The organism is Cytobacillus sp., from assembly GCF_032154635.1.
GTDB lineage: Bacteria > Bacillota > Bacilli > Bacillales > Cytobacillaceae > Cytobacillus.
Genome location: NZ_JALDXW010000017.1, coordinates 1 through 107,223, shown reverse-complemented (window position 1 = coordinate 107,223; position 107,223 = coordinate 1). Strand labels below are relative to the sequence as shown.

Sequence of the window (107,223 nt, the reverse complement as noted above, 5' to 3'; positions counted from 1 at the left end):
AAAAGGGAAAAGCAGGTTCGTAAAGAACTTATAGTAACCTGAATTAACAAAAAGTGGAATAATTGGTTTCATATAAGAACAACAGTAACAGTTAATTACATTTAATGGAAAACCAAGGCGCGAATAATAAGTTTAGTGACCAGTATTAAATCTAAGAGGGAATACTGGTCACTAATTCTGCTTATAATTAGTTGTTTTTTCTATTCCTAATCTCTGCACTCACTCTTTTTAATGCCTTTTTTGAACCTCTTTCAATATCTCGCTGGAATTTCCGCTCATCATACCGAACAAATAATGCATTTAAATCGTATCCTTCCGGGTATAATTCGCTTGCTTGAATCTCAAGCTCCAACCTTTTTGCGCTAACTTCTATAAATGCTTCTTTATATAGGACGGTCACATTATTAAAGGAGTCTTTCTTTTTGTATACAATTCCGAAATCATTATATTCTGTTAGCTTCACCTTATCTCCAACTTCAAATTCATAATCGGCAGCTTCTTTCAATGCTTCATCTTGGATTTTGCGGATTTTGCTTTCCCTTACTCGCTCTAAATCATAATTTTTATTATCAATATAATTCTGAGCCTTTTGCAAAATATGCTCAGGGATATTCATTTTCTTGGCTATCCATAGCGCATTGCTATCTCCAGACTTTCCAATCAATAGCTTATACAGTGGTTCAAGTGTATCACTATTGAATAGCATAGCGGCATTCATGAAATCGCTATGAATTTCTGAATATCGTTTAATTTCTCCATAATGCGTGGTCGCTACGGTAATACATCCTTTTTTGTAAAATTCCTCGAGAATAGCGATAGCTAAAGAAGCTCCTTCATTTGGTTCAGTTCCACTTCCGATTTCATCGAAAAGCAGGAGTGTATGATTATTTGATGCACTCAATATTTCTGAAAGGTTTTTCATATGGGATGAAAAGGTACTGAGTGAATTTTCAATGCTTTGATTATCGCCAATATCAACAAATATTTGATCAAACACAGCAAGCTCTGTTCCTTCATCAGCAGCAATGTGAAAACCTGACATGACAGCTAGTGACAAGATTCCAATTGTTTTCAAAACGATCGTTTTTCCGCCTGCATTTGGACCTGTAATAATTAAGCTGCGATATTTGTGGCCTATTTCAAAGTTGAGCGGCACAATCGTACCTTGTAAAAGGGGGTGCTTGCACTTTACGAGTTTAATATACCCATGATTATTCAATTTCGGTTCAATGGCATCTATGCTTTTACTATACTTTGCTTTTGCAAAGATCATATCGTACTGTGCGATTAGTTCAATATTAATTTTGATTCTTTGAATTTCTTCAAGGATTATTCCTGAAAGGGTCGCTAATATTTGATATTCTTCGATGGCTTCCTCCGCTTTTAGAACAGCTAATTCTGCATTTAGTTTCGAAACGGCAGCAGGTTCGATAAATACAGTGGAACCTTTTGCGGAAACTTCAACGATTGATCCTGATACTTTGTTTTTATACGAAGCTTTAATAGGAATCGTAAAACGGTCATCTTTTTTGCTTATAAAAAATTCTTGAATACAATCTTTATTTGCACTGCTTCTTAAAAATTTATTCAAACGCTCCTTAATTTTATCTTCTGTCTTTGATAAGTGATTGCGAATTCGTTTTAACTCTTTGCTTGCTTCGGAATCCACACTGTTCCCTTTTATGGAGAAATTAATTTCATCTTCAATCCCTCTAAATTCAGTCATTGAGTGCGCGTAAGAATGTAAAATCGGTGCATAAAATTCTTTATCCGCCATAAACTTCTTAATATTTCTGCATCCTCTTAAAAAGTCTGAAATCGCGATTAATTCTGAAGGGCTCAGCATCATGCCTTTTTCAAGCTTATCGATGTGATTTCCAATATGTGTAATCCCTTTTAATGGCAGATTGCTTTCGGCATCCAATAGTCTCCTTGCCTCTGTTGTTTCGTTTAAACGGTTCCTTACAGCTTTAATGTTTGAGCTTGGGTGAAGTTTATCAAGTAACTCCTTGCCTAGACTGCTACTGCAAAAAGATTTTACGATTTCTTTAAGCTTATTATATTGTAATTTTTCAAATGACATTGTATTCATGTGTTTGCCTCCATAATCCTTATTTAGAGATAAAAAAATGCCCGCAATAACACACCTACCTTTCCAAGTAACAGCAAATAAACCGTTAGTTGGATAGAAAGCTCCTGCGGGCACAATGCTTTATATAAATACAAAGCATAATTATCGTTAACAATAAGGAGAATGAAGCAAAAAAGCATGACAGGACATATCCCGCCATGCTTTTCGACATAACATACTTATATGTTACACGAATATATGGAAAAGGAAGCAGTCTTAAGGTAGGTATTCACAACGAAACTCATTGTGAAAAAAGGCATACTTAATAAACTGGCAAAACCAGTTATTAAAAACCTTATTCAACTAAATTAGTTGATACCTACTCCCGACATAAATCCCCACACCTTTTTTTAGAATAAATAAAATATAGCATTATTTTAAAGTAGTGTCAATGACTGAAGGGATTCTACTTTAAGTTGGGTTGACATTTTTAAAGGGTGAGAGTATTTTATTACTATTCTTAATAAGACCGTAAATAAGTCTTTTGCTGGGCTAACATGATATTAAGAATCCATCCTTTCAAACCTTAAACCTCAACTGCCCTCGTAGCATTTTGATTTAATGGTTGATGGACCTTTTTGAAGGTTATTCTAAAAAGGCAAATTAGAGCAATCTAAACAGGAGATGGGGTATTACCTAGTGTACGCATTTTTTAGTAAAAAAAGCTTTAAACCAGCTCAAATCATTGTTGCATTTTATTTCATTGCTGTTATTATTTCTACTATTTTACTTAGTTTGCCTTTTGCGCTGAAACCTGGGGTTAGTTGGACCTTTTTAGATGTCTTGTTTACAGCAGTTAGTGCATTAAGTGTTACTGGACTTTCTGTTGTATCTATAGTAGATACGTTCAGTACAGCAGGCATATTTATTCTCATGTTTATTCTTCAGTTTGGCGGAATTGGAATTATGACGCTCGGTACCTTCCTGTGGTTAGTAATGAGAAAAAAAATAGGACTAAGGGAACGACAATTAATTATGACTGATCAAAACCAATCAAATTTATCTGGATTGGTCCGATTAATGAGACAAATTTTTATTATGATTTTGTTGATTGAGATAATAGGAGCCCTTATTTTAGGTACGTATTTTCTTAATTATTTCCCAACATGGAAAGAAGCTTATTTACAAGGTCTATTTGCTTCGGTTAGTGCAACAACGAACGCGGGATTTGATATTACTGGAAATTCGCTGATCCCGTTTGCAAATGATTATTTTGTTCAGTTTATTAATATTCTACTGTTAACTCTAGGAGCCATTGGCTTCCCTGTATTAATTGAACTAAAGGAATACCTATTTAATCGGAATAAAAGCCACAGAACACATTTTTCTCTCTACACCAAACTAACAACAATCACATTTTTTTCGCTTATGGCTGGTGGAGCAATTATTATTCTACTATTCGAAGCTACCCATTTTTTTGAAAATAAATCTTGGCATGAGTCATTTTTTTATGCGCTGTTTCAATCATCAACCACTAGAAATGGCGGGTTAGCTACAATGGACGTAAGCCAATTTACTGACTCTACATTATTAGTCCTTTGTTTTTTAATGTTTATCGGTGCATCTCCAAGCTCTGTTGGGGGTGGAGTGAGAACGACAACTTTAGCAGTGAATATGTTAATTTTGGTCTCCTTTGCGAAAGGTCAAAAAAACATAAGGGTTTTTAACCGTGAATTACACGAAGAAGATGTAAGAAAATCGGTTGTCGTTAGTACGCTTGCAGTGCTTCTTTGTTTTGTAGCAACTATTATTCTAACGGCTAGTGAACAATTTACTACTTTAGAGATAATATTTGAGGTAAGTTCTGCATTTGGTACGACCGGATTATCCATGGGAATCACGCCTGAGTTAAGCTCAATAGGGAAAATAGTCATTATTACACTAATGTTCATTGGAAGAATAGGCATCCTCTCATTTATTTTTCTTTTTAGCAAAAGAGAAAAGGAAGTTAATTACCATTATCCGAAAGAACGAGTGATTATTGGTTAATTCATAAAAGAACAAAAAAATATATAAATGCTCTGAACTTTTTAAGTCATCCGTTCTAGTTTAAAACGGATGACTTTTTCATTTTCTTTTATTTAATCTCCCTAAAAGGTGCGAATCATGCATCAATTATGTTGTAAAAAAGCAGATTCAAAAGAATAACTCATTTCGATTCTGCTTTTTATATCGTGCTTTTCAATTATACATAATAGCAGGATCTAAAAGGTGAAAGCGTATAATTTAAAGGGTTCTTGTAAAGTATGAAAATAGGTACTCATTTTATATTTTTTTAGACGGGTGATCTTTAGATGCGAATATGGAGAAACAAAAGAAAAACAGACAGAAGTGACGAGGATCATTCTTTTCAAGTATTGTTACAGCGATTAACGGAATCCGATGAATTTACTCAATTTACGTATGCATCAAGATCATCAACGCTATGTATAGGGTATTATACATCCTTAGTAGACACAGAAATTTTGCATCGAGATATTTTGCCATACTTAAAAGAGTTGGAGATCATGAATGCCTTGCCTAATGTTCTTCCCATTGAAGAAGTAAGTCTTGAAAAGGACGCGACAAAAATTCAAGAACAACTGTTAAGAGGATTTATCCTTATATTTGATATCAATAATTTAAACCAAATGGGTCTTGCAAAAGCAAGTGTGGAAAGGACGCGGCAAGTAACAATTCCTGAGGTAGAATTTAGTGTAGTAGGGCCGAAAGAAGCTTTTGTAGAAGCGCTTGACACGAACATTAATCTTGTCCGAAAAAGGTTGCCGCTTGCAGATCTGGTAATAAAGGAAATGCAAATTGGGAATTTGTCGAAAACAAGAGTTTCCGTTCTTTATATTGATGGTATCGCTAATCAAGAGAATGTGAATACTGTTGTCCAAAGGCTTTCAGAATTGCAGGTGGACCAAATTAATGATAGCTCTTATCTTACACAGCTCATCCAGGATAATCAGAATTCACCATTCCCGCAATTGATTGATACGGAGAGGCCTGATCGGATTGCTTCGGTACTTGGGGATGGAAAGATTGCGATATTAGTTGATGGTGCTCCACACGGACTAATTGGACCGACTACGTTTTTTGAATTTTTTTCTGCATTTGAAGATTATTTTTTAAATTGGACAGTTGCTTCTTTTTTTCGCTTAGTCCGATTTTTTGCGGTTTTTTTCTCAATTTTAATTACGCCAATTTATGTGGCAGTTCTTACCTACCATTATGAATTAATCCCTAAAGATATGCTTAGTACATTAGTCACTTCAAGAAGCGCCATTCCATTGCCCCCCATTATGGAAGCGGTTGTTTTGGAACTGACGATTGAGTTATTAAGGGAAGCAGGAGCAAGACTCCCTACAAAGGTTGGACAGACTATTGGTATCGTTGGAGGTATTGTCATTGGAACGGCATCAGTAGAAGCTGGCTTAACAAGCAATGTATTGTTAATTATTGTTGCATTGGGAGCTTTAGCATCCTTTACGACACCTGTATACCAAATGGGCAATACGATCCGACTAATTCGTTTCCCTTTTTTATTAATGGCGCATTATATTGGTCTATTAGGCGTCGCTGTTAGTTTTTGTTTTCTGCTAATTCATTTATTAAGGTTATCCTCTTTAGGCAGACCATTTCTTGAACCATTTTATCCGCTTAGAGTTCAGGATTTAAAGGATTCACTTATTCGGCTGCCTTTTTCAATGCAAACAAAGAGACCCATTCAGGAACAAACAGAGGATACAATGCGATTTAATCCAATGAAAGCAAAAGAAAAGGATGATATATAAGGGATTGAGAAAGGGAGCGGTGTTTTAATTGGAAAAAAAGGAACTGCAAGTATCACCTTTTCTAGTTTTCTTTATCATTCATGCGGTTCAAGTAGGGGTTGGGGTATTAGGATTCCAGCGGGTAATAATGAAGTCTGCTGGGAATGATGCTTGGATGGTTGTCATAGCAGCGGGTATGTTGGTAAGCTTCATCATCTGGCTTATGTATGTATTACTTAACAGGCACCAAAAGGATATAGTTCAGATTCATAAGGAGTTATTTGGAAAATGGGTTGGTGGCGTTATAAGTCTAATCTGGATCATTTATTGGCTATTGATTGGAATTGTAACCTTAAGAAATTATTTAGAGATTGTTGAGGTATGGATGTTTCCTACAATTAATATGTACATGTTTACACTGATTTTTACTATTCTCGTCTACTATTGTGTAACCGGAGGATTCCGAGTTGTTACTGGGCTAAGCTTTTTAGGCGTTTGTATCCCATTTTATTTATTTTTTACGTTTTTTTTTCCTGTCGAGTTTGCGCATTTCCGAAATTTGCTGCCTATTTGGAATCATTCTATAAAGGATTTAACTATTTCGATAAAGGATATGATTCTTGGATTTTTAGGATTTTCAACCTTGCTCATGTATTATCCATACATTAAGCACCCAAAAAAGTCGCAAAAATGGGCACAATTAGGCAATTTGTTAACCGTAGTCATTTATTTATTTATTTTAATTATCACCATTGGATTTTTTAGTGAGGGACAAGTAAGCAAGCAAATTTGGGCAACCTTATCTTTGTGGAAAATTGTGGAAATGCCCTTTGTAGAAAGGTTTGAATATATTGGCATTACATCATGGGTCTTAATCATTCTTCCAAATATTTGTTTTTCTGTTTGGGCAGCAACAAAAGGCATTCAAAAAATTTTTAATCTAAAACCGAAAAAAGTACTGTTAGTACTATTGAGTATATTATTTTGTACTTCTGTGGCAATACAGAGCCGGGGGGAGATTGCTCTGTTAAGTAAAATTATGTCGTTAATAGGATTATGCTTAGTCTTTGTTTATATTCCTTTGCTCACCCTTATATCTTTTTTTATATCGAAAATGAGGAGGGGAAAGCTTGAAAAGAGTTCTTAATATAGTTGTTCTTTCCATAATAATGTCAATGTTTCTTTCAGGATGCATGAATATTAAAGAGAGAATATTAGATGACATACAATTGGCGACCGCGGCAGCCTATGAATACATAGATGAGGATAAGATTGAGGTAACCGCAGTATTCCCGAATTTTCAACCTGATAAATCTGTAAAAAATGAAACACTTGTAGCTTCATCGATTCTCAGTAAAGAAATTCGCGATAAACACAGTTTGCAATCAGAAAAACCATTGGTCAGCGGAAAATTGGAAGTTACTTTATATGAAAAGAAAACAGCAGAAAGGGGAATAAAGGATCTATTAGATACTTTACAGAGAGATCCATCTGTTGGATCCAATGTTTATCTTGCTGTCATTGACGGAAGTCCTCGAGAGTTATTAAGCAAGCAATATGGGAATATGGATAATGGTATTTTTTTATCTAACCTAATCGAACAAAACATTGAATCGGGTTTGATTCATAAAACGAATTTACATCAATTTTTATATAAGTATTATGCGGAAGGAATTGATCCGATGCTTCCGATTATTGGAAGAAAGGACGGGAAGATCAATCTTAAAGCAATTGGTTTATTTGATAACGATAAAATGGTTGATCATATTGAAGAGAAAGAATATTTTTATTTGAAAATCCTTTTAAATCGAAAAGGTGAAAATGATACCCATGCGATTCAATTAGACGGAAATACAAAGGTTTCCATATTTAATATTCGTTCAAAAAGAAAATATCAAATACCAAAACCAATGACAAATAATGAGATAATCATTCAAGTAAAAATAAAATCGATGATTCGAGAATATAATGATGGAATATTAACTAAGCAAAAGTTAAAAGAACTAGAACAAGCGATGGAAGAAGATATAAAAAAGAATTCAGAAGAAATGATTAAAAAATTCCAAGAAAAAAAAATAGACCCGTTAGGTGTTGGTGAAGAGGTCCGTACCCGAACACGAAAATGGAATAAAGAAAAATGGGAAGAAATCTATCCTGATATAAAAATATCGGTACAGGTTACAATGGATATAATTGAATCAGGAATCATCGAGTAGCAAACAAGCACAAAGCAAATGAAAATAAAAAATCTTCCTCCGGCTTATATTGAAGAGGAGGAAGATTTTAAATAAAAAGTTATGCCCTTTGCACCTTCCGATTTTTCGATAGGATTCCAAGATACAGGATGATCGAGCAAAATACAGAACCTGCTGCAACCGCATAAATCGCACTGTATCCAAACCAGTGGGCAATTTGTCCAAACATAATAGCCCCGATCCCTACACCAAGATCGAAAAAAGAGAAGAATGTTGCATTCGCCATCCCCCTGCGATTAACCGGTGCTTCTTTAACAGACCAAGCTTGTAAAGCGGGTTGTACAGTCCCGAATCCAAGACCGTATAATATGGCAGCAATGTAAAGGAATAGACTGTTTGGCAGCCATGATAATAGAATCATGGAAATAATAATTAATAGTGCTCCTGGAATGAAAACAGCTTGGTGTCCTTTTTGGTCATATAGTTTTCCAGCAAATGTTCGACTAATCATTAACGCTAATGCATAGAGGAGGAAATACCATTGGATACCTGGGATGCCTTTCTGTGCTGAATAGATTGGAAGAAATGATGCGATTCCGCCGAAAGTTACTGTGATAAAAAATAAGAGCATGGATGGCGGAAGGGCGCTTTTCTCGTAAATGTCCCATTTTTTTAGCTGGGCAGTCTGCGGTTCAGCCTTCTTATATCGAATCGTTGAGGATAAGAAAAATGCTGCAAGACCGAGAATTGCACAAATTAAAAATAGTTGGGTGAAAGTAACCACACCGACTAAAGCGAGACCTAATGTCGGTCCGAATGCGAGGGCTAAGTTTCCTGATAGGCCATAATAACCCATTCCTTCTCCACGCCTTTTGACAGGGATTAAGTCTGTAGCAATTGTGCCAGAAGCTGTTGTAGAAAAGCCCCATCCCAAGCCTTGAATGATTCTCATAATAAATAAGAAGACTAAACTTTTAACAAAACCAAAAGAGCCGACTGATAGGACGAAAATGCCAAGTCCAGTCAGGTATACAAACCTTCTTCCTTTTGATTCTAAGGCATGGCCTGCATATGGTCGCAGGAGAAGAGCAGAAAAAGTAAATATCCCAACGACAATCCCGATCAACTGATCATTTCCTCCGAGTTCCTCTACAAATAAAGGGATTGTCGGTAATGTCATTTGAAACCCAAGAAAAATAAAAAAATTGGATAAGCAGATGAGAACGAAGTCCCTTGTCCATATTTTTTCGGAATGCATCTGCAGATTTGATGCACCCTCTGAACGTGAATCACTACTCATATAAGATTTCCTCCCAATGAAAACTGTTATTTGGACTCTAATCGCTAAAATCCATAAAAATGTGTCAAATTTAGAATAATATTTAGAGCCACTAAATATAAAATCTATTCTACTAGATATTTGGCCATTTTTCTATTAAAGGGAGATAAAAATAAGATGTAGTCATTTTAGTGCCCCAAGAAAAGCAACTATTATTGTTGCGGCTGCTAATGACAACACAGCAACGGATCCGAGTCTTTTCTTATCTCTCCATAATGATATTGTAAATCCGAAGGAATAAAGAGAGACGAGTATTAAAGCAATCCAAATAAATATTTTCAATTTCAATCCCTTACTTTCTCTAGCCTAGGCATTCTGCTTTGCCTGCCAAATTCTCCAAATGTTATGTTAACAGATATATTCACGTCCATATCTGGATAGGTATTCATCCAGTCAAACTTCTTATATTCACGGGTATTTGGGAATTTTTTCCTAGCAATTAATGACCAGCCAAATGGTTCTGCTTTAAATTCTTCCTGTGTTTTTGAAACAAATTCCATTATTTTTTTCTCAAATCTGTTTTCAATATATTTTTTGAGCTCATTTCTTTTCTGAGTATCTTTTGCATAGTTTTCCATGGCATGATCAGTTAATATATCTATATGTAGCGGAAGGGTAGCATCAATTTTCGATCTCCCATTTCTTGGAGTTAATTTTATTTCAGGATTTTTTAATTGTGTAATTTTAGCTGCCATCCGATATTCTTCCTTATTTGGATCCGGAAAGGTGACTAGCATTGGCGGTGATTTTTGGGCTACGTTCATAAGTAGAGAAATTCTAGTTTCTTGTGCTGTCAGCTTTCCAATCATCGTGCCTTCTTTAAAAACAGTTGATCCTAGAAATTGTGTTTTATTTGTTTTTCCAGTCGTATGGAGCTGACCGGCAAAGATGTCATCCCCTTTACTGCTCGGATCTTCATCTTGATGTTCGGTTGTAGCATATATTCCTAAGAACAAGTCGGCATCTGCCTCGGTAATTCGTAAATACCGATGCAATGTGGAGTCAGGTATATTGGCCGTTTCAATACCGCGTTTAATAATGAAATCAAAATATTTATTTGCCCTTGTTTCGAGTTTTGGTTCATTCGTGTTAATAAATGTACTAGCGTCTTCTTTAGTAATGATAAGATAAGTGTCTCTCCGAATATCCTTTTCCTTTGTCGTGTCATACATCCATCTGATAAAATCCTTTTCTTTTGCGAGTTTTTCAGAAACGATGATATTTTTCATTAAATTATAGGAAATTTCTTTCGCTATGACGGCATTTGCCTTATATAATGGCGAAACGAGATCATCCGTTTCAAAACTAATTATTTCAACAGGAGGTTCATTTGTTGAACCTCCTTGCTGTATCGAACCATACTCGGGATTGGCGATTAAATAAGTAATCTTTAAGTTTGATTTTTTACCTTTGTCTAACCCTATAGCAACTACATAAGCACTTCTTTCGATTTCTTTTTTATCCCAGCAGCCGCCAAGCGAAAACACGATTAACAGTAAACAAATCACCTTAATTAGATGCTTTTCCTTTATCATTATTAAAATCTCCTTTAAATTTAGCGGCTATCCATAATAAGAATGGCAAAAAAATAAATATAGGTGTTGCAATAAACAGTAACTTTTCCCTTAATTTAAAGATTGTAAAAGTTGGATTTTCGGGTATCAGTCCTAACAAAACAACTAACGTAGCAATTATGGGCAGTAAATGTTCGAAATTCTTAATACTAAACAGACTTCCAAATAGAATGGATACTAAATATAAATAGAAAGCAAAACGAATAAAGGAAGCAATTAACCAAAAAGGAAAGAAAAAGCTTTCAATATTTTCTAAGAATCCGATCTCGATATACCGAATGGTTTCATGAAAAGGGAAATCCATCATTTGAATTCCTTTATAATCAAATAGCATAACAAAACCAGCTAACGATAAGGAAAGCTCGGTAACGATGATGGCAAATGCTATCCATGTTCCCTTTTTATACACCTTCATATTTTTTATATACGGAAAAATTAGACCTAAGTAAAGAAAGTCAGCATTGATTGAAACCCTGAGAGAGCTTTCTTTTACAATTTCCCATGCACCATTCCCAAATGTGGGGAATAAAAACAATATTTCTCCTTGAGCAAAGGTTAATAATAAAGCTGCAAGCAGTGAAAATTTAATCCAAAAAAGAACCGACCAAGCAACAGAACCAATGTGCTCAATTCCTTTTTTTGCTCCATAAACACTGACAATCATTAAGAGTGTATAGATCATAATCGTAGGCGTTTTGTCGAAATACATTGTTGAGATGATGTCCGTGTATACGGCTGAATCAACTGTCAGTGCAGAGAATAATGTAACCCATAAAACTATTAAGGTAAAAAAACCAAAAAATTTTCCAAATAGATGTTTGACTACATCTGCTAAATTTTTGCTTTCGTAAATAGTCAAAACTTTTATAAGTAAATAAATCGGAATAATGGAGAGGGCACACATTACAATAGGGGACATCCACGCTGCATTTCCCATATGCTTATACAAAATGACGGTTGTATCATCCGTGAGCTTTGTGCCAATTGTTAAAATAATTATGGCAATAAATTCTTTAATGCCGATCTTTCCCTTTGAATCTTCCATCCACATTCTCCTATGTTTTTTTCATATCTTTTGGCTTTAAATATCCTGGGCGAAAAATTTCATTTTTCAAAAGTTTTCTAAATACCGTGTCTTTTGATGACGCGTATTTAGGAGTCATTGGAGATAAGTAAGGGACACCAAAGGATTTAATGGAGACGATATAAAATAGACCTGCTGTAAAAACTGCTGTCATTCCGTAGAAACCAAAAATACCTGCAGAGAGAATAAAAAAGAATCGAATAATTCGAATAGCGAAGTTCATGCTTATGTCAGAAACTAAAAATGAGCAAACCCCAGCCAAGGCAACAACAATAACTACGATTGGACTAACGATATTTGCCTGAACTGCAGCCTGTCCTAATATTAAGGCCCCAACAATTCCGATCGTCGGTCCAATCGGGGTTGGAACGCGTAAACCACCTTCTCGTATCAAACCGAAAGCAAATTCCATTAACAAAACTTCAATAATGGCAGGAAACGGGACTTTTTCCCTTGTTGCTGAGATGGCCAGCAATAAATCAGGAGGAATCATTTCTGTATGGTAATTAGTAATACCAACATAAATGGAAGAACTAAACAAGGTGATAAATATGGCAATCATCCGCAACCCCCTTGTAAAGTTTCCATAAATATACCTTAAATAGTGGTCTTCAGAAATATGGAAAAAAGACCAAAAGGTAGCTGGCAGCACCAATGAATCAGGTGAATTATCCATTAATAAAACAATATAGCCATCTTCGATAAAGGCTGAGGCACGATCAGGTCTTTCTGTATAAAGAATAGACGGAAATAATGAAAGTTTTCTCTCCTCGATATGCTGCTCCAGCAAAGCTAAGGTTTGGACGGAATCTACATTTAATGCATTTACCCTTTTCTTAATGTTGTTAAGAAGCTGCTCATTTGCTAAATCCTTAATGTAGAGAATAAAAAGTTCATTCTTCGTGCGCTTGGATATAGCGACGGTTTCAACAACAAGGTTTTCATCCCTAATTCTTTTGCGAATGAGCGAAATATTGGACATTGCTTTTTCAGTAAAGGCTTCTTTAGGGCCTTTTAAAACGATTTCATTATCAGCATTGCTAACATCTCTTCCTTGAAAATTTGCAACAGCAATACTATAGGCTTTTGTGTAGCCATCAATAAATAAAACGGCATTTCCTTTATTGATTTCATAAATGGCATCCTTATTAAATTCGACAGTAGACAGTGCTTGTACCATTAATAAATTTTCGATAGAACAGGATGGGTCATTGTTTTTAAGTAACGGTTGAATGGTAAATTCATCCAGAAGATTTATATCAATAATTGTTGAAATAGAAATAAGGCAAGCTTGTTGATTCAATCCGCCAATTTGAAACGACCGGAATTTCACATCCTTATTAGTAGGGAAAGAATAGATTTTTTTAAAAATAGCTATAGTATATTCAAGGTCAGCATGTATCTTTTGTTCTTTTATCTTAATTTCTTTTGAGTTGGATTTTTCTTTAAACGGATTATTCTTCTTATTTGAGGAAAAAGCTTTTTTTAGTAAATCACCTAACATTTTCTATCCCTCCCAATTATAAGTGTTCCACTAATTTATGAAGTTATGTAATGCGAGATTGAGGAATTTCATTCAGGGGAGGAACGTGCTAAAATTTATTTAATGTAAGAAGTGATTGGGGGTTGCATAATTGGGAAAATTCGGAGATTTATTAGAAAAACAAAGAAACTTCTTTTTACAAGGAAAAACGAAAGAGTTGTCGTATCGGATAGAAGCATTAAAATCGCTGCAAAGTCTTATTCGAACAAATGAACAAGATTTGATGATTGCGTTAAAGAAAGATTTAAATAAAAGTGAGTTTGATACTTACTTGACAGAAATTGGGATTGTGCTTGAAGAAATAAAATTTACCCTAAAGCATTTATCTGTATGGGCAAAGCCAAGAAGGGTAAGATCTTCTTTAGCAACACTTGGTTCAAAAAGCTATATCTATCCTGAACCGTATGGCATTTCTCTTGTAATCTCTCCGTGGAATTATCCATTCCAATTAGCCATAGCCCCATTGGCAGGTGCAATTGCTGCTGGAAATTGTGTGATTTTAAAGCCTTCGGAATTAACTCCGAATACATCTGCAGTGTTAGCCAAACTAATCAGCGAAAAATTCCCTCAAGAGTTTATTACTGTTGTCGAAGGCGGTGTGGAGGTGAGCACTGCTTTGTTGAATGAGAAATTTGATTATATCTTCTTTACAGGCAGTGTCTCTGTTGGGAAAATTGTCATGCAAGCAGCTGCAAAAAATTTAACACCGGTAACACTTGAATTAGGAGGCAAAAGTCCTTGTATCGTTCATGAGGATGCAAATTTGAAATTAGCTGCAAAGAGAATTGCATGGGGAAAATTTACGAATGCAGGACAAACGTGTGTGGCTCCCGATTATTTATATGTACACAGTCGTGTGAAGAAGGAATTCTTACACGAATTAAAGGAAGCCATTTATGAATTATATAGTGAAAATATTTTTGATACTGGCCTATTTACAAAAATAGTCAGTGAGAAGCATTTCAAGCGGCTGATTTCCTTTCTGAATAATGGCGAACGATATCTTGGAGGAAAATTTGATGAAACGAAACTTACTATTGAACCTACGATTTTAGATAAGATTCATTGGGATGATGAAGTGATGCAGGAGGAAATCTTTGGACCGATTTTGCCTGTGATGGGATATGAATCATTGCCGCAAAGTATTAGAGAAATTCAAAGTCGCCCGAAACCGCTCGCATTATATCTTTTTTCAGAAAGCGATATGATTCAGGAAAAAATATTGAATGAGATTTCCTTCGGTGGGGGGTGTATTAATGATACCGTTTATCATCTGAGCTCTCCTTATTTGCCATTTGGCGGAGTAGGAGAGAGTGGAATAGGGGCTTATCATGGGAAAGGGAGCTTTGATGTATTTACACATGAAAAAAGTATATTAAAGCAAACAACCCGGTTTGATCTTCCTTTTAGATATCCAACAATGAAAAATGGATTAAAATTCATAAAAAGGATTTTAAACTAAGTTCCAGCATTGGAAAAATCCGGAGTAATAATCCGGGGGGAATGGTATAATATTAAATTGTGGACTCATTCTAAAAAGGAGGGAACAAGATGGAGTTTTCATTAGGATTACTGATTAGTGTAGCTGTAACCATTTATTTAGTTATCGATGCACCTAAGCATAATAAAAGTCCTGTGTTATGGGGAATACTCGGATTTATTTTAGGATTATTAGGACTGGGAATATACCTAATTGTTACTGGAAGAAAAGTTTTGGGATGGATTATAGTTGTTCTTTATATTGTTCTTGTCATCATAATAATATTATTTTTTGCAGTAATCATTGCCGCTTTATTTAATATGCAATAAAAAAGGAACCGTCCTGCTTAGATAAGCAGAACGGTTTTTTTATATCACGTATAGGAAAACACTTAAAAAATGCGCGAGGCTGCCGAGCATGATGAAAATATGAAAGATTTCATGGAAACCAAAATGTTTAAATTCCAGAAATTTAGGTTTAATCGCATAAATGGCTCCACCAATAGTATAAAGAACCCCGCCAAATATTAATAGGAACAATCCAGGGAAACTTAATGACTCTGAAAGTGGTGAGAATGCAACTATTATGATCCACCCCATTGCAATATAAAGAGCTGTTGAAAGCCATCTTGGACAGGTAAACCAGATCATTTTAAATAAGATTCCTGAAATAGCCACAGCTGTGACAATCCCAAATAATAACCAACCTGTTACTCCGTTTAAGCTGATCAAACAAAAAGGTGTATAAGAACCTGCAATTAAAATGAAAATCATTGAATGGTCAAGTCTTCTTAAAAAGGCGATTACTTTGTCTTTGGCAATAACCATATGATAAGTAGCTGAGGCAGAGTAGAGAAGAATCATGCTAATTCCAAAAATGATTACTGCTGAAATGGCAAGTGCAGATGAGGTTGTCAATGAAGCTTTGATGACCATAGCTAGCAATCCAATGAACGAAAGAATCGCACCAGCGAGATGAGTAAGTCCATTTATTGGCTCCCGAATATAAGAATTCATAAGTAATCCCCCTAAAAATACTTAATGTAGTATCGATAACTACTTATAATAATATAACCATTCTATCAAGTAGTCAACATTTACATGCTGCTTTTTTTTAAGTAATATTAAATTATCAAATAATATAGTAGGGGAATAGAATGGAACAAATACAGGCTATGATAGAGAAACTTGGCTTAGAAAATCAAATTACATTAGAAGAGATTCCGCAAATCGATTTGTACATGGATCAGGTCATCCAATTATTTGAAAATAAATTTGGCAGCTCCAAACGGAATGAAGAAGAAAAGGTTCTTACAAAAACAATGATTAATAATTATGCAAAAGGCAAATTATTTTTTCCAATCAAGAACAAAAAGTATTCCAAAGAACATCTCATCCTCATCAGTCTCATTTATCAATTAAAAGGGGTGCTATCTATTAATGATATTAAGGAAACCCTTTTTAAAATAAATGAAAAAATGAGTATGAATCAATTTAATTTAGATGGTTTCTATGAAAGCTATCTGCATGTAGCAAATAAAAATGTCGAAAACTTCCGATTGGATGTGGTTGAAAAATCTAAAGATGTGAAGAAAGAAATTGATTTATTAGAGGATGCTGAAAAGGGGGATCTTCAAAAAATATTAATGATAGCTTCACTTGTAAATATGAGCAATCTTTATCGGAGAGCTGCAGAAAAGCTCGTGGATGAAATTTCTATCACGCAAAAGAGAAAGGAAAAGTGAGTAGCAGATTAAAAGGATATGAAACCGTTTTTTGGTTTTATATCCTTCTTTTAATCAAATACCGCTGAAACAGAACGGGGATCACAATCAAAGTGCTATAGCTATAACTTTGGGCAGATTTCTAGTTTTACACTTCAAACAATCCCACATTAATCCGTATTTCAGCTCCCTAGAAAATTTTTTTGAAAAATTTTTAGCTAAAACCAACCTTTATCACTTGATTAAATACTTCTTCACAAATCCTTCACACATTTATATGCTTATGTGAGAAAAATCACCTATTTGTCAGGAAAATGTCATTAATATAAAAGTATGAAAGGAAACCAAACAAGAGGGGGAAACACAAATGAATAAAAGTGTAAAAATTCTTCTTACTTCCGTTTTAGGCATTGGACTTTTAACAGGATGCAGCCAGCAAGCAGCAGATTCTAAAAATGACAAGAATATGGAACAGAAAGTATTAGCAGCAGAAAAAGGTGAGGTAGAAGTAATCAAGCCCCATCAAGGGCTAAATCAAGAACCAATCCCATTAAAAATGGAGCGGGTAGGTCCGAATGAAGTGAACGTGGAAATGACTTCACAAATAACTGATATTGAAATTGATAAGGGAAAAATGTACAAGGCATGGACATTTAATGGAGAGGCACCAGGACCAGTAGTCGTCGTAAATGAAGGAGACACCATTAATTTTACGCTAAAAAATATGGATCCAGCCATTCCTCATAGCATGGATTTTCATGCCGTACATGCATCACCCTCAAAAGACTTTACTAATGTAGAGCCTGATGAAACAGGAACATTCAGCTATCCAGCCAATAAACCGGGTGTCTTTATGTATCACTGTGGCACAGCTCCAGTTCTATCTCATATTGCAAATGGGATGCACGGAACAATCATAGTTAAACCTAAAGAAGGCTATCCAACAGATAAAGATATCGATAGAGAGTTTGTCATCATTCAAAATGAATGGTATAAATACAATGATTTAGAAGATTTTACAAATGGTGTGCCTAGCCATGTAGTTATGTCAACGAAAGCATTAAAAGAGGGCGACAGAAACACAAATGGAGACACATTCAGCCTTAAAGATCAGCCATTATTAGCCAAGGTTGGTGACAAGGTAAGAATTTATGTTAATAACGTAGGACCAAATGAAGTTAGCTCATTCCATGTAGTTGGAACTGTATTCGATGATGTATATATGGACGGCAATCCATATAATCATATGAAAGGTCTTCAAACAGTTATGCTCCCAGCTAGCGGCGGAGCAGTTGTTGAATTTACAGTTACACGTGAAGGCAGCTATTCGATTCTAACACATCAATTCAACCATGCGCAAAAAGGAGCCGTCGCTATCTTAAAGGTGACTGAAACTGGAGAAGATGACGGCACGGCCACAATGGGCCATTAAAAAATATAAAAACAACACAAACATATTATATATAAAATAAACAAAAAAGTGAACCCTTTTTGATAAATTAATGGGCAGTACTTTCCTAATTGATAAAAAGACGATTGAATAGGAATGCTGCCCTTCTATATGGTGGAAATGTGCAGGGCAGGTGAGGCTCACATGAATAAAAAGCTTGGAATATTAATTGTGCTTGTTTGGTTTGTTTTTATTGCCAAGGTACATGCCGAGGAAGTTTCCGTAACGAATGGGATTGAACTTCAAAAAGCATTAGTAAATACGAGTGAAAATAGAATTATTCGATTAGAGCCTGGGGAGTATATTGGGGCTTTTACAATAAATCGGCCCCTTCATTTAATTGGGGAAGAAGGAGCAAAGCTGGTTGGCCAAAAAAATGGAAATGTCCTAACAATTGAAGCAGATGATGTGACCGTTGAAGGCCTTCAAATCGAAGGCAGTGGTTCTCAAAATGCGGGAATATATGTGAAAGGGAATCGGTCTATTATCCAAAAAAATATCATTGAAGATGTTTTCCATGGTATTTATGCAAAGGATAGCTATGGCCATCGATTAGAGAATAATGTAATTACTAGTTTTCAAGGGAGCAGCAATCATAAAGGGTATGGGATTTATTTAGTTAACGCACCAAATTCTGTAGCTTCAAGCAATTTTATTTATGATACGCAAGATGGGATTTATGTTTCGTATTCTGATTTCTGTGAAATAAGAGGGAATCAAATGGTAAGAGCGAGATATGGTGTTCACACAATGGATTCTAGAACGGTATTAATCGCACAGAATAAGGTCCGGGAAAGTGTAAATGGATTAATGATTATGCAGAGCAATGAAGTCTTTATCCTTGCCAATTCTTTTTATTTAAATACAAAGATTGACGGAGCAGGAATGTTTATTTTTGATACCTTTGATTCAAAAATTTCTTCTAATCTGATGCAGGGGAATTTTAAGGGAATATTGCTTGAAAATGCGAAACGTAATACGTTTGAATTCAATACATTTATCGGAAATCACACGGGGCTTGAATTGAGAAAAGCTTCTGAAGAGAATACGATCTACTTAAATAATTTCTATCATAATACGAGGCAAATCATTTCTGATAAGAAAAATATAAATTTTTTTTCTAAAGATAAGTACGGAAACTACTTTGATGATCATGGCTCATTAAATTTAAATAATGATGAACTCGTTGATTACGCCTATAAAAGCGGAGATGTTTTTTATAACATGACGAGTGAGGAGCCATACTTAAGTATTTTCTATCAAAGTCCAGCAGTGCAGCTATGGAATATGATTGAGCAGTACACACCAATGCCATCAGATTCCTATGTCATCGATGAATCTCCACTTGTAAAGCCTGCCCCAGTCAGCTGGAATGATGGAAAATCAGAAAAAGCATTTTTTTCAAATCCTACATTTAATATGATGCAGATCGTAACTTTTCTATTTGTTTTCATTGGAAGTATGTTTATTCTATTGAAGTTGGGGAGGGGTAAGCATGAAATTTAAAGTATTGATTCTCATGTCAGGTTTATTTTTTTTATTAGCAGCCTGCCAGTCGAAAGCTGCTGCACCTATTGATATAAAATCAAATGAAGAATCATGTACTGAGTGTAAAATGGGCATTGAAGAGCTGAAATCAGCTGCACAAATTATTTTAGAGGATGGAAAACCGCTTTTATTTGATGATATTGGTTGTATGATTAATTATCTCCGGCAAAAAGAACCGAAATATGAAGCGGCATTTATTCATGATTTCGAAACAGAGGATTGGATTGATTTTGATAAAAGCACTTTTATTCAAGGTACATTTATTGAAAGCCCAATGAGTTATGGAATTGCAGGATTTGTATCAAAAGAAAAAGCTTCTCAATTTCAAAAAGAGCATGGTGGCGATATGTACTCGAAAGAAGAGCTTTTAAGAACAGACATGAAAAGTTTTAAATCAGGAGGAATGGAGCACGATCATTAGGAAAAAGATAATGGTCAGCCGATTAGGAGGCAATGGGTATGAAGCCTACATTACTATTATCAATGATTAAGCATGAATTGCAGTTTTTATTGCGCAGTAAGTGGCTTTTAAACTTTATGATATTATTTCTATTTTTATCTGTATTACTTTATTTTTACGGTTTACAATCGATTAAATCAGATCCGGTAGAAACGACATTTGGATTAGAATCAGTCAATACAAATATTGAGACGATGAATGTGAATCCAGAATGGTATGGTTTAAAAGAGATCAAGAAAGAAGTCAGGTCATCAAAGGAATTTAATCAATCTGCTTACAACAGATCCATTGCAATGCTAATCAATTTATCATTATGGCTTATTCCGATCATTTGTTTAATATTAGGAGCAAATTCAATCATAGCTGATAAGGAAAGCAGCAGGTTTTCACTATTTAAGACCTATCAAGTCTCGTATTGGCATTATATGTGCAGTAAGTTTTTTTCATTAGTCCTATCCCTATTGATCGTAATGGGTATTTCATACGGCTCATTCGGTCTCATCCTTTCATTGATAGGCAAATCGTTTGAAGGATCGATCTATCTTGTTTTTATGGCAGTTAACCTCCTTCTTATCGTTGTATTTTCAGCAGCTGCTTTATTCATTGGAGCAGGGAGTAAAACAAGAATGCAAGGTTTATCCTTTGCATTATTTTTCTGGAGTATTGTTGTATTCGTCTATGAATTTGTCATTTTTTCAATTATTGATTGGATCCCATATTCAATGAAGCTTGGAACCTTATTTTCACTTATCTTACTAAACCCAGTAGAGTCTATTCGAGTATGGTCGATTTCAAAATTAAATGCTGAGTATGTATTTGGACCAGAGTATTTAATGATTGAGAAATGGGCAGAAAACGGCATGCTCACTGGTGCACTTTTCCTATCAGTCATTCTTCTACTTTTTTTAACCATTGCTTCATCCACATATTTATTGAAAAAAAGGGGCGTTTAATATGATTTTAGAGCTTCGGAATATTTCAAAAAAATATAAAAAAAAAATAGCCTTGTCTCCAGTAGATCTTACTATAAATAAGGGAGAATGCATCGTATTATGTGGTGGGAATGGTGCTGGAAAAAGTACAATGATTAAAATCCTAACCGGAATTGAAAAATCATCCTCAGGTCAGGTTGTCTTTCACTCGAAAAAAAAGAAACCATTTGCCTATATGCCAGACCAGATGAATTTTCCACCTGAATTTACTCCAATTGAGATTTTAAATTATTATGGAACATTTTTGAATACATCTAAAGAGAGAATTCAAGAAGTACTTGTTGATGTTGGATTATGGGAAAAGCGTAATCAAAGGGTTGGGGGATTCTCAAAAGGGATGTCTCAGCGGTTGAATTTGGCCCAGTGTCTATTAGCGAATACAGATGTTTATATTCTAGATGAACCAACAAACGGGTTGGATCCCTATTGGGTTATTCAGTTTAAAGAGGTCATTCAATCTTTAAAAAAGCAGGAGAAAACCGTGATCGTCAGCAGCCATATTATGAGGGATGCCATTGAGATTGCAGATAAAGTAATAATTTTATTTAATGGAAAGCTCAAGTCTTTTGGAACACTGGAATGTATATATCATGACTATGGGTGCAAATCGCTGGAAGAAGTGTTTTTGTCCATTCACCAAAAAGAAAAAAGTACTAGTTAAGCAGCCAGGACTTTCGTGTTTCTGGCTGTTTAACTTTTTATGTTTGTGATTTTACAATCATATATTTATTGATTTATACTAGAAAAATATTCATGTATTTCCTGAAAAAGAGGGAATAATAATAAAATGAAAATTGTTTTGGAGGCTACATATTTTGTTTATTGCTATTGCGTTTTTTATGTTTATGTCCTTTTTTCTTTCAGGAAGCGAGACGGCTCTAACAGCTGTCAATAAGATGAAGTTAAAAACAAGGGCGGAGAATAATGATGCAAAATCACAGAAGCTGCTAAATCTTGTATCAAAGCCTGATGAACTAATTACAGCGATTTTAATTGGAAATAATATATCTAATATTATGCTTCCAACATTAGTTACGATTATTGCCCTTGAGTACGATTTTAATGTTGGGTTAGCTACAGGGATCTTAACGGTTGTTTTAATCATTTTTGCAGAAGTGCTGCCAAAGTCAATTGCTGCATCATTTGCTGATAAAATTGCGTATTTAGTTTTTCCTGTCATTCGAATCTTGCTGCTTATCTTTAAACCAGTTACTTTTCTTTTATCAAAATTCACGAGAGCCATTGTTAGATTGCTTGCTAAAGATGATTTTGACTCTATATCTGTCTCAAAAGAAGAATTAATGACAATGGTTGATATCGCTACAGTTGAGGGAACGTTTAAGAATGAGGAGACCCAAAGAATTAAAGGAGTAATTGATTTTTACAGATTGGATGTTAAAGATGCATTGAAAACCCCTAGAATGAACATTGAAGGAATTCCATATAACTCTACCTTTGAGCAAGCAAGAGAAATTGTTTTGAGTAACAAGTATACGAGATATCCTGTTTTTACGGAAAATATGGATCATATTGTAGGGGTGTTTCATGCGAAGCAATTGCTTGCATGGTCGCTTGAACCAGAAAAATCAATGGAGGAATTTACCGATAATGACCCATTATTCGTTTATGAGTTTCATTCGATAGAAACGGTTTTTAAAATGATGATGAAAGAACGGAAGCATTTGGCAATCGTTCTTGATGAATATGGTGGGACAAAAGGCATTATAAGTCATGAGGATATTATTGAAGCCATGCTAGGTCAGGAAATAGAAGATGAAACAGATGAGGATTATGAAGTTAATAAGACGCCTACTGTAAAATAAATATGAAAGCAATGTCTATTTGTTATAGCGATAAAATGGGTCAATGGATATAGAGCACAATAAGTAACAATATAGAACTAGTCATTGAAGATGGGATAAAAGCAGTAAAAGAGACTGAACTTAACTTCTACGTAAATTTGGTGATCTCCGAACGATTTAGAATTCCAGCTGAATATTTTGTACCATTATTAACAGAAGTTTATGGTGATTCCATTCGGAAGAAATTTATTGATCAGTGTGGTTGTGGGGGGGAAGTATTACGTGTATAGAAACAGTATTAAATAAATTAGATTCTCTCAAACGGTTCAAAAATCAACAAGTCATTATAAATTTTTATGAAGAAGAAGAATTAATTCAAAGAGAAGGTCTTTTTTTTGATTCACTTCAAATAGTCGGTCGTCAGATTCAATTTATTAAGGGCAGTACGATCGTATTATCGATCCCTTTTGGTGGATATATGAATTTCTCACAACGTACTGAATTTAAGAATTATTATTCTTTAGAAAAAGGCAACAAACGAGTAGAGTTATACTTTCCCTGAAGTTTAGGCTGGGTCTACCTAAAGCCCCAGCCATCTACCTTCTAAAAAAATTCTCTGTATAATAAGGATGAGAGTCCTCATTGAAAGCCACGCCAACACCTAAATATTGATATTCGGGACGAAGGATATTTTCTCTATGCCCAAGTGAATTCATTAGTCCTTCATGAGCAAAAATGCTGCTGAATTGTCCAGTTGCCAAATTCTCCCCAGCAAATGTAAAGAAAATATCATCCTCACTCATACGGTCAAATGGGGATAGTCCTTCAAGATTTGTATGCGAAAAGTAATTATTCTCTGCCATATCCTTGCTATGTTTTCTAGCAGTTTCTTTCACATGTTCATCCCATTCCAATACATTCAGATGATGATTGACACGAGTAGCATTTGTTAAGTCAAAGAGCTGATATTCAAAACCCTCTTTTAATTGCTGACTTGCATCTGAATAAAAGTTTTTCTTACTTGATTCGAGTTCTTGCGTAACAATTTGCAGAGAAGTGACAGTATTCCCCTCGTGTTTATCGTAAAAAATAGTTACATAGCTATCATCTAGTACGTACACATCATAATCACGATCATTTTCCAATTGAAAATAGGTCATTCCCTTACGAATTTTGTCTAATGGCTCCCCTAACTTACTATGGACGTCTTTTTTAGCGCTCCCATACTTAATGCCAACGGAAGAAGTAATTAAATCTTGGTTCGTATACAGCCCGACAACCTTATTATTGTCATCGTATGCAACCATTATAAAATTTTGATAATCATCATGGTACGTATGCCATTTAGTTCCATATTCATTTAAAGAATCACGCTTCGCCGTTCCGATTTGTTTCTCCACTTCAGATAGTTGTTCTCCAAGGATGATGTTATGAATCGAAAAAGCCTGTTCAGTTGGAATAGATAAATGGGGCTTTTCCGCTTGATTTGTATCAGACTTGTTATCTTTAATTGTACTGAATTCTGAAGATGGATCTTCGTTTCCTGTTAATTCATTGACTGTTTGATAAATTGAATGTAAGGCTGCTGTTACATTGGGGTGTTCAATTACGCTTCGAATTTCAGACTTAATTGATTCTAACACCGGATAATAATTTGTTTTCTGAATTAGTTTCTCGATGAACGGCCAAGAAGCAAACAATAGGAACAGTAGGATCAAAGTACGGAATAATCTTCTCAATGCTTCACCCCACCTTTCTAGATTTTCATAAAATCATTTATCCCCTATATTATAAGTTTTAATAATAAAATTGAATAGCTAGAGACCTTTTCCATCAGAAAATTAAGGGAAGTTCTAAAAAGAAAAATGCTGATTTTTAATGATGAAAGAGGGCAACATAACAATATTTAATAGCGGAAAAAATCTTTAAAAGGGGGAAATAGGATTGGAATTATCACCTGAACAACGAATCGAATTGCATGGATTTAATAATTTAACAAAATCATTGAGCTTTAATATGTATGATATTTGTTATACAAAAACGAAGGAGGAGCGAGAAGCATATATTGAGTACATTGATGAGGAGTATAGTGCAGAAAGATTAACAAAAATATTAAAAAGTGTTTCTGACATTATAGGGGCGCATGTTTTAAATATCGCTCAACAGGATTATGAACCACAAGGGGCAAGTGTGACAATGCTTGTATCGGAAGGACCGGTTGTTGAGGTGCCGAGAGAATCATACAATGAATCACCAGGACCGCTTCCAGGCTCAGTCGTTATGCAACTAGATAAAAGTCATATTACCGTACATACGTATCCTGAATATCATCCTTCTGAAGGTATTAGTACTTTTCGCGCAGACATTGATGTATCTACATGTGGAGAGATATCCCCTTTAAAAGCATTAAATTTTTTAATTCATTCCTTTGATACCGACATCATGACGATTGATTATCGGGTGAGGGGATTTACTCGGGATAAGAATGGGCATAAGCTCTTTATTGATCATAATATTAGTTCCATTCAAAATTATATTCCAGAAGAAGTGAAAAATGAATTTGATATGATTGATGTCAATATTTATCAATCCCATATTTTTCATACTAAATGCAGGATTCGCGATTTTGACCTTAATAACTATTTATTTGGATATACAAAGGAAAAGCTTGCCCCAGAAGAAGTAGAAGAAATTACCGAACAATTAACGACGGAGATGGATGAAATCTTTTACGGAACGAATTTTGAATCAATATAACATATATTCCCCTGACACCCAAAGGGTGTCAGGCTCCGTTCATAGAATATAATTTACTACTATAGTTTCAGCTTATTTCCAAAACTTCCACCATTGCCCCTTTTTTTCTTGTGAAGCAGCAGCACTTCTAAAGCTAAGAATCATGTCTTGGAACATCACCTCACGCTTGTTGACATCTTTCCAGTATTCCTCGCGTTCTCTATGGATGGTTTCCAAATAAATTTCTCTGTCAGTATTTAAAGTCTCTATAAGTGCACTTATTTCCGTATGTGTAACCTCCGCAGAACTAGAAATATAGTGAATCATCGTTTTAAATTCTTCAGCTGCAGCTTCAGATGAATCGGCCACCCGGTGGGTAAGATTGCGAAGTTGTTCTGTCGTGCCTTTTGATGATTTCGCAATTCTCTTTGATAGGGTTCCAAGCTTTTCAGCAGTATCTTCAGAGATTTTATGTAAATCGGAGGAAAGATTATCGATTTCAGCAATCGTTCTTTCGTTTGATTTATAAATGGAGTCTGATAAACTTTTTACCGTGTGTACAGAACCTTTAAGTATTTCCTTTTTTATGTCATCAATGATTTCTTTACGAACCCTATGCCGAATTTCATTTCGAACATCATCGATAATTTCGTCTTTCCATGATTTCATTGCGGTTAGGAATTGATCAATATCATTCCTGTTTGGTTCGGATGCTATTTTCTCAGGCACTATAGAGGTTAATGAGGGTTCAATACTTGCTACTTTCTGTAATTGAAAGTCCTTTTCAATAATTCCCCTGATCATGTCCTTACTTAGACTTTTGTCATAAAGCTGTTTGATCGTCTCGAGCAGACTTATTTCATCATCTGTATAATAGCGTGTTCCCTGCTTAGTACGGGGAATAATGAGCAATCCATCCAGATCCTTTTCCCATTGTCTCAATTTACTTGGTGATATACTCAGCTTTTTTGCTGCATCTTTAATCGCGTATGATTTCGTCATTTTGTTTTCCAGCCCTTTCTAAAGAAAGATGAAATGTCTTTATTAGATTCTATTCTTATTATTTCAGCGTGTTCCCATCTATTTTCCTGCCTCGTGACAAAAGCTATCAAAAGAAGACGGATTTCAGCAAAAATTATAGCTCTAATTAAGAAGATGGGAGTTTCTACTTGTATACATTCATTTTCTTTTTTTGAAGTTTCCGTCAAAACCTTATAATGTTCACAATTTGAGACGTATTGTTAAGTTTAGTAATTACTAATGTGGGGAAACTGACTAATAAATTTACTAGGACTACTAGACAGTAGTTTAGAAGGAAGGAGTAAACAAATGTCAGGACCAAGTTTAAAAAAACCTGATGCTCATTCATCAATCCATGAGGCGGCATTAAATGAAGCAAGAGAATTGAGAGAAATATTTCAGCGCTGTTTGAAGGATGGGCAAAAGGAAAAAGCACTCCAAGTTGCCGAGGTAATCATTGAACATTGGGAAACTCGAACACTAAAACATGCAGAATCGGAAGAAGAGGGCTTATATAAAGAAATGGTTTTGGAAAATGCTCAATTAAAGGATTTAGTCGTTCAACTTACTCGAGATCATGACATCATGAGAAGAATTGTCCAGCAAATGAAAGAAAAGCTTCAAAAACAAGAAATTGATGAGGAGTTCACGAGATTAATGGATGGTGTGATCATTGTTGATCTGATCCATAATGAGGATGAAATGAATAAATTACTGCCCAATAGCAAACACTAACGCAGGTAAATTAAGGAAATTAGTAGCGGGGAGGATGCAAAGCAAATGGGAGAATTCAAGCTGCAAAAGGAAGAATCTTTACGGATTTCTGCACCAAATGTTTATAAAAGGATGATAGAAACCTTTGAAAAATATAATATTCATCCGTATGATGCCCATGGAACTGTAATTAAAACGCAAGAGGGGCTTGAAATAACTTTAAGGCTTACAAATCATTTTACTGAGATTGCTCATACAAAAATAAGTTTGGAACAAGCACAGTATCCTGATGGGGAGGTTTCTTGCTTTTTTGAACAGGCAGCAGAAAAATGCAAGACTCAATTAATCACAGACTATTTTAAAATGATAAAGCTTTAGAAAGGGCTGGTAGCGTGTTTTCATTCGAAACAGATGCATTACTTGTAAGTGATCGAGAAGACCTAATAGCAGTATTACGTATGAGATTCGGAACCCTATCTGGCGAAATCATAGAGAAAATATACGAAATAAATGAATATAGCACTTTGCAACGATTGATTCTTGCCGCAGCTAATGCTGCGAATTGGGCAGTTTTTGAAGAGGAATTACTAGCTAGTAAAGACTCATTTCACATTCTTGAAGAAGAATTTAATCCGCTAAGAGATCACTTAAAAGGAGGAGAAGGCATAGATGGAGCAAAGACAAAATAAGCTCATACAGGCACTCAGGCATTTGAAGCGCGGAGAACGAATTAATGATGGCTGGACGGAAGAAAGCCCTCGTCCTCGTAACTCAGAAGATCTCTATAGAAGGCGCTGGCAGTACGATAAAATTGTCCGCTCCACACATGGAGTTAACTGCACAGGCTCATGCAGCTGGAGAATACATGTCAAGGATGGAATTATTGCATACGAAACTCAGCAAACAGACTACCCTTCCACTGGTGAAAACTTCCCAGATTATGAACCCAGAGGATGTCCTAGGGGAGCAAGCTTTTCTTGGTATACGTATAGTCCGACTAGAGTGAAGCATCCATATGTCCGTGGGGATCTTTATGAATTGTGGAAAGCGGAGTTGAAAACAGCGGATAATCCTGTCAAGGCATGGGAGAATATTGTTACAAATCCTGACAAGCGAAACAAATATGTTAAGGCGCGAGGAAAAGGCGGCTTTGTTAGAGGGAGCTGGAAGGAGCTCTGTCAATTAATTGCTGCGTCTACCATTTATACGATCAAAAAATATGGGCCAGACCGGATTGTGGGATTTAGTCCGATTCCAGCGATGTCGATGATTAGTTATTCGGGTGGGACAAGATTCCTATCTTTAATTGGCGGGACTATACTCAGTTTCTATGATTGGTATGCTGATTTGCCGCCTGCGTCTCCACAAGTATGGGGAGATCAAACGGATGTTCCGGAAAGCGGAGATTGGTATAATGCAAAATATTTTATTATTTGGGGGACTAATATCCCGCAAACGAGAACGCCTGATGCCCATTTTATGGTGGAATCCCGCTACAATGGGACGAAAGTTGTTGGAGTAAGCCCAGACTATGCTGAATATGATAAATTCGCCGATATCTGGCTGCCAGCAAAGCCTGGTACGGATGGGGCACTTGCCATGGCGATGACTCATGTTATTTTAAAAGAATTTTATGTTGATAAAGAAACACCGTATTTTCTTGATTATGCAAAGCAATATACGGATCTTCCTTTCCTCGTGATTTTAGATAAGAAGAATGGGGAGTTTCGATCAGACCGTTTCTTAAGAGCCTCTGATATTAAAACAAATCAGGAGCTTGGTGAATGGAAAACAGTTGTTTGGGATGAAAAGACGAATCAAATGGTTATTCCTACAGGAAGTCAAGGCTTCCGCTGGGATAACAGTGATAAGTGGAATCTTGATTTGAAAAGTGAGGACGGTCGGGAAATCAATCCGAAGCTTAGCTTTATTAAGGGTTCGGATAAGGTTGTCTTGGTTGATTTTCCTTATTTTGCAGAAAAAGAAGGCGGAAAGGTTAGCCGCGGAGTACCAGTGAAGGTGATTGCAGATCAATCAGGCAATGAGCTTACTGTTACAACTGTTTATGACTTAATGATGGCACATACGGGTGTGAATCGTGGGCTAGAAGGTGATTATCCGTTAGATTATAACGATCCAAACAAACCGTATTCACCTGGTTGGCAAGAAAGCATTACAGGTGTCAAGAAGGAACATGTCATTCAAGTTGCAAGAGAATTTGCTGCAAATGCAGAGCAGACAAATGGAAAATCAATGATTGCCATGGGTGGCGGTACGAATCACTGGTATCATAGTGACCAGATTTATCGCTCTATTCTAAATTTGATTTTATTAACAGGTTCACAAGGTGTGAATGGCGGCGGGTGGGCCCATTATGTTGGGCAAGAAAAGGTGCGGCCAATCGAAGGGTTTTCCCAAATTGCGTTTGCCAATGATTGGGTAAAGTCACCAAGATTTATGAATGGGACGTCATTTTTCTATTTTGCAACTGAACAGTTTAGGTATGAATATATGGCAGACGGGGAGAAGAATGAGTGGAACAGCAAATACAGCAAAATGCATCCAGCCGATTTCAATGCGATGTCTGCAAGGTTAGGCTGGCTCCCGAGTTTTCCGCAGTGGACACAGAATTCACTTGATGTAATGAAGGAAGCACGGGAAAAATATAAAGAAGATGAGCAAGCGATTATTCAAGATGTTGCAAAACAGATTTCAGATGGGAAAATTAATTATGCAATTGAGAATCCAAATGACCCGCGGAATTTCCCTCATATTTTCTTTAACTGGCGTTCAAACCTGCTAGGTGATAGCGGGAAAGGGCATGAATACTTTGTTAAGCATTTAATTGGTTCAGATGATTCCGTTCTTACAGATACCGAAAATTCTTGGCGGCCAGAAAAGATAAATATTGATGAAAAACCACCTGAAGGAAAAACCGATTTATTTATAGCCATGGATTTTCGGATGACAAGCTCAGGACTGTTTTCCGATATTATTTTGCCAGCAGCAACTTGGTACGAGAAATTCGATATTAGTACAACAGACCTCCATCCGTTTGTTCATCCATTTAATGCTGCAATTTCACCGCCTTGGGAAACAAAAAGCGATTGGGATGCTTTTAGAGAAATTGCCAAGGAATTTACTGAACTTGCTAAAGAGCATCTCCCTGCACAGGAAGATTTAGTGATGTCTCCATTAGCCCATGATACGGTTAATGAAGTGGCACAGCCGATGGGGAAAGTGAAAGATTGGCGAAATGGGGAAGTAGAAGCGATCCCTGGTAAAACGATGTCAAACTTGAATATCGTCAAACGAGATTATCCGAATGTATACAATATGTGGACAACAGTCGGTCCAAATATACGCAATGGCTATGGGACAAAAGGTGTAAAGGTGAATGGAGAGAAGGCATATCAGGAGTTGCTTAGTCGTCTTGGTGTGTCAAAGCGTGAAGGTGTTGGCAAAGGGCATCCGGATCTCTATTCTGATAAACAAGCCATTAACGCTATTCTCCTTATGTCAGGTGCAACAAATGGGAAAAGAGCAATTGAAGGCTGGAAGTCTATGGAAGAAAAAACAGGGAAAAAGCTCGGTCATATTTCTGAAGCGCGTGAAGAGGAAGATTATACATTAGATGCTTTAAGTGTTCAGCCGCGGCAGACGATTTCAACTCCGGTTTGGAGCGGGTTAGAAAATGATAATCGGCGCTATTCTCCGTTTACAGTGAACAAAGAATACAATATCCCTTGGCATACACTTACAGGACGGCAAAGCTTTTACCTTGATCATGAAGTAATGCTTGATTATGGTGAAGGGCTCCCATTATATTTGCCTCCTGTGAATTTGTCGCCATTTTTAAAAGGGGAAAAAGAAGTGGAAAACAAAGGTAAATCATTAACACTCCGTTATATGACCCCACACCAGAAATGGGGCATTCATACGATGTTTACCGATACAAATCAAATGGTCCAGCTATTCCGTGGATGGCAAGTCGTATGGCTTAATGAAAAGGACGCTACTTCCGCAGGGATTAAAGACAATGATTGGATTGAGGTTTATAACAGAAATGGAGTCGTTGCTGCTAGGGCAATCCTAACTTACCGTCTTCCGCGAGGTGTGGCCTATATGTATCATGCGCAGGATCGAACGATGGGGGTTCCTGGAAACTCCATTAACAAAAAACGCGGAGGCACCCATAATAGTGTGACACGAATTAATCCAAAGGCGACACATATGATAGGCGGATATTCACAGCTAAGTTATGGATTCAACTATTATGGACCAACAGGCAGCAATAGAGACACAATGACCGTAATCCGTCCATTGAAGGAGGTCGATTGGCTTGAGAATTAAAGCTCAAGTAGCGATGGTGATGCACCTGGATAAATGTATTGGCTGTCATACTTGTTCAGTGACATGCAAAAATACGTGGACAAACCGACCTGGTATGGAATATGTCTGGTATAACAATGTGGAAACTCGCCCAGGCCCAGGCTACCCGAAGGAATGGGAAAATACAGATCGCTATAAAGGCGGCTGGACGTTAAGAAATGGGAAATTGCATTTGCGCGCAGGTGGACCAGTATCGAAGCTCGCAAATATATTCTACAATCCTAATATGGCAACGATTGATGATTTCTACGAACCATGGACATATGACTTTGAGCATCTTCATAAAGCTCCTAAAAAAGAAAACTTACCGGTGGCGCGTCCTAAGTCGATGATTACTGGTAAATATATTGATAAGCCAGAGTGGGGATCAAACTGGGATGATGACCTAGCTGGCGGTAGTGAAATTGTTCCAATGGATCCAAATGTGCAAAAGCTCCAAGAGCACATTACAATGGAGTATGAGAAAACATTCATGATGTATTTGCCGCGAATATGCGAGCATTGCTTGAACCCATCCTGTGTTGCCTCTTGCCCATCGGGAGCACTATATAAAAGAGATGAAGACGGGATTGTCCTTGTTGACCAAGAAGCCTGCCGGGGCTGGCGCTTCTGTATGAACGGCTGTCCATATCATAAGGTGTACTACAATTGGAATACACATAAAGCGGAGAAATGTAATTTCTGTTACCCACGAACGGAAGCTGGGCTTCCTACGGTATGTTCCGAAACATGTGTCGGGCGGATTCGTTATATAGGTGTTGTTCTATATGATGCAGATCGTGTAAAAGAAGCGGCATCTGTTGAAAATCCTCAGGATTTATACGAAGCACAGCTGTCTGTCTTCCTCGATCCAAATGATCCAGAAGTAATTGAAAAAGCACGTGAAGCTGGAATAAATGAGAGCTGGATCAAAAGTGCGCAGGATTCACCAATTTATAAAATGGCAATGAAGTGGAAAATTGCATTGCCGCTCCATCCTGAATACCGTACACTGCCAATGGTTTGGTATGTTCCTCCGCTAAGTCCAATTATGAATCATATTACAAATGAGCAGGATTTAAGTATGGATGGCTATATTCCTGCAGTAGATGACATGAGGATTCCAATGGAATATTTAGCTTCGTTATTATCGGCTGATGATACAAGTGTCATCCGCAGGGTTCTGCTAAAGATGGCTGCGATGCGCGTTCATATGCGAGCAAAAACAGTCGGAGGCATGGATGAAATGAAAACCAGCAAACTGCTTCAGGAGGCTGGGACAACAATGGAAGAATTAGAAGATATGGCACGGCTTTTAGGAGTATCTAAATACAATGAGCGGTTTGTCATTCCGACAGGAAGACGTGAGATGGATGATAACTTACATTATCGTCAAGGTGCTTGCAGTATTGAAGGGTTAGCGCCGGCTGAAGGCATGGTTACGTATCCGTATGAAAGAAGTGATCTTGGATGAAAGATGAAATAGCAGAACTGCTCGTTGTAACTGCTCGCTTTTTGGATTATCCTGATCAAACGTTTTATAGGGAATGTTCAAACCTGGATGCCTACTTAAGAAAATCCATCACATCTGAAGAGTTACAATCAGAAATGTCTCAGAGATTAATACCACTTTTTTCAGTAAAATTAAAGGATTTACAAGAACTTTATGTAGAAACCTTTGATTATAAAGAAAAAACAGGCTTGTATTTAACTGCCCAAGAATTAGGTGATAGCCGAAGGCGCGGGGACGCATTAATTCGCTTGCAGAAATTAATTGCAGATATGGGATTTGAAAAGGTAGGAATCGAATTAACGGACTATATTCCCATGCTAATGGAGCTGCTTGCTGTAGCTCCCGAAAATGAGGAAATTCATCATCTAAAACGGAGACTTGCCTATGCAATCCATCGGATTTTTACCCATATTTCAAAGAACAATCCTTATTATCAAATTTTTGATGCATTAATGACTCATATTTTTGAAGTGCCGAGTTCTGAAGAAATTTCCCGATTAGTTAACGAACGTGAGGAAGCTGACTTAGATGAACTGCCTTACCCAATGATTTATCGTTAAGGCTGGGTTTTCATTTTAAAAAGAACGGTTTATCTAAGTATAAAGATTTAATTATATAAATGAAACCTACTAAGGAGGACAGAGATGGGATTTTTTTGGTGGGGGATTTTTCCTTATATTGTCGGTACCATATTAGCCGTTGCTTCTGTTTATCGCTTTGTTTTTCGCGGGACGAGCTGGCATGCACCTTCTACAGAGATTTTTGAGAAAAAGTGGTTAAGAATAGGTTCATTACTTTTTCATTGGGGAATTCTCTTTGCTTTTATTGGACATGTAATGGGCGTGTTAATACCAATTGAATTTTACGAGTCAATAGGTGTAACTGATCATTTATACCATATTGGAGCAATTGCAGGTGGAGGTATTGCCGGCCTTATGGTTGTCATTGGCTTGATTGTTCTGCTCATCCGTAAGTTTGCCAATCCAAGAGTAAAGGTTCATGCTTCCTTTGCTGATTATTTCACAGTTATCTGGCTGATTGTTGTTGCTGGTTTGGGAACGTATATGACACTTGTTTATAATACGACGGTTGTAGCGTATGAATATCGGGTGACGATAGGGCCATGGTTTCGTAGCTTATTCACACTTCAGCCCGAGTATGAACTGATGACTGCGGTTCCATTATTGTTCCAATTACATGTGTTATCGTCGTTCATCTTATTTGCAGCCATTCCTTTTACACAGCTGATCCATATGTTTAGTTTTCCCGGCCGTTATGTCACTCGTGCACCACAGCAATATCGTGCTCGTGACGGATATAAAAACAGCCGCCCATAAAAAATCACTTTCCATTTTGGAAAGTGATTTTTTTGCAATTTAAAAGGTTTTAGAACGGCTATTAAGTTTTTATTGGGTATTAGTTAGGAGTTATCTAGCAACAAAATAAATTCAATTGGCAATTCTCACCATTTATTTTGCAGTATCTCAGATTTTTCAAGAAGGCTCATTGTTTCGTAATATCACTAAACATAGCTACATGCTTTTTGGGATGGCCAGAATCGTCCTTAAGTGTACTGATCGTCAGCCATTCAAGATAGATTTCACCATTTTTTCGTTTGTTCCATATTTCTCCTTGCCAATATCCATATTTATCAATTTCTTTCCACATATTTTTGTAAAATTCCTTATCATGCTTACCAGAATGCAAGATATTTGGTGTTTTCCCTACTGTTTCATCCAATGTAAAGCCAGTCATTTTTGAAAAAGCTGGATTAACCTGCTGAATCACACCATTTAAATCAGTGACCATAATTCCTTGACCGGTGCTTTCCACAATTTGATTAGCAAGAGTCAATTTGTCTTGGTAATAAAGCCATACAACGAGAATTGTGCTTGCCAATGCAAATTCAGACAGGGCCATGAACCCAATGGCATAATGCCCAGTCCAATTGTGCAAAATGGTTAGAATGATTGGAGGGAAGAAGCCTCCTAGTCCCCCCATTGCAGATACGATCCCATTGACAATACCAGCTTGCTTTGAAAAATAGAGCGGGACAAGCTTGAAAATAACGCCATTTCCTATACCAGCACAAATAGCTACTGCCAAGCAGCCAACCGTGTATATGGGAAGAGAAGGTGTAAAGGATAATAAAAATCCTGAAAATGTAAGGCCTGAAAAGACAACAACTAATATTAAAAACGAATTAAACTTGTCCCCTAGCCATCCTCCAATAGGACGGAGAATAGTTGCAAGTGCGATAAAACCAGCTGTTCGGAAGCCTGCATCCACTTTCTCTAATTCAAAATGGTTAACTAGGAAGTTAGGAAGGTAAATGGTAAATGCAACAAATGATCCAAATGTAATGAAATAAAATAGACTAAGCAGCCAAAGCTTTGGATTTTTATATACACTTTTAAATTGCTGCAAAAAAATAGCATGAACTTTTTTCTCTTTGCGGTCGCCAAGTGTAAAGTTTAATAGTGCTACTAAAATTAATAAGATGATATAAAATTGAATCGTTAATCTCCAGCCAAATGAGTCCGCAAGTACAGGTGCTAAAAAAGATGTGAGTGCTGTCCCAATATTGCCCGCCCCATAAATACCATTAATGAAGCCGTGCTTTTCCTTTGGATAATATTTAGGAAGAGATGTAACCCCCACGGAAAAGACGGCTCCTCCAATCCCTAAGAGTAAACCGCCAAGAATCAACATGAAAAATGAATTTGCTAAGCTAATAATAATGATGGGCAAAATAAGAATGATAAAGCTAATCGTAAAGATTATTCTTGCGCCATATCTGTTCGTCCAGAATCCAATAGATATTCGCAGGAGTGATCCTAGAATAACAGGTGTTGCTGTTACTAAGGTCATTTGATTGGCTGTGAGTGTAATATCTGCAGAAATGTAGGGCATTAAAGAAGAGAGGATGACCCAGACCATAAAGCCAAGAACAAGGCTGGATGTTTGTAAGGTTAACTGGAAATTTCCGTTCTGCATGATAAGCTCCTTTCTATTCAATCCTATAAGTAGTTTGCGTTTATGTACGCTTTTCATACTTTTAACCGTTTACCCATACAATACACATAAAATAAAAAAAGCTTACCCCGTTTAACGGAATAAGCAAAGATTTTAAAACGTATTATAGACATTTTCACATTCTGTTGCAGTTGGTTCGTAAAAGCAGTGCAATTTATATCTGTCTACAAACGGTTGATTGTACCAAGTAGGTGGACAATCTCCTGGGGGACGGAAATACCAAAGTGAAAATTTTGCTGGCCATTGCCTTTCACCTTTTACAGCTCTTCTTGCTAGACGTTTTTCACTTTCCCTAGCCCGCTGATAAAAGTAGCCCTTCGTTGTTGCTTCAAACGCATGGGGTTGAAAAACCATTTGCGGGATTGTTCGTAAGCCTTTAAAATCTGAACAATTTGCCCGTATTCGATTAATGCCAACGTTTCCAACAAGCATCATGCCTTTTACGCCTTCACCCTCTGCTTCCGCTCGAAGCAATCTAGCCAACAAATCTATGTCAGCTTCCTTATGTGCGACTACTGCCATATAATCACCACCAATGATGTTATACAGTTAGCATATTGCTGAGGATTTAAAATGATGTTTGTCTTATTGAATTTGATAATAATATACCTTTAAATGGCAATTGGCCGGATTATCAGAAAAAGCTGAATGAGTGAGGAAACTGACTTGTATTTTGCTGATAATTAGTTCTTTTCAATGGAAACCTTTAATTCAATCTCTACATTTCCTTTGATGGCACGTGAGATCATACAAGATGTTTCGGCCTTTTTTGCAAGTTTCAGTGCAAGTTCAACATCCACATCAGTTGCATTTGCCTTAAGAACAATAACAGGATTATGAATAATTTTTTTGTATGTAATAACCCCTTTAGTCACATCGACAATTCCGACGGATTCCATTGTTAAATCGGCTTTCTCCAGCTTGCTCCGCTCCATCATTGCAGCTAAAGTAATGATGTAACAGGTCGCAGCAGCGCCAAGCAGCATTTCATCAGGATTGGTTCCTATTCCTGGTCCGTCCATTTCGGGTGGGATGGATACTTTCGTTTTTAATTGTCCTGATTCAATAGTACCAACATCATTGCGCAATCCTGGCCAATGGGCTTTTAAATGAAATTGATGTTCTGCCATTTGAATTCCTCCTTTACCATTAACTATAAACGAAGTTCAAAAAAAATACTCATAAAGAATTTCTGTATTTATGCAGATTTCAATCGTATGCATGAAAGTAAAATCCGTGTTAATCTAGAATTTTAATAGAATATTTATAAGGAGTATTTCAACAATGAAATTGGTTTCTTGGAATGTCAATGGCCTTAGAGCCTGTGTGAAAAAAGGCTTTTTAAATTACTTTAAAGAAGTAGATGCAGATATTTTCTGTATTCAAGAGTCAAAGCTGCAGGAGGGTCAGATTGAACTGGAATTAGAGGGCTATTATCAATTTTGGAATTATGCATTAAAAAAAGGATATTCAGGAACTGCTGTTTTTTCGAAAAAGAAGCCACTATCTGTCAAATATGGAGTAGGGGATAAGGAAACTGAGGATGAAGGCAGAATTATTACGCTAGAGTTTGAAGACTTTTATCTCGTTAATGTATATACACCCAATTCACAGAGGGATTTAGCGCGACTTTCATATCGATTAGAGTGGGAAGAGGAGCTGCGTGCATACCTGAATGAGCTTGATCAATTTAAGCCAGTTATCTATTGTGGAGATTTAAATGTAGCACATAACGAAATTGATTTGAAAAATGCAAAATCAAATCATGGGAATTCTGGATTTACAGCAGAAGAACGGGGGAAAATGACAACCCTATTGGAATCCGGTTTTGTTGATTCATTCAGATATGTATATCCGGATGCTGAAGGTGCTTATACTTGGTGGTCCTATATGATGAAGGTGAGAGAACGGAATATTGGCTGGCGGATTGATTATTTTATAGTTTCTGACCGATTAAAACAATCGATTAAAGCGGCACAAATTCATAGTGAAGTCATGGGCAGTGACCATTGTCCGGTTTTCTTGGAAATGGATATTTAGGCATATTATTATATACAAAAAGAAAAGACATCGTAGGGTGTCTTTTCTTTTAAGTTGAATTTATAGGCTTAAATTGAGTTTTGTACATCTTTCAAGAGGACCGTTTCTCATTATGAAATAGGATAGGACAATCAGAAGACAAGAGATGCCAGCTAGAATATGAACAAAAGCAAGATGCTTGCTAATCATGAATTGGATAAATGGGTTAATTTCTCCAAAAGCGATATAGGAAATTGCAAGGATGAGAAGAAATGTTGCAGCGATCATTGTTCGTACTGTTCCAAAGTAATACCAGAAACTGCAAACGAATAATCCGAAACCAAAAAGAACGATACCCCATAATAAATCGATCCAAGGATAGAGAAGGGGACTAGCTCCTTTTACTAAATCGCCCATATGAATTAATTTAGCGGATATAATCTCCTTATTCGTTAAATAGTCAGTAAGTAAATAGAATGCATTTAAGATTAATGTGGTCATTATTAGAAATATTCCAATGTTTGTAATTGTACTAAGTAAAAACTGTTTTCTTGTACCGCCTAAAGAAAGCGTATATTTATATGCTTTAGTGTATGCTAAGAAAGGATAGTACAAAAACAAGCTATAATAAGGTCCAAAGCTTGCGCCAACAGTAAATGTATCGTGTGATGACAATATTTTCCCTATAATTAAATAGACAAGCGATAAGACAACGGTTACACCAGTCAAAATATAAAATTGAATTCGTAAATCTTCGAAAATGACACGAAACGGTCCTTTAAATGTATTCATTTACGTTCTGCCTCCTTATTTCTCTTTGTGATATTTACTAGATAATCCTGTAGAGGTGCTTTCTCAATATTGATATTCAATTGGGCAGCCCTTGAGATCCATTCACCATTGAACGGTTCATCTAACATGATACTCATCTGATTGCCTAATTTGCGCTGATCTAGAATTCTGCTTCGAGCAGTCAGTGATTCGATTGAAGATGCATCACCAGTTAATATGATTCCCAGCATCTTCATCTTTTCTGTCTCATCATATTGGGTAATCGTTTGCTTATCGACAATAGCAATTTTTTCACAAATCGGTTCAATTTCATCAATATGGTGGGAGGATAAAATAAATAAACGTGGATGTTCTTCATACGAATCAAGCAGGGCATCGTAAAAAACCTTTCTCATATATGCATCGAGGCCATTTGTTGGTTCGTCCATAATCGTAATGGGGGATTTACATGCTAATCCAATCACCATCGTTGTCATTGTTTGCATCCCTTTTGAAAAACTTTTTATTCGTTTTCTTCTTGGCAGTTCGAACAATTCTACAAGCTCATCTGCTAATTTTTGATCCCAGTTCTCATTGAAATAGGAAGCAAATCGAAGCGCATCGTTCACATTCCAAAACTCAGAAAATGGGTGGTTCTCTTGTAGATAGCTAATATATTTCATTCCTTCACTGTTATTATAAGGAGAAAGATTATTCACGAGTATTTGGCCAGTAGTAGGTTTTTCTTGTCCGGAAAGCAATTTCATTAACGTTGTTTTACCTGCACCATTTCTCCCCCATAAGCCGACAATGATAGGTTCTTCCTCTAGAAAATTGACATTTGTTAGTGCAGGTGTATGTCCATATGAAAATGATAAGCCCTTTATATTAATCATTAGAATCCCCCTTAATAAAATGAATAATCTCCTCTTCTGTTAAATGAATCCGCTTTGCTTCATCTAACAAAGGCTGAACATACTGCTTATAAAAATCCTGTTTGCGTTTTGCAAGCAACTTCTTTTTGGCACCTTCTGCAACAAACATTCCAACACCCCTTTGCTTAAATACAAGGCCAGCATCCACAAGGATTGCTAAACCTTTTTGTGCTGTTGCTCGATTGATTTGATAGAACTTTGAAAGCTCAGTAGTTGAAACAACTTGATCGCCTTCCTTTAACTGTCCATCAACGATATCATCAGCAATCATATCAGCAATTTGCTGAAAAATTGGTTTCGTATCATCAAAAATAGATTTCACATTTCTCTCCTTCTTTTCAGATATTGTTGGCTAGTTGATTACTTGTGTAATCAACTATAACATGGTTGGTGTTTATTGGTAAACCTTTTTTGTAAAAATGGGCAACAAAAAAATTTTCTGGCATTATGTCTGATTTAAATACGTATATGGGACAATAGCTGTAAAAATTTTATACTTGAAATATTTCGTTAGGAGTAGTAATATGTACAAAGTGATCATAATTAAATAAATATTACCTGTATAACCTCAAGAATATGGCTTGAGGGTCTCTACCAGGAACCTTAAAAATCCTGATTACAGAAAATGATTCAATCATTTTTTGTAATCAGGATTTTTTTATTTTCTAAATAAAAGAGACCTTCTTGCCTATTTCTTTTAGATTCTATAAGAAAGGATGAGAAACAGATTATGAATTTGAAAGTTTTGATTTTAGCTCTATCCACTGTTGCAGTTGGGTTGGTTGAATTAGTCGTTGGCGGGATTTTGCCGACGATCGCTGCTGATTTTAACATTTCATTAAGCGCCGCGGGACAGCTGATTACCGTGTTTGCACTAATATATGCGATTGCCGGTCCTATTTTGCTAGTTTTAACGAGTAAAGTAGAGCGTAAGAAATTATATTTAACTTCTTTATTTATCTTCTTCCTAGGCAATGTAATGACATATTTCAGTCCTAGTTTTACCTTTATGATGATTGCAAGGGTGCTGACTGCAACAAGTACTGCACTTATCGTCGTGCTTTCCTTAACAATTGCAGCAAAAATTGTTGCTCCTGCCCACCAAGCAAAGGCTTTGGGTCTCATTTATATGGGGATTAGTTCATCACTTGTTCTAGGTGTGCCACTGGGCATCTTGATTTCTAATTTATTTGGATGGCGCGTTATATTCCTTGGAATCGCTGTGTTATCAATTGGTTCTATGGTGCTTATTTCACTATTTCTGCAGCGTATTCCTGGAGAAAAATCAATTCCGCTATCCCAACAAATTAAAGCAGTTGCTAGTGCGAAATTAGGCAGTGCTCATCTTGCTACCATGTTTATGCTAGCAGGTCATTATACACTTTATGCTTATTTCACTCCATTTTTAGAAACAAATCTTCACCTGAATTCCAACTGGATTAGTATTTGCTATTTAGTATTTGGAATCGCAGCAGTTAGTGGCGGTGCATTTGGTGGTACACTTTCGGATTCGATAGGTCCTCGTAAAAGTATTATTATCGTTATTAGTGCTTTTGCAATCGTCTTATCCTTATTGCCATTAACCACTTTCTCCATTGTTTTATTCATACCAGTGATGATGATATGGGCAGCATTAAGCTGGAGTCTCGCACCGCCTCAACAAAGCTATTTGATTCAAACAGATCCGGAAACTTCAGATATTCAGCAAAGCTTTAATAATTCAGCATTGCAAATTGGGATATCACTAGGATCAGCAATTGGTGGAATCGTATTAAATCAAACTGGCACTGTGTCAAGTACTGCTTGGTTTGGAAGTGGCATTGTCATTATTGCACTACTATGTGCTGTCTTTTCTTTAACAAGACCGTCTATAGCAAAGGAAAACAAAACTTCAGCTTCTACTTTCCAAAGCAGAGGAGCATAGTTGCTGTATTGAAAAGATAATAAAAACAGACTTGATTCTTTTACAGTAGAATCAAGTCTGTTTTGCATGGTGAAGAATGTTCTCACAAAATGAATGCTCGTTCAATTTAGCAAGGGAGTATAATTCTTTAATCTGCTGTACTATTTAACCCCCTTACCCATTCTCTATCATTCCAAATATCGGGGTTGTCAATCGTTAGATTTATTCCACGCTCCATAAAGTCATAACTATCCTTTGTACCAGTGTACCAATCAACAATGACTAACTTGCCGTTTACATTACGTACGAGAAATTCAGTGACTTCACCATAACTACCTACAGTCTTATTAATTTGAACAGGTAATTTTATATAGAGAAAACCTCCATCTAAATCATCCGTATACTCCATTTCCCAAGCACCAATATCAATATCCTTCACCAGATTATTAGTTAGATTGTTCTTTAAATGCACCTCATATTGGGATTGAATTTTCTTTTGTGTATACTTCTTAAGGTTAATGTTATCAATAAATGTATCCAATTCAATTTCCGAGCCGTTCCAGATTGCTTTATAATAGTCAGTTAGTGCCCTCATGCACATTTCATAAGCCGTATCAAAATCAATAACAGATCGTTCATCTTTATTTTTAGAAACATATTTGGGGGGATTTTGTAATACATTTCGTTCCATGCTGTGCATGATTTCTGTGTTTGTATCACTTTCTGTTGGGTTATCTCCCGAAACTTCCGTGTGAATACTAGTCATATCTTTTACACAGGAACTCAGAGTAAATAAGACTACTAACAAATAAACATATTTCATTGTCTTCCCTCCAATTACTATATAAATAGATGTTGAAGTCACGATACTATTAAGCCTATATTGACAAGATTTATCGCTGATTTTCTGATTGTTACCATTAAAGTTAGACGAATTAAACTCTCTTAACGTTTCAAGTTTCGCTGTGCTTTAAAAGGGCATTAAATGATATGCAGGAAGTGAGAAGCATTTAAATGAGAAAATTTGTTGAAATATTATGAAAGAAATGTATATCAATTGTATGTAAAAGTATGAAAAGACATAGAAGAAAACTACTTTCTTTAATGCCTGAAAAGGGAATCTGCTGGAAATGGAGAAATATTAAGAGATGAGCAAATGGTAAATATCAAGAATGGGAGTTAAAAATATGAATGTAAAAGTTGAAAAATTATCTATAAAAGATGCTAAGGATTTATTTCAATTTGAATGTGAAAACAAATCATTTTTTGAAAAATCAGTCCCGCCAAGAGGGAATGATTACTACGATTATAATAAGTTTTTAATACTATTAGATTCGCTATTAGAAGAACAAAACAAAAGAGAGTGTTTATTTTATTTAATCAAGAATGAGAAAGGAGATATTCTTGGTAGGATGAATATAGTAGACATTGATCCCGCAAATGGTCATGGTTCCCTCGGATACAGAGTAGGTTATTCATATACGGGTAAAGGGGTTGCGACTCAGGCATTAAAACGGCTAAAAGAGATGATTATTCAAGAGAATACGATAAATTTATTATCTGCAAAAACTACTGTTGATAATATTGGTTCACAAAAAGTTTTAGAAAAGAATGGCTTTAAGATTGATAACCATTATAAAGGCATTAAAGAAAAAATGAATGATCGATATTATGAGTTTATTTATTATAATTATTTCTTTAAATAGAGGGTATTGATACCTGTCAAAGATCCTAAATTATCATCAAAATGGTAGGAAGAAAAACTTAGGTTCTTGAGGAAGAGGCTTCCGTGAAGAAGATTTCAGCAGAGTGTAAGACGGTAATATGTCTTGTGCGAACAATAGCCATCATTCTTATGTGATTTTTTAAACTATAAGGTAGGGATTTGTAATGAAATATCTTAAATTTTTCGTTATTCAAACAGCCAGTATATTGTTACTCTTTTTTCTTACTTTTATTTAACAATATCATTGCTCATCGTTCTGATATTATCTTTTATTCTAGGGATATGGTTGTGGGAAAAAAGGGAGAAATGGGTGAATTCAGCTTTAGGTTTTTACAGCATTACAAGCATTGGGAGGGAACAAATTCCAAGTTCTGCATTTGATTGGGCAATTAGGGATCTTTAATTTATTTTTTGGCGGTACGTTATTCGGATGGATCCGCCTGTCTTTATTTCGGTTACGAAAGGATGGGCTGGGTTAATGGGACAGTTCCGCTCAATTATTTATTATTATCAGTGGAAACTTTTCTTTCCATTGTTAAGTTATTTATTATTGCTATTTTCCTTTTATTTAGTTTCACAAAGGATTACTCAACAAGAAAAAGTGCAAAAGAGAAAGCGTCCTCTTATTTAGCTGGAAGACTATAAATTATAACTAAAAAATAATTTTAAGGAATGAATAAAAAAGATAATTTTCTACGGAGGTCTAAAATGATATATATTGAAACATCAAGATTGCATTTGCGCGACTGGGGAGAAACAGACATAGAGCCATTTAGGCGATTAAATAAGGATGAAAAAGTTATGCAATATTTTCCTAAGACTTTATCAGCCGAAGAAACATATGAATTTCATCAGTCCATTTTATCTGAATTTAATGAATGTGGATATGGACTATATGCTGTAGAGGTAAAGGAAAACAAAGAGTTTATAGGATTTATAGGATTCCATCGAGCAACATTCGAGGCTGATTTTACACCTTGTATAGAAATAGGCTGGCGTCTAAAAAAAGAGGCATGGGGAAAAGGGTATGCAACAGAGGGTGCTGCTGCATGTTTGCACTTTGGATTTAATGAATTGGGTTTGCGTGATGTTTATAGTTTTACAGCCGATATGAATAAACCTTCAATAAACGTAATGGAAAAGATAGGCATGCGTTTTATAAAAAATTTCGATCATCCTAATGTTGAAAAGAATAGCCCATTAAATAAGCATGTTCTTTATCATATAAATAGATGTAGCTAACTTGAGTGAATACCTAATACTTTATTTAAGCGAGTTGATACTAATGGACTTAAAGGAACGAAAAAGATGGAATGAGAACCATAAGCTATTGACAAAAATGCTAGTAAAACCTGAACAGCATTTTGAAGCAATACAATTGTTCCTAACACAACATGCTTTGCTGCATTCTTCAGCCATTGAAAATTCTATTCAAGAGACATTGGTAGATGCAATGGTAAAAAATTTAGATGAAGAAACTTATAGGACATATCCAGTATCTCACCCAGATACAGAAAACTCAATCGTTTGGCATACATGGCATATTGCCCGAATCGAAGATATGACTATGAATATATTGGTTGCAAATGATCAGCAAATTCTTTTCACTGAAAGCTGGCTTGAAAAAATGAATATTGAATACCTTCACTCAGGTAATGATATGATCATTGAGGACATTGCTACGTTAAGTTCAACAATCGATTTTGATTCATTGCTAGCATATAGAGAAGCGGTAGGAAGGCAAACACGTAAGATCATTTCTACCATGGAAGTTGGTCAGTTTAAAAAGAAGGTTGATCATAGCAGAATTAGACGATTATTCGAAGAAAATGCAATTTTACTAGAATCACAATGGTTAGCTGATTACTGGAGTAAAAAAACGATAGCGGGATTACTACTAATGCCTGCCACAAGACACAACTTTTTACACTTGAATAAATGCATTCGAATAAAGGAAAAGCTACAAAAGCTGAATCTGAAAATGAAAAAGTAACGATCACTTGCCGTTAAAAACAGCTTAAGAAGCTGTTACTTATTAAGAAGCATAGCGTTGAATAAAGAAAGGTGACACAGCCTGACTTAAACAATCTGCAAAAATTGCTCATATGTTGGGCATTTTAATTGATGAACTAGCAAAGTGGGAGGAAGAGTATGGAGGAAGCTATTACTTATATTTATAGCAGCTGCCTTTTTAACAGGGTGCATCCGCTACTCGGAGGAGAAACAGTAAACAAAGATAGGGAAGAAACAGAGGAAGTCACTTTATATTGGCAATATTCTATAGTTGATATAGTTGATGCCTTTGGGAAAACTTTTGATGAAAACGAAATTAAGATTTCATTAACAAAAGGTACATTTAATAAAATTGAATGGAAAAGCTCCGACTATAATAATTTCAAAATCGTTGCTGATTAATACTGGATGCATAATGCTTTAAAAGAAGAAAAATAACCGTCTCATTGCGAGTCGGTTTTATTGAGCATCATTTATTTTTCTGCGCTGTTTGCCAGCTGATAATATGTTTATTTGCTTAAACGATCTCAGTTGTTGTTTATTAAGGTCAAATGCCAGGATGCCTTCCACGGATATTCGACGGACAATTATACTCCTATACGATATTTCCTCTGCCTTATTTATATAGATTAAATCAATCGGTAATTTCTTTTCCATTGAGTATTTAAATAAGCAATTCATAATATCAGCTCCTTTGTCATTATTCTATACGAACAATTGTTCGATTTCAAGGTGATTCAAGAACGAATGTTTGTATGGTAAATGCGAAAGAACTTATGATAGTGATCACGGATTCTCAAAAAGAATTTACTTACCTAAAACGGTAACAACAGTAGTACCTAATAACTTTTCATGTAAATAAGGTTTCAGTTTCCATTTGCCTTCTCTCAATGGTTTCATATTCGCTACAAGTTTTACAACTTTATCCGAATCTGGAACTTGTAATTCTCCCTGAGAAACCGCTTGAATTTCCCCTTCCGCTAAAAAGATTTCGTTTCCTTTTTCTTTTTCACTAATCCCATTAATCTGTACTTTTCCCCCTATCATTTTATTTCGATTTTCTTTGTCATTAACCCATATTAACCACGTATATGTATTTTCTATTTCTACTCTGAAGACTTCTGATATAAGCAAAAAACTATCATCTTCTCCTATAAACTGCATTACCCCATCTTCAGTTTGGATAGAAAAACTTTTATTTGTAACCCAACTTTTATAATCTTCATGTGTTGAAAAATTTTCATTTTCTTTCACAACTTTTGTTTCTTGATTGGAACAACCTGCTATTGTAGCGAATGCAATAACAACTCCGATTATTATTTTCTTTTTCACATAACCCACCCCTACAAAAATGTGAATTTATGTAATATTATACCATTTAGATATATAAAAGAACACGCTGCTCTGTTTTGCACGGCATATATTCAAGTTACTTCAAATTCTCATGTGCATGCGAAGAAATGGTATGATTGAACTGTTACAAATGTGGCAATTTTTACTACTAACCGCAGTTTATGAAAGATAACTAATATAGTACTTGAGCTATGGAAGGGTGGAGTTAGTGAAGCGTACAAAGATTATGTTAATCCTTGTTTATATTGTGGCATTAGTAGTCTTTCTAGTCATTAACCAAATGACGCCAAGACCAGGTACTTCGTCTGGAAACGGGAATCCAGCCCTGTTATTAGCGTGGCTTTTACTGCCATTATTCTATTTTATAGTCATTTTATGGATCAGAATCTTTCGTGAGCATTCGATAAACATCTATGTTTTTGTTGGTTGTATATTTGGAATTATTGGCCATCAGATTATTGCCTTTTTTTATCAAAAAAGTGAATGGAATGAGTATCGTCAAGTTATAAAAAATGCGATATTCAAAAGATACGGCACAGTAGATGAGGAATACTTACATACAATCACTAATGGATTGTCCATTCATGTTAACAATCAGTATTTTAATTACAATACCTATTTTATGTTTGTAACTTTTTCGCTTTTTGTTTCTATTGTTTGTATTCTTCTGGAAAAACAAAAAGAGAAATATATAAATAGATAATAGTCAAATATTTTGATATGCAGTCAGCTATCGAAAAGAGGATTATTTTTTGGCAATATTATAATTGGCTATAAAAAATACTTTTTTTCATTTGCAAGCCTTGGTGAAGGAATTTATTTGAAGGGAACAGTTAATTCGCCCACTGGAAAATTTACTGCTGATTCTTATTTTGAAAATTGGGGCGGTGCAACTGGTGGGGCTTTAGTGTGATTAATATTACTGATAATGAGAATAGCCAAGTTAGAACGATCTATTTTAGCGAAGGGAAAGTAATTTTTCTATGAAGTGGAAAAATGACAATACTATCTATATAAGAAATAATCAAGGCCCATGATGAAAGTGGAAGAGCTTGTAATAGTTGGATCATGAAAGATAAGTATGAAACCTGCATCAGTCATAATAGTAAAAAATGCTGAAAATGCTATTCTAATGATCGGTTACAAATTTTTCCTTTTTTTAAAAAAGACGTTGATAACACTGCATGTACCCGATTGTTCCGTTTTTTGTAAAAAACGAGTACATAAATCAAAATACGTTCCCGATTATTCCACCTACTGTAAAAAACAAGCTTTAAAATCGCGCTCAGTTATTTCAATTAAAAATCAGGATATGTTCCACACAGGTAATTATTGGTATAATTATAAGATAAATAAGTATTTGTGTAACAAACTTTAATTAGGATTGGGAAGACGTCTGTTTTATGGTATGGAGAATCAAAGTGAATATTCGTTAACAACAATCATATAAATTTATGTGTTCTTCGTTTCCTATAATGCTTCATGGTGCTCATTTAAGAAGTACCTATCTTTATGCTGGATAATTTTCAAAAATTTAAATAAAGAAGGTCGGAGGAAAATGAAAAAAAGAATTGGATACATTGCGGGTGGATTCCTTGTAATTTTGGCTATATTCATTAGCTTTCAACTAAATAAGGATTCATCAAAATTAAGCTTAGAAGCAGTGTTGGGTAATTCGGTTTATAATGCCTGGGAAGGTCTAAATGAAATAATTGAGGATTCTACAGAAGAAATAACAATGGAGTCTGTAAATGAAATGAATGAAAATTTAATTTCAGTTCAGGCTTATGCAAATGTTATTGATAGAATAGAAGAAGAAGATTTACTACTCCCGATTGCGAGTAATTTATTGAATATTGGCAGAGATATCGAGGAAAATCATAAAAAAAACGGAAAGTTCACTGATATTGATAAGAAAAAATACAAAGTAATAGTAGAAGAAACAAAAAAAGTTATTACGCAAATCTATAAAGTATACTATGTCCCTGATTCTGAAGGTAAAGTCAAATTAGAAATTCAGAACTTTAAAGAATTGGAAAATATAAATGATCGGTTGAATAATTATAAATTCGAAAAATAGCTGCTGTTGTACAGACGAATAATATTCTTATTTGTAACAAACTTGAAAGGAGGGGGGATTTTTGAACAGAAATAAATTTTTTATAGGATACCTGATAGGATTTATTTTCTGTATGGGAATGATCTATTTTATATTTGACTATTTTTCTTGGTCATTCCTTATTGGTTCATTAATTGGAATAGCCATTTTTGGACTTATAATACATGTACTAGGTAGGAAACGTAAATAGAAAATCCACTGCCAGCGAGGTGATTCTTGTAGCTTTATTTATACAAAAGTAAGAATGAAGAGAGGGATTAAAAGGGTATGATTCTGGTTTTATCTGAAATCATATGTCCGTATTCTTCAACAAAAAATGCGTTGGTCCTACAAGGATGAACGCTTATTTCCGTTATGGTATACGTTATAGATTTAAGAAGAGGAAATTGCTACTGAATCTAAGAACTTAATACTTTTAGTGTTTAAAAAGGTGTTGACTATTCCTTAGTCAAAGGAGTGAATATAATGCTTTATGCAATCATTTTATTTATAATTGCCGGAATAGCTGAAATTGGCGGGGGATACCTTATTTGGCAATGGCTACGGGAAGGGAAGCCTTTCTATTGGGGAGTGAGTGGAGGATTCGCATTAGCCATTTATGGAGTAGTTGCTACATTTCAAACCTTTCCTTCGTTTGGTAGAGTATATGCAGCATATGGTGGAGTATTTATCGTTCTATCCGTATTATGGGGATGGGGGATTGATAAGAAAACACCCGATTTATATGATTGGATTGGTGCTGGAATTTGCCTGATTGGTGTATTAGTCATGTTGTTTGCTCCTCGCCACTAGAATTTTTCAGCCGACTAGTTTGAAATACAGCTAGTCGGTATTTTAGTTACTTGGAGGTCAGCAGTTATTTTTGAAAAAAGGATGAAACCAAAACATCAATTAGTCGTCTTAGCAATAAAGAAATGAGGTGATAGTAGATTGAGCAGTGAAAGCGGGAAGGAAAATGTCAGTCTAGATAGGGAAGCATGGTTAGAAAAAATAATGGAGCAATATGGTGACAGGCTAACCAAGCTTTCCTATAACTACATCAAAGATTGGAATCTTGCAGAGGATATTGTTCAGGATGTATTCATCACTTGTTATAAAGAATTTGAAAAGATTGATAATATTATATCCTTTAAAACATGGATATATAGGATCACAATAAACAAGTGTAAAGATGTATTAAAAAGTTCAATCTTTAAAAGAGTAATGGTAAATTCAAATTTTTCACCATTGAAAAGGTCCCCAGAATTAACACCAGAAATGATGATATTGAAACGCAGTGAAGAGGAGTTTTTATCTACGAGTGTATTAGCGCTGCCATTAAAATTTCGCGAGGTCATTACGCTATATTATTATGAAGAATTATCAATTGAAGAAATGAGCGGGATATTGAAAATTAATCAAAATACGATAAAAACTAGACTAAATAGGGCAAGAAAAAAACTAAGAGCATTAATGGAAAGGTGGAGAGAAAATGGAGCGGGAACTTAATAACTTGCGGAAATCAATGAATGCTTCCACTCACAAAGGAATGCGCTTTACAGAACGACAGAAGGTGAAAATTAGAGCAGCCATTCAACTGGAACAAACGAATATTAAAAGAAAACATCCTCTTTTAATTTATTTTATTACCTCTTTGGCAGCATCCTTGTTCATCCTTCTCTTTTATACAGATATAATAGCCACTCTAACAAATAAAGATATCAAACAAGGATCCAAACAGAGCATAGAAAGTGAATGGGAGATTAGAAATCATTACGTAAGGAATGGAAAGGTAAAATTCAGTGTTTTTGAGGATCCTTATTTGTCTGCAGGAAAACCTTTTGGCTATATGATAAGTTTTAAGGAACCTTTTGAAAAATATGAGGGGAAGGAATTAGAAATTTACGCAGTCCATAAGGAAACGGGTAAGCGTTTAAGTGTATTACCTTCTACAAAAATTACAGAGCCTTCTTCTGGTTATTCCAGTTTAGAGAGGTTTACTACAAAGCTGCTGATTCCAGAAGCTGGACTATGGAAATATGAAGTATATTTTGATAATAAATTATATGGGGATGTAGTACTAGCAGTGCAGGAAGCAAAATTCTTTCCTTCGAATATTCCTCCATTTGTTCAAAAAACAGATTTTGAACACATTGACTGGAACCGAAAGGCAGTAAAAATAGATAACAATATAATAGGGAATACAAATAAATCTGGAGTTATTGGCGCTGACATGCCAAGCTTGAACATTAACCAAAAATGGATGTGGCATCTTTGGGGCATTGAAAATCCAAAGGAAACGAAGTTAACGGTGATTGGTTATCATAGAGAAACGGAAACGATCCATCAAATCCTGACAACAGGGTGGTCAATAGGTCTTGGAGGTAAGAATAATGGGGCAGATGCACATACACCCTCAAGTGTGAACATACCATTGCCAGGGGAATGGGCGGTAATGCTTTATGTTGATGGAAACGTATTTGATGTATTGGTCTATGAAATAAATAATTAACTATATGGTTCCAGAATTAGCTGGATCAAAAATGGTTGAAGAAACTACCTTTTTGAATCAGTCTGTTCCACAGAAGTCTGGGATTGTGCTCCATAGACTTTAGCTTCGGAAATTTACTATCTTATGCAGTATTCAACACCGAATAGATTGCTGTAAATTAATAACAGTAGCTATAAAAGAATCCGCATGTAAAACCAGGATATCCTATTGATAGGAGGGATAATCTTGGGAATAAGAATCGCAGTACTATTATTTTTCTTATGTTTTCATTCATCAATAATGGCAAGTGCTGAAACAACACTCACTGCTGCATTTATTCGTGACCATCAGCTATGGATAAAAAAGGGAGAAGAAGAAATACAAATAACCAAGAATCGATATGTGTATTCCCCGAAATGGTCATATGATGGCCGATTTATTGCTTATATTGATGGAGACGAACAAGGAAAAAAGTCAGAACTATTTATTTATGATACAAAAAAAAAGGAAAGCTATCGGCCTTACATTAGGCTCGAAACATCTGACTTTAAATGGTCACCGATCAAAAATCAGTTAGCCTATACGGATCAAGGTTTATTAAACGTCACAAAAATGAAGAATGGCCGCCCACATGGTTTTAAGAATGTCTCATTAGGGGTTATGGGGTTTGAATGGTTTCCGAATGGGAGGGAATTTATTGTTTCCTCACAATCGAGTTTGCGCCCAATTGGATGGGGACCCATTCCACTTTATAAAATTCCGGTTCATGCGAATATGCAAAAAGATAAAATGCAGCCATTTTATACCATACAAACAAATGAAAAAGATTTATTTGCGATTTATGCTGACTATTTTAAGTGGAGTCATGATGGAAAATGGCTTAGTTTTCTTGCCATACCTACAGCTTCCTGGTCAATGGATAGTAATACATTATGTATAATATCCAATCAAGGAGAAAAATTTCAAGCAGTAGGAAAAATGCTAGGGTACGTAGATTGGATGAAGTGGGCACCATCAGTCAATCAGCTAGCGTATATTTCAGGGGAAGGAAGATTTTTTGTTGAAAATAAGAAAACCGCAATTGCTGATATGCCAACATCTTTTCAGCAAAAAAAATACACGCCAAAAGGTTTTGTAGATCTTGGGTTAGAATGGCTTTCACGTGATAAAGTTATAGTGGCTCGTGCAATAGAGAACAAAGAATGGGAGAAAGGACCTGTTCCAATAATGTTAACTGCTCTTTACTCTGTTAATATAAGAACAAATGACCAAAAACAAATCTCCTTTCCAAAGAATAATGAAATGGATAATGAACCTCAAGTTATTGGCTCTTTTCTTACTTGGTTTCGAAAAAACGAAAACAATTATCATGGTGACGTATGGGTAAAGAATGGCTTAAGTGGTCAAGAACATAAATGGCTTAAAAAAGTTGACTATGCTCCAATCTTTTTTAAGCCGAGCAGAAAACTGAGTGATTTCAGCCAACAGTGAATCCATATGCGTTTACTTGATAGCTCATAAACAGAAGGTTTACTTTAAAGGAGTAAATTGTTTAACAAATGTGTTTTAAAAATAGAGGATAATTTAGTGTAAATCCATTTAAAAATATAAAAATCAGTTACATAGAATCAATTGACGAAATATTTGGCTGATTGGTATAATGGTGGAAATTCCATGAATAACACGAGGAATAGGAATAGTAAGGAATGTTTATTGTTTAGAGAGCTATCGTTTGGTGAAAGATAGTCAATAAAGTTCCCCAAGTCGCCTATGAGTGGTTAGACTGATAGGTAGGTCTAGACGGGTAAAATCCGTTATTATATATAAGATGGTTTGACTATATATGTTTTGCAAACTAATTAGAGTGGTACCACGTTAGGCTTAGCCTATCGTCTCTACAGAGACGATAGGCTTTTTTTATTTAAACATCACGAAATGGAGGTGTTTACTATGTTGAAGTGAAACGCTAAAAACTTACAAGCGATTAACAGTAACTATTTAAAAATTTGGAGGGTGTTTTATGAAATACAGTAATCAATATAAAACTATTACGACTAATAGGCTACTATTAAGGCTGTTTCAAAAATCTGATGCAGAAGCGATTGCTTTACTATGTAATAATTATAATATTTATAAAAATACATTATACCTGCCATATCCATATACAATAGAGGATGCTTTAAAGTGGATTAAGCCTCATCTTGAAAACTATACTTCTAATAAATCATACGAATTTGCTATAACCGATAAGGATAGTGGAGGGTTGTATGGTGCAATAGCGTTAACAAACAACCAAAGGTTTAATAATGGGGAAATAGCCTATTGGATTGGCGAAGAATTTTGGGGAAATGGTTTTGCTACCGAAGCAGCGCAAGCTATATTACAATTTGCATTTAATGAAAAACAATACCATAAAGTTTTTGCACGATACTTTAAATCCAATCCAGCATCAGGAAGAGTTATGCAAAAATTAGGGATGAAGCAAGAGGGGATCCTAATCGAACATGTGATGAAAGAAAATCGATATGAAGATTTAATCTGGTATGGAAAGATTAACCCAGGGGAAAATGGATCTAGTATTTAAATTAGTGCCTGCTAATAATATCTAAGATGTTGCCCGGAAATGATGAAGTTCTAAGCTTTATCGAGAGACTTTTTGGAAAGAAGAAACCTTCAGAGTATTTACGAGTTGGAAAATAGAATATGCTAAGATTTGAAGAGAGGGTCATGTTAGAAATTATAGTAAGAATTTCGAGGAGATATTATGAAAACTTTCATATATATGGTGCGACACGGGGATTCACCAAAAGAAGGAAATGATAGAACGAGAGGCTTAACGGAAAGAGGAAAACTAGACGTTAGAAGAATAACTGATATATTAAAGGATGAAGGGATTGATACTATTATATCAAGTCCACACACTCGATCAATTTTAACTGTTGAGCCATTAGCTAAACAAATTGGGCAAGAGATTTTAGTATTTGATGAATTCAAAGAGAGAATTTTTTCTGCTGAAGACAAGCGAATCCCTGATAAGGAATTACTTCCTCTATTGGAAAAATCGTATGTAGACCCCAATTTTACTTTAGATGGAGGGGAATCGAATGCCATTTGTCAAAAAAGAGCTGTAAAAGTCTTAAAAGAGATCTTATATACATATAGAGGGCAAAAAGTGGTGATTGGCACCCACGGAGCAGTTATGACTTTGATGATGGGGTACTATGATTTAAAATATGATTTGGCTTTTTTGCATAGCACATCTAAGCCTGATATTTATAAAATGGAGTTTAATGAACAGGAATTAGTTGAGGTTAATAGACTATGGGAGAATTATTAATTGAATGGATTTCTTCTCATTCTATTATTCAAGAATAATCAATGCACAGGTAAGGAAGCAAAAGTTGAAGGTCTATTGAGGACCAGCAGGACTTTTTTTATGCGAACGGTTAAGGTTAGCTAGAAATTATGGTGTTTTTCAGAAAACTTTTGACAATCCTCTTTATGCCATCTGTATTACATATAACCAAATGGTGGTTATATGTGTGAAGTGAGGGAATAAGAATGCCAGATATTTATCGAGCATTAGGGGATCCGACGCGAAGGCGTATACTAAGTATGCTCAAACAAGGAAATCGAACCCAGAAGGAGATCGTCGAAGCATTTGATATCTCTCAACCAGCAATTAAGAAGCATTTAAGCATTCTATTGGAAGAAAAGATGATTTCAGAGAGCTTGAAAGGCAAGTATCGTATTTATTCATTAAATTTCAATTTTCTTCAAATTGCCATTCATGAAATGATTCAATACACCGGAGAACTACTTGATGGTCAGCTTGTCAATCTAAAAAATTATGTGGAAAAAGGAGAGTTTCAAGATGAACGGGATGAAAGATTCCATAAAGAGTGTCATCGTTATTAATGCGCCTTTAAAGAAAGTTTGGGATGCATTGACTAAGCCTGAGCATTTAAACCGCTGGTATTCCAAAAATGCTGAAATTGATTTTTGTATTGGCGGGAGAGGCTATATGAATCATGGGTGGGGAGCTACAACTGAGGGTGTATTTACAGAAATAGATGATATGAAACACTTTATACTTCAAAGCCTTGATGGGGATTTTACTACAATTACTTCTTTAGAAAAAGTCGAAAATGGTATACAGGTAAGTATTGAATATCAGGCCTCATTTATTAGTAAGATGAATCAAGAAGTAAAGGAAAATATGCTATTTGGCACAAAACAATTCTTAGAAAATTTAAAAAGTGTTTATGAAACGGGGATTGATATTCGTTCAAAATTTTGGAAAGCATGGATTGGAATTGTCCACACAACAAATGACAGAGGTAAAGGAACAAGAGTTTTACTGGTGAAGGAAGCTTCAGCATCTGCAGCTGCTGGAATTAGAACGGATGACATTATTATTGAAATTGATGGAGTAGAAATTTCAGGCTATGAATCATTTGAAAGAGCTTTGAATAATTCAGCTGTTAATAGCACGGTCCCCTTAACAATAAGAAGAAATGATGAAATTCTTCGGCTAAACTGTCTTGTAGATGCTTATCCTGAACCATATTAAGTTTCCAGGCAGAATATGACACGATACAATCGTACTATTGTTGACAAACATTTCGAAAAATTATATGATAAAAATCCTGCCAATTTTATAGTTGGTGTTAAGGGGACTGTGAAAAGTTCATTCTTCTTTGAAAGGGATGGATCGTATGAATAAAGAACAATTAGTTGAAAGCGCACGTCAGATGAAGGAAAGAGCCTATGTGCCTTATTCTAAATTTCCAGTTGGAGTCGCCTTATTACTCAAAGATGGAACTGTTATTAATGGAGTCAACGTAGAAAATGTTTCATTAGGTGCAACAAATTGTGCTGAGAGAACAGCTATTTTCACTGCAATAACAAATGGCTACAAAAAAGGTGATTTCCAGGCAATTGCTGTGTCAGGTGATACAGTGGATTTTCTTCCGCCTTGTAGTATTTGCAGACAAGTTTTAGCTGAATTCTGTTTACCAGAAATGCCAGTTTATTTGACAAACGAGAAGAAAGATATATTAGAATTAACTTTAGGGGAATTATTACCCTATGCTTTTACTGATTTAGAAATGTAAATAAAGTAACTTATTCAAATAAAAGAGAGAAAAGGAGGACACACTTTTTTCTCTTTTTTTAGTAATAGGACGGTTAGTTAATGCCCAAACTTCATCAAGAAACCTGCACCCAGCTATTTAAGCAACAACGTCTCCCCAAATTCATCAAATGAGTTTTTATAATCGAATGCATAAGGAGTTGGTCCATGCTGTAAATAATAGTTGTATCTATTGAATGCCTCCATCCAGGATACATCTTTCACCATCTCGGTCCACCACAGTACATAAGTAGGTTGTTTATCCAGACGCTGTTCTATCCATTTATGCCTGTCTAGTAAGGCTTTTTTATGATCACCTGAATAGGTAAAATGATATAAAGATTGAAGGCTTTTCCATACTGTTAAAGTAAGGATTGGCAACCCCTCTCCATTAACCATTTCTTCAGGAAAACGGACTCTATTAGGTGAAAATTCCTTTATAAGATGCCCTGATTTAGCAGCCTGTCGAGATACCTCCGATCCCACTTGAAAAAACTCGCGAGTGGCAGGATGGCCATGCGGATGCTTTAGTCTCCCAACAGTATAAATTGCAATAAATGCCATAAAGTACGCCTCATTTCCACTTTTTATTTACTTATATTCAAGATAAATGGATTAATTCCTTTATAATACAATAGTGAAGTGCGGTTAAGATTTACACTTTCCCTATAAAATTGGGGGGGATTGAATGAAGAAAGTAATCATAATTTTACTCTTGTTTTGCTTTCTGTTTGTAGGGGGATTGGTAATTAGCAGCAGTGGTTTGATGAAAAATGAAAAAGATATTATCAAATATGGAGGGCGTACTTATTCTAATATTTCAGATCTTGATTGGTTTGAAAGTGAAAAAAGCAGATATAAGAAGGGAGAAAAGATTGGAGAAATTAAAAATCATGCAAGATTTTCAATTCTATTTCGGGATTTCTCAGCAACCAAATTACCAGAAGGCACCCTTTTGTATAATACAGTCGGTACAAACCAAGGTATAAAACCACTCATTATTTTAGTTGAAACGGAAAACGCAGAAATTTTATACTATAGATGGCTGCCTAAAGAATAATAAATATTTACCTATTCTTAAATCGTATTAGAAAATCAGGGACGTTAATCTAAAATGGGATTAACTTACGGAACAGAATATTTTCAGAAGAAAAATTAGAAATAAAGTGTTATCCTTGATAGATAAAGAAGAAAACGACAGGAGAGAAAAATGTCTACAAAATTCGTTCACCATATTTGCATCCAAACAAATAATTATGAAGAATCCTTAAAATTTTATCGGGATATTCTAGGTTTTGAATTAATAAAAGAATTTCCTCATTTCCATAATCGTTCTTATAACTCCTGGTTAAAATTGGGCGCATTTTATATAGAACTACAAACTGGTAAAATAGATGAGAATCTTAATAGTGTAAACGCAAACACAAAAGGGATCGTTCATTTTTGTCTTTGGGTAGATGACTTAGTTAAAGAGGTCCAAACGATTAAACAGTTGGGTTGTGATTTTATACGAAAAAATGGAAAAGAAATTTACCAAGTGGAAAATGGAAGTTTGTGTAAATTAGTTGCGCCTGAAGGGACAATAGTTGAACTGAGGGATAACAGAGGAATATAAGCAATGAAATAGAAGTTTCTATTCGAAAAAGAGCAGATTATAGAATGATTATTTTATAGTAAAAGAGCATTTCTTTGTAATAAAGAATGCTTTTTTTGTCTGAAACAATATATATAACGATAAAGATATATTTAAAAATAATAATTATTTATTGTAAAACGATAAAAAATCTGATAAGATCAATTTGAAAATAAATCAGTGAGGTGCCTTTTATGAAACAAGTCTCAACACTCTTTTTAAAAATAGCTCTTATTTTGATTGGTATGCCGATTCTTGCTTTGTGCATCTTTTTGGTGCCAGAGCTAGGGAACATTGCAGAAAAATTGCTTCCAAATATGGCTTATATAAAATATCTCGTTTTCATCATTTTCTATGCATCTGCGATACCTTTTTACTTCGCTTTGTATCAGGCCTTCAAACTTTTGCGCTACATTGACAAAAATAAAGCTTTCTCGCAAATTTCTGTAAAAGCTTTAATGAATATCAAATACTGTGCAGTTACAATTAGTTGTTTGCATGTACTAGTCTTGCCTCTCTTCTATCTTTTTGCGGAGATAGATGACGCACCTGGTGTCATTTTTGTCGGATTGGTTGTTCCTTTTGCTTCGCTTGTTATTGCAGTTTTTGCAGCTGTTCTTCAAAAACTTTTACAAGAAGCAATTGATATAAAATCAGAAAATGACTTAACGGTCTGAGGTGAATAACATGGCAATAATAATTAATATTGATGTGATGCTGGCTAAGAGAAAAATGAGTGTAACTGAACTTTCGCAAGAGGTTGGAATCACAATGGCTAACCTTTCTATCTTGAAAAATGGAAAGGCAAAAGCGATCAGATTATCAACACTAGAGGCAATTTGTAAGGCTTTAGAGTGTCAGCCAGGGGATATTTTAGAATATCGAAAGGATAATGATGCACTTGATTAAGCAGGGATTAAATAGATCAAATAAATTTTTTGGAGGCAAAAATCATGAGAGCAGTTAAACAACTCATGCATTTTGGTTGGGAGCAAGCATTATCATGTTTATTTCCTGTTGTTATATTTGCCTCATTAGCATGTACAAAAATTGTGCCACTCCCCTTTTTGCCACGTTATGACTGGCTGCTTATTATTTGTCTTTTGATGCAGTGGTGGATGGTGCGATCCGGGCTTGAAACAAGGGATGAACTAAAGGTTATCACAATGTTTCATATTATTGGATTGACTCTTGAACTTTTCAAGGTGCATATGGGCTCTTGGTCTTATCCAGAGGAAGGATACTTCAAATTATTTGGAGTGCCATTATATAGCGGGTTTATGTATGCTAGTGTAGCAAGTTATCTTTGCCAAGCATGGAGAAGGTTGAAGGTGGAGCTGATTAAGTGGCCGCCATTTTTAATAGTTGTCCCACTTGCAGCTGCAATTTATTTGAATTTCTTCACTCACCATTACTGGATTGACGTACGTTGGTGGTTATCTGGACTTGTTATTATCGTTTTTTGGCAATCATGGGTTATTTACGAGGTTAATGGAACTCATTATCGTATGCCACTCGCCCTTTCTTTTGTGCTCATTGGATTTTTTATATGGATAGCCGAAAATATCGCAACGTACTTTGGAGCTTGGAAATATCCAAACCAAACCGAAGCTTGGAGTCTTGTCCATCTAGGAAAAGTGAGCTCATGGCTCTTATTAGTGATTGTTAGCTTTCTTATAGTTGCGACCCTAAAGCAGGTTAAGGGAAAAAACACCGCTAAGATAGATGCTAGCCAATTTTTATAAATGTATAAATCGTCGAATGCTTAAATTGTAAGGATTCGACTTTTTTGTGTATATGAGATTGTAACGTATAAATGGTAAAATCATCTATAAAATAAGGACCGTGAATGTGTAAATTCTATAAAAAATGATGGTTTGCATATCGGCTACCTTTAATTAGAAAAATAAATCTTAAAAAGGGGAGAAGGGAATATATGATAAGATTAATAGAGATATAAGGGAAGGAGAAACAAGAGCAGTGGTGAATGGAATGCCCTCATTTGATCAGTATGGTCATAATATAATTGAAAGAAAAATTCGTTACGACTCTAAAGTTGTTGAATATAAATGTATGTTGTTAGAAGCACATAACCAACATGTCGTGCTTTTTCATATCATACAAGATACTTTTACAATGACTGCTAACCAAGCAAAATTAACCATCCCTAAAGGTAGTTATACACTTGCCTATTACTGGGGAAATCGTCCATATAATTTATACATTTGGAGAGATACTAATGGGAGGTATATCGGAAGCTATTTTAATATTGTAAAAAATACATGGATTACTAATAAGATGGTGTCTTTTGAGGATTTAATTATTGATATTATGGTTCTTCCAAATGGGGATTACTTTATTTTAGACGAAGATGAGTTGCCGGAGCCATTGGAACAGTTTGAGGATGGCTTTGTCCTGCGAGTGCTAGATTCAATAATAGATGGTATAGATATTCATCTTCCTAAAATAATTTCAGATGCTGAAAATACATTTAGACACCAAGAATTACTTCGTTGGTTGAAAGCGGAGAATACAAAAAAGTAGAAAAGAAGAAGGCTATTTAAAACAACTATTTTTTTGATTTTAAATAATGCGGGAATGTTTTTTTGAAAAGTTAAATAACTGAATCCTTTTATGCGTGAAATCGTAATCAATAGGGAACGCCTTGGTTGATAGAAAGGGAGAGGGGTTTATGGAAGAAACCATTCTAGCAATTATTTTTATGATAATTTTTGCAATCCCTTTATACGGCCTATTTCTTTGGAGTTATTACTATCCTGAAGATAGTTTATTGGCTGGTAAGAGATGGATGTATACTGAAGAACCAGAAATTTCAAAGGCAGCAATCCGTTATACAAAATTCGCTTCAATGACTGCTATGGTTGGATTGCCGATTGTTATAATAAGTTTCATTTTAAAAATTTTTGTTCTTAGATTATCGATAGTCATTTTTTTCTTAATGTTTATACTTGGCGCACTTAAAATATTTACGGATGACAAAGGTGATTAAACTAGTACCATTTTATCTATACAAAAGTAGCGTAGGACTGTTCTTCATTGCAGTATAAAAAAAGGATAGTTGAAAGGGGTAGAACATGCCTTGTGTACATGAGTTTGGGATTATTGATAATTTCAACAAAAGGAAAGAATACAATGAATATACCCCTCAGAAATACAATTGCATTTCTGTTGACGATGAATTAATCGATAGTTTAGGTGAACAATTATCAATCATGAAAACCTACTTTCATTCATTTGATCGCCCCGAATATGGATTAGCTTATTGGGGGATAACAATTATTCCACCTGAGTCATTATCATTATTTTATGATGTAGTATCAACATCCCAGCATTTTCAAAAATCTGTTGAACTTAATGAATTGGCTGCAAAAATTATTGCAGCAGCAGAAGATAAAAAATACATGATACATTATGGTGTTTAAATGATCGTTGATGACCAAAATGAGTGCTCATAATAAAAAAGTTCACTGCCTTATGTAATGAACTTTTTAAACGTAGATATTAATCTAAGCTTTTTGTAGGTAAACCAGTGGAATATGTAAGTTCTACAAAAGGAAAGCTGGAGTAATTTTTCCCTAAACATGCTGCGATCCTATATATAATTAAGAGAGAAGGAAGAAAGATGGCATATTGTAAGGTTGAACAAGCGGAAATTTTCTATGAAGATATCGGGGAGGGGGTACCAATTATCATGATACATGGTTTTTCCCTCGACCATCGTTTAATGACTGGTTGTATGGAACCAGTATTTAGTAAGAGAGAGGGATGGCGAAGAATATATATTGACCTTCCAGGAATGGGATTAACTAAAAATTACAACGAAATTAGTAGTTCTGATGATATGTTAAATGCTGTTTTACAATTTATTGAGACGATTATTCCTGGCCAAGAATACTTAGTTGCTGGAGAATCTTATGGTGGTTATATAGCTAGGGGGCTTATTCGAAAACAGCAAGAACTAATACTGGGTGCTGCATTCATTTGCCCACTCATTATCCCTCTTGTAAAAGATAGAACAGTTGAGAAACATAGAATAATGAAAACAGATGAAAAATTCATAACACAATTATCAAAGGAAGAATTAGAAGACTTCAAAAGTAACAATGTTGTGCTTGACGAGTACACATGGTTAAGATACAACCAAGAAATTTTAAGTGGCGGCAAAATTGGAGATGAAAAGTTGCTAAAAGTAGTAAAAGATAATTATGGATTCTCTTTTGAAATTGACCAAGGCAATTTTGATAAACCAAGTGTATTTTTCCTAGGAAGACAAGACTCTTCTGTTGGGTATAAAGATGCACTAGATTTAATTAATAAATACCCAAGGGGAACATTTACCGTATTAGATAAAGCCGGTCATAATTTACAAATCGAACAACCCCAGGTATTTACCATTTTAGTAGAGGAATGGCTGGATAGAATTGAAGAGTTGATTGACTGATAAAGAATTTTGTCAGACATTTTGTAACAATATGCTTCCTCAACCGAGCTTGATTGAGGAAGCAAAAAGCAGTTTAATGGAATATAAAATATATTTTATACTAGATGCCCATTTCCTAGAAGAAATTGGGTAAAATTACCCAAAAACTCGTTATATATTCTTATTTGTTTTTCTTTACCTGCTTACTTCTCATATTTTTATTAAAAAGAAAGAACACTAGTTTTTTCCTCGTGTCTTACACCTCTTTTCAAGACTGCTATAAGCTTAATCATCCTCAATAAAATACCCACAATACTTCTGATTACTTTATGAGCTAGTTTTTCCCTATTAATGTAAATCTTGGGTTCTATGTATACACGCTCTTGCTAATCGTGATAAAGCGCTAGTATTTAATACATTCTTGCCAGCTATTTTAAAAAGGAGCATATTATGAAGGGATTTTGAATAAATACGCAAAACAAATTGATTTATACAAAGGACATACATATTAAATTAATAAATATGTATTAATATTTGAGGTTACGTCTGTATATATTTAGAGATAAATTAAAGAAATTCAGATTGGGTCATTTCGTATTCACAGGATGGAAAAGAGCAGCTAGAGGATGGGGTAAATGGCTAAAATGAATTTATTTTTAGGTTTAATGTTAGTGATAATGGTAGTTTATTTGTATTCTACAATGGTCATTGATTCAAATTTTAATAAAGAATCACCTGAAGACTATATAACACATGAATATGTGATAGTAGACAAGACTAGCGAGGGCTACATTGGAGAGTCAGTAGACAATCATAATGTAATATTCTTTACTCATGATAAATTGCAACCTGATCAGATTATCGAAGTAGGGGATATTGTCATTTGTTATTTTCAAAAATCGAGCAAGGTGGATGGAATAATTAAAATTGATAAGGTAAAGTAGATATACATAAGGGATAAATATCCAATATACGAAGCGTGACCGCGATAAAGATAAAGATAAACACAACGAGAGCCTATTTCAAACTGGAAAGAGGCTCTTTCATTATTAACCAAATGAATAATAGTTATATAACGGAACGTTATGATATGTAGTTAGCATAATGGGATGAGAGTTTCAAATAAATTGTATGTTCAAATATAAAAAATAAGAACCCGTAATAATAACTATTACAGGTTCCTATAAGTATTATTATGGTTCAATTGGGCAAGGTTTTGTAGGAATAGGACATTTGGAGTTGTTTGCAGTAATCGGTGTTGCTAGTGCACTTGATGTAATGCCAAACACTAACAATGTAGCAAATAAAGCAATAGATAGTTTCTTTTTCATATAAACACCTCCTTTTTGCTGATATATTTAATTCTATCATATTTTTTACATATTATACATATTTTAGGAGGTTAATATAAAGATAGGACCTAAGTAGGAGTGTATGCATTTTTTAAAATAGAATGGTAATAAGTATGAAGGAAATTCCATAATTAATATTTCTAGAAAAAATTTAAAGGGCTCTAGTAAAAGCAGATCGAATTAAAAACTAAACCAAAGCTTTACACATTGAAATTCTTATGGAGGAGGAATTGGTGAATACATTTCTGAAAATTGTTTTTTCGTCATGGTTATTGTTTGTTTCTGGATGTGAAAGTAAAGAGGGGTTAGATCATAATGCTCGTTTAATTGCTTCAGAAAAAAGGATCCCTCTCTCATTTGATCAAATGTCAAGAATTGATCAAAAGTCCAATAGCAAGTTTGTAATTATGAGAATTAAGAATAATGAAGACTACCAAAAAATGTGGGATACATTTCAATTCAAACAAGACTTAAAAGAAGTTGATTTGGATAAAAAAGATGTAATTTTTTTAGGTCTATATGAATCAAGTAGTTGTCCCTATTCTATTAAAGAAATCAATCCTGCAGAAAAATCAAAATTGACAATAATTTTTTCAGATATCGAAGGAAATTGTACGGTTGATGAAAGTCCTCGTAGCTTTGTAATGGCTATAGACAAAAAGTTTTCAATGAATATAGAAGAAGTGTTACTTGTTCAGGGTAAACAAAAGATTGTGTTACCAATAATAGAGAAATAATCAAATAGCAAGTAATTTTTGTGTGATGGATTAAAAAAGAAATACTGTATTAACTTGGCTTTTTTCATGTTACGGGACTAGGCTCAGGAGCATTTTTGTTTCCAAAAATGCTCTCTTTTTATGATCTTATTTAAATCAGAAAGCTTTATTTCTGTGATAGCTTTAATCAGGTTAGCGGCGTCTGATTTATTTAACTGAACATACATATTATTTTCTTTAGTCATCTTTGAAGAATCATTATTTGGATGAATCCAGACGGAGCATAGCACAACTTTTGATTTTATATTAGGATCTACATACGTAAAACTAAATGGGAAGCCAGTTTCTTCTACTATCTCTACACTATCGCATGTTGAAGGATAGCTAAAGCCACTTTCTTAGCATGAGTAATTCCTTTAATATCTACATTCATTAATTTTTTGAACTATGATTTATTGCCGTTCATTATTAAAACAGTTTGAAGTGACGAGTACAAATAATATAAGGACAAAAACCGTTTTAAATCGAGGCATAAAGCTCCCTCCATTTTAATTTTATTTGACGTTATGATTGCTTCATTAAAAAAATTTTTTGATAGGCAAGTATTTTTATGAATTCTCCTAATACAATTTAAGTGATGGTTTCTAATCTTGGGTAAGGGGGGACACCGTGATGAATACGAACTCACAAGATTTGAATAGGGGAATGAATGCAGAAATGTTCGTTACACGATCTTTAGATGAAATTCGTTTTTGGGCAAGAATTATGAAGGAACATTCATTATTTCTCAGGTTAGGTTTTCGATGCGATGATACACAATTAATTGAGGAGGCAAATCAATATTATCGGCTGTTTGAACAAATAGAACAACGAGCACATACATTTACTCATCAAACGGATCCGCAACAAATTAAAAGCTTTAATTCAGAAGTTCAGCAAGCCGCCACTGGTATATTTGCTTTTAAACGAAAGGTATTAGGGTTAATTTTGACATGTAAATTGCCAGGGGCAAATAATTTTCCTCTGTTAGTAGATCATACAAGCAGAGAGGCGAATTATTTTAGAAAACGATTAATTGAATTAAATGAAGGAAAGCTCAAACCACTAGCGGATGCAATTATTAAAGAAAATGTTTTTTTCTTAAGAATAATGGCTGATCACGCTAAATTTATTGGGCATTTACTTGATCCATCGGAAAGAAAGCTTGTTGATATGGCACGAAACTTTAGTAATGATTTCGATACTTTAGTTTTTCAAGCTAGAGATCTAGAGTCAATGAAACCTCAATCTCAAACAGTCCCTCTTTTAGATCAATTCCTTGACGAGAACCGGGTATCAGTCGTATCGCTTCGGGACTTTAAGAAGACTGCACGTGACTTGATCGAAGAATGTAAAATAAAAAGTATTATCCATCCCCTGCTGGCGGACCATGTTTTCCGTGAAGCTGAAAGATTTCTTGAAATCATCGATATGTTTGAGACTCATCTTACAGGGGGAAAACCTAAACATAAATAGACGTTTTATAACCATTAGACGTTAAAAGAATGGCTAACTCAAAAAAATCGTCTTTATTAACGACCTATTGAGTCAGCCTCTTTTTGTGTATAAAATCAAAATCCGAAAAATAGCTATTCTTCCGTTTGTTCGTTATTTTTCCTTTGTCATTTTAATAAGCGTAATAATATCTTTTGACACGGCATCGTACGGAACGGCGTCTGCTTTTATATCATTTTTAATCTTTTCAATCAGCTTAACCGCATCAGGATTTGTTACTGTAAGTGTTTGAACGTTTCCATTGAAGACCTTGTTCATGAAGCTTTTTGCCTTTATCAGGTTATCATCTTCATCTTGACTAGCTTTGTTAGGTGTATTTTTTTGGTTTTGATCTTTTGTAGACATTCCATCGACACCCTTGAGGGTGTGTTCCTGCATAGAATCGTATTGAGTAGATGTCACTTCAGGGGTTGCACGTGCGAGAATGACGGTGTCATCAAGAACAAATACTTTTATCCCATTGATTCCCTCTCCTCCTAATCTGGATTCAAGATGAGAAGAAATTCCGCCATCATGCAGCCCTGAGCTCCCTATTAGGCTGTATACATTTGTCCCTGTTCCATGAGAGGTTCCCCCATGTTCATCTGTTGTTTGTCTCTTTTCTCCGTTTTCACTAGGAATAATTAAGCCATCATCTAAATTCCTTGTTGAGACACTTTTATCATATACGTTTGTTGCTGGTGATCCATGTACGCCATGCTTGCCTTCCTCCGCTTTAACGGTTTCATCCATCCCATTATGTTGCCCTGCACATGCTGTAAGGAATAGAACCCCACTAAAGATTGCTGCTTTTTTCCAAGTTTTTTTCATATTCTTCCACCTCATTTAAAAAGATTTAAAATTATCATGCCCAACTTTTTTTTATGTATGAATGAATTTTTTGGGGGCAATATAACCTTAAAATGTAGGAGGTGGACATTATGCCAGAAAACACCAAACAAGAGGAAAAGAATGAATCTCTTTCCCGTCGAAGATTCCTCAAGAGTTCAGGTATCGCTATTGGAGGGTTGGCTGTAGGTGGTGCATTAGGAAGTTTAATTCCATTTAAAGAAAAAACAAATGTTGACAAAGTAAAAAATGTATCCAAAGCAGAAAACTATAATTTAGCACTAATGTATTTTACACAAGAGCAATTTAGAATGGTTGAGGCTGCAACTGAGCGTATTTTTCCGGCTGATGATAATGGACCGGGTGCAAAAGATTTAGGGGTAGCTTTCTTTATTGACCATCAGCTAAGTGGGGATTGGGGCTTTAATTCAAGGGAATATATGCAGCCTCCTTTTTTCAAAGGGGAAAAGGTCCAAGGGTATCAAGGGCGAATTAGGAGAAGGGAAATTTTCGATATCGGTTTACGAGAACTTCAAAACCATAGCTTAGCAAAGTATAAAAAAGGTTTTATCGAACTGAATGAAGAGGAGCAAGACGATATTTTATCTGACTTTGCAGAGGACAAGGTTAATCTTACGACGATTTCTGCAAGCGGATTTTTTAATATGCTTAGGAGCAGCACATTAGAGGGTGCCTATAGTGATCCATTGTACAGCGGTAACCGCAATATGGAGGGCTGGAAAATGCGGAACTATCCTGGCAGTCAAATGGCCTATACGGATGTCATTGATAAAGAATTTACCGTGATTCCGCCAGTAAGTTTAAAAGATCACCTAGGACATTAATCGCAGTTAGGAGATAAGCTCGAAATTAACAATGAATGAGGTGTAGGAAGTGGTAAAGAAATTACCGAAGACAGATGTAGTGATCGTGGGAGTAGGCTGGGCAGGCGGCATTATCGCAGCTGAGTTAACTAAACAAGGTCTAAATTGTGTAGGCTTAGAAAGAGGGAAAGAGCGAAAAACAGAAGATTATTTTATGGTTCACGATGAGCTGCGCTATGCACTAAGATATGAGTTAATGCAAGATCTCTCGAAGGAAACGATTACTTTCAGAGGGAATGAAAAAATTCGTGCATTGCCAATGCGGCAGTACGGGTCCTTTCTTTTAGGAGATGGATTAGGGGGATCCGGCGTTCATTGGAATGGCCAGACATACCGCTTTCTTCCGTATGATTTTGAAATTCGCAGCAAAACGATTGAAAGATACGGGGAAAAAAAGATTCCTAAGGATATGACCATTCAAGATTGGGGCATTACATATGATGAGTTGGAGCCATATTTTGATAAATTTGAAAAAATGGCTGGAATTTCTGGAGAAGAAAATCCACTTGGCGGGAAAAGATCCAACCCATATCCAACCCCTCCGATGAAAACAACACCTGTTCTTGAAAAATTTAAGAAGGCTGCTACGAATCTAAAGCTTCACCCATACAATCGGCCTTCTGCCAATCTATCTGAAGCTTATACAAATCCGGACGGTGTATCACGTGCCGCTTGTCAATATTGTGCGTATTGTGAGAGGTTTGGGTGCGAATATGGGGCAAAGGCTGATCCTGTTGTTACCGTTCTTCCAGTAGCAAAAAAGACTGGGAAATTTGAAATCCGCACGCATTCTAATGTTAGACGCGTGTTAAAAACAGGGAATAAGGCAACTGGAGTTTTATATGTCGATACAACAACAGGGGAGGAGGTTGAACAGCCTGCAGATATTGTTGTTTTAACTAGTTATGTATTTAATAATGTTCGATTATTACTACAATCAGGCATTGGACGACCATATGATCCGAAGACAGGGACCGGAGTGATTGGAAAAAATTATGCTTACCAGGTTCAAAAAGGAAGTGCAACGGGGTTCTTTGAAAAGGAAGAATTTAATACCTATGCTGGAGCAGGATCACTAGGGATGGTGATTGATGATTTTAATGGAGATAATTTTGACCATTCTAATCTGAATTTTATTCATGGTGGCTCAATTGCCATTTCTCAAACAGGTTTAAGACCGATTGCAAATAATAAGGTTCCTAAAGGAACGCCATTATGGGGGAAAGAATTTAAGGCAAATTCAATCAAATATGCGAATCGCACGTTATCTGTTGGCGGACAAGGGTCAAGTATGCCATTTAGGCATCATTATTTGGATCTGGACCCTACGTATAAAGATGAATTTGGAGATCCGCTTATTCGGATCACCTATGATTTTGAGGAGCAGGATCGACAGTTAGCAAAGTATTTGACTGAACGATGCGTTGAAATTATGAAAGAAATGGGTGCCGACCAGATTGATTCAATGGAGGAACTGGGTCCTTATGATATTACAACATATCAGTCTACCCATAATACAGGTGGGGTGATTATGGGGGCAGATCCTAATACTTCTGCGGTAAATAATTATTTGCAAATGTGGGATGCAGAAAACGTTTTTGTTATCGGTGCTACAGCATTTGCCCATAATGGCGGCTATAATCCTACCGGCACAGTAGGCGCATTATCATATCGGGCAGCTGAAGGGATATTAAGCTATAAGCAAAAAGGCGGTATCCTCGCTTAAACAGTGAAATGAGGGGGCAAATATGCTTTCGAATATAGGAGTACCTGGATTAATTTTGATTTTAACTATCGCTTTAATTATTTTCGGACCGAAAAAACTCCCTGAAATCGGGTCTGCTTTCGGTAAGACGTTATCAGAGTTTAAACGGTCAGCCACATCGATTATTGATGAGGAAGAGACCATAGAAACTAATAAGGAAGATCCATAAACATAATATGTTTGAATTTGTACGAAAGAAGAAAGCACCCTAATAGGTGCTTTTCTTGTTTCAGATAATGATAATATGAACCATATGATTAGAAAAAATAGGAATTTATTTGCTTTCAACAAAAAATAACACTATAATTAGTACCAGGTACTATTACTAACTTCTAATTAAGATTTGGGGTGTAAAGATGATAGGCGCAAGAATTACAGCAATAGGGACATATGTTCCTGAAAAAAAATTAACAAATTTTGATCTTGAGCAAATGGTTGAAACAACTAACGAATGGATCATTCAAAGAACAGGTATTCGAGAACGGAGAATAACCCGTCAAGATGAATTTACAAGTGATATATGTGTATCAGCTGTAAAGGACTTAATGTACCGATTTAACAAAAAAGTTGAAGATGTAGACATGGTAATAGTAGCAACAAGCACACCAGATTTTCCATTTCCTTCAGTCTCAAGTATCATCCAAAACCAGTTAAATATCTCTCAAACAGGAGCCATTGATTTAAGTGCAGCATGTGCTGGATTTGTTTATGCCTTGCATACTGCTCATAGCCTAATTTCTTCGGGTCTTCACAAAAAGGTATTAGTGATTGGTGCTGATACACTCTCGAAAATAACTGATTATACTGATAGAAGTACATGTATTTTATTTGGCGATGGAGCCGGTGCTGTTTTAGTTGAAAGAGATGAAGAATCAAAAAGCTTTATTGGATTCCATTTGGGAAGTGATGGGAATGGATCGCAACATGTATACCGTACAGGATTATCAAAAAAGGTCAATGGAATTGAGTTAATTGATACGCAATATCTTGTACAAAATGGGAGAGAAGTATTTCGATGGGTTGTTAGGAATGTCCCTGAAAGTGTAAAGCAAATTTTAGAAAAAACACAAATGAGTACAGAACAAATAGATTGGTTTATTCCCCATAGTGCGAATTTAAGATTGATAGAGCCCATATGTGAAAGATTGAGATACCCAATAGAAAAAACTCTATATAGTTTAGTCAACTTTGGGAATACATCTGCTGCAACCATTCCTTTGGCTCTTGATCTTGGATTGAGAGAAGGAAGAGTCAAAAATGGTGACAGAGTTCTAATGTATGGTTTTGGATCAGGGCTGGTTCATGCGGGACAACTTTTAGAAATTAATTTTGACGAGCAGATTCATACGCCTGAACTTCTCTGAAATAACCGACTACCGTAATATTCAGGATATTACGGTAGTCGGTTAAAAAGAATGTATAGATGAGTATAAGGGGACAAATCATTGGTAATTGGTTTAATGGTACTTAATTTTTTTCAAAACAGTTATTGACTATTAAATAGATTAGTATTACAATTATCTCGAATTGAATATATTTTAACTAAAGATAAATAACGAATACATAGTCAAAGAACAGTTATTATGCTTTTGAAACATTTTTTTGTTTGCAACAACAATTATTTAATATGAGGAGAATGGGAATGGATTTTGTAAATTTAATGAAAGAAAGACGTTCTGCAAGTAATTTTTTACCAGATAAAGAAATTAATCAGAAAGAATTAAATGAAATTTTTGAATTGGTAAAGCTTGGACCATCAGCTTTTAATTTACAACATACAAATTATATAACTGTAATGGACCCTGGTTTGAAAGAAAAAGTAAGAAAAGCAGCAAAGGCCAATATAAAGTTTCAAGTGCGTCTGCAGTTATTTTTGTTATTGGTGATAAAAAAGCTTATCAGCAGACTGCTGAAATATATGAAGGTTTAAAGCTATTAGGAATAGTAAATAAGCAAGAATATGATCACATGGTAAATGATACTATCTCCTTCTATGAATCAAGAGGGGAAGAATTTCAAAGAGACGAGGCAATCAGAAATGCATCACTATCTGCCATGCTATTTATGCTAGCTGCTAAGGAAAAAGGGTGGGACACATGTCCAATGATCGGATTTAATCAAGAGGAGATAAAAAATTTATTAAAGATTGATGAACAATTTGAGGTCGCATTGATGATTACAATAGGGAAAGAAAAGCTTTCAAGCAGGAAACCTAGGGGCTATCGAAAGCCTGTTAGTGAATTTGTAACATACATTTAATGACTAAATTGCATGTAAAAAAGCAACGTCTTTGAAAAATAGATGTTGCTTTTTTTTATTTATAATTGTTTATACATAATAATATGTGGACCAATAGGGGGATAATCAAAAACTTCACCATGTACTTGAAAACCTAACTTAGTATAATATTCTTGTACCGACGTTCTTCCCTTGCACCATAACAGGTTAAAGCCTTTTTCTTTAATTAAATTTTCTCCAAAACTAATAAGCGATCTCCCAGCACCTAATTTTCGAAATTCATCAAGAGTGGCCATTCCTCTTAAGCGATATTGCCAATTTGATCGAAAATCAGGATTTTTCTCGATACAAAATGAGGCTATACTAATTAGTTCGCGTTGGTAAAAGGCTCCCACATGAAAGGCATCTGCATGATGGTCAGTCTCATATTTGCAGTCTTCCACTGTCTGGTGGGGGCGCAAAACGCTATGTCTAATATTGTAGGTCATTTCTGGCTTGATTTTTCTAATCTCAATCATGCTATACCTCCCATATTTTTCAAATGTATTATTAAGACTATATAATATATATTTCAAGAATTATTTTATTAATCCTGCCAATATAAAAATTTGAATTACTTTAAGATGGTTAAAAATTTGTTTATTAAACACTGTAAACTATAATATAAGGTAGTTACCTTTATCATATTTTGGATATTTCAATGACAATTTTAGGTGAGGTTAAAATGAATAAAGAACCAGATGAACAAAAACAAGTCGTGTTACAAGTTGGAGCTGTATTAAAAAAACTGCGTAAAGAAAAAAATTTGAGTCTTGAAGATTTATCGGAACAATCGGGAGTTAGCAAGCTAACACTAGGAAATATCGAGCGGGGTGACACAAACCCAACAATAGGAATGTTGTGGAAGATATCGAAAAGCTTATCGATCCCACTTATGACCTTATTTTCAAATGGGGACGACAGTGTGAATTTGTCACGTGCCGGGAAGGGATTAAGAATATCTGGAGAGGAGAAAAATTGGGCAATTGAACCTATTTTCCAGAATGTAAATAATGAGGTGGAAATGTATCGGGCTTATCTACAACCAAATAGCTCGTATTTTCCAGAAAAACATCACCAGAATACAACAGAAGTTGCGACAGTAATGTCAGGAACCATTTCCATTCAAGTTAATAATGAATCATATACACTAAACAAATATGATTCAATTAGTTTCCGTGCAGATGGGAATCATTCTTATTCAAATGATTCAAACGAAATGGTAGTCCTCCATATTATATTAAAATATGGGGTCTAATCATGATGATTTTAAGGTAGATAATCTAGAATAACCCTCTATCATTTAATAAGATAGGGGGTTATTCTTATGAGATTACGGATTATGCTAAGAATATAAAATGATAGACATATTACAAATAGTATATTATATTGTATTAAATAAAAATAAAAGTATATTAAAGTTTATTCGAAGGTGACATATCGTTACAGAAACGTTTAACAACTGGAGGAAGCACCATGGGTACAATAAAGCAAGCAAGAAATAAAGAGGAAATAAATTCAGCACAAAATGGCCAAAAATCACCAATGGTTTGGGTAATGATCGTTGGAATCATAGTTATTGCATCAAACTTACGTTCCCCTTTAACTTCGGTAGGACCACTAGTAGGTTTTATTAGGGATTCAATGCATTTTTCAAACACCTTGGCAGGGATGATCACAACATTGCCATTACTTGCATTTGCATTTTTCTCACCTATAGTACCTAGGTTAGGTCGAAAATTTGGAATGGAACCTATTATTTTGGCATCTATTGTTTTTCTTACAATCGGAATCATTTTACGTTCACTTTCTGGAGCAGCAACTTTATATATTGGTACAGCTGTCATTGGATTGGCTATCTCTGTTTGTAATGTATTGTTACCTAGCCTTATAAAAAGAGAGTTTCCTACAAAAATTGGCTTAATGACTGGTGTATACTCCATTTCTATGAATCTACTTGGAGCAATTGCTTCTGGTATTAGTGTTCCAATTGCGATTTATTTAGGATTTGGCTGGCAAGGTGCATTGGGAATATGGGGGGGATTAAGTTTTATATCCATTTTAACCTGGCTCCCGCAAATAAAACATCGCAATCGGAGTGCGGGCAGTGTTCATATGATAACAGATGACAGTAGAGTAAATGTATGGACTTCGACAATAGCATGGCAAGTATCATTGTTTATGGGCTTACAGTCCATGCTGTTTTATGTACTAATTGCGTGGCTGCCTGAGATTTTAATGGTACAAGGCATAAGTTCAGATCAATCTGGCTGGTTGCTGACTATAATGCAGTTAGCTTTGCTTCCCTTTACATTTATCGTTCCTGTCATAGCGGGACGAATGTCCAGCCAATATTCCCTTGTTTTCATAACGTCAGGTTTGTTTTTAGCTGGAACGCTTGGTTTGTTATACGGTAGTTCAAGTCTAATTGTTTTGTGGATGATTTTATTAGGGATTGGCGGAGGTTTTGCCTTTAGTTTAGCAATGATGTTTTTTAGCCTCCGGACTAAAAATTCTCATCAAGCAGCAGAACTTTCAGGGATGGCACAATCAGTCGGTTATCTGCTTGCAGCTATCGGCCCAACGCTATTTGGTTATATACATGATAGAACTAATAGTTGGACGATCCCTCTTCTTATTTTGAGCGGTGCATCAATATTGCTTTTTATATTTGGACTAGGCGCAGCTAGGAATCGTTTTATCTCGTCTAGCAAATAGAAAAAAGATTTGCTGTTTATCTTAAGGTATGGTAAATTAACTGGAAATAAGAGGTGGCTAAAATGTTTACATTAAAGAAAATTATTTCATTGTCTCAATTACATCATCATATGCAATAGCCTTGCTATACGATTTTAAAAATCGCTAATAGGAAGGTTATTTATCAATCAACCGTATTTGATTAAGTTTTCTACACTTACATCAAGTGCGGTTTTTTATTTTACAAAAAATAATGGAGGTCACTCAAAATGAAAAAAATGAATGTTGTGCAAAATGTAAAGGGTACACAGGATTACTTGCCTAATGCTGAAATGGTAAGGAAGAAAATTACGAAAATATTAGAAGAAACATTTGTTCAATACGGCTGTAAACCTTTAGAAACACCGATATTAAACTATACAGAATTGCTTGCTTCAAAGTATGGAGGGGGTGCTGAAATTTTAGAGGAAATGTATACACTATCAGATAGAGGAGAGAGAGATCTCGCTTTAAGATACGATCTTACAATTCCTTTTGCAAAGGTAGTTGCAATGAATCCAACAATTAGAATGCCTTTTAAACGGTATGAAATTGGGAAAGTATTTAGAGATGGTCCTATTAAAGCTGGTAGGTTCCGTGAGTTTACTCAATGCGATGTTGATATTGTCGGAGTCGAGTCTCAAATTGCAGAGGCTGAATTAATGAACATGGCACTAGATGCTTTTAAAAAACTTGAGTTGAATGTAGTGATACAATATAACAATCGAAAATTATTAACTGGCATGCTCGAATTCTTTGGTACAGATAATAAACTGATCAATAAAGTAGTACTAATACTTGATAAAATTGAAAAAGCAGGTTTAGAAGCTGTACTTGCTGAACTTACTGAACTCGGGCTGCACGCTTCAACAATAAGATTAATCGAACAATTTTTAATTGATCGTAATAATAAAAAATACAGCTACTTTGAGCATGCTGCTAAAAAAAATATTCTCGTTAAAGAAGGAATCGAAGAGTTAAAAGAGCTTGAAATGTATTTGGAATATCTTGATCTAAGTGGACAATGTGTATTTAATCCATTTTTAGCAAGAGGTTTAGAAATATATACGGGAACTATATATGAAATTTTCTTAGTGGATCTTTCAATAAAGTCCAGCATTGGAAGTGGTGGAAGGTATGACAATGCTATAGGTGGGCTCATTGGATCAAATGAAAGAATTTCAACAGTAGGAATTTCATTTGGTTTAGATGTAATTTATTCTGCAATTACAGCGTCAAATAATTTTATTACAAAAAGTTCGCATGTTGATTTTTATATCATCCCATTAAACACAATGAAAGAATCGCTGCTGCTGGCACGTTATTTAAGAAATAAGGGTTACAATGTTGAGTTAGAATTAGGAAGTAAAAAGATTGGTAAGGCACTTGATAAAGCAAATAAGGAAAAAATTCGTACCGTCGTTATAATCGGTGAAGATGAAGTCAAAAATAATCAATATAAAATGAAAGATATGGGATCTGGAGAAGAAAGATATGAAGATTTTGTGTTTAAAAAATAAGAAATCATTTACGATACAATGAGTATGAAAAGATCGTGGCTTATCTTTTAATACCCAGCCAAATAATTTTAATTTCTGTCTTCGTTTTGTTAATAATTAAGACAAATTTTTTGGGAATGTCTGGTTAATTGACATAATGTTAGAATGAATTATATGTGAGTTATAGTATAATCTAATTCATTCTCGTTCCAGTAAGGTAATAGAAGATAATCTATCATTCATTAAATCATGTTTAAAAACATGCAATCATATCATGGAGGTTTGGCTTAAAATGAATACACAAATTACTACAAAGTTTAGAATACAATGTTCAGCAAAAGAGATTTTTGAGGCGATAGTAGATCCGGAAAAAATCGGTAACTTTTGGTTTTCCTCCAGTTCACAAAGGTGGGAACAAGGAAAGCGAATTACATTGAGGTATGATGAATATGGTGCAGAAGGGGTTATTAATGTATTAGAAGTTGACCAAAATAAGAAAATCGTCTTTGCTTGGGGAGCGGACCAAGATAATGAAACGATTGTTACCATTACAATCAATGAGTTGGAAAAGATGAATACAATAATAGAAATAAGTGAATCAGGATTCAAGGAAAAGGATCCAGAACTAGTTAATAAAATGATTGGACAAAAAGAGGGCTGGGTTTATATGTTATCCTGTTTAAAATGTTATTTAGAGAATGACGTTAAGAATTTGAGAGCTTCCTTACTCCATTAGATTAAAATCAGTCTATAAAGATTGTCAGCCTCCTGGTATAGCAGGTATCTAGTTTTTGGAGGCTGCTATTATTTTTACCCTTGAATGATCGAGTCTATAATGTGTATAGAGTCCCATTCCCTTGAAGAGAGTAAGATGATGGCATATTTTCTAGGAAAGAGGATATTTTTTATCTGAATAGGTGTCATCCCTTTGTTATAGAGATTGATCACTTTTTCCTGGAGTTCTAATAAATAATTCAGTTTTCTTTCTAAGGCATGACGCCCATTTTCTAAATAGCCAGCATGGGAGCAGAACACATCTTCAAAATTATAAGTTAATACTCGTTTTAGAGACTCAATAATTGTTGGAATAGATTCCTCGCGTAATATGACCTTTGTTTTTTCCTGGCAATATAAATCCCCAGTAAAAAGCTGACCCGTTTGTCGATTTAAAAAAGCCAAATGATCAATTGCATGACCAGGAGTTTTTATCACATCCCATGTTGTATTGCTTGAAGAAAAGGTGTCTCCAATTTTCTGTGCACGGAATGGCAATCGTTTTCCCCAAAATAACTTTCGATACATTGGGTAATCGGCCTTCTTTGTACAATATTCAATCATTTTGTCATTCATATATATAGGCAATTGTAGTTCTTTCTGTAAGAAGGCTGCACAACCAGTATGATCTTCGTGAAAATGAGTAATCACTACTTGAGAGATATCTTGTTGCCGGAAAAATGGCATGTATAGATGTTCTAATGATTTCGCTCCCGTATCAATTAAAATACCATCAACAACATAGCAATGAACATTTAATTGTATCCCTTGAAAAGATACAGAGCCGTATCCTGATTGAACTCCATTTATCGTCTGATGCTTGAATTTTCTGAAAATAATTATTAATAATTAATTATAGATTGAGAAGAGTATAAAAATTACGGAGGAATGAAAGTGAAACAAAACGATATCAAAATTATAAAATATGCACCTAAGTATGGAAAACAAACAGTGGAGATGTGGCGAGAAAGTAAGGAACAGGCAATTGGTCAGAAAGAAAATCATAGTTTTGATCGTCACTTATATTTTTTAAATCATATATTGCCTGAAAATTTCCGTATAGATTTAGCGCTTATTAAAGAAAAGGTAGTTGGAATGATAGCCTATAATGCTATGGAAATAAATCAACTCTATATACATATAGATTTTCAAGGAATCGGTATTGGTCAAACTTTACTTGATCGAGTGAAAGAACAATCAAGCGGAAGATTAACGTTATATACATTCGAAGTAAATGAAAATGCGCAACGATTCTATGAAAAGCATGGATTTAAAATGATAGGCAGAGGACATGAAAATGAAGAAAATTTACCTGATATTCAATATGAATGGATAGCTAAATAAAGTAGTAGAATCCACATTAGTGTATGAAAGCAGAAGGATCATATTTTCGTTGTTTAAGGGTTGCTTATTGCTCTATTTCAAAAAAAGTTTTTCATAAGCTTAAATAAATAGGAAGATTAGGAGAGTATATAAATGGAAATTAAGTATGTCAAAGTTGAGGTTTTATTGCCGGAAGAATACATTGAAGAGTTAAGGAATAGGCTAAATGATATTGGTGCGATAACTGTAGGCAAATACGATCATGTCATTTCATACTCAGTTGTTTCGGGGTTTTGGAGACCATTGTCGGGATCTATGCCATTCAATGGGGATGTTGGTGAAATTTCTTCTGGAACTGAATGTAAATTGGAGTTTAAATGTTTATACGAAAATATTGAAGAGGTGAAAAGTCTCATAAAAAGTGTTCATCCTTATGAGGAGCCTGTTATTAATATTATGCCATTGCTGGGTTAAAGTATTGGAGGAATAATGACTATAAGAATGGGACATATACCTTTAACAAATTTGGTGGGGGTGTATTGGTGTTCTAGTTGCAATTGACGGATTTAATAGAGGCTCCATATTTGCTTGTATTTTATTAGTTGTAACACTTTTGGGTACTTGGTCCGGTTATGATGCAGCGGAAAACCATATAAATGCACACAGTGGACATTCACCAATCAGTATGAAAGAAAATGCTTACTTTACGATGGGAATTGTTCTTTTATATTCTTTTTTTTTATTTTTCCTTATCGTATTTATGAATGCGCTAAGAGTATATAAGGAGTAATCAAGTGAGATAAGAAAAATTGAATCATTCTAATCAGTTTTGTTAGGGTTGTAAATTTTTTCAAAAACCTTTTGAAAGCCGAAATTTAAAAATGCATCACCCAATATTATCAAAAAGAAATAAAGGGATTTCACATTTATTTTAAAGAAGTTCGTTTTTCTGAATAGAGCAATGACAGGAAATGCATAAATTACATCCGCTATGAAATTGATTAAAGTATATATGAGAAACTTTCCTTTTGATAAATAAAAGAACCAAATATTTAAAACAAGGTAGGGTCCAAAAACAAGAAGTAACGCAGTATGCAGCATTTCTTTTTGTTTTCCTTTTACCTTCCAAAGTTTATACGCAGAAAAAAGGAAAATTTCTCCTAAAAGGATCATAGAGGAAAATAAAGTAACAGGCAAATATTTGATGAACACTTGTTTTTTATTTGGCAGAAAGATCACCGTAAGCCACGAAATGATAAAGATGGCTATTCTAATTCTAGGCTGCATCATTTCATCATTCCTTTATTATAAAAAATATTTATTTAAGCGTTTCTTAAGGAAAGATATATTATTCCCATAAAAGATAAAAGTACTAACTGTATAAGAGTATTTTTATTTATCATAAAATACAAATTAGTATTGCAATTCCTGCCCAAAGGGATATAATAATTTAAAATACTTTTAAAAAATCAATGACAAAGAGAGTAGTTATATGTAACGTCAAAGCGAGTCAGGGACGGTGGAAGCCTGATCACGGAGCAGATAATGAACCGCACTTTAGAGATGCCTTCCTGAATGAAATGTAGGGATGGCCGGGGTGAACCCCGTTATCAAATGGAGTGGTTTTTTAAAACAAGTAGAGTGGTACCGCGGGTTAATCAATAATCCCGTCTCTTTTTCTTAGAAAAAGAGGCGGGATTTTTTTATTTGAGGAGGAAAGAGAAATGGAGTATAAAGTGGCATTTGCAGATGTCCTGTACGATCATTTAAAAGATTATATAGGAAAAAGTAAGTTGATGAATATGATTGAAAAGCCTAAATTTGAAAATATGGGCGATTTAGCGTTTCCTTGTTTTGAATTAGCAAAAATTTACCGTAAGGCACCCCAGACCATTGCAATTGAACTCGCACAAAACTTGAGACTGCCAAGCGTTTTCCAAAATACGAAAGCGATGAATGGATATGTCAATGTGTTTTTAAATAAAAGAGAGGTCTCCTCACATATTATTCATGAAGTAATCTCAAGCAAAGAAAAATATGGGAATAATAACATTGGCAATCAGGAAGTGATAACGATTGATTTTTCATCCCCTAATATTGCGAAACCTTTTTCAATGGGTCATCTACGTTCAACAGTAATCGGGAATTCACTTGCTCTTATCTCGGAAAAATGTGGGTACAAGCCGATTAGAATAAACCATTTAGGGGATTGGGGCACGCAATTTGGGAAATTAATTGTAGCCTATAAAAGGTGGGGAGAAGAAAAGAAGGTAAAAGAAAATCCGATCAAAGAGCTGCTAAAATTGTATGTTCAATTTCATGAAGAGGCAGAACTTGATCCAAGTTTAAACGATCAAGGAAGAAGCTGGTTTAAAAAGCTTGAAGAAGAAGACGAGGAAGCTTACGAACTATGGGAATGGTTTAGAGACGAATCTTTAAAAGAATTTTCGAAAATATATGCATTGTTAGGTGTGAACTTTGATTCAACTCATGGCGAGGCATTTTATAATGACAAAATGGATCATGTAGTTAAGTTACTAGTCGAAAAGCAATTATTAAAAGAATCAGAAGGAGCAAAAGTAGTAGAAATTAACGACAGTTTACCTCCATGTTTAATTAAGAAAAAAGATGGAACGACTCTGTATGCTACCCGTGACTTAGCTGCAGCCATTTATCGACAAAATCATTACGGATTTGTTCAGTCATTCTATGTTGTAGGAAATGAGCAAACTCTCCATTTTAAACAAATATTTGAAGTGCTGTTAAAAATGGGCTATACATGGCATGGAGGACTTAAGCATATTTCTTTTGGTATGATACTAAAAGATGGGAAGAAAATGTCTACACGTAAGGGAAAAGTTGTATTATTAGAAGATGTATTAAACGATGCCATAAACCTAGCGAAAAAGAACATTTTAGTGAAGAATCCAGAGCTTGAATGTAAAGATACAGTTGCCCGACAGGTTGGTGTCGGTGCAATTATTTTTCATGATTTAAAAAACTATCGATTAAATGATATAGAATTTTCCTTGGATGACATGCTGCGGTTTGAAGGAGAAACTGGACCCTATGTTCAATATACACACGCACGTGCATCTTCAATACTGAAGAAGGGGAATTATGTGGAAAGCAATGAGAAGTTTGTCATTACTGATGATGAAGCCTGGACGGTAATAACAAATCTTATGGCTTTTCCATCTGTCATTAAGCGTGCATTTGATGAATATGATCCATCTCAAATGGCAAAATACGTACTTGAACTATCTAAGTCATTTAATAAATACTATGGATCAGTTCGGATTTTAGCTGATCATGAACAGAAACAAGCGAGATTATCATTAGTATTTGCTGTTCAAATCGTTCTAAATGAGGGGCTGAGACTATTAGGAATTGAAGCACCAACAGAAATGTAAGGAAAAACAATGAGGTGATTTCTAGTGAATCGTTCTTTTTATGCTTTATTAGTTAGTCAAACATCAACGAATCTCGGGTTTGCTTTGTATACAATGGTCGTTGTTTTACATCTTTATAATGAAACAGGTTCGACCGCATTGTCAGCAGCTGTCACCTTAGTTAGTGTCATCGCACGAATGGGAAGCGGACTTATTTTGCCTGCTGTATCGGATCGATTTCAGCTTACACAATTGTTAAAGTTTGCTCAATTAAGTCAACTTCTATTGCTGGGAGGCTTATTTGTCCTTTTTCAACAAAAACATACGGCAGCCATTTTTGTGCTTATCTTTATAGTACTAGCAATTATCTCCTTTTTTAATGGCTTTTTTTCGCCAATCAAAAGCTCTTTAGTTAAAACGATTGTCGATGAAAAGAATAGGGTGAAAGCGAACAGTCTCATTGCAAGTGTAGATCAGACTTTTTTATTTGCAGGATGGACATTTGGCGGTATGCTGCTTGCTTTTTTAGGGAAAGAAGCAGCATTTGCCATCACATTTGGACTCCTAATCATTTCAATCATATGTTTATTTTTAGTGAAGGTACATAAGTCATTGTCTATTCAATCCCAGGAAAAAATTCTTGTTAAGCTAACTAGCGGTTGGAAACATCTTTTTAAACATAAGGGATTAAGAATTTTAGTGATTATGGATTTAATGGAAGCATGGGTTGGAACAATATGGATTGGTGCTGTTACGTTAACCTTTGCACAGGAAGCCCTAGGAAAGGGAGAAACTTGGTGGGGGTATATAAATGGCGGCTATTATTTAGGCACTATTTTAGGTGGCATAATTGTATTTCGCTTTTCAAAATGGATGCAAGGTCGCTTAACCCTTTTTATGCTGGCAGGTTCTTTCTTTTTTGGCTTGCTTACGTTTATTTATGGATTCGTCTCTCATCCATATCTGGCATTAGTTCTTGTTCTATTAATGGGTCCAGCCTATCAAATGAGAGATTTGGCACAGGAAACAATGTTTCAAAATAGTGTTGATGATCAAACTTTGACAAAAATACTTGCCGCACGATCAACACTTACTCAGTTGATTTTTATTTTTTCCGTTATTGGAATCGGAGCTTTAACAGACCTTATTGGTGTTCGATTCATTTACATTTTGTCAGGCGGTGTATTGTTACTATCAACTCTTTATGGCTTTATCCATCTTCATATGAAAGGAAACGGATCGTCTTTAGACGGTGAAAAATTAAAAGCTTCATAAGAAATTTGCCATAGTTAATTTATTATCAAAATTCTTCTATCATTTGACCACAATCATCTTATACAAGTGTGTTAAACTATAAATGTGTAAATTCTGAATTTTGATTTTAAAAGGGTGGTACATATGAGGTTACAAGGAAAAACAGCTGTTATTACTGGTGGAGCAAGTGGCATAGGTTTAGAAGCAGTTAAACTTTTTGCTAGGGAAGGCGCAAATGTTGCAATGATCGATTTTAATGAAAAATCGGGAAAAGAACAGGAAAACGGCGATAACATTTTATTTTTCCAAGCTGACGTGGTTGTTCGAGAAAGTGTTGACCATGCAATCAAGGGTGTAATCGAGGCATTTGGAAAAATTGATATTTTAATAAATAATGCAGGAATTACTAGAGATGCTACCTTACGAAAAATGACGATTGAGGATTTCCAAAAAGTGATAGATGTTAATCTGACAGGTGTCTTTCATTGTACCCAAGCGGTCCTACCATTTATGCTAGAGGCAGAGAAAGGAAAAATCATCAATACTTCCTCGGTTTCAGGAGTTGGGGGGAATTTTGGACAAACGAACTACTCTGCTGCTAAAGCGGGTGTAATTGGATTAACAAAAACGTGGGCAAAGGAATTAGGAAGAAAAGGAATTAATGTAAATGCGGTTGCACCTGGTTTTATCGAGACGGACATGATAAGTACGATACCTGAACATATCCTCATGCAAATTAAATTAATTACACCTAGTAACCGTCTGGGAAAGCCAAAGGATATTGCTAATGCATATTTATTCCTAGCATCAGATGAATCCGATTTTATAAATGGACATGTATTAAGTGTTGATGGGGGAATGATGAAATAGTTCAACACCATATTTACTTTGATAGAGAGGGAAATGTAATGATTAAAGAAATAGATATTACTAATAAATTGATTGCTGAAGATGTTCTGAACATTCAAATTCCGTCGTACCAGATAGAAGCTGAAATAATCGGTTATTCTGACATCCCGCCATTAAATGATACAATTTCTGCATTGATGAATTGCGGAGAAACATTCATTGGTTATTACATAGATGAAGAGTTAAGTGGCGCCATTTCTTTAAAGAGAGACAAGGATGAAATTGATATCCACCGGCTGATGGTGCACCCAAAGCATTTTCGAAAAGGAATTGCAAAGAAGCTTCTAAATTATATCGAAAGTAATGCAGCCGGGATAAAAACACTAATCGTATCAACCGGCTCCAAAAATATGCCTGCAATTTATTTTTATGAAAAATTTGGCTTTGTAAAAACAGGAGAAATCATTATAAACGAACAGTTATCTCTTACTTCTTTCTTAAAACGAATAAAATAGACTTATTAAGGGGCTGTGGGACAGCTCCTTTTTTTGTCATTTTAGGACATAATAGGTGACATATAAAGTAGCTTGACATGGAACCAAAAGGTGTTATAATATTCAACGTGAAACCAAAAGGTGTTATATTAACTGCTAAGAGGAGCGTTATGATGAGAGATCAAAATAGAATTAAAGATATCGAACAAAAAGTGATAATTGAGGCACCAATTCAAAAGGTTTGGGAGAAAGTAGCAAATGCAGAGGGGATTGCTGCATGGTTTATGCCAAATGATTTTAAGGCAGAGGTAGGCTATGAATTTCATTTACAGTCACCTTTTGGCCCATCCCCATGCAGGGTATTAGAAATAGATGAACCACACAAACTTTCCTTCTCATGGGATACCGATGGTTGGTTTGTTTCATTTTTATTGAAAGATTTAGATGGAAAGACAGAGTTTACACTCATTCATGGTGGATGGAAAGAAGAAAATGAAATTGTACCAAAAGCGGGAGAACAAGCTTCTGTTATTCGTGATCGTATGAATCAAGGGTGGATTGGCATTACAGGTAAGCTTAAAAAGGTTGTGGAGGGCTAAGTGTCTCAAGCTCCACAAAAGCATGATGTCTTTCAAGCGATAGCAGACCCTACTCGCAGGGAAGTTCTTCGGCTGCTTTCTCAAAAAGAAATGCCAATTTCAAAAATCACTGCATATTTTCCAATAAGTCGAACTGCAATTGCCAAGCATCTTCACGTACTAAGCGATGCAAAATTAGTAAGTGGACGTAAGGAAGGCAGAGAAAGAATTTATCAGCTGCACCCTGAACCTTTAGAAGAAGTCCAACAATGGATTTCGTTCTATGAGAAATTTTGGAGCAATAAATTATCTATTCTTAAACATATTGTTGAAAATGATGACAAAAATCATTAAATTGGATCCAGACCGACAATCAATTGCGTCGGTCTTTTTCTATACAATTTTCGAGCAGATCCCTTTCATGTAACTTGAATTTTGGAGAAACAGAGTCACGACAGTATATATTTCGTCCGGAAGAAAATACTATCAAAAAAATCGGACGAAGGAGATGTTATTTTGCAACCCATAAAGCCGATTAAATTAGGTGCTAATAAATCAAGCACTAATGAAAAACTTAGTTCTGCAGAAATGGGGAAATTGTGGGCAACCTATATGGGGAACAGCATGTCTAAGTGTATTTTAAGTTACTATCTTCAACATGTTGAGGATAATGACATTAAAAGCCTACTAGAAAATGCATTAAGTCTATGCAAGGAATTTATTCAAACGACTACTGAAATATTTCAAAAGGAGAACTTTCCGATACCAAAAGGATTTGGCCCAGAAGACGTTAATCTAGGAGCCCCGAGATTATTTCAGGATGAATTCTATGTTCATTACTTAAAATATATTGCAAAGGCAGGATTAAGTATATACAACATTGCAGTTCCAATCGTTTTTCGTAAGGATGTTAATGAGTTTTTTATTCATTGTTTGCATTCCACTATTTCTTTGATGGAGCAGATAAAGGAAATATTAATGAATAAAGGATATATGATAAAGCCACCGATTATCCCAGTTCCAGAAAAAGTGGACTTTGTACAAAATGATTTCTTAAATGGTTTTTTTGGTCATGTCCGACCTTTACATGCCTTAGAAATTGCACATTTTTATGATAATATAGAAAATAATGTAACTAGTAAAGCACTCATAATGGCATTTGCGCAAGTGGTAAAGGATGAGAAGATTAGGGAATTATTTGAAAGAGGAAGAGACGGTACAGCCAAAAATGTAGAACAATATATGAAAATGCTGCTTAAAGAAAATTTACCTACACCTACTTTCATTGATGATTTAGTGACAAATTCTACATTTTCTCCATTTTCAGATAAACTAATGCTCTATCATAAGATGGATATGTTTACGATGAAAATCAGAGCATTCGGAAATTCATTAGCAGTAAATGGAAGGCATGATATTGGAGCCCTTTATACGAAATCTTTTATGAAAGTCAGCGTTTTTGTGGAAAATGCTGCAGAAATTATGATAGAAAAGGGCTGGATGGAACAGCCGCCTTATGCAATTGATCGAAAAGAATTAGCGTCTAATTAGAGGTTATCCTGAATGGCTTCATTCAGTAAATAATGTTATTCTTTAAACATAAAACATAAAGATTGAGCTGGCAGTATAAGGGGGAGGACTCTTGAATTTTAAATTAAATCAGAAAATGATTAAAGAAATGTGCGGAATCGTCTCCTTTAAACGGGGAGACGCTTTTTATCGTGCAAATAAAGTAACTTTTGAACATTATGATTCAAGCAGCTGCACGGCAATCGTTTCAGGAAATGATAACTTTTATGTAACCATTAAAAAAGACAATAGCAATGAGATATATACAGAATGCAGCTGCCCAAAGTTAGCTTCTTTCGACAAAGATTGTCAGCATATAGCGGCAGTATTGATTGCAGTTCTTGAACATCAACGACAAAGCGTGATTCCTTCTGACGCTAAAAAGTTCAAAGCAGAATCTGGAAATACAAATGGGCTCACGGAAGAAATGATGTCTCTTTTCAGTGACAAACTTGTCCGTTCAAGTGGTCATCAGCTGCATTTTGAAAATAGACAAGTCATCGATACAGAATTTATATGTAGACCTGTTTCCATTGATGCGGACAACATATTATTTGGAGTGGAAATAAATATTGCTTCAATCCAGGTGAAAAATATCCATGGATTTTTAGGGGATATTAAAGAAGGAAGACCATGCAAGCTTACTAATGTGTTTACATTTGATCCCCATACTCATTGTTTTCGCAGGGAATCCGATGCCATAATTGGGCAGCTTATTGAGATTGTAAAAGATGAAGAAGTCTATATGACAAGTTTGTCAGATGAAGTGAGTAATAGGATCAGCCATAATGAAATGGTGCTTATACCGCCAACATCATGGGAGAAACTGCTACATCTCCTCACAAAAGCTCCAGATGTTAAGCTATTATATGATGGGAGCATATATGAAGGACTTCGGTTATCTGAAAAAACACTTCCATTACAATTTCATTTTGAAGGTACGGAAGAAATGGGCTATATGCTAAAAATCAAAGGGTTAAACCAAATGATCATTCTCCATCCCTACCGTTCCGTATTATTTAAAGGGAAAATTTATGAACTAAAAAGGGATGACAGTAACCGTCTTTTTGAATTAAAACAGATGCTTGATGCATCCGACACGAATCAAATTCCTATTCATAGGGACCAAATTGACTTTTTCATGGAGAAAGTAGTCCCAGGTTTGAAAAGATTAGGAAATGTGCAAATAACGGATTCGATTAGAAAGGAGTATTTGAAAACACCATTAGTTGCCAAGCTGTACTTAGATCGGGTGAAAAATCGTTTACTTGCAGGTCTTGAATTCCACTATGAACATATAGTCATTAACCCTCTTGATGACAAAGAAGTTCAGACAAAATCTTTGCTTATAAGAGATGCTGTGAAAGAAGATGCGATATTAAAGCTGATGGGAGATAGTTCCTTTGCGAACACTGAGGGTGGATATTTTTTACATAATGAAGAATTGGAGTATGAGTTTTTAACCTATATTCTCCCGAAATTACAAAAGCTTGTTCAAGTGTATGCTACTACTGCAGTTAAAAATCGAATTTTCAGAGAGGCTGCTCATCCTCAGGTTCGAGTTAAATTAAAAAAAGAACGTACGAACTGGCTCGAATTTAAATTTGAGATGGATGGTGTCTCTGAGAGGGAAATACGTGAGCTCTTATCTGCTTTAGAAGAAAAGCGAAAATATTACCGTTTGAGGAACGGATCGCTTCTTTCATTAGAGACAAGGGAATTTCAAGAAATTCAACGTTTTCTCCATGCACTTCCTGTACAAAATGAAGATCTTGAAAGTGGATTGAATGTTCCCATTGTTAGAGGAATACAACTTCTTGACTCTCTGGGGGATAGTAAACTACTCACGATGGAAGAATCATTTAGACAATTAATTGACACCCTAACTAATCCTGCGAATCTAAATTTTAGTATTCCTGTTCGTTTACAATCGAAATTACGAGACTACCAGAAGACAGGATTTAAATGGATGAAGGCACTTGCAAATTATGGATTTGGCGGGATTTTAGCTGATGATATGGGGCTGGGTAAAACCATTCAAAGTATTACATTTATTCTATCAGAACTTCCAGTTATTCGTGAAAGGAAGCAACCGGTGCTTATAGTTTGTCCATCATCATTAACCTATAACTGGTTGAATGAAATGATGAAATTTGCACCTGAGCTTCAAGCTGTTGTCATTGATGGAACAAAGACAGAAAGAGTGGGATTACAAAGTAATGTATCGGATATGGATGTTGTCATAACTTCTTACCCCCTTGTACGAAGAGACATTAATTGGGTGGAGAAACATATCTTTCATACTGTATTTTTTGATGAGGCTCAAGCATTTAAAAATCCGGTCACCCAAACAGCACGTGCTGTAAAAAGGATAAAGTCAACTCATCGTTTCGCATTAACGGGTACACCAATTGAGAATTCGATAGAGGAATTATGGTCTATTTTTCATGTGATTTTTCCCGAGCTTTTCCAAGGGTTAAAAGAATACAGTCAACTTTCAAGAAAGACAATTGCACGAAGGGTACGGCCATTTTTGTTACGGAGAATGAAGGAGGATGTCCTTTCAGAGCTCCCTGAAAAAATCGAGTCAACTGAATCAGCTGAGCTGCTGCCAGATCAAAAACGGCTGTATGCGGCTTACTTAGCAAAACTAAGACATGATACACTTAAACATTTGAACAAGGATACTTTGAGGAAAAATAAAATCAGAATCCTTGCTGGTTTGACAAGGTTAAGACAGATTTGCTGTCACCCAGCTTTGTTTGTAGATGGCTATAAAGGAGACTCGGCAAAATTTATTCAGCTCATGCAAATTATTGAAGAATCTAAGCTTTCTGGAAGGCGTGTCTTAATTTTTTCACAGTTTACGAAAATGCTGGCACTCATCGGAAGAGAATTGAGCATTAGGGATATGCCGTTTTTCTATCTTGATGGACAAACGCCCTCAGAGGAGCGGGTGAAAACCTGCCACCGATTTAATGAAGGGGAGCGGGATTTGTTTCTCATATCCTTGAAAGCTGGTGGGACAGGGCTTAATTTGACAGGTGCGGACACCGTCATCCTCTATGATATTTGGTGGAATCCAGCGGTGGAAGAGCAGGCAACAGATAGAGCGCATCGTATTGGTCAAACAAATACAGTTCAGGTGATTAAGCTTGTATCTAGGGGAACAATAGAAGAAAAAATGAATGAACTGCAAGAAAAAAAGAGAGATTTAATAGATGAGGTTATTGATACTGATAAAAATACTTCCTCTTTAACTGAAGAGGATATTCGAGAGATACTTAATATTTAATGTGGATTTGTATCTATACTACTTTAAGGGTGATAACATGTATAAACTTTTATCTCACAATGATTTGGATGGAGTAGGATGTGGAATTCTGGCCAAGCTTGCTTTTGGAAACGATGTGAAGGTTCGCTATAATTCTATTTCGGCTCTGAATCGAGAAGTTGAATGGTTTTTGGAAAATGATGAGAAAGAAACTTTTTTAATGATTACGGACTTATCCGTTAACGAAGAAAATGAAAAAAGACTGGAGTCCTTTTATCAGGATAAAGGGAAAGTACAGTTAATCGATCATCATAAAACATCCCTATCCTTAAATGATTATGAATGGGGGCATGTTGTCGTTGAAGATGAGGAAGGAAAATTAACCTCGGCAACATCTTTGTTGTATGAGTATCTAATTAAAAATCAAAAGTTGACTCCAACCAGCACCTTAGATGAATTTGTTGAGCTAGTTAGACAGTACGACACATGGGAATGGGAGAAGAACAACAATCAGCAAGCACGACGGCTAAATGCACTTTTTTATCTTATCTCCATTGATGAATTTGAAGAAAAAATGATTCAACGATTGCAGCTGGAAGACTTCTTTTCTTTTGATGAATTTGAGAAGAAATTACTTGATATGGAAGATGATAAGATTGAACGTTATATCCGCAGGAAAAGAAGAGAACTAGTTCAATCACAAATCGGTGATCACTTCGCAGGAATTGTATATGCGGAGTCCTATCATTCAGAACTAGGAAATGAATTAGGAAAAGAATATCCTCATCTTGACTACATTGCAATCATAAATATTGGAGGAAAAAGGGTAGGCTTTCGGACGATCCATGATCATATTGATTTATCTGAAGTGGCAGGGAAATATGGTGGAGGCGGACACGCCAAAGCATCGGGCTGTTCGTTGACAGATGAAGCCTATAAACAATTTGTAATAGATACTTTCCATATTGAGCCTTTGAAGGAGGATGCAAGGAATAACCGATTTAACCTAAAACACTCTTCGTTCGGCACATTATACAAAGACCGTGAAGAGAATCTATACCTTCTTCATCCTCTAAATGAAAAAGAATGGGCAATTACAGAAAATAAAACACAAATTTCAGAGACTTTTGCAAGCTATGAAGACGGCGAGAGCTATTTAAAAAGAACGTATGCAGCATGGCTGGCTAAGGATGATGGATTCGTTCATTATTTAATGGATGAAGTTAAAAATAGCTAATTTAAGATGAAACCAAGCGATCTTCAGTAAATGAGGATCGCTTTTTGTTGGAATCTAACGCTTAAGGAGTGTGAGTGTTTAAATAATGACAAATTTTAGGTTGCTTGATAGCATTTACTCGATTAAAGTAAGAAGATACACCCTAATTTTCAACAAAGTGGAAGAAGGAGAAGGGAACATGCTGACAACACTATATTTTGTACGCCATGCACACTCCATATATACTCCAGATGAGAAGAGGAGACCATTATCAGATAAAGGCCAATTAGATGCAGATAAAACTACTAAATTACTACATGCAGAAAAGATTGATTATGTTTTTTCAAGTCCCTACAAAAGAGCTATACAAACAATTGAGGGAATTGCAAAATATATCGCGAAAGAAATAATGATCGAAGATGGCTTTAGAGAGCGGAAATTATCAGATGAACCTGTGGAGGACTTTGAATGGGCAGTTAAAAAAGTATGGGATGATCCTTCGTTTTCATGGGAAGGCGGAGAATCCAATCAATCTGCTCAAACGAGAGGCGTGCACGCTACAATTCAATTATTAAATCGATTCGAAGGAAAAAGGATTGTGATTGGGACACATGGAAATATAATGGTATTAATAATGAATTTTTTTGAAAAGAAATATAATTATGATTTTTGGAAAGAGCTTTCCATGCCAGACATCTATAAATTAGAATTTGATAAAGAAAAACTAATAAGTGTTAATAGAATATTTGAAAAATAAATGGTGCTTTTCTAATGAAAGTGAGAATGAATGAAATGACAAGTAAGGAAATATCTCAGATAATACTTAATCAATATGTAGCACGTACTAGTAAAAAAAGGCCGTTTATTGTTGCAATTGACGGGTTAAGTGGATCAGGAAAAACAACACTAGTACATCAGATCGGAAATGAACTAAGAGATAATGACTGCAAAGTTTTCATTATCCATATTGATGATCATATTGTCGAGAGATCTAGACGGTATGATACTGGTTTTGATGAATGGTATGAATATTATTTTCTTCAATGGGACATTGAAAAGTTGTCAACTCAATTTTTTCAAAAATTGCACAATAATAGTAAGGAAGTATCACTTCCGTTTTATGATCAATCAACCGATTCATTAACAACTAGACAGCTATCTTTTACTAATAACACAGTAATTTTAATTGAGGGTATTTTTCTTCAAAGAAAAGAGTGGAAGAGCTTTTACGACTATATTTTATTTTTAAAATGCCCTAGAGAAGTAAGATGTGAAAGGGTACTTAAACGTGATATGTATATTGGAGATTTGGAAAAAAGGCAAAATAAATATAAAAGAAGATATTGGCCAGGAGAGGATTATTATTTGCAAGCTGTGAAACCAATAGTACATGCTGATATAGTGATTGATAGAAATGAATAATTAAAAAAGAAGGTGGAGAAACTGGAATATTCAAAGCCAAATTTTACGGAAAGAATGTTGAGAATCATAAAACATGCTGAAAATGAAGTTTTTCCTCTTTCAGGTACAAATATTGTTCGCAGAGTAAACAATAACGATTATTCAAGTCTATTACAATTTGTAGAAGCAAACTTTTCATCTGAATGGTCGAAAACATTGAAGGATGGATTTTTAACAGATGCCCCTTCTATATATATAGCTGTTGCTGAAAAAGAAATAATAGGATTTGCAGCTTTTGATGTGTATAAAGGAAGAAAATGCTATTTTGGTCCAATGGGAGTATCCAAATCGAATCGAATAAAGGGTGTTGGAACATTACTCCTTCATCATTGTTTAAGAGAGATGAAAGAAATCGGTTATGAGTATGCCACTATCGGTGGGGCAGGGCCGATTGAATTCTATGAAAAAGCATGTCATTCAGTAGTAATTCCAAATCATCGATTCTAAAATGGAGGGTATTCACTATGTACGAATTAAAAACAAAAGAAACTGATAACAGTGTCATCGAATTTATTGAAGCAGTTGATAGTCCCAAGAAACGTGAAGATGCCTACAAATTATTAGATATTTTTACGGGAACTACTGGATTTGAAGCAAAAATGTGGGGACCAAGCATTATTGGTTTTGGTTCTTATCATTATAAATATGAGTCTGGTCATGAAGGGGATGCCCCTCTTGTTGGTTTTTCACCAAGAAAAGCAAAAATTAGCTTGTACTTTGCACCTGGTGAAACTAAACGGGAGCAATTATTAAAATGTTTCGGCAAACATACAACAGGAAAAGCATGTGTGTACATTAATAAAATTGCTGACATTGATGTAAACATATTAAAAGAATTAATTATTGAATCGGTAAAATTTTTGCGGGAAACCTATCCGGAAAATGAACGATAAACATAAAACAAAGAGTGACTTAATTATTTCATTGAACCAGAATTGATTTCGAAGAGCAAAAACTATTCTCTACATAGGGGAATCAAATTTTGAAATTAGGTGAATAGATGAAGCATTGGAAAAATCCACTTCTCTTAATTGCGGGGATAGGTATATCACATTTAGGCAACTGGGTTTATCTAATTGCCTTAAATCTATCAATTTTAAATTTAACTGGCTCAGCAGCAGCAGTAGCGGGTCTTTATATGATTAGACCAATTGCTGTATTAATCACAAATACATGGTCTGGGAGTATCATTGATCGAGTGAATAAAAGAAAATTAATGATAATGGCAGATGTTATTCGAGGAATACTAGTTTTTATCATTCCTTTCCTAAGCTCGCTCTGGACGATCTATTCATTGCTCTTATTGATTAATATCGCAGGTTCTTTTTTTGGACCAAGTGCATCCGTTTATATTACTAAACTTGTGCCTGCTGAAAATAGAAAAAGATTCAATTCATTGATGAGTATGATCAGTTCAGGGGCATTTCTCGTAGGACCTGCACTTTCTGGAATGTTAATCATGCTTGTAGGGACAGAGCTTTGTATCATCATTAATGCTATTACATTTTTTGTTTGTGCATTTTTTATTTCCCTTTTACCAAATGTAGACGAAAAACAAGGAGATAAAAGAGAACAAATCAATTGGCGGACATTTATTCACGATTGGGTTGTTATCCGAAATTTTGCCCAATCGGCAAAATACTTTATGATCGTCTATATTTTATTTCAAAGTGCGATGTTAGTTGGCTTTGCTCTTGATTCCCAAGAGGCAACATTCATTAAACAGCATTTACAATTATCTGACCAGGATTATGGATGGATTGTAAGTATTACAGGTCTTGGAACATTGGCTGGTGGATCTGTCGCTGCTTTAGCAGCAAAAAAGATACAGCTACGTTTATATTTAGGTGTTGGTATGCTCCTGACTGCAGTCGGTTATATATTTTTTTATGCTTCCTTTAACTTTTTATCCGCAACATTGGCTTTTGTTTTCTTAGGCTTTTTTATGGCATTTGCAAATACAGGCTATCAAACTTTTTTCCAAAACAATGTGCCGGTTGAATTAATGGGCAGATTTGGAAGTATGGCAGAAATGGTACAGGGTATCATTCAAATTGGCTTGACTTTACTTCTCGGATTAACAGCTGATATGTTTTCATTACAAGCAGTTTGTATTATTTTCTCAATCGTTAGTACAATGTTCGCTGGTTTACTCTTAGTAATGGTCATGATTCCAGCAAAATCTAGTTATTTCGAAGAAAATATTAAAGTACCTCTGTAAATAAAAGGTATAGGAAAATAATGTTATTTGTGGTATAGTTTAATAGTTCAGAAATTTAGAGTTTATATTAAATTTCTGAACTATCGCTTGAAAGGGGGCGTTCATTTATGAAATTTAAAATGCTAGTTGTTACGGTTAAAAAGGGGAATCTGCCTAGTTAATATAACTTTGCTTTTCCCCTACATTCGAGAGGGGAAATTACAATGAAAACAGAAAAAATTAGACTTAAAGAACTTAATTTGGATAATTGGTATGAATGCTGCCAATTAGAAGTTTCTGAAAACCAGAAGGCATTTCTTGAAGCAAATTCGGTATCTATTGCACAATCTAAATTTGAACCTACTTTAAAACCATACGCAATTTATCTAGAAGATAAAATGGTAGGCTTTCTCATGTACAATACTGTGTTGGAAGAGCTTGATGGCTATTGGGTATACAGAATCATGGTTGATGAAAAATTCCAAGGTAAGGGAATTGGCAAAAAGGCAACGGAGTTAATGATTGCTGAGATTGCTAAATTGCCAGATGCACAGAAAATTATTGCTGGATATCATCCGGATAATGTTGGTGCTCATCATTTGTATTCAAGTTTAGGATTTATTGACAACGGTGATCGTTTTGGGAAGGAAATGGCGGTTGTGAAATATATGAATAGGTAAATTTTTTTCGTAAGATAATAATAAATTTCAAGTAGCTGACTCAAAAGTCGTTAGAAGACGATCCTTTTGAGTCAGTTTTTCCATTGAGGGGTATCATAATAAAAGCTTATGCCATGTGGAATGCTTTTCTTGTTATTTATGCTAGGTTAATCATAATTTTGCTAAGAAATACCTTTAGTTATTCTGAATCTATCATATTTTTGCCTCTATTATTATCTCTAAAAATTTGTATGCTGCTATCATTTCGGTGCAGCATTTTTTGATGAAGAAAATTAAACGAAAGGGGCTTAATATTTGAAACGTTTTACTCCCCCCATTTGTCTAACAGGTAGAAAAAGGAGGTGCTGGAAATTTGGCTGATCATAAAAAAGTTCTTCGTGCAAAAAAGGGGAACCATAAAGCATTCCAAGAGTTAATGGAGGAAGAAAAGGTAAGACTATATAAAATTGCCTTCATTTATTTAAAAAATGAAGAGGATGCACTTGAAGTTTTTCAAGAGACGGTGTATAAGGCGTTCATTTCGATTAAAAATTTAAAGGAAGATCGGTATTTCTCAACATGGCTAACGCGTATTCTCATCAACACAGCTTTTGATCACTTAAAAAGAAAGAAAAGAATCATTCCTATGGATAGAGAGGTCCTTGAAAGAAAGACAGATCAATATGTAACTGATAATAATGATTCCTATTTACTGGATGCGATTATGGAGTTAGATGAGAAATATAAGACAGTGTTAATTCTTCGTTATTATCAGGATTATACGATTAAGCAAATTGCTGAAATTTTGGATTGCCCTGAAGGTACGGTTAAAACGAATATCCATCGCGGTGTGAATCAGCTTAGAGAAAAGGTAAAGGAGGAATGTGTGAATGAGTGAACAGTGGCCAGATTTTAAAAAAGAATTGGAAAAACTATCTGTTCCAACAGATAAGCTCAATTCCATCATTGCAAATACGATAGATCAAAACCGGAGCAAAAAGTCAAAAAAGAAAATAATCATCTATTCCCTTAGTGCAGCTGTCTTAGGTTTTGGAGTTTTTATAGGTTCAGCAAGTGTTTCTCCGGCAATGGCAAAAATTGCATCTGCTATTCCAATTATAGGTACATTTTTTAATGAGTCAAGCGATGAAGGTTTAAGAATCGCTGGGCAAAAGGGTCTAACGCAAATAGTAGATCAATCCTCAAAGGATAACGGGATTACTTTGACGATGAACGAGATCTTTTATGATGGTACCCGTTTGACATTTGGGTATACACAGGAATCAATATTTGCGATCGGTGATCTTGAGCGTCCAACCATTGAAGTGAATGGAAAAGAAATCAATTTTAGTTCTGGCTATTCAGGTGAATATATTACACCGCAGAAATATAAGGGGATTATGGATATTCGACCAACAGAAGAACTTCCAGAGGAATTTGATATTAAGATAAGAATTGATGCCGTAGGTCTTATTCCAGGAAAGTGGGAATTTCAATTTCCGGTGAAGCAATCCAATGAAGTGAAAGTCGTTCGATTACAGGAAATGAAAATAATCGAAGAAGCAGAGGTCGAAATTGCTTCATTAAAACTTGGACCTGCTGGAACAGATCTTGCTGTGAAAGTTTCAAAAAAGGAAAACAATACGAAACTCGATCCGTACGCTTTAGATTTTTATATCATTGATGAAGAAGGGAATGTATTAGACAAAATTAGTGGTAGTGGTTCAGGGGATACAGAAAAAGGAGAAGAAAAAGCTAATCTAAATTTTCTATACTCCCCATTAAAAGATGGAACGAAGAAAATTAGAGTGATCCCATATAACGTTCCAATGTCAGGGCGTGATTTTGAGGAAGTAACTATGAATTTAGATGATCAAAATACACCATTCGTTATCGATCAAGGAGATTTTGGGAAAGTCCTTATCACTGATATAAACTATCAGGAGGATAAGATCGTTATATATTTTGACATGCAAACAGATGCGATTGTAGACAATAAAGCTTCAAGGAATCCAATCTGGTTAGAGGATGCTGACGGAAATAATTTGTCGTTAAAAGATAAACCATTTGCAGAAAGAATAAAAGGGAACAGCTTCAAGCAAGAATTTTCACTAGGAGTTAAGAAAGGTATTCAGATTAAAACCGTAAAGTATCCGAAACCAATTCTATATGAAGAATTTGTTATCGATATCCCATAAACTGCTCCTAGCCCTTTCCGACATTGGAATAGGGCTTTTTTTACTTGGAATTTTTTTAAAAAAATGAAATTATTGAATATCCAAATCATCCATTTTATTACATTGAGGTGTATAACCATTAAAATAAATATGAGGGAAGGTTTCTTCTTCTAGTTGGATGTATTGTGTAGCGGTCCATCAAATTAGCTAAACCCTCTCCATCTGTAATAGGGGTACCGCGAAAGCTCGCGGTACCCCTATTACAGATTTAAAGATTCACTACGAATAGACAATCATAGAATTCACAAAAATACATTGAAATTAATAAGAGCTTGTGGTAAATTTATATAGATATACATCGGTAAATTAAATTTAAATAAAGTATCCCTATTATAATTATACGATGTATAAGGTGGATTAGTCAACCCTTTTTATAAACTTTTTTAAGGAGTGTTTGCTATGAATTCAGAAATTCAGCAGGAGCAGAAACGATTAAACAGTGTAATGGAGACGATTACGCAGGAAATCAACAGATTGGAAGAAGAAACCTCCAGGCGCAGAAACGAAGTGGTTCATATTCGCAAGCACTTTTGGGATGAAATTAAAGTGAATACAGATACCTTTGATGATTACCTTGAGACCATTATTGGCTTGCGGCAAGAGGCACAAGCTCTTTCGGTAAACCAAAGTACCCATAGACATGCGTCCAAGCGTTTATCCACTCTACGGCGAATGCAGGAGAATCCCTACTTTGGACGGATCGATTTTATTGAAGATGATACTTCAACTCAGGAACAAATCTATATTGGTATTTCCTCGCTAAGTGATCTCAAAGGAGAAGAGTTCCTAATTTACGACTGGAGAGCTCCAATCTCGAGTATTTACTATGATTACCAGCCGGGTCCGGCTAAGTACACAACACCCGGAGGGATAATCCGAGGTGTATTAGAGAAAAAGTGGCAGTATCTTATCCGTGGAGGCCATCTTCAATCCATGTTTGACACAAGTCTTACCATTGGAGATGAGATTTTGCAGCAAGTTTTGGGGAAAGGGACCGACAAACAAATGCACAATATTGTAGCGACCATTCAGCAGGAGCAAAATCGAATCATCCGTCATGTTCGTGGGAGGCTGCTCATTGTTCATGGTGCAGCAGGAAGTGGCAAGACATCGGCCGCCATGCAGCGGATTGCCTATTTGCTTTACAAATATCGAGATCGTTTGAATGCGGATCAAATCATTCTGTTTTCGCCTAATTCCATGTTTAATAGTTATGTGTCAAATGTGCTGCCAGAGCTAGGAGAGGAAAATATGCAGCAGGTGACATTCCAAGAATATTTGGATCATCGTTTAAGTAGAGAGTTTCATGTTGAAAATCCATTCGAGCAATTAGAGTATGTTTTAACAGCAGAAAATACGCATTCGTACAGAGCAAGGATTGCAAGTATCCAGTTTAAAGCATCTACCTGTTTCTTTGAAGCAGTCCAATCCTATAGACAGTCATTAGAAGTAACTGGAATGCTATTTAGGGATATTAACTTTAGAGGGAAACCAATCGTTACTGCTCAGCAAATAGCAGAAAGGTTTTATAGTCATGACACCACACACCGCTTCCATAACAGACTTGAAAGTTTGAGGGATTGGCTCATTAAGAAAATAAAAGAAGCTCAAAAGATCGAGCGGACTAAGACATGGGTTCAAGAGGAAATCGAGCTACTTAGCAATGATGAATATTATCAGGCACATCGGTATTTAGCAAAAAAGCGAGGCTTTAAACAAGAAGCCATTGCTAGCTATGAAATGGAGCATGTAGCTCTTGCAAGTTTAATTGTTCACCAGAAAATGAAGCCGTTGCGAAAACGTATCCGGGCGTTTCGTTTTATTAATATGAAGGCAATGTATGAACAGCTTTTTACGAGTTACCTCCAGATGGAACCATCGGCTTCGTTATCGGATATTTGTCAAGTCACGCTGGAAATGCTCGATCAAGGGAAACTTTATTATGAGGATGCTACTCCGTATTTACTGTTGAAAGAGCTGATTTTAGGCTTTCAAACGAACAGTTCAATTAAACATCTCGTTGTAGATGAGGCGCAAGATTATTCCCCCTTTCAATTTGAGTTTTTGAGGCGTTTGTTTCCTGCTGCAAGGATGACGGTGCTTGGCGACTTTAATCAAGCGATATTTGCCCATGCCAGTGAAACGGTTGATTTCAACAGCCTTACAAGAATATATGGACCAGACGAAACGGAAGTGATCAATATGGCGCGTAGCTATCGATCTACAAAACCGATCATCGAATTTACACGAAGGCTCGTTCCGAACGGTGAAAGTATTATTCCTTTTGATCGGAACGGTGAGGTGCCCATGCTGAAACAATTGGCAGATCATGCAGAGCTTCACAGCTGCATAACCTCCAAAGTAAATGACCTGCAAGGCTTAGGGTTTAATAGCATTGCAATTATATGCAAATCTGCTGAGGAAAGTAGATGTGCATATGATGCTCTATCCAGCATTGAAGAAATTAAACTCTTGAAGAGTAACTCGATTGAATACGAACAAGGAGTCGTTGTGGTACCGTCGTATTTGTCCAAAGGAATCGAATTTGATGCGGTCATCATTTATGATGCTTCCAAGGATGTATATGGAGATGAGAGCCTGCGTAGAGTTTTCTATACTGCATGCACAAGAGCAATGCATCATTTGCAGCTTTACAGTGTCGGAGAACCTAGTCCATTTTTACAAAACGTGTTGCAGGAAGGTTTCATTCAGACGTAACTTCATTATTTTTTTAAGATGAACGAATCTTCCTATATATCAGGAGCTTTAATGTCATGCACATTTAATGAATGTTATGCTTGCTCTTATTGAACTACCACTAAATATGGAATCATTCTCCAGGGGAGGTCAATAAATTTTCGAGCAAGCTATAACATTCTTTCTTGATTATTTGCTACAAGTGAATATTCCATAAAGGCTTTGAATGTTCTATGCGGGTGTTACATTCGAACCCCTATTTATTACTCAGAGTTGAGTTCATAAGCAATGATCTATAAAATTAGAGTTATAATACTTTGGAAAAAATATTTTGGGTGTGAAAATATTGGAAAATGAAAAGCTAAAGGTATTTGATGAACATCAAAATCAAATTGGGATTGCTTCAAGAGAGGAAGTACATCTGCTTGGTCATTGGCACGAAGCCTTCCATTGTTGGTTTGTTAGCAGGGAAGAGGATGAATGTTATATTTACCTGCAAATTCGGAGCGAGATGAAAAAGGACTATCCGAATCTTATAGATATCACTGCTGCTGGCCATCTCTTAGCACATGAATCTATTGAAGATGGAATAAGAGAGATAAAAGAAGAGATTGGCATTGAAGTTTCTTTTAATGAATTAATTCCTGCAGGTGTTTTTAAATATTCTGTTGTTAAGGGAAAATTTATTGATAATGAGCTGGCTCATATCTTTCTATATGAAACCAATCATACTCTTCTTGATTTTACCTTACAAATGGAAGAAGTGTCTGGGATTGTAAAGGTAAGATTTAGCGAATTCTATGAGCTATGGGTAGGGAAGAAAGAAGAGGTCAACATTCTAGGCTTTGAAATAAATAATGAAGGGCAAAGGACATCAATAAATCGACTTGTAGGCAGAAATGACTTTGTTCCTCATGAATCTACTTACTATGAGCATATTTTCACATCGATTAAAAAAATAATTGAAGAGTAGGGTGAACAAATGATAGTATCCTATTTTTTAGTTTTTATATTGGCGGCTATTCCATTATTTGAGTTGATTACAGTTATCCCTTTAGCCATCATAGGCGGATTATCACCGGTTCCGGTAGCTATCCTAGGTTTTTTAGGAAATCTATTAACTATTTTATTATTAATTATGTTTGTTGATAAAATTAAAATCCTATTAAGATCTAGAAAGAAAAAACGGAATGCGGCTTCTGAAGTTGAGGGCGGGGGGGACCAGTATATGGAAAGTGTAGAATTAGAACAAGATTCTAAAAAACAAAAACGAGCAAGAGCTCTTTTTGATAAATACGGAATCCCCGGCTTAACAATTTTTGGGCCACTTTTAGTAGGATCACATATTTCTGCTTTCATGGGAATGAGCTTCGGATCCCGCAGAGGGTTAGTGATAAGCTGGATGATTGCAAGTTTAGTTATTTGGACGATTGTTTCAACAGTATTAGCTAATTCGGGTGTGTCATTTTTAGCACCAAATTTAAAAGAGAATGGTTTTCTGCTTCGTATCTTTAATTAAAAGGATAACGAGTGGAGCAGTTAGTTGAGTGAACAAAAAGCAAGATCTTCCTTGGAAGATCTTGTTTTTCTAATACAAGGAGTTCATTCCGTTATATCCGTACTTTGATTTTTTTTGAGTTTCCAATGGATAGCGGCAATGGGGATGATGATCATGACACTATAAATAAATCCAATTTCCCATTGAGACCTTGTAATGAAAAAAGCCTCAAGCGGCAATGCACGTTTCTTAACTTGCCAATAAACAATTGCGAATAGCGGCAACAGTATACCGATAATCGAAATATAGTTTTTGCAAATGCTCGATACAAAGATTGCCAGTAAGCTCATTGACAGTATAATCATATACGTAAAGAGGATTGTCATGAGTATTAACTGGAGAAAGGTAAAGTCATACCAATATACGGATCCCATAAATGAGTTAATATTGCTGTCAAGAAAAATACCGATATTGTTTGTAGAATACAAACCATAATAAACGATGACTAAAAACGTTATAATTATAAAAGCAGAGAGCATACCAGCAGCAACTTTTTTCATAAACAAGCTTCTGCCAATCTTAGTGCTATATTGTAAACCAAACATATTATTCTTGTAATCCCTTATAAAAATGGGAGAAATCATAAAGATGACACTTAAGAGAATCGTAATGGCAATGGATTGACTAATCGTTTGAAAATTATATTCAACGGGATAGGAAGGGAAGATTGCATCCACCGTTCCAGATTGAACAATTTCCTGAATTCTCTTTTCTTGTTTATCCGTTAATTTTCCTTCAATATAACTATAGCCATATCTTTCATGGACAAACTCCATATCCTCAATAATGTTCTCTCTTTGAGGGATTTCCCAGAATAGATCAACCCCTTTATCAAAAAAAATTCTTGAAGACAACTGCTCAATCTCTTCATTCCTCTGTTCTCCATTTGCCATGTCGATGTATTCTTGGTAACTAGTAATTCCTAGTTTAGCGAATTCTTGATCTGATTGAATGTATTGATCCGCTTTCTTTATTTCCTGTTGAAGCACGATCTTAAAATCTTTCAATTCGTTTTCATCTAGTTCATGTCCATATTTTTCGACCATTTCAACTCCGATATTATACATATCAGTTGCAGGTCTTCCATTCGGAAAGACGGTTATATCAAAATCAATAAATAGATAATACATAAGCAAGTTAATGACAAGGAAAAGAAGCAGCATGACCGGATGAAAAATCTTCTTCATTTCCTCAATAATAATCCGCAATTCTATTCAACTCCTTTACTTTAAATCGCATTTCCGGAAGCTATTTGCACAGTACAAGACAGCAAGCAGAAAGATTACAAACCAGGCTAAGACCGTAATGCTTTCATAGTAGGCAGTAAACGTTAGCGCTCTTTGCATAAACCAAACAAATGAATTCAATATAAGATGAACCGGGGTAAAGGAACCAAGCAAAAATAAAATGCTGCTACTTGGAAACACTGCTTGATTAATAAAAATAACGCCAAATAAACATAGAAAAGTGAAGAAGACCAAATAGCTATTCCGAATCCATCTGGCAAGAACAACTGTCATTAAAGTGAAAAGAATGATTAATAGATAGGCAAGTATAACTGCTGCTGCTAAATAATCAAAAAATGATAGATTCCACCATGACATGAACCATTCTTTACCGGCATTAAAATAACTGCTAATTGGCACATGCCAAAACTCCTTATACGAAAACACACTGAAATACACTGTCAAACTAACTACCATTAGAATAGACAAAATCGAAACATTGGCAATTAATGCAGCATAAAATTTATCCAGCCACAATCTTCTTCCTCTTTTAGAGCTATAAGTAAGTAAATAGGTTCCCCGATCAAACTCAAAGTTCATGACATATGCAGTGATTAGGACTGTAAGAATAAGACTTTCTATCAGCAGTGATTTAAACATGGTTTTAAAAAGTAATACATGTGTGTCCCAAATACTTTGAGCAGGGAATAAATGCTTATATTCATTATTGTCTTTAACCTCATTAAACCGTTCCACAAAATTGTCGTACTGGTTTCTTATTAATTCTGCTGCTGGCCCGCTGATTCCATATATCTTCATCTCATATTCCGCTATTTTAATGGGATCAAATGAAAGATAGCTTTCTTCAAGGTGAAAACTATTAAAATAGTAAAACTCTAACAGTGAGGTATAATTGAAAAATTGTATTTCTTCCTCAGAAAACGTTTCAGGAACATAAAAAGAACGGTCAGAATAAAATGCATCCATGCTTTCATAAGTCTTTGAGACTGCTTTCTTAGTTATATCGTTTACCTGTGCCAAGGATGCTTCATAATTACTTTTCATTTCTTGTAGCATCTCATCATTTATTTCTGTTCCATACGTATGAGCCAATTGATTGATGCTGAGTAAATCATCCTTAATATTAGAATTCACATAGATGAGAAAGAAATTAAACCCAAGAAAAATGACGGTGAGTGCCAGAATAACAGGGGAAAGTATGGCTTTGCGAATTTCATACAATAAAATTCTCATTGTTCCTGCTCCAACGTAAGATCCCGGTACTCAAATAGAAATACATCTTCTAAAGTGGGACTTACTTGATTCCAGTTGGAAGACGCCCCTTCCTCTGAAATAAACCGAATTCTCATTCTTCCATTTTCTTGCCGTTCAGAAAGTGATAAATAACGCTCCCTAAATTTCGAAACTTGTTCAAATTCCATTTCAGTTTCATAAACTTTGCTATTAAGCTTTTGACAAATGGCTTGAATAGTATCTTTAAAAAGGACTTGTTTGTCCTTTATCATGATAATTTGGTTGGCAATAGATTCAACATCCGAAACAATATGGGTGGACAAGATGACGATTCTGTCTCTTGCCAAATCTGATAAAAGATTTCTGAATCGAACTCGTTCTTTTGGATCCAAGCCTGCTGTCGGTTCATCAAGAATTAAAATTTTTGGATCGTTCAGCATTGCCTGTGCAATACCAACTCTTTGAATCATTCCACCAGAAAATTTCCTCATCTTCTTTTTGATTGCATCTTCCAGTGCCACGTGTTTAAGCAGTTTGGGAATTTTCTCATTTGCAGCTTGTTTAGAAATTCCCTTTAAAGCAGCTAAGTATTGTAAATATTGATAAGGATTGTAGTTTTTATAATAGCCAAATGCTTGCGGGAGATAGCCAATTAGCTTCCGATAATTTTCTCCCATACTAAAAATATTTTGACCATCATATAAGATTTCTCCTTTTGTTGGATACAACAAGGTCGTAAGCATTTTAATTAATGTTGTTTTCCCCGCGCCATTCGGAGCCAATAAACCATATACTCCGTTTGAAAACTCAAGATGAATATCTTCTAAAACGGAATCATTCCCATATTTTTTACTTACATTATTAACCGTTAACATATCCGTTTACTCCTCTCAATTTATTCTGAAGCATGAAATTTTTTATCTTTTTTACGTATAGATAGGCGGAAAGACAAATAATCACTCCGTATAGATACCAAGGGATTGATTCGAGCAGCTGATAATAGATGGCTGAATCAAGCATGAAAAGAAAAAGATGTATTCCTAACCAGCTGAATAGGATCGCGACCTTCGCTGCCAATGTTTTTATTGTTGAAAGCACATAGATAAACAATAGTGAAAAGAGCAGCAAGGAGGTGGTCGATATCAAAAATGCTTGAATAAATTGGAATGTAGAAAATTTCAGTGCCAGCGAAATGATCCAAATGGTATTTAATAAAAAACATAAAATACTAAATACGAGCATTCGAAAGGCGGCCATTTGAAATAAATTATATTTACACGACATTTCCACTTCATACGTTCCATTTAATTTGTTCTGAATAAATGAGAATATTGAAAGGAACATGTAAAGGATTGGTGAAACGAGCATAATAATTCCGTAATAATTAGTGTGATTGTTATACCATGTCTGTCCATTCGCGGTCAGCACATACATAAACAACGCCATTAAAACCACGCCAGTAATGATTTCTTTATAATCCTTCATGATAAAACGAATCCCGATTTGTTTATACAGGCTGCTTAGGAGATTTTTTAAAGAATCTTCTTTCACAATTCCTTTAGAAATAATTGTAGTAATTTCAGTCTCTATACTTTTTTCATAAGGAAAAGGGGGCTGATCATGCTTGTCCACCATTGTCGTTCACTCCATTTCGTACAGACTTTAAACTGCGATAGTATTTCGTCTTAACTGTAGACTCCGGAATCTGTAAAGAAGCAGCGATTTCCTGAAACGTGTACTCTCCAAACAATTTCAGGCGAAAAATTTGTTGATGGGACGTTTCTAACCCATTGACAATCTCCATCACTGTGCTAATTTCCTCCTGATACAAAAGCGATTCCGTAAAATCTTCCTGTTCTCCAATTTCGATTGTATCGAGGGAATCTGAGAGATTTCGAAACTTATAGTACCTAGAACGAAAATAATCAACCAATTTATAGGTAGCAATTTTGTACAGCCAAGTTCGAAAAGACGCCCTTTTCCCTTCAAATTGATGTAACCCTTGGAGCATATTAATGAAAATTTCTTGTGTTAGATCGCGTGATTGTTCTTGATCAAGTGTCTGTTTAAATACATAATGATAAATTTCGCGGTAATAGTGAGACACAAGCTCATTAGCTGCCGCTTCATTGCCTTTTTTCTTTATCTGTTTAATCAGCTTTAAGTCCCGGTCCATCTTTCACCACTCAATTTCTGTAAAATAGGTATGTTTAACTTCTAGAAGTATTTCATTATAAGCTTACATTTATATATTCGTAATAACTCAAAGAATAGTTTTATCTTTTTATTATTTTTTTCATAAAATAAAAAGGAAAAACTTAAGGACAATTTAAGTTGCGGTGCTTTCAAATAAAATTCTAATAATTCCAGCTATGGAATCTGCCCAAGTTCAATACTACTAAAAAGATAGGGAGAACATAAGTTGGATAAATAAATAGAAATCGGTTCTTCAATAATAGGATGAAGTCCCTAACTTGATTAGATAATGTGAGAAAGGGTCTTCATCAAAGGGATGAAGTCCCAAACTAGGTTGAAAAACCCGAAAAAGGAACTTCGTCAAAGGGATGAAGTCCCAAACTAGGTTGAAAAACCCGAAAAAGGAACTTCGTCA

The 107,223-nt window shown here is 35.3% G+C and carries 109 protein-coding genes, 1 pseudogene, 1 riboswitch and 2 other annotated features; of the genes and pseudogenes, 82 read left to right on the top strand and 28 right to left on the bottom strand.

Features of this window, described 5'->3' with window-relative positions; translation table 11 throughout:
* Positions 1 to 187: 187 nt before the first annotated feature.
* Positions 188 to 2,092 carry an endonuclease MutS2 gene (locus RUH74_RS13720; protein WP_313800873.1) on the bottom strand — a complete coding sequence of 635 codons (1,905 nt, stop codon included), beginning with the start codon at positions 2,090 to 2,092 and terminating at the stop codon, positions 188 to 190.
* Between the two features lie 678 nt (positions 2,093 to 2,770).
* On the opposite strand from RUH74_RS13720, the gene RUH74_RS13715 reads away from it, so the two are divergent.
* From RUH74_RS13715 to RUH74_RS13700, 4 genes are all read left to right on the top strand, one after another.
* On the top strand, positions 2,771 to 4,120 hold the full coding sequence (locus tag RUH74_RS13715; protein ID WP_313800872.1) for a TrkH family potassium uptake protein: 1,350 nt from the start codon (positions 2,771 to 2,773) through the stop codon (positions 4,118 to 4,120).
* A gap of 305 nt (positions 4,121 to 4,425) precedes the next feature.
* Positions 4,426 to 5,910, top strand: coding sequence for a spore germination protein (locus RUH74_RS13710; protein WP_313800871.1), 1,485 nt, complete (start codon positions 4,426 to 4,428; stop codon positions 5,908 to 5,910).
* A 28-nt stretch (positions 5,911 to 5,938) separates the two neighbouring features.
* Positions 5,939 to 7,036 carry a GerAB/ArcD/ProY family transporter gene (locus tag RUH74_RS13705; protein ID WP_313800870.1) on the top strand — a complete coding sequence of 366 codons (1,098 nt, stop codon included), beginning with the start codon at positions 5,939 to 5,941 and terminating at the stop codon, positions 7,034 to 7,036.
* Positions 7,020 to 8,105: a Ger(x)C family spore germination protein gene (locus RUH74_RS13700; protein WP_313800869.1), complete on the top strand. Its 1,086-nt coding sequence runs from the start codon at positions 7,020 to 7,022 to the stop codon at positions 8,103 to 8,105. Before RUH74_RS13705 ends, RUH74_RS13700 begins: the two co-directional genes overlap by 17 nt.
* Before the next feature lie 79 nt (positions 8,106 to 8,184).
* Here RUH74_RS13700 and RUH74_RS13695 read toward each other — a convergent pair whose 3' ends face one another.
* From RUH74_RS13695 to RUH74_RS13675, 5 genes are all read right to left on the bottom strand, one after another.
* The gene (locus RUH74_RS13695) at positions 8,185 to 9,384 is read right to left on the bottom strand and encodes an MFS transporter (protein ID WP_313800868.1); all 1,200 of its coding nucleotides are present in this window, start codon (positions 9,382 to 9,384) and stop codon (positions 8,185 to 8,187) included.
* Between the two features lie 162 nt (positions 9,385 to 9,546).
* The gene (locus tag RUH74_RS13690; protein ID WP_313800867.1) at positions 9,547 to 9,705 is read right to left on the bottom strand and encodes a hypothetical protein; all 159 of its coding nucleotides are present in this window, start codon (positions 9,703 to 9,705) and stop codon (positions 9,547 to 9,549) included.
* A 2-nt stretch (positions 9,706 to 9,707) separates the two neighbouring features.
* Entirely contained in the window at positions 9,708 to 10,958 is a 1,251-nt protein-coding gene (locus RUH74_RS13685; RefSeq protein ID WP_313800866.1) for a Ger(x)C family spore germination protein, read from the bottom strand.
* Positions 10,933 to 12,042: a GerAB/ArcD/ProY family transporter gene (locus RUH74_RS13680; RefSeq protein ID WP_313800865.1), complete on the bottom strand. Its 1,110-nt coding sequence runs from the start codon at positions 12,040 to 12,042 to the stop codon at positions 10,933 to 10,935. Before RUH74_RS13680 ends, RUH74_RS13685 begins: the two co-directional genes overlap by 26 nt.
* A 10-nt stretch (positions 12,043 to 12,052) precedes the next feature.
* Positions 12,053 to 13,585 carry a spore germination protein gene (locus tag RUH74_RS13675; RefSeq protein WP_313800864.1) on the bottom strand — a complete coding sequence of 511 codons (1,533 nt, stop codon included), beginning with the start codon at positions 13,583 to 13,585 and terminating at the stop codon, positions 12,053 to 12,055.
* Between the two features lie 130 nt (positions 13,586 to 13,715).
* On the opposite strand from RUH74_RS13675, the gene RUH74_RS13670 reads away from it, so the two are divergent.
* Both RUH74_RS13670 and RUH74_RS13665 read left to right on the top strand, forming a co-directional pair.
* Entirely contained in the window at positions 13,716 to 15,086 is a 1,371-nt protein-coding gene (locus RUH74_RS13670; RefSeq protein ID WP_313800863.1) for an aldehyde dehydrogenase, read from the top strand.
* 89 nt (positions 15,087 to 15,175) lie between these two features.
* On the top strand, positions 15,176 to 15,433 hold the full coding sequence (locus RUH74_RS13665) for a hypothetical protein (protein ID WP_313800862.1): 258 nt from the start codon (positions 15,176 to 15,178) through the stop codon (positions 15,431 to 15,433).
* A 39-nt stretch (positions 15,434 to 15,472) separates the two neighbouring features.
* Here RUH74_RS13665 and trhA read toward each other — a convergent pair whose 3' ends face one another.
* Positions 15,473 to 16,120 (bottom strand): PAQR family membrane homeostasis protein TrhA, encoded by a 648-nt coding sequence (gene trhA, locus RUH74_RS13660; protein ID WP_313800861.1) that lies wholly within the window; start codon positions 16,118 to 16,120, stop codon positions 15,473 to 15,475.
* A gap of 140 nt (positions 16,121 to 16,260) precedes the next feature.
* On the opposite strand from trhA, the gene RUH74_RS13655 reads away from it, so the two are divergent.
* The 8 genes from RUH74_RS13655 to RUH74_RS24225 all read left to right on the top strand — a co-directional run bounded on the left by RUH74_RS13655 (position 16,261) and on the right by RUH74_RS24225 (position 23,369).
* The gene (locus RUH74_RS13655) at positions 16,261 to 16,848 is read left to right on the top strand and encodes a DUF1836 domain-containing protein (protein WP_313800860.1); all 588 of its coding nucleotides are present in this window, start codon (positions 16,261 to 16,263) and stop codon (positions 16,846 to 16,848) included.
* Between the two features lie 346 nt (positions 16,849 to 17,194).
* Complete coding sequence (locus RUH74_RS13650; RefSeq protein ID WP_313800859.1) at positions 17,195 to 18,259, top strand: multicopper oxidase domain-containing protein; 1,065 nt, start codon at positions 17,195 to 17,197, stop codon at positions 18,257 to 18,259.
* Positions 18,260 to 18,421: 162 nt separating this feature from the next.
* Positions 18,422 to 19,783, top strand: coding sequence for a right-handed parallel beta-helix repeat-containing protein (locus RUH74_RS13645; RefSeq protein WP_313800858.1), 1,362 nt, complete (start codon positions 18,422 to 18,424; stop codon positions 19,781 to 19,783).
* On the top strand, positions 19,773 to 20,246 hold the full coding sequence (locus RUH74_RS13640) for a nitrous oxide reductase accessory protein NosL (RefSeq protein WP_313800857.1): 474 nt from the start codon (positions 19,773 to 19,775) through the stop codon (positions 20,244 to 20,246). The genes RUH74_RS13645 and RUH74_RS13640 overlap by 11 nt, the downstream gene beginning before the upstream one ends.
* A gap of 38 nt (positions 20,247 to 20,284) precedes the next feature.
* Positions 20,285 to 21,238: an ABC transporter permease subunit gene (locus RUH74_RS13635; protein ID WP_313800856.1), complete on the top strand. Its 954-nt coding sequence runs from the start codon at positions 20,285 to 20,287 to the stop codon at positions 21,236 to 21,238.
* A 1-nt stretch (position 21,239) separates the two neighbouring features.
* Positions 21,240 to 21,938 carry an ABC transporter ATP-binding protein gene (locus RUH74_RS13630; RefSeq protein WP_313800855.1) on the top strand — a complete coding sequence of 233 codons (699 nt, stop codon included), beginning with the start codon at positions 21,240 to 21,242 and terminating at the stop codon, positions 21,936 to 21,938.
* Between the two features lie 154 nt (positions 21,939 to 22,092).
* A complete protein-coding gene (locus tag RUH74_RS13625; RefSeq protein ID WP_313800854.1) occupies positions 22,093 to 23,100 on the top strand; it encodes a CNNM domain-containing protein in 1,008 nt (335 codons plus the stop codon).
* A gap of 59 nt (positions 23,101 to 23,159) precedes the next feature.
* Positions 23,160 to 23,369, top strand: coding sequence for a CGCGG family putative rSAM-modified RiPP protein (locus tag RUH74_RS24225; protein WP_483863905.1), 210 nt, complete (start codon positions 23,160 to 23,162; stop codon positions 23,367 to 23,369).
* A 306-nt stretch (positions 23,370 to 23,675) separates the two neighbouring features.
* Here RUH74_RS24225 and RUH74_RS13620 read toward each other — a convergent pair whose 3' ends face one another.
* The gene (locus RUH74_RS13620) at positions 23,676 to 24,818 is read right to left on the bottom strand and encodes a CAP domain-containing protein (protein WP_313800853.1); all 1,143 of its coding nucleotides are present in this window, start codon (positions 24,816 to 24,818) and stop codon (positions 23,676 to 23,678) included.
* Between the two features lie 205 nt (positions 24,819 to 25,023).
* Here RUH74_RS13620 and speD point away from each other — a divergent pair, with 205 nt between their 5' ends.
* The gene (speD, locus tag RUH74_RS13615) at positions 25,024 to 25,836 is read left to right on the top strand and encodes an adenosylmethionine decarboxylase (protein WP_313800852.1); all 813 of its coding nucleotides are present in this window, start codon (positions 25,024 to 25,026) and stop codon (positions 25,834 to 25,836) included.
* A gap of 72 nt (positions 25,837 to 25,908) precedes the next feature.
* On the opposite strand, the gene RUH74_RS13610 is transcribed toward speD, so the two are convergent.
* The gene (locus RUH74_RS13610; RefSeq protein WP_313800851.1) at positions 25,909 to 26,817 is read right to left on the bottom strand and encodes a MerR family transcriptional regulator; all 909 of its coding nucleotides are present in this window, start codon (positions 26,815 to 26,817) and stop codon (positions 25,909 to 25,911) included.
* Positions 26,818 to 27,144: 327 nt separating this feature from the next.
* Here RUH74_RS13610 and RUH74_RS13605 point away from each other — a divergent pair, with 327 nt between their 5' ends.
* From RUH74_RS13605 to narI, 7 genes are all read left to right on the top strand, one after another.
* A complete protein-coding gene (locus RUH74_RS13605; RefSeq protein WP_313800850.1) occupies positions 27,145 to 27,570 on the top strand; it encodes a hemerythrin domain-containing protein in 426 nt (141 codons plus the stop codon).
* Positions 27,571 to 27,615: 45 nt separating this feature from the next.
* Positions 27,616 to 27,927 carry a hypothetical protein gene (locus RUH74_RS13600; RefSeq protein WP_313800849.1) on the top strand — a complete coding sequence of 104 codons (312 nt, stop codon included), beginning with the start codon at positions 27,616 to 27,618 and terminating at the stop codon, positions 27,925 to 27,927.
* A gap of 14 nt (positions 27,928 to 27,941) precedes the next feature.
* On the top strand, positions 27,942 to 28,238 hold the full coding sequence (locus RUH74_RS13595) for a hypothetical protein (RefSeq protein WP_313800848.1): 297 nt from the start codon (positions 27,942 to 27,944) through the stop codon (positions 28,236 to 28,238).
* On the top strand, positions 28,219 to 31,902 hold the full coding sequence (locus RUH74_RS13590) for a nitrate reductase subunit alpha (RefSeq protein ID WP_313800847.1): 3,684 nt from the start codon (positions 28,219 to 28,221) through the stop codon (positions 31,900 to 31,902). The genes RUH74_RS13595 and RUH74_RS13590 overlap by 20 nt, the downstream gene beginning before the upstream one ends.
* Positions 31,892 to 33,394 (top strand): nitrate reductase subunit beta, encoded by a 1,503-nt coding sequence (narH, locus tag RUH74_RS13585; RefSeq protein ID WP_313800846.1) that lies wholly within the window; start codon positions 31,892 to 31,894, stop codon positions 33,392 to 33,394. The genes RUH74_RS13590 and narH overlap by 11 nt, the downstream gene beginning before the upstream one ends.
* Positions 33,391 to 33,993, top strand: a complete 603-nt coding sequence (gene narJ, locus RUH74_RS13580) for a nitrate reductase molybdenum cofactor assembly chaperone (RefSeq protein WP_313800845.1) — start codon at positions 33,391 to 33,393, stop codon at positions 33,991 to 33,993. Before narH ends, narJ begins: the two co-directional genes overlap by 4 nt.
* A gap of 84 nt (positions 33,994 to 34,077) precedes the next feature.
* A complete protein-coding gene (narI, locus tag RUH74_RS13575; protein WP_313800844.1) occupies positions 34,078 to 34,770 on the top strand; it encodes a respiratory nitrate reductase subunit gamma in 693 nt (230 codons plus the stop codon).
* A 166-nt stretch (positions 34,771 to 34,936) separates the two neighbouring features.
* Here the strand turns inward: narI and RUH74_RS13570 are convergent, their stop codons facing one another.
* The 3 genes from RUH74_RS13570 to RUH74_RS13560 form a co-directional block, all read right to left on the bottom strand.
* A complete protein-coding gene (locus RUH74_RS13570) occupies positions 34,937 to 36,430 on the bottom strand; it encodes a nitrate/nitrite transporter (protein ID WP_313800843.1) in 1,494 nt (497 codons plus the stop codon).
* A 132-nt stretch (positions 36,431 to 36,562) separates the two neighbouring features.
* Positions 36,563 to 36,991: a cell wall hydrolase gene (locus RUH74_RS13565; RefSeq protein WP_313800842.1), complete on the bottom strand. Its 429-nt coding sequence runs from the start codon at positions 36,989 to 36,991 to the stop codon at positions 36,563 to 36,565.
* Positions 36,992 to 37,152: 161 nt separating this feature from the next.
* Positions 37,153 to 37,599: an OsmC family protein gene (locus RUH74_RS13560; RefSeq protein WP_313800841.1), complete on the bottom strand. Its 447-nt coding sequence runs from the start codon at positions 37,597 to 37,599 to the stop codon at positions 37,153 to 37,155.
* A 154-nt stretch (positions 37,600 to 37,753) separates the two neighbouring features.
* On the opposite strand from RUH74_RS13560, the gene RUH74_RS13555 reads away from it, so the two are divergent.
* Entirely contained in the window at positions 37,754 to 38,509 is a 756-nt protein-coding gene (locus RUH74_RS13555) for an exodeoxyribonuclease III (RefSeq protein WP_313800840.1), read from the top strand.
* A 60-nt stretch (positions 38,510 to 38,569) separates the two neighbouring features.
* Here the strand turns inward: RUH74_RS13555 and RUH74_RS13550 are convergent, their stop codons facing one another.
* Genes RUH74_RS13550 through RUH74_RS13540 form a run of 3 tightly spaced genes read right to left on the bottom strand, consistent with a single transcriptional unit; the run spans position 38,570 to position 40,516 of the window.
* On the bottom strand, positions 38,570 to 39,280 hold the full coding sequence (locus RUH74_RS13550) for a hypothetical protein (protein WP_313800839.1): 711 nt from the start codon (positions 39,278 to 39,280) through the stop codon (positions 38,570 to 38,572).
* Positions 39,277 to 40,155: an ATP-binding cassette domain-containing protein gene (locus tag RUH74_RS13545; protein ID WP_313800838.1), complete on the bottom strand. Its 879-nt coding sequence runs from the start codon at positions 40,153 to 40,155 to the stop codon at positions 39,277 to 39,279. The genes RUH74_RS13550 and RUH74_RS13545 overlap by 4 nt, the downstream gene beginning before the upstream one ends.
* Positions 40,148 to 40,516 (bottom strand): GntR family transcriptional regulator, encoded by a 369-nt coding sequence (locus RUH74_RS13540; protein ID WP_313800837.1) that lies wholly within the window; start codon positions 40,514 to 40,516, stop codon positions 40,148 to 40,150. Before RUH74_RS13540 ends, RUH74_RS13545 begins: the two co-directional genes overlap by 8 nt.
* 216 nt (positions 40,517 to 40,732) lie before the next feature.
* A riboswitch (purine riboswitch) is annotated at positions 40,733 to 40,833 on the top strand.
* 91 nt (positions 40,834 to 40,924) lie between these two features.
* Between RUH74_RS13540 and RUH74_RS13535 the strand changes: the two genes are divergently transcribed.
* Positions 40,925 to 42,118 (top strand): MFS transporter, encoded by a 1,194-nt coding sequence (locus tag RUH74_RS13535; protein ID WP_313800836.1) that lies wholly within the window; start codon positions 40,925 to 40,927, stop codon positions 42,116 to 42,118.
* Positions 42,119 to 42,245: 127 nt separating this feature from the next.
* Here the strand turns inward: RUH74_RS13535 and RUH74_RS13530 are convergent, their stop codons facing one another.
* Positions 42,246 to 42,920, bottom strand: coding sequence for a hypothetical protein (locus RUH74_RS13530; protein WP_313800835.1), 675 nt, complete (start codon positions 42,918 to 42,920; stop codon positions 42,246 to 42,248).
* Positions 42,921 to 43,284: 364 nt separating this feature from the next.
* Between RUH74_RS13530 and RUH74_RS13525 the strand changes: the two genes are divergently transcribed.
* The 4 genes from RUH74_RS13525 to RUH74_RS13510 all read left to right on the top strand — a co-directional run bounded on the left by RUH74_RS13525 (position 43,285) and on the right by RUH74_RS13510 (position 46,238).
* Positions 43,285 to 43,803, top strand: coding sequence for a GNAT family N-acetyltransferase (locus RUH74_RS13525; protein WP_313800834.1), 519 nt, complete (start codon positions 43,285 to 43,287; stop codon positions 43,801 to 43,803).
* 728 nt (positions 43,804 to 44,531) lie between these two features.
* Positions 44,532 to 45,065: a GNAT family N-acetyltransferase gene (locus RUH74_RS13520; protein ID WP_313800833.1), complete on the top strand. Its 534-nt coding sequence runs from the start codon at positions 44,532 to 44,534 to the stop codon at positions 45,063 to 45,065.
* Between the two features lie 43 nt (positions 45,066 to 45,108).
* Positions 45,109 to 45,816 (top strand): DinB family protein, encoded by a 708-nt coding sequence (locus RUH74_RS13515; RefSeq protein ID WP_313800832.1) that lies wholly within the window; start codon positions 45,109 to 45,111, stop codon positions 45,814 to 45,816.
* Between the two features lie 158 nt (positions 45,817 to 45,974).
* Positions 45,975 to 46,238, top strand: coding sequence for a hypothetical protein (locus tag RUH74_RS13510; protein ID WP_313800831.1), 264 nt, complete (start codon positions 45,975 to 45,977; stop codon positions 46,236 to 46,238).
* A 57-nt stretch (positions 46,239 to 46,295) separates the two neighbouring features.
* On the opposite strand, the gene RUH74_RS13505 is transcribed toward RUH74_RS13510, so the two are convergent.
* Positions 46,296 to 46,517 (bottom strand): hypothetical protein, encoded by a 222-nt coding sequence (locus RUH74_RS13505; RefSeq protein WP_313800830.1) that lies wholly within the window; start codon positions 46,515 to 46,517, stop codon positions 46,296 to 46,298.
* 126 nt (positions 46,518 to 46,643) lie between these two features.
* Positions 46,644 to 47,168 carry a hypothetical protein gene (locus RUH74_RS13500; RefSeq protein ID WP_313800829.1) on the bottom strand — a complete coding sequence of 175 codons (525 nt, stop codon included), beginning with the start codon at positions 47,166 to 47,168 and terminating at the stop codon, positions 46,644 to 46,646.
* Positions 47,169 to 47,397: 229 nt separating this feature from the next.
* Here RUH74_RS13500 and RUH74_RS13495 point away from each other — a divergent pair, with 229 nt between their 5' ends.
* The 11 genes from RUH74_RS13495 (at position 47,398) to RUH74_RS13445 (ending at position 56,895) form a co-directional block, all read left to right on the top strand.
* Positions 47,398 to 47,892 (top strand): hypothetical protein, encoded by a 495-nt coding sequence (locus tag RUH74_RS13495; RefSeq protein ID WP_313800828.1) that lies wholly within the window; start codon positions 47,398 to 47,400, stop codon positions 47,890 to 47,892.
* Positions 47,893 to 48,747: 855 nt separating this feature from the next.
* Entirely contained in the window at positions 48,748 to 49,269 is a 522-nt protein-coding gene (locus RUH74_RS13490; RefSeq protein WP_313800827.1) for a hypothetical protein, read from the top strand.
* A gap of 504 nt (positions 49,270 to 49,773) precedes the next feature.
* On the top strand, positions 49,774 to 50,100 hold the full coding sequence (locus RUH74_RS13485; RefSeq protein ID WP_313800826.1) for a YnfA family protein: 327 nt from the start codon (positions 49,774 to 49,776) through the stop codon (positions 50,098 to 50,100).
* Between the two features lie 138 nt (positions 50,101 to 50,238).
* The gene (locus RUH74_RS13480) at positions 50,239 to 50,796 is read left to right on the top strand and encodes a sigma-70 family RNA polymerase sigma factor (protein WP_313800825.1); all 558 of its coding nucleotides are present in this window, start codon (positions 50,239 to 50,241) and stop codon (positions 50,794 to 50,796) included.
* Complete coding sequence (locus tag RUH74_RS13475) at positions 50,780 to 51,799, top strand: hypothetical protein (RefSeq protein ID WP_313800824.1); 1,020 nt, start codon at positions 50,780 to 50,782, stop codon at positions 51,797 to 51,799. The genes RUH74_RS13480 and RUH74_RS13475 overlap by 17 nt, the downstream gene beginning before the upstream one ends.
* A 279-nt stretch (positions 51,800 to 52,078) precedes the next feature.
* On the top strand, positions 52,079 to 53,269 hold the full coding sequence (locus RUH74_RS13470; RefSeq protein WP_313800879.1) for a translocation protein TolB: 1,191 nt from the start codon (positions 52,079 to 52,081) through the stop codon (positions 53,267 to 53,269).
* Between the two features lie 186 nt (positions 53,270 to 53,455).
* Positions 53,456 to 53,678 (top strand) — a binding site (T-box leader).
* A gap of 120 nt (positions 53,679 to 53,798) precedes the next feature.
* Positions 53,799 to 54,362, top strand: a complete 564-nt coding sequence (locus RUH74_RS13465) for a GNAT family N-acetyltransferase (protein WP_313800823.1) — start codon at positions 53,799 to 53,801, stop codon at positions 54,360 to 54,362.
* Positions 54,363 to 54,542: 180 nt separating this feature from the next.
* Positions 54,543 to 55,115, top strand: a complete 573-nt coding sequence (locus tag RUH74_RS13460; RefSeq protein WP_313800822.1) for a histidine phosphatase family protein — start codon at positions 54,543 to 54,545, stop codon at positions 55,113 to 55,115.
* A 224-nt stretch (positions 55,116 to 55,339) separates the two neighbouring features.
* The gene (locus RUH74_RS13455) at positions 55,340 to 55,696 is read left to right on the top strand and encodes a metalloregulator ArsR/SmtB family transcription factor (protein WP_313800821.1); all 357 of its coding nucleotides are present in this window, start codon (positions 55,340 to 55,342) and stop codon (positions 55,694 to 55,696) included.
* Positions 55,653 to 56,351 carry an SRPBCC domain-containing protein gene (locus RUH74_RS13450; RefSeq protein WP_313800820.1) on the top strand — a complete coding sequence of 233 codons (699 nt, stop codon included), beginning with the start codon at positions 55,653 to 55,655 and terminating at the stop codon, positions 56,349 to 56,351. Before RUH74_RS13455 ends, RUH74_RS13450 begins: the two co-directional genes overlap by 44 nt.
* Before the next feature lie 145 nt (positions 56,352 to 56,496).
* Positions 56,497 to 56,895, top strand: coding sequence for a cytidine deaminase (locus RUH74_RS13445; RefSeq protein WP_313800819.1), 399 nt, complete (start codon positions 56,497 to 56,499; stop codon positions 56,893 to 56,895).
* 113 nt (positions 56,896 to 57,008) lie between these two features.
* Here the strand turns inward: RUH74_RS13445 and RUH74_RS13440 are convergent, their stop codons facing one another.
* Positions 57,009 to 57,476, bottom strand: a complete 468-nt coding sequence (locus RUH74_RS13440) for a DUF3291 domain-containing protein (protein ID WP_313800818.1) — start codon at positions 57,474 to 57,476, stop codon at positions 57,009 to 57,011.
* 124 nt (positions 57,477 to 57,600) lie between these two features.
* Here RUH74_RS13440 and RUH74_RS13435 point away from each other — a divergent pair, with 124 nt between their 5' ends.
* From RUH74_RS13435 to RUH74_RS13390, 10 genes are all read left to right on the top strand, one after another.
* A complete protein-coding gene (locus RUH74_RS13435) occupies positions 57,601 to 57,972 on the top strand; it encodes a hypothetical protein (protein WP_313800817.1) in 372 nt (123 codons plus the stop codon).
* 150 nt (positions 57,973 to 58,122) lie between these two features.
* Positions 58,123 to 58,527 (top strand): VOC family protein, encoded by a 405-nt coding sequence (locus RUH74_RS13430; RefSeq protein WP_313800816.1) that lies wholly within the window; start codon positions 58,123 to 58,125, stop codon positions 58,525 to 58,527.
* 212 nt (positions 58,528 to 58,739) lie between these two features.
* Positions 58,740 to 59,222: a DUF2975 domain-containing protein gene (locus RUH74_RS13425; RefSeq protein ID WP_313800815.1), complete on the top strand. Its 483-nt coding sequence runs from the start codon at positions 58,740 to 58,742 to the stop codon at positions 59,220 to 59,222.
* A 10-nt stretch (positions 59,223 to 59,232) separates the two neighbouring features.
* Positions 59,233 to 59,454, top strand: a complete 222-nt coding sequence (locus RUH74_RS13420) for a helix-turn-helix domain-containing protein (protein WP_313800814.1) — start codon at positions 59,233 to 59,235, stop codon at positions 59,452 to 59,454.
* Between the two features lie 44 nt (positions 59,455 to 59,498).
* Positions 59,499 to 60,290, top strand: coding sequence for a DUF817 domain-containing protein (locus RUH74_RS13415; protein ID WP_313800813.1), 792 nt, complete (start codon positions 59,499 to 59,501; stop codon positions 60,288 to 60,290).
* 247 nt (positions 60,291 to 60,537) lie between these two features.
* Positions 60,538 to 61,089: a DUF402 domain-containing protein gene (locus tag RUH74_RS13410; protein ID WP_313800878.1), complete on the top strand. Its 552-nt coding sequence runs from the start codon at positions 60,538 to 60,540 to the stop codon at positions 61,087 to 61,089.
* Between the two features lie 148 nt (positions 61,090 to 61,237).
* Positions 61,238 to 61,555, top strand: coding sequence for a hypothetical protein (locus tag RUH74_RS13405; RefSeq protein ID WP_313800812.1), 318 nt, complete (start codon positions 61,238 to 61,240; stop codon positions 61,553 to 61,555).
* Positions 61,556 to 61,640: 85 nt separating this feature from the next.
* Positions 61,641 to 61,988 carry a short-chain dehydrogenase gene (locus RUH74_RS13400; protein ID WP_313800811.1) on the top strand — a complete coding sequence of 116 codons (348 nt, stop codon included), beginning with the start codon at positions 61,641 to 61,643 and terminating at the stop codon, positions 61,986 to 61,988.
* Positions 61,989 to 62,188: 200 nt separating this feature from the next.
* Positions 62,189 to 63,007, top strand: a complete 819-nt coding sequence (locus RUH74_RS13395; RefSeq protein ID WP_313800810.1) for an alpha/beta fold hydrolase — start codon at positions 62,189 to 62,191, stop codon at positions 63,005 to 63,007.
* A 614-nt stretch (positions 63,008 to 63,621) separates the two neighbouring features.
* On the top strand, positions 63,622 to 63,930 hold the full coding sequence (locus tag RUH74_RS13390) for a hypothetical protein (RefSeq protein ID WP_313800809.1): 309 nt from the start codon (positions 63,622 to 63,624) through the stop codon (positions 63,928 to 63,930).
* A 249-nt stretch (positions 63,931 to 64,179) separates the two neighbouring features.
* Here RUH74_RS13390 and RUH74_RS13385 read toward each other — a convergent pair whose 3' ends face one another.
* Entirely contained in the window at positions 64,180 to 64,317 is a 138-nt protein-coding gene (locus RUH74_RS13385; RefSeq protein WP_313800808.1) for a hypothetical protein, read from the bottom strand.
* 254 nt (positions 64,318 to 64,571) lie between these two features.
* Here RUH74_RS13385 and RUH74_RS13380 point away from each other — a divergent pair, with 254 nt between their 5' ends.
* Together RUH74_RS13380 and RUH74_RS13375 are read left to right on the top strand one after the other, a co-directional pair.
* Complete coding sequence (locus tag RUH74_RS13380; RefSeq protein WP_313800807.1) at positions 64,572 to 65,075, top strand: hypothetical protein; 504 nt, start codon at positions 64,572 to 64,574, stop codon at positions 65,073 to 65,075.
* 651 nt (positions 65,076 to 65,726) lie between these two features.
* Positions 65,727 to 66,569, top strand: a complete 843-nt coding sequence (locus tag RUH74_RS13375; RefSeq protein WP_313800806.1) for a DUF2935 domain-containing protein — start codon at positions 65,727 to 65,729, stop codon at positions 66,567 to 66,569.
* A 132-nt stretch (positions 66,570 to 66,701) separates the two neighbouring features.
* On the opposite strand, the gene RUH74_RS13370 is transcribed toward RUH74_RS13375, so the two are convergent.
* Positions 66,702 to 67,418: a hypothetical protein gene (locus RUH74_RS13370; RefSeq protein ID WP_313800805.1), complete on the bottom strand. Its 717-nt coding sequence runs from the start codon at positions 67,416 to 67,418 to the stop codon at positions 66,702 to 66,704.
* A 110-nt stretch (positions 67,419 to 67,528) separates the two neighbouring features.
* Here RUH74_RS13370 and RUH74_RS13365 point away from each other — a divergent pair, with 110 nt between their 5' ends.
* From RUH74_RS13365 to RUH74_RS13345, 5 genes and pseudogenes are all read left to right on the top strand, one after another.
* Entirely contained in the window at positions 67,529 to 68,281 is a 753-nt protein-coding gene (locus RUH74_RS13365) for a gluconate 2-dehydrogenase subunit 3 family protein (RefSeq protein ID WP_313800804.1), read from the top strand.
* A 49-nt stretch (positions 68,282 to 68,330) separates the two neighbouring features.
* Positions 68,331 to 70,046: a GMC family oxidoreductase gene (locus tag RUH74_RS13360; protein WP_313800803.1), complete on the top strand. Its 1,716-nt coding sequence runs from the start codon at positions 68,331 to 68,333 to the stop codon at positions 70,044 to 70,046.
* Between the two features lie 22 nt (positions 70,047 to 70,068).
* Positions 70,069 to 70,254 carry a twin-arginine translocase TatA/TatE family subunit gene (gene tatA / locus RUH74_RS13355; RefSeq protein WP_313800802.1) on the top strand — a complete coding sequence of 62 codons (186 nt, stop codon included), beginning with the start codon at positions 70,069 to 70,071 and terminating at the stop codon, positions 70,252 to 70,254.
* Positions 70,255 to 70,441: 187 nt separating this feature from the next.
* Positions 70,442 to 71,449 carry a ketoacyl-ACP synthase III gene (locus RUH74_RS13350; RefSeq protein ID WP_313800801.1) on the top strand — a complete coding sequence of 336 codons (1,008 nt, stop codon included), beginning with the start codon at positions 70,442 to 70,444 and terminating at the stop codon, positions 71,447 to 71,449.
* A 272-nt stretch (positions 71,450 to 71,721) separates the two neighbouring features.
* Positions 71,722 to 72,344, top strand: a pseudogene (locus RUH74_RS13345) (nitroreductase family protein).
* 59 nt (positions 72,345 to 72,403) lie between these two features.
* On the opposite strand, the gene RUH74_RS13340 reads toward RUH74_RS13345, so the two are convergent.
* Entirely contained in the window at positions 72,404 to 72,841 is a 438-nt protein-coding gene (locus tag RUH74_RS13340) for a GNAT family N-acetyltransferase (RefSeq protein ID WP_313800800.1), read from the bottom strand.
* Between the two features lie 206 nt (positions 72,842 to 73,047).
* On the opposite strand from RUH74_RS13340, the gene RUH74_RS13335 reads away from it, so the two are divergent.
* The 4 genes from RUH74_RS13335 to RUH74_RS13320 all read left to right on the top strand — a co-directional run bounded on the left by RUH74_RS13335 (position 73,048) and on the right by RUH74_RS13320 (position 77,333).
* A complete protein-coding gene (locus RUH74_RS13335) occupies positions 73,048 to 73,620 on the top strand; it encodes a helix-turn-helix domain-containing protein (protein WP_313800799.1) in 573 nt (190 codons plus the stop codon).
* A 287-nt stretch (positions 73,621 to 73,907) separates the two neighbouring features.
* Complete coding sequence (locus tag RUH74_RS13330) at positions 73,908 to 75,080, top strand: CynX/NimT family MFS transporter (protein ID WP_313800877.1); 1,173 nt, start codon at positions 73,908 to 73,910, stop codon at positions 75,078 to 75,080.
* A gap of 248 nt (positions 75,081 to 75,328) precedes the next feature.
* Positions 75,329 to 76,618 carry a histidine--tRNA ligase gene (locus RUH74_RS13325; protein WP_313800798.1) on the top strand — a complete coding sequence of 430 codons (1,290 nt, stop codon included), beginning with the start codon at positions 75,329 to 75,331 and terminating at the stop codon, positions 76,616 to 76,618.
* Between the two features lie 271 nt (positions 76,619 to 76,889).
* On the top strand, positions 76,890 to 77,333 hold the full coding sequence (locus tag RUH74_RS13320) for an SRPBCC family protein (protein WP_313800797.1): 444 nt from the start codon (positions 76,890 to 76,892) through the stop codon (positions 77,331 to 77,333).
* A 74-nt stretch (positions 77,334 to 77,407) separates the two neighbouring features.
* Here RUH74_RS13320 and RUH74_RS13315 read toward each other — a convergent pair whose 3' ends face one another.
* On the bottom strand, positions 77,408 to 78,211 hold the full coding sequence (locus tag RUH74_RS13315; protein ID WP_396230036.1) for an MBL fold metallo-hydrolase: 804 nt from the start codon (positions 78,209 to 78,211) through the stop codon (positions 77,408 to 77,410).
* 48 nt (positions 78,212 to 78,259) lie between these two features.
* Between RUH74_RS13315 and RUH74_RS13310 the strand changes: the two genes are divergently transcribed.
* From RUH74_RS13310 to RUH74_RS13205, 22 genes are all read left to right on the top strand, one after another.
* Positions 78,260 to 78,715 carry a GNAT family N-acetyltransferase gene (locus RUH74_RS13310; RefSeq protein WP_396230034.1) on the top strand — a complete coding sequence of 152 codons (456 nt, stop codon included), beginning with the start codon at positions 78,260 to 78,262 and terminating at the stop codon, positions 78,713 to 78,715.
* A 132-nt stretch (positions 78,716 to 78,847) separates the two neighbouring features.
* On the top strand, positions 78,848 to 79,168 hold the full coding sequence (gene cutA / locus RUH74_RS13305) for a divalent cation tolerance protein CutA (protein WP_313800795.1): 321 nt from the start codon (positions 78,848 to 78,850) through the stop codon (positions 79,166 to 79,168).
* Positions 79,169 to 80,157: 989 nt separating this feature from the next.
* Positions 80,158 to 80,372, top strand: a binding site (T-box leader).
* 46 nt (positions 80,373 to 80,418) lie between these two features.
* The gene (gene argS / locus RUH74_RS13300; RefSeq protein ID WP_313800794.1) at positions 80,419 to 82,107 is read left to right on the top strand and encodes an arginine--tRNA ligase; all 1,689 of its coding nucleotides are present in this window, start codon (positions 80,419 to 80,421) and stop codon (positions 82,105 to 82,107) included.
* Positions 82,108 to 82,131: 24 nt separating this feature from the next.
* Positions 82,132 to 83,361 (top strand): MFS transporter, encoded by a 1,230-nt coding sequence (locus RUH74_RS13295; protein WP_313800793.1) that lies wholly within the window; start codon positions 82,132 to 82,134, stop codon positions 83,359 to 83,361.
* 123 nt (positions 83,362 to 83,484) lie between these two features.
* Positions 83,485 to 84,210: a beta-ketoacyl-ACP reductase gene (locus RUH74_RS13290; protein WP_313800792.1), complete on the top strand. Its 726-nt coding sequence runs from the start codon at positions 83,485 to 83,487 to the stop codon at positions 84,208 to 84,210.
* Positions 84,211 to 84,248: 38 nt separating this feature from the next.
* On the top strand, positions 84,249 to 84,704 hold the full coding sequence (locus tag RUH74_RS13285; protein ID WP_313800791.1) for a GNAT family N-acetyltransferase: 456 nt from the start codon (positions 84,249 to 84,251) through the stop codon (positions 84,702 to 84,704).
* A gap of 152 nt (positions 84,705 to 84,856) precedes the next feature.
* Entirely contained in the window at positions 84,857 to 85,282 is a 426-nt protein-coding gene (locus RUH74_RS13280) for an SRPBCC family protein (protein ID WP_313800875.1), read from the top strand.
* Positions 85,283 to 85,615, top strand: a complete 333-nt coding sequence (locus tag RUH74_RS13275) for an ArsR/SmtB family transcription factor (RefSeq protein ID WP_313800790.1) — start codon at positions 85,283 to 85,285, stop codon at positions 85,613 to 85,615.
* A gap of 162 nt (positions 85,616 to 85,777) precedes the next feature.
* Positions 85,778 to 86,812: a DUF3231 family protein gene (locus RUH74_RS13270; protein WP_313800789.1), complete on the top strand. Its 1,035-nt coding sequence runs from the start codon at positions 85,778 to 85,780 to the stop codon at positions 86,810 to 86,812.
* 91 nt (positions 86,813 to 86,903) lie between these two features.
* The gene (locus RUH74_RS13265; RefSeq protein WP_313800788.1) at positions 86,904 to 90,125 is read left to right on the top strand and encodes a DEAD/DEAH box helicase; all 3,222 of its coding nucleotides are present in this window, start codon (positions 86,904 to 86,906) and stop codon (positions 90,123 to 90,125) included.
* A gap of 37 nt (positions 90,126 to 90,162) precedes the next feature.
* Positions 90,163 to 91,341, top strand: coding sequence for a DHH family phosphoesterase (locus RUH74_RS13260; RefSeq protein WP_313800787.1), 1,179 nt, complete (start codon positions 90,163 to 90,165; stop codon positions 91,339 to 91,341).
* A gap of 178 nt (positions 91,342 to 91,519) precedes the next feature.
* Positions 91,520 to 92,077, top strand: a complete 558-nt coding sequence (locus tag RUH74_RS13255) for a histidine phosphatase family protein (RefSeq protein WP_313800786.1) — start codon at positions 91,520 to 91,522, stop codon at positions 92,075 to 92,077.
* Between the two features lie 14 nt (positions 92,078 to 92,091).
* Positions 92,092 to 92,742 (top strand): kinase, encoded by a 651-nt coding sequence (locus RUH74_RS13250; RefSeq protein WP_313800785.1) that lies wholly within the window; start codon positions 92,092 to 92,094, stop codon positions 92,740 to 92,742.
* A 54-nt stretch (positions 92,743 to 92,796) separates the two neighbouring features.
* A complete protein-coding gene (locus RUH74_RS13245; RefSeq protein ID WP_313800784.1) occupies positions 92,797 to 93,228 on the top strand; it encodes a GNAT family N-acetyltransferase in 432 nt (143 codons plus the stop codon).
* Between the two features lie 17 nt (positions 93,229 to 93,245).
* Positions 93,246 to 93,674 carry a DUF1801 domain-containing protein gene (locus tag RUH74_RS13240; RefSeq protein WP_313800783.1) on the top strand — a complete coding sequence of 143 codons (429 nt, stop codon included), beginning with the start codon at positions 93,246 to 93,248 and terminating at the stop codon, positions 93,672 to 93,674.
* 107 nt (positions 93,675 to 93,781) lie between these two features.
* Entirely contained in the window at positions 93,782 to 95,002 is a 1,221-nt protein-coding gene (locus RUH74_RS13235; protein WP_313800782.1) for an MFS transporter, read from the top strand.
* A 203-nt stretch (positions 95,003 to 95,205) separates the two neighbouring features.
* A complete protein-coding gene (locus tag RUH74_RS13230; protein WP_313800781.1) occupies positions 95,206 to 95,661 on the top strand; it encodes a GNAT family N-acetyltransferase in 456 nt (151 codons plus the stop codon).
* Positions 95,662 to 96,076: 415 nt separating this feature from the next.
* Positions 96,077 to 96,538 (top strand): sigma-70 family RNA polymerase sigma factor, encoded by a 462-nt coding sequence (locus RUH74_RS13225; RefSeq protein WP_396230035.1) that lies wholly within the window; start codon positions 96,077 to 96,079, stop codon positions 96,536 to 96,538.
* Complete coding sequence (locus RUH74_RS13220) at positions 96,531 to 97,838, top strand: DUF4179 domain-containing protein (protein WP_313800779.1); 1,308 nt, start codon at positions 96,531 to 96,533, stop codon at positions 97,836 to 97,838. The genes RUH74_RS13225 and RUH74_RS13220 overlap by 8 nt, the downstream gene beginning before the upstream one ends.
* A 438-nt stretch (positions 97,839 to 98,276) precedes the next feature.
* Entirely contained in the window at positions 98,277 to 100,595 is a 2,319-nt protein-coding gene (helD, locus tag RUH74_RS13215; protein WP_313800778.1) for an RNA polymerase recycling motor HelD, read from the top strand.
* 316 nt (positions 100,596 to 100,911) lie between these two features.
* Positions 100,912 to 101,547: an NUDIX hydrolase gene (locus tag RUH74_RS13210; RefSeq protein WP_313800874.1), complete on the top strand. Its 636-nt coding sequence runs from the start codon at positions 100,912 to 100,914 to the stop codon at positions 101,545 to 101,547.
* A gap of 9 nt (positions 101,548 to 101,556) precedes the next feature.
* A complete protein-coding gene (locus RUH74_RS13205; protein ID WP_313800777.1) occupies positions 101,557 to 102,093 on the top strand; it encodes a small multi-drug export protein in 537 nt (178 codons plus the stop codon).
* A gap of 83 nt (positions 102,094 to 102,176) precedes the next feature.
* On the opposite strand, the gene RUH74_RS13200 is transcribed toward RUH74_RS13205, so the two are convergent.
* The 5 genes from RUH74_RS13200 to RUH74_RS13180 are packed head-to-tail and all read right to left on the bottom strand — an operon-like array spanning position 102,177 to position 106,788.
* Entirely contained in the window at positions 102,177 to 103,340 is a 1,164-nt protein-coding gene (locus RUH74_RS13200) for a hypothetical protein (protein ID WP_313800776.1), read from the bottom strand.
* 15 nt (positions 103,341 to 103,355) lie between these two features.
* Positions 103,356 to 104,612, bottom strand: coding sequence for a hypothetical protein (locus tag RUH74_RS13195; RefSeq protein WP_313800775.1), 1,257 nt, complete (start codon positions 104,610 to 104,612; stop codon positions 103,356 to 103,358).
* Complete coding sequence (locus tag RUH74_RS13190; RefSeq protein WP_313800774.1) at positions 104,609 to 105,487, bottom strand: ABC transporter ATP-binding protein; 879 nt, start codon at positions 105,485 to 105,487, stop codon at positions 104,609 to 104,611. Before RUH74_RS13190 ends, RUH74_RS13195 begins: the two co-directional genes overlap by 4 nt.
* Complete coding sequence (locus RUH74_RS13185) at positions 105,474 to 106,247, bottom strand: hypothetical protein (protein WP_313800773.1); 774 nt, start codon at positions 106,245 to 106,247, stop codon at positions 105,474 to 105,476. The genes RUH74_RS13190 and RUH74_RS13185 overlap by 14 nt, the downstream gene beginning before the upstream one ends.
* On the bottom strand, positions 106,231 to 106,788 hold the full coding sequence (locus tag RUH74_RS13180; RefSeq protein ID WP_313800772.1) for an RNA polymerase sigma factor: 558 nt from the start codon (positions 106,786 to 106,788) through the stop codon (positions 106,231 to 106,233). The genes RUH74_RS13185 and RUH74_RS13180 overlap by 17 nt, the downstream gene beginning before the upstream one ends.
* Positions 106,789 to 107,223: the final 435 nt, after the last annotated feature.

What these genes read in the sequence shown, in the direction of transcription:
- RUH74_RS13505 (WP_313800830.1), bottom strand. Translation starts at nt 46,517, where the DNA reads ATGAATTGCTTATTTAAATACTCAATGGAAAAGAAATTACCGATTGAT.
- helD (WP_313800778.1), top strand. Translation starts at nt 98,277, where the DNA reads ATGAATTCAGAAATTCAGCAGGAGCAGAAACGATTAAACAGTGTAATG.
- RUH74_RS13485 (WP_313800826.1), top strand. Translation starts at nt 49,774, where the DNA reads ATGCTTTATGCAATCATTTTATTTATAATTGCCGGAATAGCTGAAATT.
- RUH74_RS13250 (WP_313800785.1), top strand. Translation starts at nt 92,092, where the DNA reads ATGAAAGTGAGAATGAATGAAATGACAAGTAAGGAAATATCTCAGATA.
- RUH74_RS13565 (WP_313800842.1), bottom strand. Translation starts at nt 36,991, where the DNA reads ATGGCAGTAGTCGCACATAAGGAAGCTGACATAGATTTGTTGGCTAGA.
- RUH74_RS13285 (WP_313800791.1), top strand. Translation starts at nt 84,249, where the DNA reads ATGATTAAAGAAATAGATATTACTAATAAATTGATTGCTGAAGATGTT.
- RUH74_RS13335 (WP_313800799.1), top strand. Translation starts at nt 73,048, where the DNA reads ATGAATAAAGAACCAGATGAACAAAAACAAGTCGTGTTACAAGTTGGA.
- RUH74_RS13515 (WP_313800832.1), top strand. Translation starts at nt 45,109, where the DNA reads ATGGACTTAAAGGAACGAAAAAGATGGAATGAGAACCATAAGCTATTG.
- RUH74_RS13600 (WP_313800849.1), top strand. Translation starts at nt 27,616, where the DNA reads ATGGGAGAATTCAAGCTGCAAAAGGAAGAATCTTTACGGATTTCTGCA.
- RUH74_RS13525 (WP_313800834.1), top strand. Translation starts at nt 43,285, where the DNA reads ATGAATGTAAAAGTTGAAAAATTATCTATAAAAGATGCTAAGGATTTA.
- RUH74_RS13465 (WP_313800823.1), top strand. Translation starts at nt 53,799, where the DNA reads ATGAAATACAGTAATCAATATAAAACTATTACGACTAATAGGCTACTA.
- RUH74_RS13680 (WP_313800865.1), bottom strand. Translation starts at nt 12,042, where the DNA reads ATGGAAGATTCAAAGGGAAAGATCGGCATTAAAGAATTTATTGCCATA.
- RUH74_RS13440 (WP_313800818.1), bottom strand. Translation starts at nt 57,476, where the DNA reads ATGGCATTTATTGCAATTTATACTGTTGGGAGACTAAAGCATCCGCAT.
- RUH74_RS13530 (WP_313800835.1), bottom strand. Translation starts at nt 42,920, where the DNA reads ATGAAATATGTTTATTTGTTAGTAGTCTTATTTACTCTGAGTTCCTGT.
- RUH74_RS13635 (WP_313800856.1), top strand. Translation starts at nt 20,285, where the DNA reads ATGAAGCCTACATTACTATTATCAATGATTAAGCATGAATTGCAGTTT.
- RUH74_RS13255 (WP_313800786.1), top strand. Translation starts at nt 91,520, where the DNA reads ATGCTGACAACACTATATTTTGTACGCCATGCACACTCCATATATACT.
- RUH74_RS13510 (WP_313800831.1), top strand. Translation starts at nt 45,975, where the DNA reads ATGGAGGAAGCTATTACTTATATTTATAGCAGCTGCCTTTTTAACAGG.
- RUH74_RS13340 (WP_313800800.1), bottom strand. Translation starts at nt 72,841, where the DNA reads ATGATTGAGATTAGAAAAATCAAGCCAGAAATGACCTACAATATTAGA.
- RUH74_RS13195 (WP_313800775.1), bottom strand. Translation starts at nt 104,612, where the DNA reads ATGAGAATTTTATTGTATGAAATTCGCAAAGCCATACTTTCCCCTGTT.
- RUH74_RS13430 (WP_313800816.1), top strand. Translation starts at nt 58,123, where the DNA reads ATGTCTACAAAATTCGTTCACCATATTTGCATCCAAACAAATAATTAT.
- RUH74_RS13365 (WP_313800804.1), top strand. Translation starts at nt 67,529, where the DNA reads ATGCCAGAAAACACCAAACAAGAGGAAAAGAATGAATCTCTTTCCCGT.
- RUH74_RS13420 (WP_313800814.1), top strand. Translation starts at nt 59,233, where the DNA reads ATGGCAATAATAATTAATATTGATGTGATGCTGGCTAAGAGAAAAATG.
- RUH74_RS13630 (WP_313800855.1), top strand. Translation starts at nt 21,240, where the DNA reads ATGATTTTAGAGCTTCGGAATATTTCAAAAAAATATAAAAAAAAAATA.
- RUH74_RS13180 (WP_313800772.1), bottom strand. Translation starts at nt 106,788, where the DNA reads ATGGACCGGGACTTAAAGCTGATTAAACAGATAAAGAAAAAAGGCAAT.
- RUH74_RS13185 (WP_313800773.1), bottom strand. Translation starts at nt 106,247, where the DNA reads ATGGTGGACAAGCATGATCAGCCCCCTTTTCCTTATGAAAAAAGTATA.
- RUH74_RS13695 (WP_313800868.1), bottom strand. Translation starts at nt 9,384, where the DNA reads ATGAGTAGTGATTCACGTTCAGAGGGTGCATCAAATCTGCAGATGCAT.
- RUH74_RS13555 (WP_313800840.1), top strand. Translation starts at nt 37,754, where the DNA reads ATGAAATTGGTTTCTTGGAATGTCAATGGCCTTAGAGCCTGTGTGAAA.
- RUH74_RS13720 (WP_313800873.1), bottom strand. Translation starts at nt 2,092, where the DNA reads ATGAATACAATGTCATTTGAAAAATTACAATATAATAAGCTTAAAGAA.
- RUH74_RS13550 (WP_313800839.1), bottom strand. Translation starts at nt 39,280, where the DNA reads ATGAATACATTTAAAGGACCGTTTCGTGTCATTTTCGAAGATTTACGA.
- RUH74_RS13460 (WP_313800822.1), top strand. Translation starts at nt 54,543, where the DNA reads ATGAAAACTTTCATATATATGGTGCGACACGGGGATTCACCAAAAGAA.
- RUH74_RS13385 (WP_313800808.1), bottom strand. Translation starts at nt 64,317, where the DNA reads ATGAAAAAGAAACTATCTATTGCTTTATTTGCTACATTGTTAGTGTTT.
- RUH74_RS13675 (WP_313800864.1), bottom strand. Translation starts at nt 13,585, where the DNA reads ATGTTAGGTGATTTACTAAAAAAAGCTTTTTCCTCAAATAAGAAGAAT.
- RUH74_RS13235 (WP_313800782.1), top strand. Translation starts at nt 93,782, where the DNA reads ATGAAGCATTGGAAAAATCCACTTCTCTTAATTGCGGGGATAGGTATA.
- RUH74_RS13280 (WP_313800875.1), top strand. Translation starts at nt 84,857, where the DNA reads ATGAGAGATCAAAATAGAATTAAAGATATCGAACAAAAAGTGATAATT.
- RUH74_RS13350 (WP_313800801.1), top strand. Translation starts at nt 70,442, where the DNA reads ATGATAGGCGCAAGAATTACAGCAATAGGGACATATGTTCCTGAAAAA.
- RUH74_RS13405 (WP_313800812.1), top strand. Translation starts at nt 61,238, where the DNA reads ATGGAAGAAACCATTCTAGCAATTATTTTTATGATAATTTTTGCAATC.
- RUH74_RS13685 (WP_313800866.1), bottom strand. Translation starts at nt 10,958, where the DNA reads ATGATAAAGGAAAAGCATCTAATTAAGGTGATTTGTTTACTGTTAATC.
- RUH74_RS13650 (WP_313800859.1), top strand. Translation starts at nt 17,195, where the DNA reads ATGAATAAAAGTGTAAAAATTCTTCTTACTTCCGTTTTAGGCATTGGA.
- cutA (WP_313800795.1), top strand. Translation starts at nt 78,848, where the DNA reads ATGGAAATTAAGTATGTCAAAGTTGAGGTTTTATTGCCGGAAGAATAC.
- RUH74_RS13535 (WP_313800836.1), top strand. Translation starts at nt 40,925, where the DNA reads ATGAATTTGAAAGTTTTGATTTTAGCTCTATCCACTGTTGCAGTTGGG.
- RUH74_RS13655 (WP_313800860.1), top strand. Translation starts at nt 16,261, where the DNA reads ATGGAACAAATACAGGCTATGATAGAGAAACTTGGCTTAGAAAATCAA.
- argS (WP_313800794.1), top strand. Translation starts at nt 80,419, where the DNA reads ATGGAGTATAAAGTGGCATTTGCAGATGTCCTGTACGATCATTTAAAA.
- RUH74_RS13560 (WP_313800841.1), bottom strand. Translation starts at nt 37,599, where the DNA reads ATGGCAGAACATCAATTTCATTTAAAAGCCCATTGGCCAGGATTGCGC.
- narJ (WP_313800845.1), top strand. Translation starts at nt 33,391, where the DNA reads ATGAAAGATGAAATAGCAGAACTGCTCGTTGTAACTGCTCGCTTTTTG.
- RUH74_RS13260 (WP_313800787.1), top strand. Translation starts at nt 90,163, where the DNA reads ATGTATAAACTTTTATCTCACAATGATTTGGATGGAGTAGGATGTGGA.
- RUH74_RS13455 (WP_313800821.1), top strand. Translation starts at nt 55,340, where the DNA reads ATGCCAGATATTTATCGAGCATTAGGGGATCCGACGCGAAGGCGTATA.
- RUH74_RS13190 (WP_313800774.1), bottom strand. Translation starts at nt 105,487, where the DNA reads ATGTTAACGGTTAATAATGTAAGTAAAAAATATGGGAATGATTCCGTT.
- RUH74_RS13425 (WP_313800815.1), top strand. Translation starts at nt 58,740, where the DNA reads ATGAAACAAGTCTCAACACTCTTTTTAAAAATAGCTCTTATTTTGATT.
- RUH74_RS13610 (WP_313800851.1), bottom strand. Translation starts at nt 26,817, where the DNA reads ATGACGAAATCATACGCGATTAAAGATGCAGCAAAAAAGCTGAGTATA.
- RUH74_RS13370 (WP_313800805.1), bottom strand. Translation starts at nt 67,418, where the DNA reads ATGAAAAAAACTTGGAAAAAAGCAGCAATCTTTAGTGGGGTTCTATTC.
- RUH74_RS13665 (WP_313800862.1), top strand. Translation starts at nt 15,176, where the DNA reads ATGGAGTTTTCATTAGGATTACTGATTAGTGTAGCTGTAACCATTTAT.
- RUH74_RS13240 (WP_313800783.1), top strand. Translation starts at nt 93,246, where the DNA reads ATGTACGAATTAAAAACAAAAGAAACTGATAACAGTGTCATCGAATTT.
- narI (WP_313800844.1), top strand. Translation starts at nt 34,078, where the DNA reads ATGGGATTTTTTTGGTGGGGGATTTTTCCTTATATTGTCGGTACCATA.
- RUH74_RS13410 (WP_313800878.1), top strand. Translation starts at nt 60,538, where the DNA reads ATGCCCTCATTTGATCAGTATGGTCATAATATAATTGAAAGAAAAATT.
- RUH74_RS13470 (WP_313800879.1), top strand. Translation starts at nt 52,079, where the DNA reads ATGGCAAGTGCTGAAACAACACTCACTGCTGCATTTATTCGTGACCAT.
- tatA (WP_313800802.1), top strand. Translation starts at nt 70,069, where the DNA reads ATGCTTTCGAATATAGGAGTACCTGGATTAATTTTGATTTTAACTATC.
- RUH74_RS13330 (WP_313800877.1), top strand. Translation starts at nt 73,908, where the DNA reads ATGGTTTGGGTAATGATCGTTGGAATCATAGTTATTGCATCAAACTTA.
- RUH74_RS13645 (WP_313800858.1), top strand. Translation starts at nt 18,422, where the DNA reads ATGAATAAAAAGCTTGGAATATTAATTGTGCTTGTTTGGTTTGTTTTT.
- RUH74_RS13205 (WP_313800777.1), top strand. Translation starts at nt 101,557, where the DNA reads ATGATAGTATCCTATTTTTTAGTTTTTATATTGGCGGCTATTCCATTA.
- RUH74_RS13490 (WP_313800827.1), top strand. Translation starts at nt 48,748, where the DNA reads ATGAAAAAAAGAATTGGATACATTGCGGGTGGATTCCTTGTAATTTTG.
- RUH74_RS13310 (WP_396230034.1), top strand. Translation starts at nt 78,260, where the DNA reads ATGAAAGTGAAACAAAACGATATCAAAATTATAAAATATGCACCTAAG.
- RUH74_RS13475 (WP_313800824.1), top strand. Translation starts at nt 50,780, where the DNA reads ATGGAGCGGGAACTTAATAACTTGCGGAAATCAATGAATGCTTCCACT.
- RUH74_RS13400 (WP_313800811.1), top strand. Translation starts at nt 61,641, where the DNA reads ATGCCTTGTGTACATGAGTTTGGGATTATTGATAATTTCAACAAAAGG.
- RUH74_RS13220 (WP_313800779.1), top strand. Translation starts at nt 96,531, where the DNA reads ATGAGTGAACAGTGGCCAGATTTTAAAAAAGAATTGGAAAAACTATCT.
- RUH74_RS13395 (WP_313800810.1), top strand. Translation starts at nt 62,189, where the DNA reads ATGGCATATTGTAAGGTTGAACAAGCGGAAATTTTCTATGAAGATATC.
- RUH74_RS13290 (WP_313800792.1), top strand. Translation starts at nt 83,485, where the DNA reads ATGAGGTTACAAGGAAAAACAGCTGTTATTACTGGTGGAGCAAGTGGC.
- RUH74_RS13435 (WP_313800817.1), top strand. Translation starts at nt 57,601, where the DNA reads ATGAAGAAAGTAATCATAATTTTACTCTTGTTTTGCTTTCTGTTTGTA.
- RUH74_RS13245 (WP_313800784.1), top strand. Translation starts at nt 92,797, where the DNA reads ATGTTGAGAATCATAAAACATGCTGAAAATGAAGTTTTTCCTCTTTCA.
- RUH74_RS13520 (WP_313800833.1), top strand. Translation starts at nt 44,532, where the DNA reads ATGATATATATTGAAACATCAAGATTGCATTTGCGCGACTGGGGAGAA.
- RUH74_RS13545 (WP_313800838.1), bottom strand. Translation starts at nt 40,155, where the DNA reads ATGATTAATATAAAGGGCTTATCATTTTCATATGGACATACACCTGCA.
- RUH74_RS13230 (WP_313800781.1), top strand. Translation starts at nt 95,206, where the DNA reads ATGAAAACAGAAAAAATTAGACTTAAAGAACTTAATTTGGATAATTGG.
- RUH74_RS13445 (WP_313800819.1), top strand. Translation starts at nt 56,497, where the DNA reads ATGAATAAAGAACAATTAGTTGAAAGCGCACGTCAGATGAAGGAAAGA.
- RUH74_RS13325 (WP_313800798.1), top strand. Translation starts at nt 75,329, where the DNA reads ATGAAAAAAATGAATGTTGTGCAAAATGTAAAGGGTACACAGGATTAC.
- trhA (WP_313800861.1), bottom strand. Translation starts at nt 16,120, where the DNA reads ATGAATTCTTATATTCGGGAGCCAATAAATGGACTTACTCATCTCGCT.
- RUH74_RS13225 (WP_396230035.1), top strand. Translation starts at nt 96,077, where the DNA reads ATGGAGGAAGAAAAGGTAAGACTATATAAAATTGCCTTCATTTATTTA.
- RUH74_RS13605 (WP_313800850.1), top strand. Translation starts at nt 27,145, where the DNA reads ATGTCAGGACCAAGTTTAAAAAAACCTGATGCTCATTCATCAATCCAT.
- RUH74_RS13415 (WP_313800813.1), top strand. Translation starts at nt 59,499, where the DNA reads ATGAGAGCAGTTAAACAACTCATGCATTTTGGTTGGGAGCAAGCATTA.
- RUH74_RS13570 (WP_313800843.1), bottom strand. Translation starts at nt 36,430, where the DNA reads ATGCAGAACGGAAATTTCCAGTTAACCTTACAAACATCCAGCCTTGTT.
- RUH74_RS13590 (WP_313800847.1), top strand. Translation starts at nt 28,219, where the DNA reads ATGGAGCAAAGACAAAATAAGCTCATACAGGCACTCAGGCATTTGAAG.
- RUH74_RS13710 (WP_313800871.1), top strand. Translation starts at nt 4,426, where the DNA reads ATGCGAATATGGAGAAACAAAAGAAAAACAGACAGAAGTGACGAGGAT.
- RUH74_RS13450 (WP_313800820.1), top strand. Translation starts at nt 55,653, where the DNA reads ATGAACGGGATGAAAGATTCCATAAAGAGTGTCATCGTTATTAATGCG.
- RUH74_RS13640 (WP_313800857.1), top strand. Translation starts at nt 19,773, where the DNA reads ATGAAATTTAAAGTATTGATTCTCATGTCAGGTTTATTTTTTTTATTA.
- RUH74_RS13320 (WP_313800797.1), top strand. Translation starts at nt 76,890, where the DNA reads ATGAATACACAAATTACTACAAAGTTTAGAATACAATGTTCAGCAAAA.
- RUH74_RS13375 (WP_313800806.1), top strand. Translation starts at nt 65,727, where the DNA reads ATGAATACGAACTCACAAGATTTGAATAGGGGAATGAATGCAGAAATG.
- RUH74_RS13390 (WP_313800809.1), top strand. Translation starts at nt 63,622, where the DNA reads ATGGCTAAAATGAATTTATTTTTAGGTTTAATGTTAGTGATAATGGTA.